98 protein-coding genes, 1 tRNA gene and 1 pseudogene (1 of these 100 running past the window's edge) are annotated in these 115,343 nt (G+C 39.6%); 41 read left to right on the top strand and 59 right to left on the bottom strand.

From position 1 onward, the window contains the following. Both WAE64_RS20230 and WAE64_RS20225 read left to right on the top strand, forming a co-directional pair. Window positions 1-2,388: the 3' portion of an outer membrane beta-barrel protein gene (locus WAE64_RS20230; protein WP_340239581.1), read on the top strand. 183 nt of this gene lie to the left of the window's left edge; only the last 2,388 of its 2,571 coding nucleotides appear in the window; its start codon lies beyond the left edge, outside the window; it ends in the stop codon at window positions 2,386-2,388. Between the two features lie 176 nt (window positions 2,389-2,564). Further along, a complete protein-coding gene (locus WAE64_RS20225; RefSeq protein WP_340239579.1) occupies window positions 2,565-3,149 on the top strand; it encodes a hypothetical protein in 585 nt (194 codons plus the stop codon). A gap of 480 nt (window positions 3,150-3,629) precedes the next feature. Here WAE64_RS20225 and WAE64_RS20220 read toward each other — a convergent pair whose 3' ends face one another. The 5 genes from WAE64_RS20220 to WAE64_RS20200 all read right to left on the bottom strand — a co-directional run bounded on the left by WAE64_RS20220 (window position 3,630) and on the right by WAE64_RS20200 (window position 8,468). Next, window positions 3,630-3,923, bottom strand: a complete 294-nt coding sequence (locus WAE64_RS20220; RefSeq protein WP_340239577.1) for a hypothetical protein — start codon at window positions 3,921-3,923, stop codon at window positions 3,630-3,632. 138 nt (window positions 3,924-4,061) lie between these two features. After that, window positions 4,062-5,009 (bottom strand): 3-keto-disaccharide hydrolase, encoded by a 948-nt coding sequence (locus tag WAE64_RS20215; protein ID WP_340239575.1) that lies wholly within the window; start codon window positions 5,007-5,009, stop codon window positions 4,062-4,064. A gap of 220 nt (window positions 5,010-5,229) precedes the next feature. Further along, window positions 5,230-6,738, bottom strand: coding sequence for a hypothetical protein (locus WAE64_RS20210; protein WP_340239573.1), 1,509 nt, complete (start codon window positions 6,736-6,738; stop codon window positions 5,230-5,232). 10 nt (window positions 6,739-6,748) lie between these two features. Further along, complete coding sequence (locus WAE64_RS20205) at window positions 6,749-7,297, bottom strand: RNA polymerase sigma factor (RefSeq protein WP_340239571.1); 549 nt, start codon at window positions 7,295-7,297, stop codon at window positions 6,749-6,751. 226 nt (window positions 7,298-7,523) lie between these two features. Beyond that, on the bottom strand, window positions 7,524-8,468 hold the full coding sequence (locus WAE64_RS20200; RefSeq protein WP_340239569.1) for an Ig-like domain-containing protein: 945 nt from the start codon (window positions 8,466-8,468) through the stop codon (window positions 7,524-7,526). 276 nt (window positions 8,469-8,744) lie between these two features. On the opposite strand from WAE64_RS20200, the gene WAE64_RS20195 reads away from it, so the two are divergent. Then, entirely contained in the window at window positions 8,745-9,986 is a 1,242-nt protein-coding gene (locus tag WAE64_RS20195; RefSeq protein WP_340239567.1) for a hypothetical protein, read from the top strand. 2 nt (window positions 9,987-9,988) lie between these two features. Here WAE64_RS20195 and WAE64_RS20190 read toward each other — a convergent pair whose 3' ends face one another. The 31 genes and pseudogenes from WAE64_RS20190 to rplC form a co-directional block, all read right to left on the bottom strand. Then, window positions 9,989-10,849 carry a glycosyltransferase family 2 protein gene (locus WAE64_RS20190; protein WP_340239565.1) on the bottom strand — a complete coding sequence of 287 codons (861 nt, stop codon included), beginning with the start codon at window positions 10,847-10,849 and terminating at the stop codon, window positions 9,989-9,991. A gap of 114 nt (window positions 10,850-10,963) precedes the next feature. Beyond that, on the bottom strand, window positions 10,964-14,107 hold the full coding sequence (locus WAE64_RS20185) for a T9SS type A sorting domain-containing protein (RefSeq protein ID WP_340239564.1): 3,144 nt from the start codon (window positions 14,105-14,107) through the stop codon (window positions 10,964-10,966). Between the two features lie 283 nt (window positions 14,108-14,390). Next, window positions 14,391-14,984, bottom strand: a complete 594-nt coding sequence (gene rplQ, locus WAE64_RS20180) for a 50S ribosomal protein L17 (RefSeq protein ID WP_340239563.1) — start codon at window positions 14,982-14,984, stop codon at window positions 14,391-14,393. A gap of 157 nt (window positions 14,985-15,141) precedes the next feature. Next, complete coding sequence (locus tag WAE64_RS20175) at window positions 15,142-16,131, bottom strand: DNA-directed RNA polymerase subunit alpha (protein ID WP_340239562.1); 990 nt, start codon at window positions 16,129-16,131, stop codon at window positions 15,142-15,144. A 120-nt stretch (window positions 16,132-16,251) separates the two neighbouring features. Next, window positions 16,252-16,857, bottom strand: coding sequence for a 30S ribosomal protein S4 (gene rpsD / locus WAE64_RS20170; RefSeq protein WP_340239561.1), 606 nt, complete (start codon window positions 16,855-16,857; stop codon window positions 16,252-16,254). Between the two features lie 227 nt (window positions 16,858-17,084). Then, a complete protein-coding gene (gene rpsK, locus WAE64_RS20165) occupies window positions 17,085-17,480 on the bottom strand; it encodes a 30S ribosomal protein S11 (protein ID WP_130022934.1) in 396 nt (131 codons plus the stop codon). A gap of 111 nt (window positions 17,481-17,591) precedes the next feature. Next, window positions 17,592-17,966, bottom strand: coding sequence for a 30S ribosomal protein S13 (rpsM, locus tag WAE64_RS20160; RefSeq protein WP_340239558.1), 375 nt, complete (start codon window positions 17,964-17,966; stop codon window positions 17,592-17,594). A 6-nt stretch (window positions 17,967-17,972) separates the two neighbouring features. Further along, a complete protein-coding gene (rpmJ, locus tag WAE64_RS20155; RefSeq protein WP_015027349.1) occupies window positions 17,973-18,089 on the bottom strand; it encodes a 50S ribosomal protein L36 in 117 nt (38 codons plus the stop codon). A gap of 160 nt (window positions 18,090-18,249) precedes the next feature. After that, window positions 18,250-18,468 carry a translation initiation factor IF-1 gene (infA, locus tag WAE64_RS20150; protein ID WP_340239556.1) on the bottom strand — a complete coding sequence of 73 codons (219 nt, stop codon included), beginning with the start codon at window positions 18,466-18,468 and terminating at the stop codon, window positions 18,250-18,252. A 55-nt stretch (window positions 18,469-18,523) separates the two neighbouring features. Beyond that, window positions 18,524-19,345: a type I methionyl aminopeptidase gene (gene map, locus WAE64_RS20145; RefSeq protein ID WP_340239555.1), complete on the bottom strand. Its 822-nt coding sequence runs from the start codon at window positions 19,343-19,345 to the stop codon at window positions 18,524-18,526. Window positions 19,346-19,360: 15 nt separating this feature from the next. Beyond that, window positions 19,361-20,695, bottom strand: coding sequence for a preprotein translocase subunit SecY (secY, locus tag WAE64_RS20140; RefSeq protein ID WP_340239552.1), 1,335 nt, complete (start codon window positions 20,693-20,695; stop codon window positions 19,361-19,363). Between the two features lie 386 nt (window positions 20,696-21,081). Continuing rightward, window positions 21,082-21,519 (bottom strand): annotated as a pseudogene (gene rplO / locus WAE64_RS20135) (50S ribosomal protein L15); the annotation flags it as partial. 96 nt (window positions 21,520-21,615) lie between these two features. Next, a complete protein-coding gene (gene rpmD, locus WAE64_RS20130) occupies window positions 21,616-21,795 on the bottom strand; it encodes a 50S ribosomal protein L30 (protein WP_340239550.1) in 180 nt (59 codons plus the stop codon). Window positions 21,796-21,879: 84 nt separating this feature from the next. After that, window positions 21,880-22,383 (bottom strand): 30S ribosomal protein S5, encoded by a 504-nt coding sequence (gene rpsE / locus WAE64_RS20125; protein WP_101727426.1) that lies wholly within the window; start codon window positions 22,381-22,383, stop codon window positions 21,880-21,882. 18 nt (window positions 22,384-22,401) lie between these two features. Continuing rightward, the gene (gene rplR / locus WAE64_RS20120; RefSeq protein WP_340239547.1) at window positions 22,402-22,749 is read right to left on the bottom strand and encodes a 50S ribosomal protein L18; all 348 of its coding nucleotides are present in this window, start codon (window positions 22,747-22,749) and stop codon (window positions 22,402-22,404) included. Window positions 22,750-22,804: 55 nt separating this feature from the next. Then, the gene (gene rplF, locus WAE64_RS20115; protein WP_340239545.1) at window positions 22,805-23,365 is read right to left on the bottom strand and encodes a 50S ribosomal protein L6; all 561 of its coding nucleotides are present in this window, start codon (window positions 23,363-23,365) and stop codon (window positions 22,805-22,807) included. A 137-nt stretch (window positions 23,366-23,502) separates the two neighbouring features. After that, window positions 23,503-23,904, bottom strand: coding sequence for a 30S ribosomal protein S8 (gene rpsH / locus WAE64_RS20110; RefSeq protein WP_207220027.1), 402 nt, complete (start codon window positions 23,902-23,904; stop codon window positions 23,503-23,505). Window positions 23,905-24,098: 194 nt separating this feature from the next. Beyond that, window positions 24,099-24,368: a 30S ribosomal protein S14 gene (gene rpsN / locus WAE64_RS20105; protein ID WP_181841314.1), complete on the bottom strand. Its 270-nt coding sequence runs from the start codon at window positions 24,366-24,368 to the stop codon at window positions 24,099-24,101. A gap of 29 nt (window positions 24,369-24,397) precedes the next feature. Continuing rightward, window positions 24,398-24,946, bottom strand: coding sequence for a 50S ribosomal protein L5 (rplE, locus tag WAE64_RS20100; RefSeq protein ID WP_340239542.1), 549 nt, complete (start codon window positions 24,944-24,946; stop codon window positions 24,398-24,400). A 78-nt stretch (window positions 24,947-25,024) separates the two neighbouring features. Further along, window positions 25,025-25,363 carry a 50S ribosomal protein L24 gene (gene rplX / locus WAE64_RS20095; protein WP_340239541.1) on the bottom strand — a complete coding sequence of 113 codons (339 nt, stop codon included), beginning with the start codon at window positions 25,361-25,363 and terminating at the stop codon, window positions 25,025-25,027. A gap of 103 nt (window positions 25,364-25,466) precedes the next feature. Beyond that, a complete protein-coding gene (gene rplN / locus WAE64_RS20090; RefSeq protein WP_116982343.1) occupies window positions 25,467-25,835 on the bottom strand; it encodes a 50S ribosomal protein L14 in 369 nt (122 codons plus the stop codon). Window positions 25,836-25,886: 51 nt separating this feature from the next. After that, on the bottom strand, window positions 25,887-26,141 hold the full coding sequence (rpsQ, locus tag WAE64_RS20085; protein ID WP_015027363.1) for a 30S ribosomal protein S17: 255 nt from the start codon (window positions 26,139-26,141) through the stop codon (window positions 25,887-25,889). 41 nt (window positions 26,142-26,182) lie between these two features. After that, window positions 26,183-26,365 carry a 50S ribosomal protein L29 gene (rpmC, locus tag WAE64_RS20080; RefSeq protein ID WP_253533536.1) on the bottom strand — a complete coding sequence of 61 codons (183 nt, stop codon included), beginning with the start codon at window positions 26,363-26,365 and terminating at the stop codon, window positions 26,183-26,185. A gap of 75 nt (window positions 26,366-26,440) precedes the next feature. Further along, window positions 26,441-26,869 (bottom strand): 50S ribosomal protein L16, encoded by a 429-nt coding sequence (gene rplP, locus WAE64_RS20075; RefSeq protein WP_340239537.1) that lies wholly within the window; start codon window positions 26,867-26,869, stop codon window positions 26,441-26,443. A 101-nt stretch (window positions 26,870-26,970) separates the two neighbouring features. Beyond that, the gene (rpsC, locus tag WAE64_RS20070) at window positions 26,971-27,855 is read right to left on the bottom strand and encodes a 30S ribosomal protein S3 (protein ID WP_340239535.1); all 885 of its coding nucleotides are present in this window, start codon (window positions 27,853-27,855) and stop codon (window positions 26,971-26,973) included. An 84-nt stretch (window positions 27,856-27,939) separates the two neighbouring features. Further along, window positions 27,940-28,284 carry a 50S ribosomal protein L22 gene (gene rplV, locus WAE64_RS20065; protein WP_340239532.1) on the bottom strand — a complete coding sequence of 115 codons (345 nt, stop codon included), beginning with the start codon at window positions 28,282-28,284 and terminating at the stop codon, window positions 27,940-27,942. Window positions 28,285-28,304: 20 nt separating this feature from the next. Further along, window positions 28,305-28,583, bottom strand: a complete 279-nt coding sequence (gene rpsS, locus WAE64_RS20060) for a 30S ribosomal protein S19 (protein ID WP_116982338.1) — start codon at window positions 28,581-28,583, stop codon at window positions 28,305-28,307. Between the two features lie 28 nt (window positions 28,584-28,611). Next, window positions 28,612-29,436, bottom strand: a complete 825-nt coding sequence (rplB, locus tag WAE64_RS20055; protein WP_340239530.1) for a 50S ribosomal protein L2 — start codon at window positions 29,434-29,436, stop codon at window positions 28,612-28,614. Between the two features lie 84 nt (window positions 29,437-29,520). Then, the gene (gene rplW, locus WAE64_RS20050; RefSeq protein WP_340239528.1) at window positions 29,521-29,808 is read right to left on the bottom strand and encodes a 50S ribosomal protein L23; all 288 of its coding nucleotides are present in this window, start codon (window positions 29,806-29,808) and stop codon (window positions 29,521-29,523) included. A gap of 35 nt (window positions 29,809-29,843) precedes the next feature. Further along, window positions 29,844-30,470 (bottom strand): 50S ribosomal protein L4, encoded by a 627-nt coding sequence (gene rplD, locus WAE64_RS20045; protein ID WP_340239526.1) that lies wholly within the window; start codon window positions 30,468-30,470, stop codon window positions 29,844-29,846. A gap of 118 nt (window positions 30,471-30,588) precedes the next feature. Further along, the gene (rplC, locus tag WAE64_RS20040) at window positions 30,589-31,209 is read right to left on the bottom strand and encodes a 50S ribosomal protein L3 (protein WP_340239523.1); all 621 of its coding nucleotides are present in this window, start codon (window positions 31,207-31,209) and stop codon (window positions 30,589-30,591) included. Between the two features lie 652 nt (window positions 31,210-31,861). Between rplC and WAE64_RS20035 the strand changes: the two genes are divergently transcribed. Both WAE64_RS20035 and WAE64_RS20030 read left to right on the top strand, forming a co-directional pair. Continuing rightward, on the top strand, window positions 31,862-32,755 hold the full coding sequence (locus WAE64_RS20035; RefSeq protein ID WP_340239521.1) for a thioredoxin family protein: 894 nt from the start codon (window positions 31,862-31,864) through the stop codon (window positions 32,753-32,755). A gap of 135 nt (window positions 32,756-32,890) precedes the next feature. After that, the gene (locus WAE64_RS20030) at window positions 32,891-34,381 is read left to right on the top strand and encodes a TlpA family protein disulfide reductase (RefSeq protein WP_340239519.1); all 1,491 of its coding nucleotides are present in this window, start codon (window positions 32,891-32,893) and stop codon (window positions 34,379-34,381) included. A 522-nt stretch (window positions 34,382-34,903) separates the two neighbouring features. Here the strand turns inward: WAE64_RS20030 and WAE64_RS20025 are convergent. Further along, window positions 34,904-37,621 (bottom strand): hypothetical protein, encoded by a 2,718-nt coding sequence (locus tag WAE64_RS20025; RefSeq protein ID WP_340239518.1) that lies wholly within the window; start codon window positions 37,619-37,621, stop codon window positions 34,904-34,906. Between the two features lie 229 nt (window positions 37,622-37,850). On the opposite strand from WAE64_RS20025, the gene mnmE reads away from it, so the two are divergent. The 8 genes from mnmE (at window position 37,851) to WAE64_RS19985 (ending at window position 51,165) form a co-directional block, all read left to right on the top strand. Then, window positions 37,851-39,746 (top strand): tRNA uridine-5-carboxymethylaminomethyl(34) synthesis GTPase MnmE, encoded by a 1,896-nt coding sequence (mnmE, locus tag WAE64_RS20020; RefSeq protein ID WP_340239516.1) that lies wholly within the window; start codon window positions 37,851-37,853, stop codon window positions 39,744-39,746. Between the two features lie 222 nt (window positions 39,747-39,968). After that, window positions 39,969-40,574 (top strand): 3'-5' exonuclease, encoded by a 606-nt coding sequence (locus tag WAE64_RS20015; RefSeq protein WP_340239514.1) that lies wholly within the window; start codon window positions 39,969-39,971, stop codon window positions 40,572-40,574. A 230-nt stretch (window positions 40,575-40,804) separates the two neighbouring features. Continuing rightward, the gene (locus WAE64_RS20010; protein WP_340239512.1) at window positions 40,805-42,778 is read left to right on the top strand and encodes a DUF2075 domain-containing protein; all 1,974 of its coding nucleotides are present in this window, start codon (window positions 40,805-40,807) and stop codon (window positions 42,776-42,778) included. A gap of 472 nt (window positions 42,779-43,250) precedes the next feature. After that, window positions 43,251-44,330, top strand: coding sequence for a sensor histidine kinase (locus WAE64_RS20005; protein ID WP_340239510.1), 1,080 nt, complete (start codon window positions 43,251-43,253; stop codon window positions 44,328-44,330). Further along, complete coding sequence (locus WAE64_RS20000; protein WP_340239509.1) at window positions 44,327-45,082, top strand: LytR/AlgR family response regulator transcription factor; 756 nt, start codon at window positions 44,327-44,329, stop codon at window positions 45,080-45,082. The genes WAE64_RS20005 and WAE64_RS20000 overlap by 4 nt, the downstream gene beginning before the upstream one ends. Window positions 45,083-45,434: 352 nt before the next feature. Next, entirely contained in the window at window positions 45,435-46,565 is a 1,131-nt protein-coding gene (locus WAE64_RS19995; protein ID WP_340239507.1) for an efflux RND transporter periplasmic adaptor subunit, read from the top strand. A gap of 34 nt (window positions 46,566-46,599) precedes the next feature. Then, the gene (locus WAE64_RS19990; RefSeq protein ID WP_340239505.1) at window positions 46,600-49,749 is read left to right on the top strand and encodes an efflux RND transporter permease subunit; all 3,150 of its coding nucleotides are present in this window, start codon (window positions 46,600-46,602) and stop codon (window positions 49,747-49,749) included. 3 nt (window positions 49,750-49,752) lie between these two features. Beyond that, on the top strand, window positions 49,753-51,165 hold the full coding sequence (locus WAE64_RS19985) for a TolC family protein (protein ID WP_340239503.1): 1,413 nt from the start codon (window positions 49,753-49,755) through the stop codon (window positions 51,163-51,165). A 349-nt stretch (window positions 51,166-51,514) separates the two neighbouring features. Here WAE64_RS19985 and WAE64_RS19980 read toward each other — a convergent pair whose 3' ends face one another. The 3 genes from WAE64_RS19980 to WAE64_RS19970 all read right to left on the bottom strand — a co-directional run bounded on the left by WAE64_RS19980 (window position 51,515) and on the right by WAE64_RS19970 (window position 56,655). Continuing rightward, on the bottom strand, window positions 51,515-52,657 hold the full coding sequence (locus WAE64_RS19980) for an FG-GAP repeat domain-containing protein (RefSeq protein WP_340239643.1): 1,143 nt from the start codon (window positions 52,655-52,657) through the stop codon (window positions 51,515-51,517). A 205-nt stretch (window positions 52,658-52,862) separates the two neighbouring features. Next, window positions 52,863-55,772, bottom strand: coding sequence for a PVC-type heme-binding CxxCH protein (locus WAE64_RS19975; RefSeq protein ID WP_340239501.1), 2,910 nt, complete (start codon window positions 55,770-55,772; stop codon window positions 52,863-52,865). Between the two features lie 238 nt (window positions 55,773-56,010). Then, on the bottom strand, window positions 56,011-56,655 hold the full coding sequence (locus WAE64_RS19970; protein ID WP_340239499.1) for a 3-keto-disaccharide hydrolase: 645 nt from the start codon (window positions 56,653-56,655) through the stop codon (window positions 56,011-56,013). 677 nt (window positions 56,656-57,332) lie between these two features. Here WAE64_RS19970 and WAE64_RS19965 point away from each other — a divergent pair. Both WAE64_RS19965 and WAE64_RS19960 read left to right on the top strand, forming a co-directional pair. Further along, complete coding sequence (locus WAE64_RS19965; protein WP_340239497.1) at window positions 57,333-57,842, top strand: RNA polymerase sigma factor; 510 nt, start codon at window positions 57,333-57,335, stop codon at window positions 57,840-57,842. Next, window positions 57,823-58,503: a hypothetical protein gene (locus WAE64_RS19960; RefSeq protein WP_340239495.1), complete on the top strand. Its 681-nt coding sequence runs from the start codon at window positions 57,823-57,825 to the stop codon at window positions 58,501-58,503. Before WAE64_RS19965 ends, WAE64_RS19960 begins: the two co-directional genes overlap by 20 nt. Window positions 58,504-58,635: 132 nt before the next feature. Here the strand turns inward: WAE64_RS19960 and WAE64_RS19955 are convergent, their stop codons facing one another. The 4 genes from WAE64_RS19955 to WAE64_RS19940 form a co-directional block, all read right to left on the bottom strand. Next, window positions 58,636-58,941, bottom strand: coding sequence for a hypothetical protein (locus WAE64_RS19955; protein ID WP_340239494.1), 306 nt, complete (start codon window positions 58,939-58,941; stop codon window positions 58,636-58,638). 147 nt (window positions 58,942-59,088) lie between these two features. Then, window positions 59,089-59,162: transfer RNA gene (locus tag WAE64_RS19950), tRNA-Ala, on the bottom strand. 73 nt (window positions 59,163-59,235) lie between these two features. Further along, on the bottom strand, window positions 59,236-62,355 hold the full coding sequence (locus WAE64_RS19945; protein WP_340239493.1) for a tolB protein precursor: 3,120 nt from the start codon (window positions 62,353-62,355) through the stop codon (window positions 59,236-59,238). 73 nt (window positions 62,356-62,428) lie between these two features. Further along, a complete protein-coding gene (locus WAE64_RS19940) occupies window positions 62,429-62,965 on the bottom strand; it encodes a C40 family peptidase (RefSeq protein ID WP_340239492.1) in 537 nt (178 codons plus the stop codon). 191 nt (window positions 62,966-63,156) lie between these two features. On the opposite strand from WAE64_RS19940, the gene msrB reads away from it, so the two are divergent. The 5 genes from msrB to WAE64_RS19915 all read left to right on the top strand — a co-directional run bounded on the left by msrB (window position 63,157) and on the right by WAE64_RS19915 (window position 67,271). Further along, a complete protein-coding gene (gene msrB / locus WAE64_RS19935) occupies window positions 63,157-63,675 on the top strand; it encodes a peptide-methionine (R)-S-oxide reductase MsrB (protein ID WP_340239491.1) in 519 nt (172 codons plus the stop codon). Between the two features lie 287 nt (window positions 63,676-63,962). After that, window positions 63,963-65,621, top strand: a complete 1,659-nt coding sequence (recN, locus tag WAE64_RS19930; protein WP_340239489.1) for a DNA repair protein RecN — start codon at window positions 63,963-63,965, stop codon at window positions 65,619-65,621. Between the two features lie 43 nt (window positions 65,622-65,664). After that, window positions 65,665-66,057 (top strand): hypothetical protein, encoded by a 393-nt coding sequence (locus WAE64_RS19925; protein WP_340239487.1) that lies wholly within the window; start codon window positions 65,665-65,667, stop codon window positions 66,055-66,057. Window positions 66,058-66,114: 57 nt separating this feature from the next. After that, a complete protein-coding gene (locus WAE64_RS19920; protein ID WP_340239485.1) occupies window positions 66,115-66,723 on the top strand; it encodes an SCO family protein in 609 nt (202 codons plus the stop codon). 158 nt (window positions 66,724-66,881) lie between these two features. After that, window positions 66,882-67,271 (top strand): c-type cytochrome, encoded by a 390-nt coding sequence (locus tag WAE64_RS19915; RefSeq protein ID WP_340239484.1) that lies wholly within the window; start codon window positions 66,882-66,884, stop codon window positions 67,269-67,271. A 6-nt stretch (window positions 67,272-67,277) separates the two neighbouring features. Here WAE64_RS19915 and lptC read toward each other — a convergent pair whose 3' ends face one another. The 5 genes from lptC to WAE64_RS19890 all read right to left on the bottom strand — a co-directional run bounded on the left by lptC (window position 67,278) and on the right by WAE64_RS19890 (window position 71,640). Beyond that, window positions 67,278-67,883 (bottom strand): LPS export ABC transporter periplasmic protein LptC, encoded by a 606-nt coding sequence (gene lptC / locus WAE64_RS19910; protein WP_340239482.1) that lies wholly within the window; start codon window positions 67,881-67,883, stop codon window positions 67,278-67,280. A gap of 5 nt (window positions 67,884-67,888) precedes the next feature. Continuing rightward, complete coding sequence (bamG, locus tag WAE64_RS19905) at window positions 67,889-69,187, bottom strand: BamG family beta-barrel-assembly machinery protein (RefSeq protein WP_340239481.1); 1,299 nt, start codon at window positions 69,185-69,187, stop codon at window positions 67,889-67,891. Further along, on the bottom strand, window positions 69,162-69,983 hold the full coding sequence (locus WAE64_RS19900; protein ID WP_340239479.1) for a type III pantothenate kinase: 822 nt from the start codon (window positions 69,981-69,983) through the stop codon (window positions 69,162-69,164). The genes bamG and WAE64_RS19900 overlap by 26 nt, the downstream gene beginning before the upstream one ends. Window positions 69,984-69,985: 2 nt before the next feature. Then, complete coding sequence (locus WAE64_RS19895; protein WP_340239478.1) at window positions 69,986-70,777, bottom strand: tRNA threonylcarbamoyladenosine dehydratase; 792 nt, start codon at window positions 70,775-70,777, stop codon at window positions 69,986-69,988. A 449-nt stretch (window positions 70,778-71,226) separates the two neighbouring features. Further along, on the bottom strand, window positions 71,227-71,640 hold the full coding sequence (locus tag WAE64_RS19890; RefSeq protein WP_340239477.1) for a DUF6157 family protein: 414 nt from the start codon (window positions 71,638-71,640) through the stop codon (window positions 71,227-71,229). 298 nt (window positions 71,641-71,938) lie between these two features. Between WAE64_RS19890 and WAE64_RS19885 the strand changes: the two genes are divergently transcribed. Further along, complete coding sequence (locus WAE64_RS19885) at window positions 71,939-73,324, top strand: DNA/RNA non-specific endonuclease (protein ID WP_340239475.1); 1,386 nt, start codon at window positions 71,939-71,941, stop codon at window positions 73,322-73,324. A 35-nt stretch (window positions 73,325-73,359) separates the two neighbouring features. Further along, the gene (locus WAE64_RS19880; RefSeq protein ID WP_340239474.1) at window positions 73,360-75,003 is read left to right on the top strand and encodes a CotH kinase family protein; all 1,644 of its coding nucleotides are present in this window, start codon (window positions 73,360-73,362) and stop codon (window positions 75,001-75,003) included. Between the two features lies 1 nt (window position 75,004). On the opposite strand, the gene WAE64_RS19875 is transcribed toward WAE64_RS19880, so the two are convergent. After that, the gene (locus WAE64_RS19875) at window positions 75,005-75,472 is read right to left on the bottom strand and encodes a GNAT family N-acetyltransferase (protein ID WP_340239473.1); all 468 of its coding nucleotides are present in this window, start codon (window positions 75,470-75,472) and stop codon (window positions 75,005-75,007) included. A 35-nt stretch (window positions 75,473-75,507) separates the two neighbouring features. On the opposite strand from WAE64_RS19875, the gene WAE64_RS19870 reads away from it, so the two are divergent. The 8 genes from WAE64_RS19870 (at window position 75,508) to WAE64_RS19835 (ending at window position 83,703) form a co-directional block, all read left to right on the top strand. Then, entirely contained in the window at window positions 75,508-76,179 is a 672-nt protein-coding gene (locus WAE64_RS19870) for a TatD family hydrolase (RefSeq protein WP_340239472.1), read from the top strand. A 151-nt stretch (window positions 76,180-76,330) separates the two neighbouring features. Further along, window positions 76,331-77,128 (top strand): HipA family kinase, encoded by a 798-nt coding sequence (locus WAE64_RS19865; RefSeq protein WP_340239470.1) that lies wholly within the window; start codon window positions 76,331-76,333, stop codon window positions 77,126-77,128. Beyond that, window positions 77,106-77,489, top strand: a complete 384-nt coding sequence (locus tag WAE64_RS19860) for a DUF3037 domain-containing protein (protein WP_340239468.1) — start codon at window positions 77,106-77,108, stop codon at window positions 77,487-77,489. The genes WAE64_RS19865 and WAE64_RS19860 overlap by 23 nt, the downstream gene beginning before the upstream one ends. Window positions 77,490-77,646: 157 nt before the next feature. Further along, window positions 77,647-79,020, top strand: coding sequence for a Gfo/Idh/MocA family protein (locus tag WAE64_RS19855; RefSeq protein WP_340239466.1), 1,374 nt, complete (start codon window positions 77,647-77,649; stop codon window positions 79,018-79,020). A gap of 81 nt (window positions 79,021-79,101) precedes the next feature. Next, window positions 79,102-79,329, top strand: a complete 228-nt coding sequence (locus tag WAE64_RS19850; protein WP_340239464.1) for a DUF3820 family protein — start codon at window positions 79,102-79,104, stop codon at window positions 79,327-79,329. A 61-nt stretch (window positions 79,330-79,390) separates the two neighbouring features. Beyond that, a complete protein-coding gene (locus WAE64_RS19845; RefSeq protein ID WP_340239462.1) occupies window positions 79,391-80,116 on the top strand; it encodes an SDR family oxidoreductase in 726 nt (241 codons plus the stop codon). 137 nt (window positions 80,117-80,253) lie between these two features. Continuing rightward, window positions 80,254-81,396 carry a hypothetical protein gene (locus WAE64_RS19840; RefSeq protein ID WP_340239460.1) on the top strand — a complete coding sequence of 381 codons (1,143 nt, stop codon included), beginning with the start codon at window positions 80,254-80,256 and terminating at the stop codon, window positions 81,394-81,396. A gap of 360 nt (window positions 81,397-81,756) precedes the next feature. Beyond that, window positions 81,757-83,703 (top strand): M1 family metallopeptidase, encoded by a 1,947-nt coding sequence (locus tag WAE64_RS19835; protein ID WP_340239458.1) that lies wholly within the window; start codon window positions 81,757-81,759, stop codon window positions 83,701-83,703. A gap of 77 nt (window positions 83,704-83,780) precedes the next feature. On the opposite strand, the gene WAE64_RS19830 is transcribed toward WAE64_RS19835, so the two are convergent. From WAE64_RS19830 to WAE64_RS19815, 4 genes are all read right to left on the bottom strand, one after another. Continuing rightward, window positions 83,781-85,061, bottom strand: a complete 1,281-nt coding sequence (locus tag WAE64_RS19830) for a metal-dependent hydrolase family protein (RefSeq protein WP_340239456.1) — start codon at window positions 85,059-85,061, stop codon at window positions 83,781-83,783. A 231-nt stretch (window positions 85,062-85,292) separates the two neighbouring features. Next, window positions 85,293-85,748 carry a DUF4920 domain-containing protein gene (locus WAE64_RS19825; protein ID WP_340239454.1) on the bottom strand — a complete coding sequence of 152 codons (456 nt, stop codon included), beginning with the start codon at window positions 85,746-85,748 and terminating at the stop codon, window positions 85,293-85,295. A 128-nt stretch (window positions 85,749-85,876) separates the two neighbouring features. Beyond that, window positions 85,877-89,419: a DUF7948 domain-containing protein gene (locus WAE64_RS19820; protein WP_340239452.1), complete on the bottom strand. Its 3,543-nt coding sequence runs from the start codon at window positions 89,417-89,419 to the stop codon at window positions 85,877-85,879. 171 nt (window positions 89,420-89,590) lie between these two features. Then, complete coding sequence (locus tag WAE64_RS19815; protein WP_340239450.1) at window positions 89,591-90,967, bottom strand: ATP-binding protein; 1,377 nt, start codon at window positions 90,965-90,967, stop codon at window positions 89,591-89,593. Between the two features lie 90 nt (window positions 90,968-91,057). On the opposite strand from WAE64_RS19815, the gene WAE64_RS19810 reads away from it, so the two are divergent. Both WAE64_RS19810 and WAE64_RS19805 read left to right on the top strand, forming a co-directional pair. After that, a complete protein-coding gene (locus tag WAE64_RS19810) occupies window positions 91,058-91,891 on the top strand; it encodes an MBL fold metallo-hydrolase (protein WP_340239448.1) in 834 nt (277 codons plus the stop codon). Between the two features lie 53 nt (window positions 91,892-91,944). Continuing rightward, the gene (locus tag WAE64_RS19805) at window positions 91,945-92,703 is read left to right on the top strand and encodes a patatin-like phospholipase family protein (RefSeq protein ID WP_340239446.1); all 759 of its coding nucleotides are present in this window, start codon (window positions 91,945-91,947) and stop codon (window positions 92,701-92,703) included. A 103-nt stretch (window positions 92,704-92,806) separates the two neighbouring features. Here WAE64_RS19805 and WAE64_RS19800 read toward each other — a convergent pair whose 3' ends face one another. Genes WAE64_RS19800 through WAE64_RS19790 form a run of 3 tightly spaced genes read right to left on the bottom strand, consistent with a single transcriptional unit; the run spans window position 92,807 to window position 100,125 of the window. Further along, window positions 92,807-93,607, bottom strand: coding sequence for a hypothetical protein (locus tag WAE64_RS19800; RefSeq protein ID WP_340239444.1), 801 nt, complete (start codon window positions 93,605-93,607; stop codon window positions 92,807-92,809). 49 nt (window positions 93,608-93,656) lie between these two features. After that, on the bottom strand, window positions 93,657-94,235 hold the full coding sequence (locus tag WAE64_RS19795; RefSeq protein ID WP_340239443.1) for a toxin-antitoxin system YwqK family antitoxin: 579 nt from the start codon (window positions 94,233-94,235) through the stop codon (window positions 93,657-93,659). Beyond that, window positions 94,180-100,125 carry a hypothetical protein gene (locus tag WAE64_RS19790; RefSeq protein ID WP_340239441.1) on the bottom strand — a complete coding sequence of 1,982 codons (5,946 nt, stop codon included), beginning with the start codon at window positions 100,123-100,125 and terminating at the stop codon, window positions 94,180-94,182. The genes WAE64_RS19795 and WAE64_RS19790 overlap by 56 nt, the downstream gene beginning before the upstream one ends. A gap of 1,252 nt (window positions 100,126-101,377) precedes the next feature. Between WAE64_RS19790 and porW the strand changes: the two genes are divergently transcribed. Genes porW through WAE64_RS19770 form a run of 4 tightly spaced genes read left to right on the top strand, consistent with a single transcriptional unit; the run spans window position 101,378 to window position 106,113 of the window. Then, window positions 101,378-103,564, top strand: a complete 2,187-nt coding sequence (porW, locus tag WAE64_RS19785) for a type IX secretion system periplasmic lipoprotein PorW/SprE (RefSeq protein ID WP_340239438.1) — start codon at window positions 101,378-101,380, stop codon at window positions 103,562-103,564. A 31-nt stretch (window positions 103,565-103,595) separates the two neighbouring features. Next, a complete protein-coding gene (locus WAE64_RS19780; RefSeq protein ID WP_340239436.1) occupies window positions 103,596-103,745 on the top strand; it encodes a hypothetical protein in 150 nt (49 codons plus the stop codon). Beyond that, window positions 103,742-105,463, top strand: coding sequence for a sodium:solute symporter family protein (locus tag WAE64_RS19775; protein ID WP_340239434.1), 1,722 nt, complete (start codon window positions 103,742-103,744; stop codon window positions 105,461-105,463). Before WAE64_RS19780 ends, WAE64_RS19775 begins: the two co-directional genes overlap by 4 nt. Next, window positions 105,418-106,113, top strand: coding sequence for a response regulator transcription factor (locus WAE64_RS19770; RefSeq protein WP_340239433.1), 696 nt, complete (start codon window positions 105,418-105,420; stop codon window positions 106,111-106,113). Before WAE64_RS19775 ends, WAE64_RS19770 begins: the two co-directional genes overlap by 46 nt. Here WAE64_RS19770 and WAE64_RS19765 read toward each other — a convergent pair. Further along, complete coding sequence (locus WAE64_RS19765; RefSeq protein WP_340239431.1) at window positions 106,110-106,802, bottom strand: response regulator transcription factor; 693 nt, start codon at window positions 106,800-106,802, stop codon at window positions 106,110-106,112. The two genes, WAE64_RS19770 and WAE64_RS19765, sit on opposite strands and share 4 nt — an antisense overlap. Before the next feature lie 11 nt (window positions 106,803-106,813). Next, on the bottom strand, window positions 106,814-108,466 hold the full coding sequence (locus WAE64_RS19760) for a sensor histidine kinase (RefSeq protein ID WP_340239429.1): 1,653 nt from the start codon (window positions 108,464-108,466) through the stop codon (window positions 106,814-106,816). A gap of 185 nt (window positions 108,467-108,651) precedes the next feature. On the opposite strand from WAE64_RS19760, the gene WAE64_RS19755 reads away from it, so the two are divergent. The 5 genes from WAE64_RS19755 (at window position 108,652) to WAE64_RS19735 (ending at window position 115,122) form a co-directional block, all read left to right on the top strand. Further along, entirely contained in the window at window positions 108,652-109,395 is a 744-nt protein-coding gene (locus tag WAE64_RS19755) for a GLPGLI family protein (RefSeq protein WP_340239427.1), read from the top strand. Window positions 109,396-109,999: 604 nt separating this feature from the next. Next, the gene (locus WAE64_RS19750) at window positions 110,000-110,992 is read left to right on the top strand and encodes an FAD:protein FMN transferase (RefSeq protein WP_340239425.1); all 993 of its coding nucleotides are present in this window, start codon (window positions 110,000-110,002) and stop codon (window positions 110,990-110,992) included. A 35-nt stretch (window positions 110,993-111,027) separates the two neighbouring features. Next, the gene (locus WAE64_RS19745; protein WP_340239424.1) at window positions 111,028-112,503 is read left to right on the top strand and encodes an ankyrin repeat domain-containing protein; all 1,476 of its coding nucleotides are present in this window, start codon (window positions 111,028-111,030) and stop codon (window positions 112,501-112,503) included. Window positions 112,504-112,508: 5 nt separating this feature from the next. Beyond that, complete coding sequence (locus tag WAE64_RS19740) at window positions 112,509-113,015, top strand: DUF2271 domain-containing protein (RefSeq protein ID WP_340239423.1); 507 nt, start codon at window positions 112,509-112,511, stop codon at window positions 113,013-113,015. Window positions 113,016-113,019: 4 nt separating this feature from the next. After that, window positions 113,020-115,122 carry a PepSY domain-containing protein gene (locus WAE64_RS19735; RefSeq protein WP_340239422.1) on the top strand — a complete coding sequence of 701 codons (2,103 nt, stop codon included), beginning with the start codon at window positions 113,020-113,022 and terminating at the stop codon, window positions 115,120-115,122. The last annotated feature ends 221 nt before the right edge of the window (window positions 115,123-115,343 follow it).

The raw sequence follows: 115,343 nt of genomic DNA, 5'->3' as shown, positions 1-115,343 counted from the left end.
GAAGGAAAATTTTTGTTCGAACAATTTGTAGCTAACGATACCCAGAACCAATTTATCGTGTCGGTTTCGATGGTTGGCTACAAAAAATACTTTTCGCCTAAAATTGTTATCAGTGCCGAAAACCTTGAAGTAAAACTTTCTAACATTCAATTAGAACTTGATACTCAAAACCTGAAAGAGGTAACGGTATCGGCCAAAAAACCTTTTGTAGAGCAACAAGCCGACAAATTGGTGGTGAATGTTGAAGGTAGTATAGTGGCTAACGGTAACACTGCTTTAGAGGTTTTACAAAAGTCGCCGGGTGTAACTGTCGATAACAACGATAACATCAGTGTGAAAGGAAAACAAGGTGTTTTGATTCTGATGGATGGCAAACCGACTTATATGTCGGAAAGCGATTTGGCCAATCAGTTGAAAAACATGAACAGCGACCAGATTGAGAAAATTGAGATTATCTCAAACCCATCGTCACGCTACGATGCCGCCGGAAAAGCCGTTATCAACATTGTTACCAAGAAAAACAAAAACTTTGGTACCAACGGAAGCGTATCAATTGGAGGGTCGGTGAGTTTGCCCCCTTTGTTAAAAACCGGGCTCAACAAAGAACTAACAAGCGAAGAGGTGATGAAACCCGGTATGATGCCAAAGTATTCAACAAGCCTCAACCTAAACAATCGCCAGGGCAAATTCAATACGTTTACGAATGTTACGTTTTCTGACAACCAACGTTTCAACAACAACGTATTTATAAGAGAAATAGACGGCCATACGTTTCAACAATACGCACACCGCTACCAATATAACCAGAATTTTAGCTATAAAGCAGGCGCCGATTATTACGCTACTAAAAAAACCACACTTGGAGTATTGGTTACAGGTAATGTAGGTTCATGGGAAAGCTCGAATCCGAATACAAATATTACTTATATCAAACGCACTGGTGCAGCCACGCCTGACTCTAGCTTGTTGACAACCTCGAGTACTGTAAGAACATGGACAAACACAACCTTTAATGCCAATTTGAAACATACGTTCGACTCGACTGGCAAAGAATTGACAGCAGATATTGACTACTCGATTTATGATAACCGGATGAGAGAAAGAGGGATGATTTCGAGATTCTTTAAATATGTTGACGGAGTAGAAACTGAATACAATACGCCGCTTAATATTACCAGCAGTTCGCCGAATAAGTATAACATCTTTGCAGTAAAAGCAGATTATGTACACCCATTAGGTAAAATGAAAGCGAAGTTGGAGTTCGGAGCAAAAAGCAGCTGGGTGAAATCAGACAACGACATCAGATTCTTTCAGAATGGCGCAGTAGACAAAGGACGTACCAACTACTTTATATACACCGAAAACATCAATGCGGCTTATGCCAACTTTAATAAAGAATTTGGCAAGAAATTTAACTTACAGGCAGGTTTACGTATGGAGCACACACGCTCAGAAGGTAAATCGGTTACATTGAATGAGTCTCGTGTTCGTGATTATGTGAAGTTGTTCCCGAGTGTATTCCTGACACAGACAATCAACAAAGACAATCAGTTGACTTATTCATATAGCCGTCGTATCGATCGTCCATCTTATAACTCGTTGAATCCGTTCATTTTCTTCCTTGACCCTTACACGTATCAGTTAGGAAATGAGTACCTGATGCCGCAATACACCAACTCGTTTGAGTTAACACACAGTTTCAAACAAGCATTTGTAACAAGTGTTGGGTATAGCATCACAAACGATTATATGACCGAGGTAATCAAAAACGCGGTAAACGTACCGGAAGTATTAGAGAAACTGAAAAAATACAACAATATTCAAGGCATTGATCCTGAGAAAATAACTTTTGCTACGCAAGAAAACATTGCGAAATTCGAGAACATCAACGTTAATTTCAGCGTTCCGATTCCGATTACAAAATGGTGGAATGCACAAAACAACCTTTCGGTCTATTACAACAAATACACCGGTGTTGTGTCAGACCAGAGCCTGAACGTTGGTCAATGGGCCTTTAACTTCTATACAAGCCAAAGCATTAAATTACCTAAAAATTTAACAGCCGAGGTGTCGATGTGGTACAACTCACCTAACGTGTACGGTATCATGCAAGGAAGAGCCCAATACGCAGTAAATGCAGGTTTACAAAAAAGTTTGTGGAACAAAAAAGCCACCCTTCGCCTGAATGTTAACGATATATTCTTAACAAGTTTCTGGTCGGGTAAAACAAACTTTGCAGGTGTAAACATGACCATCAACAACCGTTGGGATAGCAGGGCAGTACGTTTATCGTTCTCGTACAAATTTGGTAACCAAAACGTAAAAGCTGTTCGTAACCGTAGCACTGCCACAGAAGCAGAACAACGCAGAACAGGCGGCGGAAACTAATTGTTAATAGTCTATAATAAGCACAAACGCCTTAGGCCATTGGTCTGGGGCGTTTTTTTGTGGGGGGAGTATCCGAAAAATAAACACTCAAATATCTATTGATATATATTTATTCTTTATTTTAGCGAATAAGACCTATCACATTTTCCAGAATCAAGCGTTTTAGAGCATTCCAGATGATAATATTACCACAAGAAATAAAAGAGCGATTTTTTAAAACAATCAATGGAGACATTTCAATTGAAGAATTTGAACAATGGCTATATACAGACAATGACCTTGAAAATCATTTAAACTCAAACGATTATCTTGACTTAATTTCATTAAATTTTAAAAAGAGCGGAGCAAAACATGAACTATGGAAATTACTTAAAAAGCACATTGACCTTAGCGAATTCGAAACTTATAAAATACTGGAGCTTCTTAGAGAAGCGCAAAAAAAGACAGATAGTCTTCCTTTTATCTTGATGGAATTTTATGATTTATATTGTAGAGGTTATAACTTTTTACAAGACCTTGGACTTGCGATTGTAATCGCTATAAATGCTACAGCAGATACTTGGGAAGAGCTAACAAGCCAACAACAAAAAGAATTATTGGAGAGTTTATCGCCTAAACTTGAAGAATATATAGAAGAAGTAATAAATTGGATAGAAACAAAGAAAATCATATTGTTAGGTTCACCCGATGAAATACAGTATTACAAATATGAAGATTTAAGATTCAATAAGACACAAATCAACATTATTAGAATAAACTAAAATCCTATCATTCTTCCTTCCATTTCGGTGAATAAATTCACCGCCTAAAATAACAATGGAAACTTATCACAGCCCCGACTTAAGTCGGGTCAACATTAAAAAATTCCTTTGTTTCATTAGCCACCCAATTTATTGGGTGAACACGGGTAGCAGCTATTACCATTCTCCTATCTCGCCAAATAATTAGGTTTCAAAAAATAATTATTCTTTAAAATCTATATTTATACGAATTGACAAGATAAAAATATAGAAAAGAACGCTTATTTCTTGATAAAAGGAGCAACCATCGCACAGCAGCAATTTCAAACAAAAAGATGTAGGTAAGCACTATCTTTTACTAGAGATAAAAAAGTCTCCCTCTCCTTTTCAGAAGAGGGATATTTAGAGGGTGAGGGGCCTTCATCAAATCAGGCATTCTAGAGAACGCTTATTTATTAAACTCTAATCAAGTTGAGATAAAGAACATCCCCAAAAACCCCATCAAACCCCCTCCAAAATAGAATCAATTTCAGAAAGTTTAGCTGCAAGGTAGCCGCTTTCTATGTCTTCAATCCAGAAATCATTTTTAGCCGTCATGTGGCCGTTAATCAGTATTTTTGCCTGATTTAAACCATATTTTACCGTATTCTTAAATTCTTCATCGGCCGTCTGCTTATTGGCTGTTATGGTCTCTTTCAAGGTATTAAAAAGCTCCTTGTCGAAAACATTGTTTATCCCTAAATCAAGTAGGAACTGGTCCATGTCTTGTTTCAATTGCTCATTTGTAGTATTCATCTTGCACAATTTTTTATTTACAAGAAGAAACTCGTAACACTACAGAAAGTTTTAGGATAAGATAAAATCTTTTGAAGAATTACCTCAGAACCCTTTGCTTCGCTTTGGCATACACAAAAAACTCTGAGGTAAAAACACTTAATTTTTAGCAGGCGTAATCACAATATTTCTATATTCAATCGGGCCGTGGTCACCTTGGAAGAAGATAGGGCCTGGCTCGCCTTCGTTGCTATCTAAAGCACCACCCGTTATACCTGGAATTTCGTTTTTGTAGATAATCGTCTTGCCATTCAGCACAACCGTAACTACTCTACCAACCAAAGTAATATCAAAAGACTGCCATTCTCCGGCTGGTTTTGCCGGCATTTCAAGCGGAGCAATAAAGCCATAAACAGCACCTAATTGGTCTTTAAGTGGGTCTCTTCCTTCGCTGTCAGTTACCTGTACTTCGTAGCGACCTCTTAAATAAACACCACTGTTACTTTCTTTCGGGTATCTGAACTCCACATGTAATTTAAAATCGTTGAAAGTACGAACGCTGCGCAGATTTGAACCCGATTTCGGACTTTTCAGCACACCGTTTTCTACAATCCATTGGTTTGTAGCACCGGTTGCCTCCCAACCATCCAGGTTTTTACCATTGAAAAGTTTAATTGGCGCACCCCAAACCGGAGTTTTAGTACTGTTTAATTTAGGCGCACGCACCCCTACCCAACTCAACACCTCACCACTAGGCGTATTCATTGTGCCGCTTAGTTTATCGTCTTGTAAAGTACCTTCTACTACCAAATCTTTTTCGGCGCTATCCCATTGTGGCGGAATAGAAAACGACATCTTATTATCGGCAAAATTGATACGCGAAATTGGTCTGGCACTACCGCCATCACCCACAAAATGTCCGTTTAGGTATTTTACACCAGAGTGATTTACTTCTAACCACGATGGGCTCGTTTTGCCGTTTTTGGTAACAGTAATATCCCAACGGCCTTCAATACTTTTAATAGGAGCTAATTGTGCCGACAAGGTTTGTCCCATCATAGAAACAATACCAAAAATGCCAGCAATTTTTCGAAATTGAGTAGTCATTTTAGATTTTTTTTGGTTGAATTTAAGTAAAAGTATTTATCGATGTTTTTTTCAGCAAAGTAGCGATAAAAGTGTCAGTTTTTAAATCAATAGTCGTTCTTTATTTTCAGAAAATTTAATAGCCCTCAAAATGTAATTCATACACACACCAATAACATGAACAAAAAACAGCTTTAGAAACTAATTCTAAAGCTGTCAGATATAATTACATTTATCTATTTTACCTCAACAAACTAACTCCCATATTCATGCCCAAACCATTGGTGCGGTACATAAATAAATTCTCCATCGAATTATGAGACAATAGCGAGAACGATACCGAAGGCTCTAGCCAAAGCGCCCAACGCTGCGCAATAGGTCTGCTGATTCTATACCCTAGGCGAGCCTGCAACAATGGCTGATTCATTGCCGCAGTTTGCATGCCAAACTTCATACCTAACGATACCGCCTGCATTTTTCTGACCTCATACAATACATCGCTTTGCAGCTCAAAATACTGCCAGTTACGGTTCTCATTCTTCGTAGATTTACCCGGATTTATCTGAATCGAGTTATCGTTCAATACTGTTATGCTTTTTTGCGCCTCATCTGTTATGCCATAGGTAATTCTTGATTTACCCGTCGAATAACTCAAGCCTGTGCGTAAATCTATCTTTTTAGCAAGCGGATATACAAAACCCAATTGCGCTGCAAAACCTAAACGTTGCGAATTACTGCTAAAGTTATTTACCATTATCTGGTCGCCTTTATTAGGCGCAAACATATAATAACTTAGCGTAGAGGTTACATTGGCAAAAACCTCGGTTGGTGGTATAAATACCAGTCGGCGTTTTTCTTCCTCAAAAATTATCGGCTCTTCATACGCAGGTACTTCCGGCGCTTGCAACGATTTTGCCGTTACGGCTACGTGCGCATTTTTACCATGCATTGAGTTGACATGCTCAAACAAAGTGTCTTTCAATACGCTATTTTCATTGGTCAATGCGGCCGGATTATTCAAAGACTGCCCAGCAATAGGGCTCATAGCCAATGTTGTTTCATCGGCTTTCTGCTCTGCTGTAGCTTTTGTGGTTTCTTTTATTTGAGTGCTTGCCTTGTTAGCCAATACAGTTTTATCGTCGTCGGTTTGTTTAGTTGGGGCTTCTGTAGCTAATTCGGTTTGAGCTATTGTCTTAGCAGGTTTTGCTGCAACAGCGTTTTTATTGATTTCCTCAGTTTTTTCTTCAATGGTTTTATAAGCTATTGCTTTTTCTTCTTGCTGAACCGATGCCGGCAATTTGGTCTGTTTGTTTTCACCCAAAGACTCCTTTACTTGAGTCGCTTTCTTCCCATCAGTTTCGCCCGAAGCTAATCTTCTGGCTTCATTGGCAATTCCTTCATCATCAATTTTAGCCTTTGCCGATTCTGCGTTGGCAACATTATCCTTTTGGCTTACGCCAGGCTTCGAAGGCTCAGAAGCAACACTCGCTGGCTTTTCGGGCAAATTACCTATTGGCTGAACATCATCAGACTTTATTAAAAAATATGCCCCTATCAGCAAGCCAAGCAAAACACTTGCCGCCATACCCATAGGGCTGCGTAGGGCGTTCCACCATATTACCAATGGTTTTCCTTTTTCAGGCTCAATTCGTGCCTGAATATTTTTCCATAACAAATCGTCGGGCATTTCTTCAAAATCTTCGAAGCGCTTCCGATATTCGTTTTCTAAATTTTCATCAAAATTCTCCATCTTTTATCGGCTAATCACTGATTACTCCAATGGTTTGTAATTTTTTTTTAAGTACTTTCTTGGCAAAGAATAGTTGCGACTTAGAAGTACCTTCTGAAATATGCAACATCTCGGCTATTTCCTGATGGCTGTAGCCATCAATCACATATAGGTTAAACACCATTCGGGCGCCATCGGGCAGCTCGTTTACGGCGCTCAAAAGCTCCTGATTACTCATCTGCGAAATAACCGACTCACCTTGCCAATCAGTAGGCATGGTTTCGGGTACTTCCGATATATCTACAAAATTGACACGTTTATGATAGTAGTCAATACAAACATTCACAACCACCCGCCTAATCCAGGCACTTAGTTGCTCCGAGCTACGCAGTTCTTTTAAGTTGAGAAATATCTTTACGAAGGCATCCTGAAAAATATCCTCGGCATCTTCTTTACTCTGCGCATAACGTCGGCAAATGCCAAAAAAGCGACCCTTATACTGATGGTAAAGAGCCGCTTGTGCTTTAGAATCTTTTCTTAAGCACCCTTCTAAGAGTTCAAGGTCACTTTTTGACTGCACAAAAGTCGGTAAAAATCGAGGCTAATAATAAATTGATTTTGTTGGCCGCTAGGCGGCGGGTAAATAATTGAGTGATGAGTGATTTGTGATTGAGTGATTTATTAAAATTTCAATTATCTATCATTCAATAAATAGTAATTCTGCTAAATAACTGAGTAACTGAGTTCAAGTCATGTTATGATTTATCTAATCACTAATTCGCTAAATCACTCATTCACTAAATCACTCAATTAAAATTCACTATCACTTTAGCTTTCAGGAAAAGTTTTTCAGAACGATACAAGGCGTACTCAAAACTTTGTTGCCCTTTAACAAGCGTTTCCATTTTATACATAATCACCGGGCGCACGCCTGTTTTATCAATCCGGAGTGTTCCCTCAGCCGGATTCGTCAGAATCCGCAATTCGGCATCTTTATATAAAGCACACAGCCTATCGTTTTGTAATACGTCTAAAACTAACTCGGTGTTGGCTGTATAATTCAAAATATTGATAATATCGTCGGTAATACCGCTGCTACACTCTATCGACTCCGTTACTTTAAGGTTAACCGAAGCCACCGGATTCTTTTTGGTATTAATACCAACCCGATAGAAGAAAACATCATCGCCCAAATAGTCTTTATCTGGTGTATAAACAATCTTTTGGTTAATAACCTGTACTTTTCCGTACTTAGGCGGAATCTCAATCATCAACGAGTTATTAGCAATAGCGCTACAGGTTTTGTCGTTCAACAAAACGTTGATTTCAATTCCCTTCTCAATTTCGGTTTGTGCATTGTCTCCCAAAGCCCCTGCATAGCAAGGCAATTCTGACGGATTAGTAACAAAATTTATTTTAACTTCTTCAGTAATACTCCCCCCCACCGATGTTTTACCTTCTAACGAAAAAGCATCAGAAGTTGCCAGCCTATCGGTAGGATGATAAAAAATATATCCGTTTTCAATAAATTTTGCTTCGCCATGTTCTGGCATTTTACTAATCGATACAGTAGTAGCTTCTTTAAGGCGCTCAAGTGCCGTAGGGTCTATGGTCAGGTTATTCTCCTGCATAGTATAGAAAGTGCTAGCTGGGTTTTCGTCTACCACACCCGGCATCAGTGCATCTTCTTTGGCTATGTCGCAAGAGATAACTGCTGTAAACAAAATAAGTATAAAAATTTTCCGAAGCATCTTTCTTGTTAATTACAGTCTTGACTGTGAAGCACTTAAAAAGGTTGGAACGCCCTACTATTTTTTTTCTATTTTATGAAAATTAATTTTATTATACCGCTTACAACAGCTTCTAGAGCCATTTTAACTGGTCTTTTAAACCAGCTATGGTAAAATTAATATTTCAATGTACCTTTGCTTTATATTTTGCGTGTACACAGAATTGCGGTTTCAGAAACAAATTACATTTTTTAAGAACACCTCTATATAATTCAATCAAATAAAATTTACGTATCAATGTCTGTAGTTTTAGGGAAATTAATTATCTCCTTTTTTTTAAGCCTCATCAATATTATTTTGCTTGCTGAAAAAGAAAAATTCAATGATTTTTTCTCTAAAAACAGTAACCTTGCTATTCTGGGCTCATGGCTTGCTTCTCGTGTATTACCTTTTGCCATTGTATATATAAGCCTTAGCTATGCCGTAAAGTCTGATGTGATTTTCTTTTACGACACCGCCAAGCTTGCCCTCGAAGGCATGATTGTCTATCGTGATTTCTGGCAACCTTATTCTCCCCTATTTCCTTACCTGAATGCCATTACACTGGCTATTGTTGATGCACCCGAATCTATCATTTTCTTGATGATGATTTACGAACTCGTAGCCATTTATATCACCAAAGCACTTGTAAGCAATAAATACAGCACATTTTATATAGTTCTTTACCTTACGCTACCCGCACCGTTTATTTTCCTGATATTCGGCGGACAAGAAGATATTTTCCTATGGTTGTTTATTGCGCTGGCCGTATGGTATTACAAAAAGTCTAAGAATGCACTGCATATAGGCCTAGTGCTAGGCATTGGCATTGTGTGTACCAAAATATTGCTTATTATTCCAATTGCCCTACTGCTTATTTTCTCTAAGCAACGCATAAAAATACTATCAGGACTCTTGATTGTGGGTATTCCGTCTATTGCTATTATGCTCTATCTGGTTGGTGAGAAAATCCTTGCGCCACTCCAATTAGGCGATTTACCCTTTGCGCCAAACCTGATAAGCGTTTTGAGTCCGTTTATTGGTGGTGTACAACCCGGTAGTAAACTATTAAACTGGGGAGGCTTGCTTATTATTCTGGCTGGTGCCGGCTACTACCTCAAAAATCTGAAACCCTACAGCGAAAGCAGCCTATTGATTTTTGCCTTTATACTCACCAACATGATAACCATTGTTGTACATAAAAACTCGCTGCCAAACTACCTATATACAATCTTGCTGCCGGTTATTTATTTCTTTGGTGAGTCGTTTAAAACCAAACAATGGGTATTGATGATAGCCCTCAACGTAGTAGGCTCAGTGCATCCGTCGTTGTGGTATTCGCTAGGCGGAAAATACTATGACTCGTTCAACGGCTTACAAGCACTTAATGTGTTAGAATACGTGCTACAATACGTTTATCTGGGCTTATGTATCTATTTTGTTTATTTTTTCAGCCAGATTTCAGCCGGAAAGATAAGTACTACATTACCTAAGGATTAAGCTTACTTCTTCTTATCTTTCTTTTCAAGTTCATGGATTTTAGCATCAACTAAAAACCTGAACCAGAAACCTTGCAGGTAATGGAACGTACGGCCCGAGGTGGTTTCCAGAAAACCCAGCCTGATTACAAAGCGGTAGAAGAAATATATCATGGGCCTGACGAAGAGCGGCATGTTCCACCATATTTTTTTGAATACAGCCTTACGCTGGTCAGGATTCCCGAATAGGTTTGGTTGTAGGGTTTGCCCTCTTAATCCTTTCTTACGTTGGTATTCTTCTTGCGCCGTTAGGTTACTATAGCGAATCTGTTTATGTAGCCAGAAATCAATATCGTGCTCTTTCAGGTTATCTTCTATCAGTATTTCGTCTTTCCAGATTATGGTTTTGCCTTCTATAACAAAACGGTGGTCCATGTTTTCGTTTAAATCAGACCAGCCCTTGCCATAACGAAACATCTTAAGCATATAGAAGTTTCGGTAGCCGCCATATTTCAATCTTTCGCCCTGAAAATAGTTATGACGATTGAAATAAATACCGCTCACATCAGCCGGAACATCTTTGTCAGAAAATGATTTCAGTTTATTGAAAAGCTCAACAGAAGGGTATTGGTCGGCATCTAAGCCAACTATCCACGGAGTACTTATGGGGCAGTTTTTCAGTGCAAAATCCCATTGCTTCGGGTGATTCTCAAAGGCATTGGTTTTTACAATAGCGCCGTAAGACTCGGCTATCGCCACAGTATCGTCTGTACTGCCCGAATCAACTACAAAAATAGGCGCTTGTAGCCCTGCTATTTTCGACAATAATCTTTTTAGATGTACAGACTCGTTGTAGGTCAGAATAATAAAAGAAATATCACTCATGATTGGTAGAAACAGATACCTGGCGTTTAAAATCAGGCGTAAAAATAACAAATAACAATGGGCTATTGCTATAAACGCCTCAATAATGTTTCATAAAAGCTGTCAATAATAGTATTACTGTTTCTTGATAATCTTCTTCACAACCCGCTTGTTGTTTATTTCAAAACTCAGCAAATACACACCTTCGGGTATTCCTGTCAACTCTAAGTCTAATTTGTTTGCTATTTGCCAGCTCTTTAGCTGCTTGCCGCTAACATCTGTCAGCTTAACTTCCTTTCCTTTAGTGAGCCATTCGGGTAGCTCTACATGAATAGTTTCCCTGAATGGATTCGGAAAGACCAGTATCTGCAAATCCTTATCGTTTTCAGACGAAAGAATACTTTCAACCACAATTTTCACAGGCTCCGAAATGGCACTACAACCAAACTTCTCGATTTTTAGCCGATACGTACCCGTTTGTTTTACCTCTAAATTAGCCTGATTTGCCCCCACAATGGGCTCTGTATCTTTTAACCACTGGAAATCTACATTGGCACAGCCATTGGCCCTTATAAAGCTCTGCTCATCTAAAAACACCGTTGTTTTATCGGCTGTCAACAAAGGTGGATTAAGCATCAGAAACTGATTCGTTTCCTCATCGGTACAGCCTTTCAGCGTTACGGTTTCCGTTTCTTTCATGCAGCCATCGCCCTTATTAATCATGGCTTTATAAACGCCTTTGTCTTTCACAAACAATTCATTGCTGTGCTCATTGCTAAGCAAAACATCATTCCGGCTCCACGAATACCTGTAATCTTTGTTGTATTGCACAAATATCTTAAACGAGTCGACCACACAACCTGAGCCCGCATACGCATAGCCCAGATTCAAATCAGCATCAGGGCTCTTATTGTACTCTATAAACGAATTATAAGTGCAGGCCTCAGCACCCACAAGATAATTTACCGAAAAAGTATAATAACCCGCTTTAGCGGTTTTATAATAAGGCGTTGTAACATCGGCAATATCTTGCCCGTCTACCCGCCACACAATACTTTGAAACTGGTATTTTTGCATAAAAGCATCATCCACCTTTAGTAAGGCTGTGCCGCTGCAAGTGTCTTCTACCTTTACAATTGGTAAGGATTTAGGGAAATCAGACGGGTATAAGCGATACCTACCCGACACATAAGTGATGTTTCTATCAGGCATATATACACTTACCTGATATTCTCCGGTAGTAATAGGGTTAAATTGGCTTCTGGTAGAGTCTCTGACCAAATTCCCATTCAGATACCATTTATACTCAAGTGGTACATCAGAAACAAAATTACAACGCAGATAAGGGCCGGGGCGACAAGGGTCGCCAAGTTGCAGGTAGGTTTCTTTGATTAACTCTACTACAATACCTCCATTAAACACCACCTCGTTCGATTCCTTAGTAACATTCTGAAACCGCTCTCTTACCTGATAAGTACCCTGAAGTTGGTAAACGATACTGGTAACATTCTGGTCATTTATCAATTGGTTGTTTCTATACCACTCTAGTGTGCTGCCTGCCATGGTATGTTTGGTATTGAGCCTTGTAGTAGCATAATCAATTGTTACAGCCAGCGGCTCGCCCGAAGCCAGCGCATAAACACCCACAAAATTGGCCGAGGTTTTGGTGCAGGCAGTATTTGTTTTGCTGGCTAAACGAAGCGTATAATAGCCTTCTATTTGTGTTTGATAGGTTTTGTTGGTGGCATTGAGTACCTTTTCACCGTTTCGATACCATTGGTAGTTGATGCCGTTGTCGGCAAAAATCTTTTCTGTGTCGGCAGCCACGCCTACCGTTGGCTCTACGGGTCTTAGTACATCGCCTACTTTTTCTATACTGAAAGTCTGACTGTTGCAGGCATCTATTTCTTGTTTTTCTATCAGAAAACTCTCATCGTTACGCACAGTTCCTGTGTATCGCTGCGTAGTACCAATCAGATACATCTTTCCGTTAGAATCAAACGACATACTGCTCCAATAAGAAACACTATTCACATCAGCAACATTGTATTGCCTGCTAAAGCCGAAATCTCCGTTTGTACGGTGCTTTATTAAATAATGAATCGGAAACGAATTTGGCACCAGTTGCGTAGCATTATTAACTTTCAGGAATCCGCTTATTGCGCCAAAAACATAAGGCGCGCCATCAGCATCCAGCTGTAAACTAGCCACTAATTTATGCTTCTCTGAATAATTTGAGTAGCCCCCAAAAGGCATATTTCGTGCCCAAATTAGTTGGCCATCAGCAGCATTTAATTTAGTCAGAAATATATTCTGGCCCTCTTCTGTGATACTCACAGGAACAGTATTAAACTGAGCCACGTTAGAAACAACCCCAGACAAGTAGACATTACCCAATTTATCGGCTTTTATTTGCTGGCAATCGTCGTCGGCTTGACCGCCTATGGTGCGGACCCACGTAAGTTGCCCTGCGGTGGTATATTTAGCATAGAAAATATCTTTTAAGCCCCCGGAAGTCATCGGGAAGCCCGTTTCCAATTGTGTAGTACCTTCAAAATCGCCGGCTACAAAAATTTCATCACTAAGGCTGATACTAATGGCATTCAGGTTAATAGCCGGTGCTAATGATTTTGAGAGAACAGACCTGCCGTCGGCGTTCAGTTTCAATAAATAAGATTCTGTGGACCCGCCTCTTGTGCTTACAATCAGCTCGCTGTCAAGCCTTAAATCACCCTGATATTTACCTGTCAGGTATAAATTCCCCTGACTATCTATCTGAGGCCCAAATTCTCCGTTATCGGTGATTCCGCTCAGCACTCGTTCCCAGATGAATATACCATCTTTTGAATATTTGCTTACAAAGGTTTCGCCGGTAGCTGCTTCCGCCTGAGCGTTTCGCTGAAATCGGCCTACAATGTAAATATTATTATTGGCATCGAGTATAATATGCGAGCTTGCTGATACATCTCTGATGTTCCGTTGGGCAAGTTGTAGCCAGAGCACTTCTTTATCAGGGCTGAATTTAGCGGCAAATGAACCACTCAGGCCCGGTAATGAATAGGCTCTGCCGTTTACATCTAAAACCCCGCCGGCTCCTGCAATGGTGCTTTTATTATAGTAGCCTGTTACAATAATGTCGTTCTCATTGTCGACAAGCATATTTGTAACATAGCAACCTGCGCCAGCACCATTTATTCTGAACTTAATGCCCTTTTGCCCCCAGACAATTTGTTGGATAAAAAGAAAAAGAAATATGAATAGGGCTATTTTTTTTGTCATTGCAAATGCTGGCTTCTTCGCTGTTTAAAAGGCATCTAAGCAAAAAACGTTCGTTTCAGGCTTTACCTTTTATTATTAATCAAATTACTTTCAAAATCGGGTATGAAAATACGGATTTAATCTGAAACATCGGATTAAATCTATACATGCATTGACTTCGTACTACGGCAAAAGGTTGTAACGTATATATAATATATAATCAGGAATTGTGATTGGCCTCACCCAAAAAAAATAAAAAAGCCCCTGAAATACTCAGGGGCTTTCTGTATACTTGTCAGCAATCTTATGCCTCTTTTTTGTCTTCTTCCGAAGCTGGCGTTTCATCTTGTGCCGGAGCAGCATCAGCTACTTCTGTAGTTGGCTCAGCTTCAACAGCTGCTGCAGGAGTTTCTACTACTTCTGCCGACGACTCGTCTACTGCTACCGGAGTAGCTTCAACAGCGCCATCAGCTTTTTTACCACCACGACGGCTACGACGAGTTTTAGTAGATTTCTCTTCTACAGCTGTCAATAGAGCTTCGTTGTAATCAACCAACTCAATCAAAGCTACCTCAGCGTTATCACCGAAACGATTGCCTAATTTAATGATACGAGTGTATCCACCATTACGGCTAGCTACTTTCTCAGCAATTTCACCAAATAAAGTTTTGATTGACTCTTTGTCTTGCAAATAAGAGAATACAGTACGACGTGAGTGCGTAGTATCGTTTTTAGCTTTTGTAATTAAAGGTTCAACATATTTACGCAATTCTTTAGCTTTAGCCAAAGTAGTTTCAATACGTTTGTACTGAATTAAAGAAATAGCTAAGTTTTTCAATAACGCATCTCTGTGCGAATGTGTTCTACCTAAATGATTGGTTTTGTTACCGTGTCTCATTGTAATAAATTTCGTAAGTAACGGTCAGAATATCCTACGCAGTCTTGGCTACTCCACCTATTACGATTAATAATTGTTTTATTCGAATACTGCGGTTTCGATTATACAAAAAATTCCCCTCCGGTATGGCTAGCATAAGGAGGGGAAAGAATCAATATCAATCTTCGTCTAATTTATACTTTTGCACGTCCATTCCGAAATGCAAACCTTTATCAGCTACTAATTGCTCTAACTCAGTCAATGATTTTTTACCGAAATTGCGGAACTTCATCATGTCAGCAACTTCTAGTCTTGCTAGGTCGCCTAATGTACGAATATCAGCAGATTTCAAACAGTTGTACGCACGAACTGACAAGTCAAGATCTTGAAGAGAAGTTTTCAATAGCTTACGCATATGCAAGAATTCTTCATCAACAATATTGTCTTCGTCATCTTTCTTGGTATCAAATACCATGTTTTCGTCCGTAAACTTCAAGAAGTGCTGTATCAAGATATGCGCTGCTTCTTGTAAAGCTCTTTCAGGGTGGATCGAACCATCTGTTTTGATTTCAAGCAAAAGTTTTTCGTAGTCAGTACGTTGCTCTACACGTGTATTTTCTATGCTATACTTCACATTTTTGATTGGAGTATAGATAGAGTCAACCGAGATAAAACCGATTGGTAAGTCGTTTTGCTTATGTTCTTCAGCAGAAACGTAACCACGGCCTTTATCAACTATAATTTCGATTTCGATTTCCCTTTGGTCGTCCAAACGGGCAATCACTAAATCTGGATTTAAAATTTGAAAACTTTGAGTAAATTTACCAAGGTCGCCCGCAGTTAATACACTCTGATTTTTTACTCTGACGGTGAATTTATTATCGACATAATCAGAAACTTTTTTAAAACGAACCATTTTAAGATTCAAGATGATTTCCGTCACATCATCTACAACTCCTTCAATGCTCGAAAATTCGTGTAATACCCCGGGGAATCTTACCGACGTGATTGCATAACCTTCTAGCGAAGATAACAAAATACGACGTAGGGCGTTCCCGATGGTCACACCATACCCTCTTTCAAGTGGCTTAAACTCGAAAAAGCCATGGAAGTCGTCAGCTTTTTCCATGACGACCTTGTCAGGCATTTGAAATGCTAATATTGACATACGTATGCAGTGTGTTTGTTTTCGTTAACGAAAGTGGTGGTTAGCTATACCCACCAATAAAAAAACGTAGCTGTGCCACCACCGATTTTCACGGCAATGGCACAACTATTATAGCAAATATTATTTGTTATATAACTCGACGATTGCTTGCTCGTTGAAGTTTTCTGGAATTTGGTCACGCTCAGGGAAGTTGATAAATTTACCAACGTATTCTGTGCTATCCCACTCTAACCAGTTGTAACGTTTTGCATTACGAGCACTTAGGCTATCAGCAATTGCTACAAGGGCTTTCGATTTTTCACGAACACCTACTAGTTGGCCTGGTTTCAACACAAATGATGGGATGTTTAATACTTCGCCATCAACAGTGATGTGACGGTGTGTAACCAACTGACGCGCGGCACGACGCGTTGGAGCAATACCTAAACGGTATACAGTGTTATCTAAGCGTGCTTCACACAATTTCAAAAGGTTTTCACCTGTACGTCCTTGTTTTACTGAAGCCATATGGAAAAAGCGAGCAAATTGGCGCTCCAATATACCGTAAGTATATTTAACTTTTTGTTTCTCAATTAATTGTTGACCGTACTCTGATTTTTTTCCTTTACGTCCTTTACCGTGTTGACCTGGAGCGTAATTTTTCTTACTAAGAACTTTGCTTGGGCCCATGATAGGCTCTCCAAATTTTCTCGAAATTCTAACTTTCGGACCTGTGTATCTTGCCATTTTTTTTTGTTTTAAGAAGAAGTAATGATTGCTTAGCCCCAATGTCCAAACTATCAATCTGCATAGCTAATCACAGCTATTTTTACTTCCGGTGCCTTTGTTTCAAGGCTTTTTGTTTTGATTATTAAAAATTAAGAAACAGAAGAATGAAAACTTTTAAGTTCATTGCCTAAATAAACACATTTTTTTTGGCAATAGTTTAAAAATTTTCACTCTTCTGCTTAAAACTATACTCTTCTGCGTTTTGGAGGGCGACAACCATTGTGCGGAAGTGGAGTCACGTCAGTAATTGAAGTTACTTCAATACCTGTGCTTTGTACCGTACGAATAGCTGACTCACGACCAGCGCCAGGGCCTTTTACGAATACCTCTGCTTTACGCATACCTGCATCATAGGCAACTTGTGCACAGTTTTGTGCAGCCATCTGAGCAGCATAAGGGGTATTTTTCTTAGAACCCTTGAATCCCATTTTACCTGCCGAACCCCAAGAAATAACCTGGCCTTGGCTATTGGTAACTGAGATAATAATATTATTAAAAGAGGCTCTGATATGTACTTGACCTACCGGCTCTACTATTACTACTCTTTTTTTAGCTTTATCTTTTCTTTTAGCTTGTGCCATTGTGACAAAACAGTGTTTAATGATAGGCAATACAGAAAAACCTGTATTCTGTTCGATTTTGCTCCCGTAATTTGCAAAATCCTGTTTAGTATCTTAATCAGATACGCGGGATTACTTAGTAGCTTTCTTTTTGTTTGCTACAGTCTTACGCTTACCTTTACGCGTACGTGAATTGTTTTTGGTACGTTGACCACGAAGTGGTAAACCTTTACGGTGACGAACGCCACGGTAACAACCAATATCCATCAAGCGTTTAATGGCAAGTTGCACTTCAGAACGCAACTGACCTTCTACGGTTAGTTCTTCGCTGATAATACCACGAATAGCATTAGCTTCGGCATCGTTCCACTCACCTGCTTTTTTATCAAAGCTGATATTTGCTTTTTCTAAAATCTTTTGTGACGAACTACGACCAATACCGTAGATGTACGTAAGGGCGATCTCGCCTCTTTTTTTGTCCGGGATGTCAACACCTGCAATCCTCATAGATAATTAACCTTGTCTTTGTTTAAACTTCGGATTTTTTTTGTTAATAACGTAAATTTTACCCTTACGACGGATAACTTTACATTCAGCACTGCGCTTCTTTACTGATGCTTTAACTTTCATAATATTTAAAACCACCCCTAACCCCTGAAGGGGAATTTTTGTACGAAAGTCTTCATGTTTTGGGGTTGTAAAACAACATGAATTTTCTATAAATAATTCAATCGTTATATTGTTGCTGCAAACCTGAGCTCCCCTTTAGGGGCGGGGGGGCTGCGTTATTTTACTTATAACGATAAGTAATTCTTGCTTTTGATAAATCGTAAGGAGACATCTCTAATCTAACCTTATCGCCAGGTAGAATACGAATGTAATTCATTCTCATTTTACCAGAGATATGGGCAATCAGTTCATGTTTATTCTCCAAACGTACACGAAACATGGCGTTTGAAAGAGCCTCAGTAATGATGCCGTCAACTTCGATATTTGATTGTTTTGCCATATATTTTAAATTGCGCAGAAAAATTGTTTGTCTTGTTTCTCTCTACGCTAAACTCCTAAGCAACTACTAAATTCTTTTTGGCTAATACTTCTTCAATATACTCGAAGGTTGTAAGTATTTCGCCTGCTCCTTTTCTTACTACAATTGTGTGTTCGAAGTGTGCTGCTGCCTTGCGGTCTTCGGTTCTGATAGTCCAGTTATCATTTTCCTGTACTACACTTCTACGACCCAGGGTAATCATTGGCTCTATTGCTAAAACCATTCCTTCCTGCAATTTAGGCCCATTTCCACGTTTGCCAAAGTTAGGTACTTCAGGTGATTCGTGCAGGAACTTCCCTACACCATGGCCTACCAGCTCCCGTACTACGCCATAACCAAATTTCTCGGCATGGTCTTGTACACCAAAACTAATATCACCAACCCTGTTACCTGTCTTTGCTTGTTCGATTCCCTTATAAAGAGATTCGTAAGTGCGTTTCAATAGGTCAGCTACTTCTTTGGCTATTTCGCCTACTGCATAAGTATATGCACTATCGGCATGATAACCATCTTTATAAACACCGCAATCAATCGAAACTATGTCTCCCTCTTTCAGAGTTCTGTTACTTGGTATACCGTGTACAACAACATCGTTGACAGAGATACAAAGTGAAGCTGGAAACTTAAGGCCTCCGACATCATATCCTAAAAAAGACGGGTGCCCTTTCTGATCTTTAATGTATTCTTCGGCTATTTTATCTAATTGTTTAGTAGTAACACCCGGAGCTATTGCTTTGGCTACTTCTGCATGAGCTTTGCCCAGAATCTGGCCATTGTTTCGGATAATCTCTAACTCCTCTTCCGATTTCAAATAAATAATTCTATCCTTTTTGCTCATGGTATTACTCTTCTATTAAATAGATACTGTTGATACGTTCTGGCGGCCCTGAATACGACCTGATTGCATCAAGCCTTCATAACGTTTCATCAACAAGTAACTTTCAATTTGTTGCAATGTATCTAACACAACACCTACCAGAATCAACAATGAAGTACCACCAAAGAATGAAGCAAAGTTCTGAGTCATTCCTAGTAATCCGGCCAAGGCTGGTAAGATAGCGATAACCGCTAGCAAAACACCACCTGGTAATGTAATTCTGTCTAATACATCAGCAATGTAATCAGAAGTTGGTTGACCCGGTTTGATACCCGGAATAAAACCACCACCACGTTTCATATCGTCAGCAATTTGATTAGGGTTAATCGAGATAGCTGTATAGAAAAATGTGAAACCAATGATTAAAACTGCATAAATTAAACAGTATTGCCATGAGGTCGGACTATTCATGATAATTGCCCAGTTCTGGAAAGTATCATTTTTAGTGCTTTCTGCAAGGTAATTAAGCGCCAGACCCGGTATAAACATTAATGCTTGTCCGAAGATGATTGGCATTACACCTGCAATATTCAATTTCAATGGTAAATACTGGCGTTGGCCTGTTACAACTTTATTACCAACTATTTGTTTTGCATATTGTACCGGTATTCTGCGTGTAGCTTGCGTAATGGCAACTGCAAACAAAACAACCATAAATAATGCTACAATTTCGATGATGAAAAACAGAATCTGACCACTTCCACCTCTTGAGTTAGCCTCACCAATGATAGCACCCGGAAATCTTGACACGATTCCAATCATAATCATCATTGAAATCCCGTTTCCGATACCTTTTTCGGTCATGCGCTCGCCCATCCACATACACATTACAGTTCCGGCTACAATTAATAGCACTGAGCTGATGTAAAATAGACCCTGGCCAACCATGATTGCATCTGTAGGAATCGTAGTCTGAACGTAGGTAAATCCTTGTGCTGCTGCAACTGCAATAGTTAACCAGCGAGTAATTTGATTTAATTTTCTACGACCCGACTCACCCTCTTTCTGCAATTTGCTAAAATACGGCAATGCAAGTGTCAATAGCTGAATTGCGATAGAAGCCGAAATGTATGGCATAATACCTAGAGCCATAATTGAGGCATTCTTAAACGCACCACCAACCAATGTATTTAAAAGGCCCAACAAACCATTATCGGCTGTTAAATCTTTTAACTTAGTCACATCAACACCCGGTAAAACTACGTGGGAACCGACACGAAAAATAACGATTATCAAAAGAGTTTGAAGGATACGTTTCCTTAATTCCTCTATTGACCAGATGTTCTTGAGTGTTGTTATAAATTTGTTCATTTTGTTAGGAAAAACAAGGCTTATGGTTGAAATTACTCAGCTCTACCTGCATTAAGTTTATCCTGCAATTCTTTTAACTCATCCCACTTACCATCACGAGCTAATTCCGCTTGTTCTGCCCAAGTAGTTGGGTCGTGCATTGCAAACTTTGAACCTGCTGCGTCAAGAATTTCTTTAACTTTCTCGGCAGGTGTCGCTGCTAAATCTGCAAAGCTAACGATTCCTTCGTTAATAAGCAAATCTGCAATCTTCGGACCAATACCTTCGATTAATTTTAGATCGTCTCCCTCAGCTTTTTTTTTTGCTTTTGCTGGTTTCGCTTCTGCTACTACTTCTTCAGCTGCTACTACTTCTACTTTAGCACCTGGGTTAAAAGTAGCATCTACAGTTGCCGAACCACCTGCTTTCTCGATAGCCTCAATCGCTGAAGCAGAGAATGCATTTGCTCTTAAGTTAACTGCAGCTTTCAATTCACCACGGCCTAAGATTTTCACAAGGTCAGATTTTGAAGTCAAACCGTTGTTATATAAGAAACCTAAATCGATTGCTGTTGCACCTGTTTTGTCAAACAAAGCCTGAATAGTATCAAGGTTGATAGCTTTGTATTCTACTCTGTTAATATTTTTGAAACCAAACTTAGGTACACGTCTTTGTAATGGCATCTGACCACCTTCAAAACCACGTTTTTGGCTGTAACCTGAACGAGATTTTGCACCTTTATGACCACGTTTAGCAGTACCACCACCGCCAGAACCATGTCCACGGCCAACTCTGTCGTTTACTTTAACTGAACCTTTAGCAGGTTGTAATGAACTCAATTTCATTGTAATGCGATTATTTTAATCGGTTAAACATACGCAATTCCGACTTTCGGAATCACTCGGCTTTGCCTACCCTAAACCCCTGTGGGGAGAATTTACTTATGCTTGTTCAATCACTAACAAGTGTTTCACCTTGTTAATCATGCCTTGCATAGCAGGGTTTAATTCTTTTTCTACAGTACGGTTAAGTTTGCCAAGACCTAAAGCGGCAATTGTGCGCTTTTGTACTTCTGGTCTGCCAATCGTACTTCTTACTTGAGTAATCTTTACCTTTGCCATCGTTTTATTAGCTGAGAGCCGTAAGCTTCAAGCTGCAAGCATAAGCATCGGAGCTTGTGGCTTACGGCGAAAAGCTGGAAGCTATTATCCGTTAAATACTTTTGTCATTTTAACACTACGTTGGAAAGCAACTGCATGAGGTGCACGCATTTGGCTTAAAGCATCAATCGTAGCTTTTACCACGTTATGTGGGTTTGATGAACCTTTAGATTTCGCCAATACATTGTGGATACCGGCTGCTTCTAACACAGCACGCATCGCACCACCGGCAATAATACCAGTACCAGGGGCTGCAGGTTTTACAAACACAAAACCACCTGAGAATTTACCGTGAATTTCGTGAGGTACAGTATCGTTGATTACAGGCACAGATACTAAGTTTTTCTTAGCGTCTTCAATAGCTTTAGCAATAGCATCTGTTACTTCATTTGCTTTACCTAAGCCTTGGCCTACAACACCTTTACCGTCGCCTAACACAACGATTGCCGAGAAACTAAAACGACGACCACCTTTCACCACTTTGGCTACACGGTTAATGGCTACAACTCTTTCTTTAAGTTCTGCCTCGTTTACTTTTGCTTTATTCATTGATTGAGAATTGCAAGATTAGAATTTCAAACCGCCTTCTCTGGCACCGTCTGCCAAGGCTTTAATGTTACCATGATACAAATAACCGTTACGGTCGAACACACAAGCATCGATACCTTTTTCAGTAGCGATTTCAGCAATTTTTTTACCAACTTCTTTAGAGTTGTCAACTTTTACACCTTTCAAACCTAAACCTGTAGTTGATGCTGATGCTAAAGTAACGCCTTTTGTGTCGTCGATTAACTGAGCGTATATGGCTGTATTTGAGCGGAATACTGACAAGCGTGGTCTTTCAGGCGTACCTGAAACCTTGCTACGAATGCTCCACTTTATTTTTTGTCTTCTATCAGTTTTAACACTTGACATTGTTATAAATATTTTGAGACTCTGAAACGAATTTCGTAGTCTGTATGTCTAATGATTATTTCTTCTTACCTGAGGTTTTACCAGCCTTGCGACGAACAACTTCACCTGCAAAACGAATACCTTTACCTTTGTAAGGCTCAACTTTACGTAACCCTTTGATTTTAGAAGCTACAAGACCAATCAATTGTTTGTCGGTACCTTCAAGTGTTACGGTTGGGTTTTTACCTTTTTCCATTGTAGTTGTTACTTTCAACTCTTCAGGAACTACAAAGTAAACATTGTGAGAGAAGCCTAAGCTTAAGTCTAATACGTTTCCGTTGTTAGCTGCTTTATAACCTACCCCTACAATTTCCATCGTTGTTTTGTAACCTGTGCTTACACCAATAACCATGTTATTGATTAAAGAACGATACAAACCGTGTAATGCTTTGTGACGTTTTTGTTCGGTTGGTCTTTCAACTTTCAATTCGTTGTCTTCAACACCTACTTTGATATCTGAATCAACTTTTTGAGTGAGTGTTCCTTTCGGGCCTTTTACAGTTACGATGTTTTGCTCATCAACTGTGATACTTACTCCGCTCGGAAGAGCAACTGGCTTTTTACCAATTCTTGACATTTTGTTCTTTTAAGTTTAAGGCTTCATGACACTTTCGCTGAGAAGCGAGTTATCAAGAGCGGTCAACAATTTATTTAATTGTGTTGCAGAGATACCGCAACGAGAGATTTTTATATATTAACAGGTCAAAAAACCTATTAATATATATAGCACAATACTTCACCACCTACTTTTAACGAGCGGGCTTCTTTGTCTGTCATTACACCTTTAGAGGTAGAAACGATAGCAATACCTAATCCGTTTAAAACACGTGGAATTTCAGTTGTACCTGCGTATTTACGTAGACCTGGTTTAGAAACACGTTTCAATTCTACGATTGCCGATTGTTTCGTAACTGGATTGTACTTTAACGCAATTTTGATAACACCCTGTGGAGCTGTTTCCTCAAATTTATAGCTTTGAATAAAACCTTTATCGTACAGTACTTGTGTAATCGCTTTTTTGATGTTCGAAGCAGGAATTTCTACCACTCTGTGACGCGCCTTGATGGCATTTCTTATTCTGGTAAGGAAGTCTGCTATTGGATCCGTTGTAATCATTTTGCTGTTTAATTTTGGATACCTAAGCCAACATTAAGCAGTATCGCGAGCGCGACTTTCTTAATTGGGCTGCAAAATTAGAAAATATTTTTAATAAAAAGTATAGTTATAAGCAAATATTATTTAGCAGAACTCAAAGATTCTTCAATAAAGACTATTTAATCAAAGAATCCTCCTAAATAATATCACCTATCTTACCAAGATGCTTTAGTAACACCCGGAATCAAACCTTTACCTGCCATTTCGCGGAAAGTAACACGGTTGATACCGAATTTACGCATATATCCTCTTGGGCGACCTGTCAATTTACAACGGTTATGTAATCTAACCGGAGAAGCATTGCGAGGTAATTTGTCCAATCCGATATAATCGTTGGCTTCTTTCAAAGCGGCACGTTTAGCTGCATATCTTGCTACTGTAGCCTCTTTTTTTCTATCTCTTGCTTTTATTGATTCTTTTGCCATTGTATGACTTTTTTAAACCTCTGTTAAGATTATTTTTTGCTGCTAGCAAATGGAAGACCCATTGCTTTTAATAATTCGTAAGCTTCTGCATCTGTTGGTGCCGATGTTACGAAAGTTATATCCATACCCTGAATTTTAGAGATTTTATCAATCGAAATCTCAGGGAAAATTATTTGCTCTTTAATACCAAAGGTATAGTTTCCGCGTCCGTCAAAACCTTTATCGCTGATACCTTTGAAGTCTCTCACACGTGGAAGTGCAATAGCAGTCAAACGATCAAGGAACTCGTACATTTTCTCACCACGAAGTGTTACTTTTACACCGATTGGCATATTTTCACGAAGTTTGAAGTTCGAAACGGCTTTCTTTGAAAGTGTTGCTACGGCCTTCTGACCAGTGATAGTTGTAATTTCTTCTAAACTGCTATCGATTAGCTTTTTGTCGCCTGTTGCAGCACCCACACCACGGTTTACCACAATTTTTTGTAACACAGGAACCTGCATTACTGATTTATAACCAAACTTCTCTTTCAAAGCCGGTACTACTTCTTCTGTATATTTTGCTCTTAAACGTGCCATTTTTTTGAATCGCTTTTTACGAGGATTTCCGACCCTCAGTATAAGTCAGGCTTTGCAGCCCGACAACAATTTGATACCTTATATAAACTTACCGGTTTCTTTAGAGAAACGCTGCAATTTGCCTTTATCGTTTTCTTTACGACCAGTACGTGTTGCAGCACCTGTTGCAGGGTCTACCAACATTACGTTACTGATGTGAATCGGACCTGCAAACTCACGGATTTCACCTTGAGGATTTTGTGCCGATGGTTTCACATGTTTTTTCTGAATGTTTACACCTTCAACAACTACACGTTGTTTCTCAGCGTTAATTTCAGTTATTTTACCACGTTTGCCTTTCGAATTACCTGCAATCACCTCAACTGTGTCGCCTGTGCGTACATGAAGTTTCTGTTGCTTATTGAATTTTCTTTCCATTACTTTTAAATTTGAAAATTTGAATAGTTAAGCATCGGACAAAGCTGCGATGCAACTTTATCTCAATGGCGGGCCAGACTTTAGCTAGCTTACCGCTTTCAAATTAAAGAACTTCAGGAGCCAAAGAAACGATTTTCATGAATTGTTTCTCACGTAATTCACGTGCAACAGGTCCGAAAATACGAGTACCACGTGGCTCGTCTTGGTTGTTTAATAATACTACTGCGTTGTCTTCAAAACGTATGTATGAACCATCTTTGCGACGAACCTCTTTCGTGGTTCTTACTACGACAGCCTTAGATACTGTTCCTTTCTTCATATTAGAAGAAGATAGGGCCGATTTTACGGATACGACAACTTTGTCACCAATAGAAGCATAACGTTTGCCTGTACCGCCCAATACACGGATTACAAGCACTTCTTTTGCTCCACTATTATCGGCAACACCTGCTCTTGATTCTTGCTGTAACATTGTCTTAATTTGTTGGCTATTAGCTATAGGCTAACAGCTATTAGCTTTAAATTACTTCGCTTTTTCTACGATTTCTACTAATCTCCAATTTTTATTCTTGCTCAATGGGCGAGTCTCCTGAATCTTAACGGTATCACCGATACCAGCTTCATTGTTCTCGTCATGGAACATGAATTTCTTGGTTTTGAGCATGAACTTTCCGTATTTCGGGTGTTTCAGTTTACGAACTACAGCTACAACTCCAGACTTATCCATCTTGTTGCTAACTACTGTTCCGATACGCTCTTTTCTAAGATTTCTTTCCATTGTTCTTGTCTTAATGTCCTGTTGAACAGGGTATTTAAATATTAACGGGCATTCAATTCTGTCAACATTTGAGCAATCAATCTACGAGATTGACGAATACGCATCGGATTTTCGATAGGCGTGATAGCATGAGCAAACTTCAATTTATTGATTCTGTCTTTTTCAACAGAGATGTTTTGCTGCAACTGCTCAACTGACAATGCTTGGATTTCTGACTTTTTCATTTTGTTATTGAATGAATGAATGAGTAAAAAATAAAGGTCTCATTCAGGTTACTTCATAAGGTGTTTGCCTTATGATTATTCTGCATCTTCCTGATAATCTCTACGTACAACAAATTTTGTTTGTACTGGCAATTTTTGTGCTGCCAAACGAAGAGCTTCAGTAGCAACTGCCAATGGCACACCTGTTGCTTCGAAAAGAATAGTACCTGGTTTTACGCTAGCTACCCAATACTCTGGGGCACCTTTACCTTTACCCATACGTACTTCGAGTGGCTTTTTAGTGATAGGTTTATCAGGGAAGATACGAATCCACACCTGACCTTCACGTTTCATTGCACGGGTAACCCCGATACGAGCTGCCTCAATCTGACGAGCAGTGATTCGACCCGGCTCTAAAGATTTGATAGCGAATGTTCCGAATGCAATCTCGTGTCCGCGTGTTGCGAGACCCTTGATTCTGCCTTTTTGCTGCTTACGGAATTTGGTTCTTCTTGGTTGTAACATGACGCTATTATATTTTCAGCACTGTTGTGCTTTGTTTCAGGTTTCAAAAATTCTTAGTTTCAGGTATGAACTCTTAGTTAAGAAACCTGAAACCCGGAAAATTATCTTCTATTATTATTACCTCTATTATTGTTATTACCACCGCCACGGTTATTGTTATTTCCGCCACGATTATTCGGACCACGATTATTACGGTTGTCTCCACCTCTGTTATCACCACGTCCACCGCCTCTGTTGTCGTCACGTCCGCCGCCTCTGCGATCATCACGTCCGCCACCTCTTCTTTCGTCGCGTCCACCACCTTCATTGCCTCTTTCGTTGCCTTGAGATTGTGCACCACCAGCAGGGGTCAAATCGCGCTTACCAAATACTTCGCCTTTGAATACCCATACTTTGATACCGATTTTACCGTATACTGTAAGGGCTTCTGATACTGCATAATCAATATCAGCACGAAGTGTATGAAGCGGGATACGCCCTTCTTTATACATTTCATTACGTGCCATCTCAGCTCCAGCCAGACGACCACCTAATTTCACTTTAATACCTTGTGCACCAACACGAACAGCTGCTTGAATAGCTTGTTTCATGGCACGACGGTAAGAGATACGCGCCTCTAATTGTTGCGCAATTGATTCACCGATCAATTTTGCATCTAACTCAGGGCGTTTGATTTCGTAGATGTTGATTTGAACGTCTTTGCCGGTCAATTTTTTCAACTCTTCTTTAATCTTATCTACTTCGTTACCACCTTTTCCGATTACAACACCTGGGCGGGCTGTATGGATAGTTAGGGTGATACGTTTTAAGGTACGCTCGATAACTACTTTCGATATCGCTCCTTTTGGAATACGTGCTGCAACGTATTTACGGATTTCTTGGTCTTCGACAAGTTTTTCAGCAAATGTTTTGCCTCCATACCAGTTAGATTCCCATCCTCTGATATATCCAAGTCTAAGACTGACAGGATTTACTTTTTGTCCCATTTTGTATTATTTCTTGATTGTACGACTTCGACGTCGTTGTAATTTTATGCGATACGAGTAGTATATCGTTCGCGCATTAATTATTTAAACTGCACTATCAACTACAACAGTAAGGTGATGCGAACGTTTACGAACTCTGTAAGCACGACCTTGTGGTGCCGGTCTTAAACGTTTGATCATACGACCACCATCAACGAAAATTGATTTCACAATTAATTCTGCGTCTTCAATTTTCTGGTCTTCGTTTTTTTGTTGCCAGTTGGCAACCGCTGATAACAAGACCTTCTTGATAACAGGTGATGCGTGTTGCGGTTGGAAACTTAAAATTCCCAAGGCATAACTTACCTTTTTACCTCTGATTAGGTCTGCAACCAGTCTTGCCTTACGTGGCGAGGTAGGATAATCACTTAATTTTGCTACTGCTTCCATTTTTTACAAATGTACAATTATTATCTTTTTCCTTTATCTTTCTTTGCAATGTGTCCACGGAAGTTACGCGTTGGAGAGAACTCACCCAATTTGTGACCTACCATGTTATCAGTTACATAAACCGGAATAAATTTATTACCGTTATGTACTGCGAAAGTATGTCCAATGAAATCCGGAGAGATCATTGAGCGACGCGACCATGTTTTGATGACTGATTTTTTGCCAGAGTTGTTCATGTCAACAACTTTCTTGTCAAGGCGGTAATCAATATATGGTCCTTTTTTTAATGAGCGTGCCATAAATACTTATCTATATTCTTTATTTTGATTATTTACTTCTTCTTGAAACGATTAGCTTAGTCGACGGCTTAGTTTTGTCACGCGTTTTCTTGCCTTTAGCTAATAAGCCATTGCGTGAACGTGGGTGACCTCCTGAAGCACGACCTTCACCACCACCCATCGGGTGATCTACTGGGTTCATAGCTACACCTCTTACACGTGGACGAACACCTAACCAACGTTTACGACCTGCTTTACCGTAAGTTACGTTCATGTGGTCTGCGTTTGATACTGTACCTACTGTAGCAACACAAGTAGCCAATACCATTCTCATCTCACCTGAAGGCATTTTCAAGGTTACATATTTACCGTCTTTCGCCAACACTTGAGCGTAAGTTCCTGCGCTACGTGCCATTTGAGCACCTTTACCAGGATGTAACTCAATAGCGTGAACAATTGTACCAAGCGGCATGCTTCCTAATGGAAGAGAGTTACCGATTTCAGGAGCAACTGTTTTACCTGCGATGATTACCTGACCTACTTTCAAGCCTTGTGGGGCAATGATATAAGCCTTTTCGCCGTCAGTATATTGCACCAAAGCAATACGTGCTGAGCGGTTTGGATCGTACTCGATAGTTTTTACTTCAGCCGAAACATCTACTTTGCTTCTTTTGAAATCGATGATACGATATCTACGTTTGTGGCCACCACCGATGTAACGTGCAGTACGGTGTCCTTCGTTATTACGACCACCGGTTTTCTTGATCGTAGTTGTCAGGCTTTTTTCTGGTTTACTTGCAGTAATCTCAGAAAAATCTGGAGCTACACGATGACGTTGACCCGGGGTGATTGGTTTTAATTTCTTGATACCCATTTTTACTTAATCTTTTGCAGCCATTAAAGGCTATACTTGAAATTTAATGATGGAACGACTTGTGATCTCTCACAGAATCTATTCTTATAAATTTTCGTAGAAATCAATCATTTCACCTTCTTTCAGGGTTACAACTGCTTTCTTGAAAGTAGAAGTAATACCAGAAGATGCTCTGCTACGAGTCATTCTTGATTTCTTTTTACCGATTTGACGAATGGTGTTTACGTCAGTAACTGAAACGCCATACATCTTTTCGACAGCTTTTGCGATCTCGATTTTGTTCGCATCTTTCGCTACCTCAAACACAAATTTACCTTTTGCGGTACCTTTTTGAGTTTTCTCGGTGATGATTGGTCTTTTAAGTACACTCATTTTCTTAATTTATTAGCAAAACTGCGTTGCAGCTTTTAGTTCAATATTGATTCTATTTTCGACAAAGCACCTTCGCTAATGATCAATTTATCAGCATTGATTAAGTCATAAGTACTTACTTCGTCTGCACTCAAAACTTTCGTTTTAGGAATGTTACGAGCTGATAAATACACATTGGTATTGTAGTCAGGCAAAATGAAAAGCGTTTTGCTTCCTGTCAATGACAATGCACCAAGAAATGCTAAGTAAGATTTTGTTTTTGGAGCGTCGAAAGTGAAATCTTCAATAACTGAGATGTTATTTTCTTTAGCTCTTGCAGAAAGAACAGATTTACGAGCTAATACTTTTACTTTCTTATTCAATTTGAAATCGTAATCACGTGGAACTGGCCCGAATACACGACCACCACCTACGAAAGTTGGAGCTTTGGTTGAACCGTGACGAGCACCGCCTGAACCTTTTTGACGAACAATTTTCTTTGTTGAACGTGCAATTTCAGCTCTTTGTTTTGCTTTGTGCGTACCTTGACGCTGATTTGCCAAGTAGTGTTTTACATCTAAGTAAACCACGTGTTCGTTTGGCTCGATTCCGAAAATAGCGTCAGACAAAGTTGCCTTACGACCTAATTCTTTTCCGTCTTTACTTAATACTGATAATTCCATTGTATCTACTGTATTTTTTCGATGTCGTTCAGTTTCGACCTAAACGCTCCCCGCCCTAAAGGGAGCTTTTTAAAACATGTACTCTAAACACTCCCCTTTAGGGGCTGGGGGTGTTTTTTTATTTATGTAAAGTAATGTATGAGTTTTTAGCTCCCGGAATTGAACCGCTGATAACGATTAAATTTTGATCCGATATTACTTTTAATACTTTAAGGTTTTGGATTGTTGTACGAGTGTTACCCATACGACCAGCCATACGAAGACCTTTGAATACTCTTGATGGGAACGAACACGCACCGATTGAACCAGGGTGACGTCCGCGGTTATGCTGACCGTGGGTTTGACCACCAACACCACCAAATCCGTGGCGTTTTACAACCCCTTGGAAACCACGACCTTTTGAGTTTCCGCTTGCATCTAAGAAATCACCTTCTGCAAAAACATCTTCAATACGAATAGTATCGCCAAGGCTGTATTCTTTTTCAAACTCTTTGAACTCAATCAATTTACGCTTAGGCGTTGTGCCTGCTTTTTTGAAATGACCTACCAACGGGCGGCTAGTGTTTTTTTCTTTTTTCTCGCCGTAACCTAATTGGATAGCTTTGTAGCCATCTTTATCTTCAGTACGAACCTGAGTAACAACACAAGGACCTGCTTCTATCAAAGTACATGGTACTGCTTGACCTTCTGCGTTGAAGATAGTTGTCATTCCAACTTTCTTTCCGATAATTCCAGACATGGTATTTTACGCTTTATTTTGCTATTATAACCTATTTTGATTCTTTTTCTGCCAAATCACAATTCGGCATCTAAACGGGGGTGCAAAATTCCGAAAAAAAGTGCACTAATACAAACGTCGGTCAATAAATTATTTACTATTCCCAGAGGTTGACAACCCGTCAACTTGTTCATTACACTGCAAACCGCTGTGGGATACCCCGTTTCGGTAAGGTCAAAACTAAATAAGGTGCAGGACGATTCCTTGTTACCTTGCAGTGATTCCTGTAAAATTCATAGCTTTCGGAGACTGTTCTGAATTGTTTTACGAAACTTGTTCGTAGATATGCTTACAGTCAAAGTTAAATTGGTTTCCCGAATGATTCGAGACTTCATTTAACCAAATGAGAAGTACTCCGTTTTCAATTGAGGTGCAAAGGTATGTTTTTTTTTGATTACTACAATAAATAATCAAAAAGATTTTTTAATTATTTTTCTCGTTATCAGTTGGTTAGCCAAATTTCTGTCTATATTTCGCTCCCCAACATTTTCAAGGCACTGCTTTGGGCAATATACCCATTAACAAACATTCACAAATCGTTAGGAAATTCTTAACAACTGCCTATACGTTAAGCTACTAATTTTGAGGCTCATTCAAGATTTTATACGCATTTATGAAAAAGCATTACACTTTGTTTATTGTATGCTTGAGTTTTGCCACTTTTGCGCAAAACTCAAGCCCTTTTATTAACCAAGAAGCCTTCGATTCACGTGGTAACACCATGCTGCTTGGCCCCTGTTCTAAGGTGGCTTTCATGCGTTTCCCTTATAATCAGTGGTATGATAAGTTCTATAACAATTATCAGGTAGATAGCACCATTACCCAATCTTTTAAAGAGAAGACAGCCGATATTGAGATACTCACCTTTGCCGCAACCTGGTGTGGAGATACCCAGCAGAACCTACCCCGTTTTATGAAAGTGGCAGAAAAGGCCGGCCTTTCTAACGCAAAACTAAAGTTCGTGATGGTCGATAACGCGCAGGAACGCTATAAACAAAGCCCTACACATGAAGAAACAGGCTGGAACATATTCAGGGTACCTACTTTTATTATTCTTAAAAACGGCCTTGAAATCGGCCGAATAATCGAGCGACCTGTTGAGTCTCTAGAAAAAGACCTGTCAAAAATCATCAGACAAGAGCCCTACGCCTCAGCCTATCAGGCACAAAACAAAGTAGCGCAAATTGTAGAAACCCATCAGGCCAAGCAATTACCCAACGAACTCCAGAAAATCAGTGCTGAAATAAAGCCTCTACTCCGCAACTCAAGCGAACTCAATGCCTATGGCTACGTACTACTAGCCCAAAAGCGTTACCAACAAGCCATTGCCGTATTGGCGCTTAACACAAACGTATATCCACAAGAGGCTAATACTTTCGACAGCCTGGCCGAAGCCTATCTGATAAGTGGCGATAAAAAGAAAGCCCTTTATTATTATGAAAAGGCTTTGCAGCTAGACGCAAATCTGACGAGTGCGAAGGAGAAAATTGGGGAGTTGAGGAAGTAAATTCATATAAGTGCACACAGGGTTTTACAAGAATTAAGATTTTTTAAGAAATAGAGCCATAATAAGCGTTTTCTGAATACGTTAGAAAAGAAAACCGTAGAATAAAACCTCTATTTCTTTTAAACTGTGCCTATTATGAAATCACTCTTTATCCTTTTGTTGTGTTCTATTTTATTTACTCAATCTTTTGCGCAAAAGACAAGTATTACAGGTAAACTTCCTGGCTTTAGCTATGGTCTTGTAACCCTAAGCAGACCAACAAAAAGTTTGATGTATGATACTCCGAATATTGCTGTTCTTAAAACAAACATTGATAAAACCGGAGCCTTCTCTTTCAATCTGGAATCTATCGACAATGAATTAGTTATTTTAAAAATCAGCGATAGCACCGGCAATAAAACCTTTCTTAAACAATTCTTCTATATCCGGAAAGGTTATAATCTGACTTTAACTGAGGGAAACCAAACGGAGATAATTATCACCGGCAATGGGGCTGACGATAATCATCTTAAAGGCATTGAAACCTTCTATAATGTAGGAGAAGCAAAGCAAGATTCAGTACCTGATAGAATATACAGCGCTATTAACAACTTTTATAGTCGTGATAAAGCAGTTTTAGATTCTATTTCAAAAATCTATCATCTTTCTGCTAACTGCAAAGAAGCCTTGCAATATCATCTGAAATATGCCCGATTATCGTCGTTTTATAATGAATACGGTAACCTCAGGATTAACATGAGAGACGAAGTGGCTAGAAATAAACAAAGCTGGGAAAACACGTTTAAGGCACTACAAAACGAAGTAGAACTGTCTGATGAAAAAGCCTTGGTAGCACCTTCTTATCATGAATACCTTAAAACATTTCTTGATAGAAGATATGAAGATGCGATAGACGACTTTTATGACAGACCTTCTGATTTTTATAGAGAATGGTTTGCAAATGATAGTATTGCAGCTGAATCTATTATGAAAAAAGATGCAATGAATCAGTTGAAACAAAAACTCATAGAAAAGCACTTTACGGCTAAAGTTAAAGAACAGATGTATGCATTATTACTTGATTTAATGGTTGAAAGGCAATTGTTTGCCAATGTAGAATCTATATTTAACGACTTTAAGCACCAATTTCCTAAAAGTGAATTTAGCATCTATTTCGAAAAGCCATTTGCCGATGCTATTGCACGATATAAAAACCAGTTGACAGATAAGATGGTGTTTGTAGATAGTCTTGAGAACTGGGATAATATCTTAACTCACTTTAAAGGCAAAACTATATTTCTTGATATGTGGGGCACCTGGTGCGCTCCTTGCCGACAGGATATAAATCAGCATTCTGCTGCATTAAAGAAGTACTTTGAAAACAAAGGTCTTACATTCCTGTACATAACCAATCATGATACAGACCAAGAAAAGTGGAAACAACTGATTGCCTTTTATAATCTGGAGGGAAGTCACATTTTTGCCTCTCGAAATTTATCACAAGAGATTATGAAAAACATAAAAGGTACGGGCTACCCTACTTATGCTATTATTGATAGATATGGTAAAGTTGAATTATCAAGAACCCAATCGCCTATGCAAAGAGAAGCGCTGATACAACAAATAGAAGAAGTGCTTAGGAGATAGCTTTTGTACCAAAGAATTTTTGGAAAAGACCCCAAACCAACTGTGAAGCTATTGTGTACCCACAAATGTGCGTCGAGTAAATTCTCGTCCTTTGATTCGGATTCAAGAAATGAGCGTTCTTTTGTAGAGACGACATGCTGGCGTCTCCAAGGGTCTATAAACCTCAAAAAATCATATTTGAGAGACCAACCTAATAGATAAATCTTTAATTTTTACAGGCCCTTGGAGACGCCAGCATGTCGTCTCTACGAATCGGTCTGATTTATTTAAAGAACGCTTATTTCTGGAACCTTAATAATTGGGTGTCTAATATAACAAAGGAAATTTATTCACCGAAGTGCGATGATTCAATATTAATAGCTAATACCTGTGTTCCCTTAATGATTAGTTCCACAAAATAAGCGTTCTTTTCTATATTGCTTGAACTCTAATTAGCTAGAGAATAAATAACAACCTCAAAGATGGCTTTAGTCAAAACCTTGTCTGCGCCTTTGTCTACAGGCTTAAAAAAATCATTAATACCTACTTCAACTTCACCGTCCAAACCTCAAATCTGGTTTTATTAGTATTATAGATAAATAGCTTATTGTATGCCTCTGAATACGAAACTGCCGGTAGAGCCGTAGCGGCCAAAGGCTTATCGCCTAGCATTCTGCCTTTTAAATCGAACAAGGTGTTATTCTTTCCATCAAAAATCCCGACGAAGCGCAAATCGTTACCTAAATCGAAATAACGCAATTGAGATTTCATAAAATTGGTGCTTCCTATTTCTAAAACCGCGTTCCCTTGTTTGTTCAGTATAATCAACGAAGTAGGCGTTCGGCGGGCAATGAGCCAGTCTTTATGATTCTGGTCGAAAATCACTTCAAAAACCGTTGCCTTGTCAGGTCGTTCCAACTGAATATTCGCTCTGTCAAGCGAATTACCATTCATGTCTACTTTCTTTATCTCTCCTGTTTCTGAAATGAGCGTAATAATTGAGTTTTTCCCCTGCCCCTCTTCTATCACCATCTCTACCGGACGAGCCGTCAGCGGCACTTTCGGGAAACCCTTCAAAAACGGTCCCTGCTCATAAATCACATTGAGTGTCCCATCTTTTTGCAGAATAGCCAGATAGGTATTGTTCTTGTATTTTACCGGCTGAATGCGCATAATATCAGTCAGCAACATTGGTATTTTCACCTTGCTGATGTTCTGCGTTTCTTCATTAATTACATAGACATTTCCGCCATCGTCGGCTACATATATCTTTGTTTCGCTGGCAGCTACTGCTCTTATTGAACCACTAAAATCAATATCGGCATAGTTGGCAACTAGTCCGGTCTGATTTTCGCGGGTAAAAAACAAAAGTTTATCGGCAGTTGTAGCCAGATAATGCAAAGTGCCATTCTGGAAATAATCGGTCGGTAGCAGATACGCACTCGTAAGCGGTTGGCTCAGTGGTATTGTATTTACTTCCTTAGCCGCATTGCTCAACAATACCGCTTGATGGTCGGCGCGTTGTAGCAAAATCTCTTCTGATGTATTATACGCATTTTTAATAATAAAAGGCTTGCCCACAAAAGCGGCATTAGCACTAAGGCTATCCTGTAAAAAGAATCGGTTAACCAATACTTCTTTTTGCGTTTGCGGAATCTTCTCAATGAGCAGTTTTGTGCCAAAAGTATTATTGATTACAAAGTTTTCAACGGCCACAAAACGTATGGCTTTAGCCCTTTGCTCGTGCTTGATAGTACTGCTGCGCCATTTTTGCGGCAAGGAATAATAGAGGTTATTCCAGATTCGTTGTGGACTGATAATAGCCGTAACCTGCGCCTGCGGACGAAGTTTTTTAACGAAATCGGTATAAATGTTAGATTTCGCCCAGGTTTGGCCAAAGTTCAGGTTATTGAGGTACTCACGCATGGCATCATCATCACTCGCCAGAATCATGTAGTCGCCTATTTGCGTATAATAGCAATCAGCAAAACCTCTGAAAATAGAGCCAAAAAGTAAAGCCGGCAACTGGCTTATCTGAATCTTACGTACGTAGTTGTTCAGATAACTAAAAGGCTGAGGCTTAAAATAAGAAGATAGTTTTTCGGCGTTATCGGCCAAATCATCAAACATATTCAAGGCATCGGCAGGATCTTCGGTTTTAATGAGCAGTATTTTCTTCGAAGGTTCATCTGACGAGGTTTCCATTTCGCACAACACAACCTCATTTTTTAAGATTGAATACAGGCTCGGGATATTGATATTCAGAAAACGATTAAGGCTATCTCGCTCAGCCAGAAGCGCCTGTTCGTTGCCTCTGAAATAATTATTAAAATCTTGTGCAAGCTTATTTTTGTTTTTAAAACTTATACGGAATGTAATGGCCGTGTTTTCGGGTATCAGGTCGGTACAGGTAAAAGGCTGTGGCATTTGCTGACTAAAAATACCTAAAAACGGAATGGTGTTTGTACCTTTTGAATAAATATAGGCCGACACCGTATTCGGGATTTTGGGCTTCTCAAAAACAATATCGGGGTTTCGAGGGGCTATATTCCCAAAAAACTCTATCAGGTTTGGAGAAAGCTGAGAGGGCAGAATATCGGCCACATCTTGCAGATTACGGCTCTTGAAATAGATATGCGCTATTCCCCGGCGACTTTCTTTAAACGGAAAACCCTCGGTCGCTCCGCCTGATTTAATACGATTAACCACTTCTTCAAGTAAAACCTTTGAGCCACTACAAATCAAGAAATCGTCATGAATCAGAAAGTTAAACATCAATAAGTTGTTGGCCGTATAAAGCTCATCTATTCGGGTGCCTTTGTAAGTGCGCCCATATACTTTACGCTTGCTAGGGTCAGGTTTTGTGAGCTGATTCAAGAACTCGGCAGCCCCAAAAGTACCCATCGGAATATAAATAATATACTCAAGATTCTTTTTGGTTTCACGATGCAGCGAATAAGTGATGCGCTTGCGACGCAAAAACTTTTCGGCAACCTCGTTTTCATCAACACTTTGTACTATTTTCTTTAAAGGTTGAAGTGCATCGTAGAAAAACGGAATATCGGCCAATTGTGTAGAGTCAAAGCCTTGCTTATTAAAGAGAGAACGTTGAATTTGCGAACTTTCGACCACTAAAAATGCGTTGTCAGGAATATAATTCCAGGCATCTCTTTTAGGTGCAAACCAAATGCGGTAGGCCATGTATATCGCAACCAATGTCAAAAAGGCATTGATATACCACAGGTACTTAGTTTTTATCATAAGAAAGCAACGTAATTCTGTTATAAGGGGTCAACAGCCTAAGCGTGTGTTTAAAAATTATTTATATCCCGGTCGGAATATCAAAATTTAAACATACTCTAAACTACTTTTAAGAGCAAAAGTTTAAAAGTAGATTTGCAAAAGTAAATAAATTTTAATCAAATTTCCTTGAGATAAGACCAATTTACACGATTTAAATGATTAAATGGACTGTTTCTCACCATAAAACATGATTCAACTAGACACCATCTGTGCGTTGGCAACTCCACAAGGCGTAGGAGCCATTGGGGTATTAAGAGTTTCGGGCGAGCGGACCTTCGAAATTGTCAATAAGATTTTTAAAGGTAAAGACCTGACCAAGGTTGAATCTCATACCATTCATTTCGGAACTATCAGAGATTATACGGACAATGCCGAAGGAAAAATCATTGACGAAGTGCTTCTATCGGTTTTTAAAACGCCCCGCAGCTTTACCAAAGAAGATGTGATAGAAATATCGTGTCATGGCAGCGACTACATTATTAAATATATACTTAAGCTACTCATACAAAACGGCTGCCGCATGGCAAAGCCCGGCGAGTTTACACAAAGAGCTTTTCTGAACGGACAGTTTGATTTAGTGCAGGCCGAAGCAGTAGCCGATTTAATTGCGGCCGACTCTGAGGCAGCCCACAAAACAGCATTGAACCAAATGCGAGGCGGGTTTTCGACCCAATTAAAAGCCTTACGAGAAGAATTAGTGCACTTTGCCTCATTAGTAGAACTAGAACTCGATTTCGGCGAAGAAGATGTAGAATTTGCCGGGCGAGACGATTTAAGACAATTAATATTGAAAATTCAGAATTTTCTGAAAAAATTAATAGACTCTTTTGATTCAGGGAATGCCATTAAAGAAGGGATTCCGGTAGCTATTATTGGCCCACCCAATGCCGGCAAGTCGACACTGCTAAACATACTGCTCAACGAAGACAAAGCCATTGTAACCGACATTGCAGGTACTACCCGTGATGTAATTGAAGATATTCTTTTTATTGGTGGCATCAAATTCCGTATCATCGACACGGCAGGTATCCGCGAAACCAAAGATGTAGTAGAAACCATAGGCATTGAGCGCTCAAAACAGGCAATGGAAAAAGCCGAAATCATTATTCTACTCTTCGAAAACGAAGTCGACCAGTTATTCCTTGCCAATACCTTTGCCGACATGGTGAAAGATAAGGAAGTGATTTGGGTGAGGAATAAGATTGATTTATTTTCCTCACCCCCAGCCCCTCTCCTTCAAGGAGAGGGGGGTAAATCTCCAACAGAGGCTTTTAAGCCCTCTCCTCCAAGGAGAGGGGCTGGGGGTGAGGAATCTCCAGCAAAATCTGCCTTTAATGTAGTTTCTACCAACCTCTTAAAAAAAGCAAGAGAATTGCGTAGGACTTCTACAGAGACTGAAGAAATCCTTTGGGAATTGTTGAGAAACAGGCAACTAGGCGACAGGAAATTCAGAAGACAACACCCTTTAGAAGACGGCTACATACTTGATTTTTATTGTGATGAATCTAGATTAGGCATTGAAATAGATGGCGCTCACCATCATGAGGGTACTCAAAAGAAATATGACGCAGCCAGAAGCCTTGAAATTGAGTTTATCTACGGCATAAAAATTCTAAGATTCTCTAACAGAGAAGTATTAGAAGATATTGAGAAAGTATTGCAAACGATAGCTGAGCATTTTATTTCCTCACCCCCTACCCCTCTCCTTGGAGGAGAGGGGAGTAAATCTCCAACAGAAACTTTTAAGCCCTCTCCTCTAAGGAGAGGGTTGGGTGAGGAATCCATCAACATCTCAGCCAAAAACAACATTGGTATCGAAGAATTAAAAGACACCATTGTAGCCAAAGCCAAGATAAAAAAACAGTCAGACACCATGCTGACCAATTTGCGCCATTACGAACATCTGGTAAAATCGCACGATGCCCTGGAAGAAGTATTAAAGGGACTAGCACTAGGTATCACCGGAGACTTCCTGGCCCAAGATATTAGATTGTCTTTGTATCACTTAGGAGAAATTACCGGACAAATTACTACTGACGATTTGCTGGCGAATATTTTCAGCAAGTTTTGCATAGGCAAGTAACCAAGCAAAATAAGTATAAAACAACACTATAGAAAATCACACCAAAGCCTTGATAATCAAGGCTTTTTTATTGTGTATTCTACGCTTTATCTTGTTTTATTAGCTGATTGCTTTGATTAAATGGCAATATACCGTTTAATAGTTTTTCTTGCGGTATTTGTAATTTTATTCAATATTTGGGGTTTATTGCTTATTAACATCTATTAAACCTAAACCCCATAAATGGATTTCATAACTATTGACTTTGAAACAGCATCAGCAGATAGAAACAGCCCCTGTGAAATTGGTCTGACATTCGTTAAAAACAGACAGATTCTTGAAACAAAGTCATGGCTTATCAAACCCATCTATAATAGATTCGATTATTTTAATATCCTTATTCATGGCATCAGACCAGAAGATGTAGCAGATAAACCCGAGTTTCCTGAGTTGTGGCGTGAAATTCTTCCTTTAATCGAAAACCAATTTTTAATAGCACATAATGCCAGCTTCGATATGAGTGTTTTGAGAAAAACACTTGAAACCTATCAAATACCCTTCCCATCATTAAACTACTCATGCAGTTACATATTTTCAAAGAAAGTCTGGCAAGGCTTACCGGGTTATGATTTAAAAACACTTTGCAGCATTAATAATATCAACTTAAATCACCATAGAGCAGGTGCCGACAGTAGAGCAACTGCCGAACTAGCCTTAAAAGCATTCGATGTTGCAGAAGTACTATGCACCGATGATTTCCCCGAAAAACTAAAAACGACTATCGGCCAATTGTATATAGGCGGCTACAGCCCATCAGTGTCAAAACGAGTGTATAAGCCTAAAAGATAGTACAAAGATTATCGGTAATCTTTCTAAGCGCGACATAGTATTTACTGGTGCTTTATCTTTATAATTATTACCTTCATATTTTTAAAGATGAGCACTACCTCATCTATTACGATCCAAAACAATCAAGAAGCTTTTCGGTGACAGAAGCATTATTTGTACAAACTTCTCCTGAGATTTTTTTCTAAAAGCATTAGAATAGCTACTTGAATAATAAATTTTAAAAAGACACAATGCTAAACTATTATTATTCAGATAAAATATCCGACTTTCTTCAAAAATCTGCTGCAACGATTATTGGAGAAATATCAGTTAATGGACGACTAGGGCACATAAATACAGAACTCTATGCCTGGGAATTTCAGATTAAACTCTTGAAACAAATTTTAGAAAACCACGACGGCCATTTGTTTTTTGAGTTTTCAATTCCAAGAATGGGTAAGAGAGTTGACTGCTTGTTAATCATCAAAAACATTGTTTTTGTACTTGAGTTCAAAGTTGGAGAGAAAGAATTTATCAATCAAAATATTGAGCAGGTTTGGGATTATGCTTTAGATTTAAAAAATTTTCATAAACCAAGTCACACGCTTTTACTGGTCCCAATTTTGGTAGCCACGCATGCAAAATCAAGTCCGTTTGAAATAATTACTTCCAGCCATAACGACAATCTGATAAATCCCTTAAAAACAAATGCAGAAAATCTAGGAAATACAATCACTCATGTCTTAAACTTCTTTCAGGATGCTAATACCATTGACAGTATTAATTATGTTACTGGCAGCTATTCACCAACACCAACTATTATTGAAGCAGCCATAAGTTTATATAATAATCACAACGTTGAAGAAATTACCAGAAGTGATGCTGATGCCATTAATTTAAAAACTACTACGAAATACATTTCTGAAACCATTGAGTATGCTAAAAGCAACAGTAAGAAAATTATTTGCTTTGTAACCGGAGTTCCGGGAGCAGGAAAAACCCTTGTTGGTTTGAAGGTTGCAACCGAGCACTTAGATAAAGAAAAAGGGAATACATGTGTTTTCTTATCAGGCAATAAGCCATTAGTAGATATTTTGCAGGAAGCACTTGCAAGAGATAAGGTTGTACAGGAAAATCTTAAAGGCAATAAACTAACAAAAAAACAAGCACGAGAAAGCGTAAAAGCGTTTATTCAAATTATACATCATTATCGCGATGAGTATCTGCGAGACCCTAAAGCTCCTTACGATCATGTTGCAGTTTTTGATGAAGCTCAAAGAGCCTGGACAAAAGAGCAGACAGTCAAATTTATGCAGCAAAAAAAAGGAATTCCTAACTTTCAACATTCAGAGCCTGAATTTCTTATTTCCTGTTTAAACAGACATCAAGATTGGGCTGTGGTAGTATGCTTAGTTGGTGGTGGACAAGAAATAAACACAGGCGAAGCTGGGATTTCAGAGTGGTTGTCGGCGGTTAAAAATAACTTTCCAAGCTGGGAGACAAGAATTTCCCCTAACTTATTTGATAGCGAATACGATGCTCAAACAACCATAAAAGAATTAGAAGCAAAGAGTTTGGTTGTCTTTAATCCTGATTTACACTTGGCGGTTTCAATGAGATCTTTCAGAGCAGAGTATTTATCCAAATTAGTAAAAGAAATTTTAGACATTGATGAAAATGCCAAAAACAGGCGACTTCAATTACAAGATAAATACCCAATTGTAATCACCAGAGATATTGAAAAGGCAAAAAAGTGGCTTAAAGAGAAAGCAAGAGGTAGCGAAAGATATGGCATTGTTGTTTCTTCTCAAGCGTATCGCTTAAAACCCTTGGCGATTGATGTAAAGACAGAAATTAATCACATTAATTGGTTTTTAGACGGTAAAGACGATATTCGTTCGTCTTATTTTCTTGAAGATGTAGCAACCGAATTTCAAGTACAAGGCTTAGAATTGGACTGGGCTTGCGTAACTTGGGATGGTGATCTGCGTTTTACAAAAGACGGTTGGAAAACATTTTCTTTTGTTGGAAACAAATGGCAGAATATTCATAAAGATGTTCGCAAAAAGTACCTAATTAATGCTTACAGAGTTTTACTTACAAGAGCGAGACAAGGAATGGTAATAGTTGTTCCAGAAGGAAACATAGAAGACCATACAAGGCAACCCGAATTCTATAATTCTACCTTCAATTATTTAAAAGATATTGGATTTGATGTTTTATAGTTAGAGCAAGTTTTATGATTTTTTCAGGAGTATAAACAAACTATTAATAGGATTGGTATTGGTAAGATTGACTCTTAAAACAATACTTTTATTAAAAAATCATCTACTACTACAACCTTATACAAGCAAATCATCTCTTTACCAGTTTATGTGCCTACATAAAATTGGAACACCTTAAGCAGCGACTAACCGTCATTCATGGACATACTCTACTCTTTTTATCAGATGCACTCATATGCTATGTTTTAAAACCTACTTTTTTTAACGGCACTCACAATCCCGACCCCATAATTCTTTTCAAAACTGTTTCAGTAAGTAAAAATGAATATTCAGTAGTCAAAAATAACACTTGATAAAGAAAGTTTGAGCTTCTTTTTCCTTATATCAAGAAATTTGTGTCAGAAAAAGAAATATTGTTTATACACCAATACCCCTAAAAAGGATGTATATTAAACACCTCTAAACAAACTTGATGAAGAAAGATACATTTCTGAATAACAAAGGAAAACGCATTCTGTTTATCGTTTCAGCCTTTCTATTGCTGTATCTGGTCTCTTATATCATAGACCCCTACTCGCCCTGCTGGAAAAACTACTTTACCCGCGATATTCCCGACATTATAATCGATTGGTCTATTTCATTGCTTTTCTGTTTTCTGGTTTCTGAAACAAGCATATTTATCGGTCTTAAACTCAACCGATATATACAATGGACCGAAAAACCCAGCCGACGACTTCTGATTGAAACAAGTTTAAACCTGTTGGCGGTAATATTGATTCATCTCCTAACAAACTCGGTTTTTACTTATTACTACGGCGACAGTGATGTGTCAATGGTAACTAACTCGATCGAAAAAAACCGTGGAGATCTGCAATGGTTAGTAGTGAGTACAATAATTGCACTCATGATAATGGCTATAAACATTGGCAATTACCTGATTCTGAACTGGAAAAACGAGGCCGTAAAAACAGCCGAGCTAAACCAATTGGTAATTGAAGCCGAATTGCAATCATTAAAACTACAAATAGACCCGCATTTTGTTTTCAATAACCTGAGTGTGCTCTCTGAGCTTATTCTTGAAAACCAACAATTGGGCTACGAATACGCCGAAAATTTCTCAAAAATCTATCGGTATATGCTCGTTAACTCAAAGAAAGATATTATTTCGTTGGAAGACGAGCTAAAATTTCTGAACTCTTATATGTTTCTTATCAAGCATAGGGTTGGTGAGGGCGTAAGTTTCTGTGTTGAGGTCGACAAAGAAAGTCGTCGCTTATCTATGCCGCCACTTACTTTGCAATTGTTGGTCGAAAATGCGCTGAAACATAACAAGACAAGTAAAAAAGACCCGCTTCAAATAAGGATTTATAATACCGACGATTGCCGCCTGATTGTTGAAAATGCGCTTTTACCTATCGAAAAGCCGCTCAATTCGTCAGGAATTGGCATAAAAAACATCATCAGACGCTATAAACTTTTGTCGGAAAAAGAACCGGAAATTATACGAGACGATACTTCATTTAAAGTAATAATACCTCTGATAAAATTATGATTAACCGCATACTAATTATAGAGGACGAAAAGCCTAATGCTGACCGATTACAGCGCTTAATTAAAACCATCCGGCCAAAGGCCAGCATTGTTGCGGTGCTTGATAGCATTGCAGATAGCGTTGATTGGTTTAACACCAATGATAACCCCGATGTTGTGATGATGGACGTAAGGCTGGCCGACGGCATAAGTTTTGATATTTTTGCCAGAGTAAACATTAACTGCCCTATTATATTTACTACTGCTTATGACGAATACGCTGTAAGAGCATTCAAATACAACAGCGTAGATTATCTGCTAAAACCAGTAGAACCCGAAGAATTAGAAGCCGCATTCGAAAAGCTAGAGACATTTGTATCAGGGCAGCAGGAAAAATCGATTGAAGGTTTGCTGAATTACTTGAAACCTAAAGAATTCAGAAGCAGGTTTTTGTTACCTTATCGTGATGGCTACAAATCTTTAATGGTAGAAGACATTATCTATTTTTATTCTGAACTCAAAATAACACGGGCAACCCTACACACAGGTACAGAAGAAATAGTACCACAAACACTAGAAGAGCTGGAACAACAGCTTGACCCTAAGTTATTCTTCAGAGCCAACAGGCAGTTTATTGTGCACATCAATGCCATACAGCAGATTCACAATTATTTCAACGGCAAACTCAAGATTGATATAAAAAATGACCCTGAGGTAGAAATAATTGTAAGCCGCGAAAAAGCCAATCTATTAAAAAACTGGCTGGATTTTTAAGTCGCTTCATCGCACGAGGCGTTGCCATAACAACTTGCTTTTTCAAGCATTAATAAACTATTTTATTTCTTATTATTTTGCTTCCCTCTACCCCATTATTGCAATTTAGTGGCGCAAAAACGTATTTTTATGTGTATTAGTTCATGAAACTACAATGATTTCTATCTTACATAGATCATGACTTTATCAGCTAATTTTCATCTTTCATTTAGGTAACTCTAAGTCAGATTTTCGGTTAAACTTATCTTCGTTTCAGCAATAAATATTCACGGTTCGGTCATTTCCAAGCCTTATTTGTGTAAATGCTTTATTTTTTTTGCATTGAAAATTAATCTCCCAAAAAATGCTAAAAATGTTTCCACAAAGAAAAGCTACTACTATAACAACATTATTTTTACTAGCCAATCTGTTTTTAATGTCATGTGCAAGCAATACAAGCCAAGCACCACAGGAAGCCCCTGTTGATGTTGACGTAATGCAAATACATACATCAGCAGCGGTTGTTGAGAAGAAGTATCCGGGTGCTATTGAAGGTACCGTAAATGTAGACGTAAAAGCACAGGTAATTGGTTACCTCGAAGAAATCTATGTAAAAGAAGGCGACTACGTAAAAAAAGGCCAATCTCTCTTTAAAATTAAGGGAGATGTGTACCAGGAACAAGTAAAAACCAGCCAGGCTGCTGTTAAAGTAGCAATGGCTGCCGAAGAAGCTGCCCGCCTTGAACTCGAAAAAATAAAACCGCTTGTAGAAGGCAAAGTAGTATCTGAAATACAACTTAAAACAGCCGAAGCCAACTATGCCTCTGCCAAAGCGCAGGTAGCACAAGCTACTGCGGGCTTGGGTTCGTCGCAAATCAATGCAGCGTTTAGCCTTATAAAAGCCCCTGTGAGTGGCTATATAGGCCGAATCCCGAACCGTATCGGTAATTTAGTTACGCCTAGTGATGTTACACCGCTTACAACACTGTCAGAAATCAATCAGGTATTTGTTTATTTCTCTTTGAGTGAGGGCGACTATATTTCGTTTATGAAAGACCAGAAAAACAAGGAAGGAAGCAATGCCATAGAGTTGATAATGGCCGATGGCACAGTATATGAACACAAAGGCCGCCTTGAAATGGCAAGTGGAAATATCGACCGCCTGACAGGGAGTATCCCTTTAAAAGCTGTTTTTCAGAACCCTGATAAAATTCTGCGTTCTGGTGGCTCTGCTAAAGTAGTTATTAAAAAAGAGTTCGATTCATCTATCGTTATCCCGATGTCGAGTGTGAAAGATATTCAGGATAGATTCTTTGTGTTTGTATTAGGCGATAGCAACAAGGTAGACATGAAACCTATTACAATCAGCGGAAGCTCTGCTAATAATTACATTGTAGAAACTGGTTTAACTACGGGCGACAAAGTTGTGCTTAACCGTATTGATGTACTAAATCAGGGCATGAAAGTAGTCCCTGTGGCGGCATCAGACACAGCTAAGCGTTAATCTCCCTCTCTCTAAATCCTTAAAGATATTCAGCATGTTAAAAAACATAATAGATAGGCCAGTATTGGCCACAGTAATATCTATCATATTTGTTATACTCGGAATCATAGGTCTTTTAAGACTTCCGATAACAAGATTTCCCGATATTTCGCCCCCAACTGTTAACGTAAGTGGTATGTACCCGGGGGGTAATAGTGAAGCCGTGCTACGTTCGGTAGTAACACCCCTCGAAGAGCAAATCAACGGGGTTGAAAATATGCAGTACATTAAGTCTACGGCAAGTAATGATGGATCTTTTTCTATCGACATCATTTTTAAGCAAGGCGTAAATCCCGACCAAGCTGCCGTAAACGTACAGAACAGGGTGCAACAGGCAACCCCAATATTACCGCAAGAGGTAGTTCGTGGAGGTCTTACCACATCTAAGCGCCAGAACAGTATGATTATGATTTTCAATATTTATACTGAAGACAACGAGAAATACGACGAGCTATTTTTACAAAACTATGCCAACATCAATATTATTCCGCAAATCAAGCGTGTACCCGGTGTAGGGCAAGCGCAGGTATTTGGTCTGAAAGATTATTCGATGCGTGTATGGTTGAATCCTCAGAAAATGGCTGTTTATGGGCTTGTACCCGAAGATGTTACTACAGCCATTGCCCGACAAAGTTTAGAATCGGCACCCGGTAAATTCGGTGAAGAATCAGATGCAGCCCTTGAGTACGTTATCCGTTATAAAGGGAAAAAGAACCTGCCAGAGCAATACGAAAACATAGTAGTAAAAAGAAACGGAGCCAATTTTGTGCGCCTGAAAGATGTATCCAGATTAGAGTTTGGCTCTATCAGCTACAGTGGCGATACCAAAAACAATGGCAAAAATGCCGTAACGGTTGCCATCTTGCAAACCTCTGGTTCAAATGCCAATGAGATTGAAATTGGCGTAGCTAACGAAGTAGCAAAAGCTGCCCGCTCGTTTCCGGCAGGTATCAAATACGATAAATTGATGAGTACTAAGGAAAGACTTGATGAGGCTACGGGCCAGGTAAAGTCTACCCTGATAGAAGCCTTTATTCTTGTATTTATTGTGGTATTCCTATTCCTGCAAGATTTCCGCTCAACCATTATTCCGGCCATTGCCGTTCCGGTTGCTATTGTAGGTACGTTTTTCTTCCTGTTGGTTTTCGGCTTTACTATCAATATCCTTACGCTATTTGCCTTGGTATTAGCTATTGGTATTGTGGTTGATGATGCCATAGTTGTGGTTGAGGCCGTGCACAGTAAGCTCGAAGGCACCAACATGACAGGGCGAGAAGCTACGCATAGCGCCATGAGCGAAATTACAGGTGCGGTAGTATCTATTACCCTCGTAATGTCGGCAGTGTTTATTCCGATTGGCTTCATGACTGGTTCATCAGGTATTTTCTATAAACAATTTGCTTATACACTTGCGGTATCTATCATTATTTCGGCCGTAAATGCCCTTACGCTTACGCCTGCGCTTTGTGCCATGCTGTTGAAAAACACACATGCCGATAATCATACCGATAAGCGTAAGAAAATGAGCTTTGGCAGACGCTTTACTGTTGCTTTCAATGCAGGCTTTGATAATCTGACGGGCCGATACATTAAAGGCTTAGGCTTTTTTGCCAAAAACAAATGGGTGGGTGCTTTATTCGTTATCAGCACCATTGTAGGCGCAGTGCTATTGGTTACCAACACAACCAGAAGTTTTGTACCGATGGAAGACGACAACTTTGTGGTGTATAGCCTTGCCATGCCTCCTGGCACTGCGCTTGACCGCACAACTAAAGCCGCAGGGAAAATTGATAAATTGTTGGAAGACATAGAAGCAGTTGATATAAATACCAGTATTACGGGTTTCAATATTCTTGGTGGTAATGCCAGCCCTGCCTATGTAACAGGCTTTGTGAAGCTGAAAGACAAAAAAGATAGAGGAGCAGTGAAAGATATTGAGACAGTGCACGAGATGATTACAAAGAAACTTAGCACAGTAAGAGAAGGTACAGTAATGGTTATCAGGATGCCTCCGGTTGATGGGTATGGTATCAGCAGTGGTGCCGAACTTGTATTGCAGGATAGAATGGGCCGAGGTGCGGTTTCATTGAAAGCAATGGCCGATAAGGTAATTGAGCAGATAATGAAACAACCGGGCGTACAAATGGCTTACACCGTTTTTCGGGTAGATTATCCGCAGTTAGAGCTTGAAGTAGACGAAGACAAAGCCAACCAGTTGGGTGTTGACGTTAGTTCGATGCTCGGTACTATTCAAATGTATTTTGCCGGAGACCAATCATTGAACTTTACCAGATTTGGTAAGTTTTATCGGGTAAACGTAAAAGCCGATGGCATATTCAGAACCGATGAGAATGCCTTTAATGAGATATTTGTTCGGAATGATCGGGGAGAAATGATTCCGGTTAAGACCTTGGTTACACTTAACAAAGTTTATGGGCCTGAGTCAGTAAACCGATACAATCTATACAATGCCGTATCTATCAACGTAGTTTCTCAACCTGGCACAAGTAATGGGGCTTTGATGGAAAATCTGGAACTAAATGTATTGAACAAACTCCCAAGCGATTATAGCTACGAATGGACAGGTTTGAGTTTGGAAGAGAAAGAATCGGGCAACCAGACTTTAGTTATCCTGATGTTGAGCCTTCTTTTTGTGTACTTTCTTCTGGCTGCACAATACGAAAGCTACCTGTTGCCATTGGCGGTATTGTTTTCTATTCCTACGGGGGTATTGGGTGCTTTTGTAGGCATTAAAGCTATCGGGCTCGATAACAACATTTATGTACAGGTAGGTTTGATTATGCTTGTGGGTCTATTAGCCAAAAATGCTATCCTGATTGTTGAGTTTGCCGTGCAACGCAGAAGCACAGGTATGTCGATATTCGATTCGGCTATTGAAGCGGCAAAAGCCCGAATAAGACCAATCGTAATGACATCACTGGCCTTTATTGTGGGTATGATACCATTGATGACAGCCACCGGTGGAACAGCCGCAGGTAATAAGTCTATCAGTACAAGCGCGGCTATCGGGATGTTGAGCGGGGTAATATTGGGTATTTTCGTGATACCGCTGTTATACATGCTCTTCCAGTACCTGCAAGAAAAAATATCGAGAAAAAATAAACTGACCTCGTCATCACATTAAGACATGAGACTATCGAATAAATATATAATCGTTGGGTTAGTGATGGTTACATTTCTTTCGGCTTGTAGTGTCGGGAAGAAATATAGCCGGGCAGACCTGAACGTACCACAAAATTACAGAGATACCATAGCTGTAACAGCCGATACAGTGATGCTGCCGTGGAGAACCTTTTTCAAAGACCCGATTCTGGTTGGTTTAATCGACAAAGCATTGAAGGGGAATAATGAGGTATCTGTTGCTTTAAAGACTATGCAACAACTAGACCTTACTTACCAACAAGCAAGACTGAATCTCTTACCAACTTTTGACTTTAGCCTTGGCGCAAACAGAACATGGCTTTCTAAAAACTCATTGAATGGGTCGATAAGCGACCAGTTTTTAGGTTCTAATTTTCTTGACGATTACAGCGCAACTTTACGCTTAGGTTGGGAGGCCGACATCTGGGGTAAAACCAAAATGATGAAAGAGGGGGCGTTGGCCAACTACTTTGCACAAAAAGAAAACATTGCGGCATTAAAAACACGTATAATAGTACAGGTTGCGCAGGCGTATTATAACCTTATTACGCTTGACGAGCAATTGAAAATAGCTGAGCGCAATATCCAGCTTGGTGATAGTACCTTGCGTATTCTTCATTTGCAATACAACTCAGGCCAGATTACCTCATTGGCTGTTGACCAGGCAGAAGCACAAAAGAAAACAGCCGAGTTATTAGTGCCTTTGGCCTTACAGAATATAGCCGTTACCGAAAATGCCTTGAGCATACTTTGTGGCGCTTATCCTGACCGCATTGAAAGAGCCGGAAACTTTGCTGCGGCATCGCCCGAAGAAGTTTTCCCGATGGGTGTGCCTGCCATGTTGCTCAGCAGAAGACCCGATGTAAAAGCGGCTGAATATGCCGTGGTTTCGGCCAACTCAAGAACCGGACTAGCAAAAGCAGCTATGTATCCGGCCATAAGTTTGAGTAGTTCGGTTGGTGCCAACTCATTCAAATTCAATACATGGTTCGATTTACCGGGTTCATTAGTTAAGAATCTGGGAGTAAACCTTGTGCAGCCGATTTTCCAGAAAAAAGCTTTACAAACGGCCTACGAAGTAGCCATAATAGAGCAAGAAAAAGCGGCTGTTCAATTCAGACAATCGGTCTTGACCGCTGTAGGCGAAGTTTCAAATGCTTTGGCAACTGCCAAGTATTCCGACAGCCGTATAGCTCTGGTAGAACAGAAAAACGCTTCACTCATGAAAGCAAAAAGTGACGCACTATTGCTTTATAAAAGCGGCGTAGCCAATTATCTGGAAGTTATCACGGCACAAAACAATGCTTTGCAAAACGAGCTGGAGGCCATTAATATTAAGAGAGAAAAACTAAACGCCATCGTAGATTTATACAGAGCACTAGGCGGCGGCGTTGAATAAAACAGCATTACAGGTTCTATTGAATGATACACAAACATTTTAAACAAACGCAAAGAGGCTGTCTCAAAAGTTTTTTATACCAAATAATATTTGGAAAAGACCCCACCCTAACCCTCCCCAACAATGGGGAGGGGACTAAAAAGCCCCTCTCCCCACAGTTGGGGAGAGGGGTTGGGGAGTGGGGTCAGTGTCTTGCCAAATAATATTTTGTGCCGTTTTCTTTTGAGACAGCCTCTTTTGTATCCAATTCCGCATAAGTTTTAAAATCGTTTCCATAGAACAGTAAAAAACTCCGTGAAACTCTGTGAGTTTTTACTCCGAGAACTCCGTGGTTAAAAACTTTATATACCTACTTCCTCCCCAAATTCTCAAACAAAAACACACCGTTTTTATTAGCTACTACGATGTCAATCTTTTTGTCTTTGTTGATGTCTTGGGCTACTATATTAAGGCCGGCGCCTGAGTCAGCATCTATTACGTGCTCTTTCCAGTAAGGTTTCTGGCCGGGGGTAAACTCAAAATACAATAAATAAGGTGCATCGGCATCGCCCGGGTCACGGCCATTATGTGCCAGAAACCGCTTGCCTGTTATATATTCTGCTTTGCCATCACCATTTAAATCGGCCATGATAGAGGAGTGCGTTTGTGAAGTAGTGTTGCTCATTAGGTGAGTAACAAAATCTATCTTTCCATCTTTTTCTACCTGCTCATGAAACCAGATACCAAGCGCATGGGCCGAGGCACTTACAACGTCGGCTTTGCCATCGCCGTTTACATCAAGTATCTGCATGTGCGAGCATGGCTCACCAATATTGGCCGGATGAAATACCCAATTGCCGCCTTTATTATCTTTTGTGCCCTTAAACCAACCTTCACGTATCACTACATCGTTGATACCATCTTTGTCAATATCTCCATAGCCAATGCCATGCGAAAATATCTCTGTACCGGGTACATTTTCTTTGCTGATGGCGTTGCGCTTCCATTCGGTTCCGCCTTTTTTGGTTGGCGCTTGAAGCCATACAATTTGCTTCTTGGCTTTATCGCCACAAAGAATATCCAGTCGACCATCACCATCAATATCAATAAAGCCCGGTGATTCATTTGCAATCCCTATCGAATCGGCAATGATGTGTTTTTTCCAATGACCCGGTTTATTCTTTGGATTCTCGAACCAGAAACCCGCTTTCCCCGGAAAATCGATAATTACCACATCGTCCCAGCCATCAAGATTTACATCCATACCTAGGTTCAGAAACGATTCGCTGTATTCTTCACGGGGTTTAAATGCTCTTGACGGAGCCATTTCATGGCGTGTCCAGTTTGGCGCTTCAAACCAATAATACCCTGCCACAATATCTAGTTTACCATCTTTGTTGAGGTCAGCTACTGCTACACCCTCTGAGATAAAATCTCCGGTAATTTTCGTTTTATTGAAATTGACAGCACTCTGGCCAAAAGCAACACCGGCACAAAAACAGCCAACCAGCATAAGCGCCAAAGCACCCCATATATTACGATTTATGTTTGTTTTCATATCTTTTTTTATTTGTGATATGTCTTGAACTTTGCCGGGGCGGCGTACCGCTTTACCTGATTGTTTTGATTTAAATGATTTTTTGATGTGAACAACAACTTAAACAGTGTCTTAGTAATCAGAGAAATCATATAAATCAGGTAAATCAAAGTTCAAGACATTAATGACTCTCCTCATGGTTTCCATGATTTGCTTTTGCATCATGTGACGGGTCAAGAATTTTGGCAATTAATGCCTGATTATCCTGATTCGTTTTTGAAGGCACTTTATCTAAACGTCCGTCTAAATCCTTTAACAGATTTTTAGCTTCGGTAGTATTCAAAGCACCTGTACGTTGAATGGCGTAGGCTAAAAACTTAGGTAATTTAGCTTTTTCCGACATAGTTATAAAACGTTTGGCATCTAAAGCAGCCAAAGGCTCGGCAGCATACCAAACCATTAAAGGCAGATTATGGTCGGCTTTATCTGCTACTTTTTGCGCCAATGCCTCTACAACATCCCAACGTTGGCTTGGGTGTATGCGTTGCATGGCCGACGCCAGATATAAACGAACCAATGGCGAAACATCTGTTTTTGCCATAGCAATCAAACGCTTCAATGTCTCTGGCGAAACACTTTTATCTTCTGCCAATAGCTGAATAGCCCAGCTTCTGATATACTCACTTGGGTTGGCTAATAAAGCCACCATATCTTTTTCGGTAAGACCTTTGGTTACGTGCAATGTCCATAAGGCTCTTAGTTTGCGTGTAACATCAGGATTTTTAGCCAGAATCTCTTTCAAGGCAGCATGCACTTCAGGGTTTGGCCCATGCTCTTGCAAAATAGCTCTCGACTGTCTCACATACCATTCGTTTTTATGCAATTGGTAATTTACCAGTTCTAAATCAGAGGCTTTTGATAAATCTGCTTGTACCCATTTATCGTTATCGTGCGTAATCTTGAAGATACGGCCCATTGTTTTGTTATGCACATCAGGGTTTGGGCTATGGCATTGGTTTTTATCGTACCAGTCAATCACAAACACAGAGCCACTTGGGTCGTATTTGAAGTTGAGCCATTGCGACCACGAATCGTTCATGATAACAAAATCTTTGTTATGCGATGCCACATAGCCAGAGCCTTTTCGTGTCAATTGGTCAACGTTCATGCGGGCACCGTTGATATTGTTCATAAAGATTTTATTACGGTATTCCTGCGGCCAACTTCCACCTAAATACAACATCGCTCCCGAATGGGCATGGCCACCACCGGCAGACCCAGACCTAAAATTACCCGCATGCGGCCCTCTTTCGCCCAACCAATGGCGATGGTCGGCAATGGTCGGAATATCGTCATAAATATATGGGTTGAAGTGCTTACCGGCCTGACGGAAATAGCGCGCGCCCTGTATAACATAATACATGTGAGGAATCACACAGGCAGTAATGAATGCATGTCCATAATCGTTGAAATCAAGCCCCCAAGGATTACTTGAGCCCTCAGCAAATACTTCAAACTCATGCTTGGTCGGATGGTATCGCCAGATACCGCCATTAATTTTCGCTCTTTGGTCGTCAGGTGTACCGGGTTTACCTACTTTTGAATGCGTAAATACGCCATGCGTACCATACAACCAGCCATCTGGCCCCCAACGGAAACTATTAAGTACTTCATGCGTATCTTGTGTTCCCCAACCGTCTAATAGTATTTGTGGCGGCCCAGCAGGTTTGTCGTTAGCAGCATCAAGCGGCACATACAGCAAATAAGGCGCAGCTCCTAACCATACACCACCCATACCTAGTTCGATACCACTCACCAGATTCAGCCCTTCCATAAATACCTTTCGGCTATCGAGCGTGCCGTCGCCGTTGGTATCTTCAAAAATCAGAATGCGGTCTCTGCCTTGTCCTTCGGGTGCAGGTACGGGGTAAGTGTGTCCTTCAACCACCCACAAACGACCTTTCCAGTCGATAGTAAAACAAATCGGACGGATAATGTCCGGCTCGGCGGCTGCCAGATTAATCTTAAATCCTTTAGGCAAAGTCATTGCTTTTGCCGCTTCTGTACCCGAAAGACCTGCGTTTAACACAGGGTCGAGCGGAGGCAGAATAATAATATCTTTTTGTTTTAATTCATTCGGAAAATCGGGGCGGCTCGGATAAAACAAGAAATTATCAAAGTTGATATGCGCCCATTTATCGTTCGGAATATAAGGTATCTGCGAAATACCCGTTTCGTTGTCTATAATGCGTATAAAAATATTCTTATTCAGGTAAGGGCGTAAATCAACCACAACAGGCTGTAGCGTTGCGCGCCCCTGCCCTGTTGAATGAAAAATCACCTTCTTGGTATCGGCTTGCACGAGCTCCACACGGGTATCTTGCAAAGCTCCACCTGATACGCTAAAAGCCGCATAAGGCTGTGTTACCTTAAAAGGCACCGACGTAAGCGTTCCTATCGATTGATAATTGGCTGTGCCGCCACTGCTTAAAAAATACTTTCCTTCAAAACCAATACTCATGTCTTTTTCATGCACAGGCGATGGGTCTTGGCTAAACAGCGGATTCGCAAAGGCATTGCCAGTGGCCGTCCAGTCTTTTAGTGTGCCTGTTTCAAAATTCAGGTTTAGAGGCTGTCCATCTTTCATTGGCAATTTTCCAACTACGGCTACTTCTGTAATCGGGCCATCGACTACTTCCAGTTTACCGACCATTCCGGCAGCACGGTGCCCCGGCACGGTACAATAATAAGTATCGCTTTTTTCGGCTTTAAAGATTATGCTTGCAGTTTGTCCTTTTTCAGAGACAACCTTACTCTTCAAGCCCATTTTCTCTAAGGCCACATCGTGGGTCATTAATTCTGTATTCACAATAGTGATGCGTACAGTGCTCCCTTTACTGGCCTTTAATGTGGGGTTGCGGGTACCGTTTTTAGCAAAGTAGCCTAGCATACTTGCCTCTAATCGGTACTCAAAATCAATTTTTACGGTGTCTTGTTGAGGTTTTGCTTTGTTGGGCAACAGTTTAGCTTCTGCCTTAGGTATTGCAAGCGTGAGCATCAGCAATGGTAAGAGCAAACGAAATTTGTTCATAGATATAGGTTGAAATTGATTAAAGAATTAGGTCGTATATTTTTATTTAGTGATTTAGTGATTAATTGTCTGAACTTTGATTTAACTGATTAACCTGATTATAATGATTAATCATTGAGGTAATCATTACTGTAGATTAAAATGATTTAGTATTAATCAGGGAAATCATACAAATCAGCTAAATCAAAGTTCAGACAATTAATCACTAAATCACACAATCACTCATTCACTAAATTCTTCACTCCGGCAACTCCTCCAGAAAAACATCTTTGAAGGATACCTGTGCGGCGCCTCCGCCGTGAATCTGTACACCTATAAGGCCAGATTGCGGGATGCTTGTATCTGGCTCGGTGTAATCGACGGTTTGTTTACCGTTTACGTACAAGCGGATACGGCGTTTTTCTGCACGAATCTCGTAATCGTTCCAATCATTGATTTTTATCCATTTTAGTACTCCGATAGAATCAGGTCTTATCAAAGTTTTATTCCTGCGTGACTCATCATAGAGCCCACCCCAGAAACCCTCTCCCCAATCGGCCTGATAACCTTCCATTTCATAAGGCGGATTCACTAAACGCTTACTGCGAAATTGGATACCTGAGTTGATAAAGCCCTTGTTGCCCGTAAGTTTAATCTTGAGCTTCATGATAAAATTGGCATAAGGGCGGGTTGTACACAAGAAGTCATTGTGCGGCACGTCTTTTTCGGTAGAGCCGCCTATGAGCATACCGTTTTCGATACGCCATGTGTTAATGGTGTCGCCCTCCCAGCCTTTAAAGGTTTTGCCATCAAAGAGCCTGACAGGCTTTGTTTTTGTAGATTGAGGTATAAAGCTCATCAGCACAAAGCTGATGATGGTTGAATAGAACAAAAAAGATTTCATATAAATCTAGGTTAAGCATTAGAGAATCTCTCCCCCCCATTTAAGCGATTCTCTTTTTTATAATATCCCGTAAAAATTATTTGAAAACTTGAATTTCAAATTCAGCAATTATTTAGGGCTTTAATTCCGGTTTAAAAATAGTGGTATTTTAAGCGAGCCAAGTCAAAAGATGAGCCCCCTAATGCAATTCCATAGAAACACTATGCTTGAAATTATTTATTGAAGGCATAGCCTCGACCTTAGAAGAAAAGTACACCTGATAACTTTATTTAATACGCTACTTGTCAAAGTTATTAATTCTCTGATTAATTTTATTAGAAAAGGCTGTTTTTATTTAAAAGGAGGAACCCTATTTTACTCATTTAAATATTCGAGCTGAAACCCAGAGCTAAAATCAAAGTGTAGCTTGTTTATATTCTTTTAAACCCTCTCAAAAATACTTCTACAAATCTGTGATTTTACAGGCACTTCTGCGAATAATTGAGAAAACGATTATTGATGCAGCTAAAATATAAAAAACTCAAACTCATAGCCTGGGCACTGCTATTTATTACAATCCTCTCAATGAAGTGCCACATTAGTATCACCAAAAATTACTATTATAGCAGTGTGTCGCAAAAACTGATGCGCACAGAAACTATCATTTATGTGCAAGATTATAAAACCGATAGTGAATTATGACACCTAAGCCTACATCGGAGCAATTTCTGAGCATCGTTAATACCCATAAAGGCATTATCTATAAAGTTGCCAATGCCTACTGCAAAGATGCAGAAGACCGAAACGACCTTGTGCAGGAAATCATGATTCAGCTATGGAAATCGTTCAATAATTATGATGAACAATTCAAGTATTCGACATGGATGTATCAGATTGCACTTAATGTGGCTATTTCGTTTTATCGAAAAGAAAGTCGAAGACAGAAAGTTAGCAATCCAATCAATGATAGCATTCTGAATCTTACTGATCCCAACACTAACGATACAACTGAAGAAAATATCAGTATTCTGCACAGGTTTATTGCCGAACTAAAAGAACTTGATAAAGCTTTGATGTTGCTTTATCTGGAAGAAAAAAGCTATAAGGAAATTGCTGAAATAATAGGTATTTCGGAAACCAACGTAGCCACCAAAATTGGTCGCATCAAGATTATTCTTAAACAAAAATTTGAAAAAGTTAACAACTAATACAATGGAAGATAAAGAACTGATTAATCTCTGGAAAACATACGATAAAAAACTGGAAGAGAACCTGACTCTAAACAGAAAGAACGCCGAAGAAATTACCAAAATAAAAATACAGTCGTCGCTGGCATCAATGAAACCGCTTAAAGTTTTTACTGTTATTGTGGGTATTCTTTGGGTAACCTTTGTTGATGTATTGATTTTGGGAGCATTCAAAGCAGGCGGCACATTTTTCCTTGTCTCGGCTATTATTCAAGTAATACTTACCAAGCTAGCTATCGGTATTTATATGTATCAGTTGATTCTGATTGATAAAGTAGACATTAACGATTCTATCCTAGTAACACAGGAAAGAATTGCCCGACTTAAATCGTCTACTATCTGGACAACACGATTACTTTTTTTGCAATTGCCAATCTGGACTACTTTCTATTGGACAGAAACCATGTGGACAAATGCAAATGTCTGGACATATATTATACAGATTTCAATAACGCTTATTTTCACTTATGCAGCCATCTGGTTATTTGTAAATATCAAATACGAAAACCGTGATAAAGTGTGGTTTCAATGGATTTTCAACGGCAAAGAGTGGACACCCGTTATGAAATCGATGGCAATGTTGGAGCAGATAGAGGGGTATAAAGTAGCGCATGAACTCTGAAACCAAAGAAGTGGTAATTATTAAGCAATAACTACCACTTCTTATACACAGAATAGCATAAGGTATAAAGAATTCCTAATGGTTCTATTAATACTATACTAGTTTCTCAAATCCTCATTAAAACATTCTGTTTTAGTTGTTTGAGCTTGCGTTTGGTTCTTGGGAAGCTAATGCGTTTAACTTTTGTTGTTTTAGCATTTCTCTCTTCAATCTGCGTTGTTCCTTTCTTTTTGGCCAACGTGCAGCTTCGTAAGCAGCTAATTTCTCTTTGTTTTCCTGACGGTAAACTTTAGATTTCTCTCTTAATTCTTCGCGATGGTTAATCGCATATTCTCTTGATCTTTGATTTAGGAGGTCACGATGTTTCTCACGGTACTTTTTATGGTATTCCTTTTGATACTCGCGACTTTTTTTGGCCTTTTCTTCTTCAGTACTCATAGGATTTGGAAGTTGGTTGACAAAAACTTTATGAACTAGGCTTTTTTAGTCGACCATATTCGGGAAGAACAACGGAATTAACAGCATCGGAAGTTTCAGGTAAAAAATGTTCATACACAAATGGCATGAGCATTTTGTTTGCCGTAGTGGAGAAGATGGGACTCGAACCCACGACCTCTTGACTGCCAGTCAAGCGCTCTAGCCAACTGAGCTACATCCCCATATTCAAGTATTAAAAGGCCTGATTTTTATACTTTGCACAAAAATGCAAATTTTATCCCAAAATTACAAACATTACCATCCCGGTACCATAAAATTAATTCCGGTAACAGGGCTTTGCAGTTTCTGATTGTATATCGGCAATGCAATATAGGGTTCTAGAATCAAATATCCAAACGCATTAATCCGTAAACTTAAACCTGTACTCATTACAGGTTTTAATTTCAACTGCTGGCCTTCTCCATCATTAAAAGTATAGTCATATGTTTTACCTGGCTTACGATTAGCATCCCAAGCCATACCTATATCAAAAAAGAAATTCAGGTCTGTTGGCATATACGGGAATTCTATCAATGCCAGTCTTTTAGGTCCTGTAAATGGTAATCTTACTTCAAAATTAGCCAAACCCATCTGTGAGCCTTTCAATTGTTGTTCGCTTAAAGCTAATGTTGAGGTTTGATTTGCTAAAGCCTTACCCCAAAAACCATGCATATACCACGGATAGCCAAGAAACATCGGGTATAATTTATTGTAAGCCTCACTATCCGGAGCACCTAAACGGCCATAATAATAGAGCCTCGTAGCCAGTGTTACAGGTTTCAGGTATTTGTACCTCCTGTAATCAACAGTGATACTATTATGCGCAATGCTTCCAAAATAGCGAGCGTATTCAATCCGATACCGATACCCGTTGAGTGGCGCAGTAGTGCCGAAAGTTGTATTATCACCTACATAAGCAATATACAAGCGTTGCAGGTTAAAAGGCTCGAATCCCGCCGCTTTTAAGCTATCTTTTATCATTCTTTGAGGAGTTTCGCTGCCACGATAATAGCTTCCTGTTGTACTGTTTGACCCATAATAATCAGTATAACTACGCCCACTATAACTATACCAATTAGCACTTCCACCTACTTCAATACGCTTAGCTTTGCTTAAAGGATAAATGGCAAATAAGCTAAACTCATTTATAAATAAACGATAGAGATTATAACTTGACTGAATAAGAGAATCAGTGGCAGGTATGCCCAAACTCTCTTTTAGTGCAGGATCTGTAATGGTTTTATTGTTAGCGAAATCAGTAAAACGGTAAGGAATACGAGAGATACTTGCGCCCCATTGCAAAGGTTTCTTCTGATTCAGATAGGCAAGCTGCCCACCAAAATCCTGAATTTCACCATTCAACGACAATACACCCGAAATTTGATTATTGTTGAGCATATCGCTGGCCAAACCTACTACCCCACCTCCAAGACCTGTTCCCCAGCGGCTGGTAGCCATGCCAACGCCTGAGCTACCCAAATAATCAAGCTTGAATTTTGGGTTATATTTTAGATTTTTCAGTTTATTTGTCTGTACACGTCCAAGTATATTCTGTTTGTCCAGATTATTCTGCACTATATTCCTTCCCTCCTTCCATTCGTGCGGTGCTAGTGTTGCGGGTGTTTTATCTACGTTATTTTCAACGGCTTTTCCTATCAACTCGCCTTCTTTTAGCAAATACAAATGATACTTTCCACCCTGAAAATACGAGTAAACCAACTGACCTGTTTTTGAGGCAATGCTCACCGCCGGCGAATACATAGTAATGCCACTAATACCTGTAAAATAATTGCTGAGTTTTTCGATACTGTTTTCAGCAATTGTGTAGCGGTAAAGATTTCTGAAACCATCAGCATCAGACAAGAAATAAAGAAAATTGCCTGTTGGGTCAATTACAGGATTCAGGTTATCGGCTCCCTGGAAAAAATTAAACGTTTCTACTTTAAGCGAGTTAGTTTCTAATCTTGAAATTGAAAAAGTGGCTTTTTCGAGACGAGCAGCAGGCGTGCGGTCTGACACGAAATAAATCCATTTCCCATCCGGCGACCAAGTAGGTTGCAGGTCTGAATTATCGTCGTTGGTTAGATTTCTGACACTCTGGTCTTTAATACTAAAGGCATATAAATCACTCACGCCATTCATTAGTCCCGAAACCACAATGGTATTGCCATCAGGCGACCACGTCGGGTTAGTAAACGAATCGACACCTTTCAGTTCAAAAGTTCGTTTATGGCCTGTGCTTACATCAACTACCGATAATTTATTACGGCCTTTACTCTGAATCACCAGGGCAAGATTTCTGCTATCGGGCGACCACGCTCCGGCAGTTTCAATAAAATTGTAGGCATCTACATGAGCACCAAACGAAGTACTCTCTATTTTTCTTAGAACTTTTCCAGTATGAGCTTCGGCAATATAAATGTCTAAAGAAATAACACTTTTAGAAGAAATGTAAGCTACAAAATTACCGTCAGGGCTAATGGCTGGCGAGAGGTTCATTTCACCAGCAGTCTTGCCAGAGGCAATTTCACGCCCCGCAGGTGTTGACGATGTTCCTTGCCGAAAGGGTGCGTAAGTTTCTATCATGGCTTTTTTCCATCGGCTAGAAAAACGCTCAATATCCATTTTCAGGTTTCGCTTAAAAGCTGCTTCTACACCATATTGGGCTGTTTCTCTGAAAAGCGGGCGTATCATATCGTCGCCATAAGTGGCTGTTATATAGGCCCAGAAAGCCTGTCCCCAACGATACGGAAAATACTTATATTCTTTCGTAACCAAATCTGTAATTGTCGGAATATCATCACTCAGCACAGCATCACGCATCCACATGGCCGTATGTGCATCTACTCTACCTATCGACATATACTCCGCAAGCCCTTCAACCATAAACAAGGGTAAATTCTGGATATTAGCCAAAGTAGTAGAGTCGCCCGAACTCATTAGCTGATACTGAAACGCATGCACCAATTCGTGCCCCAGCACATGGTCGGTCTGGCGTTTTGAATACATCATAGGCATCACAACCCTATTTCGTAGCCCTTCTGTTACACCGCCTGTTCCTTCGCCTATTTGTCCGCCGATAGCTGTAGTTTCCTGAAAGTCGGGATGGTTTTGATAAACAATAATCGGATTGGGTTTGATAAATGCTAGCTTGAAGACTTCCTGATGAATTTTATACCAATGTTCGCTATTAACAATAATGTCGTTGGGTATGGTATTATCCTTAAAATAATGGTATAATTCAAAGTGAGGGCTTTGTAAAACTTTAAATCCGAATGATTTATAACGAGGCTTGTTTTGTCCGAAATATTGTGATTGCGAAAAAGCTAAATTACTGATTATCAATCCTATAACTAACAACAAGTTGTTTCTCATACCCGCGACATAGTGTTATTTTCTCTTAATAACGAAATTTAAGGGAAAATAGCTTAAAAACCATACTGAAAATTTATTTCGAGAAGTTGGGGCGACAAGCGCTGGCAAATCTGGCTTTCCAGTAATTTGTCATCATATTGTCTTCAATCACACCCTTACTTGTAGACGCATGAATAAAAATAACTTCGTTTTCGCTTCTTACTTCGGTAACAATACCTGCATGATTCACCACTTTTCCGTTAACAGAAAAGAAAACCAAATCACCTGTACGGATATTCGGAATATCAATGGCAGGAAAAAACTCTGATTGTTGCCATGAAACACGTGGGAGTAAAATACCAAACTCTTTGAAGGTATTGCACAAAAGCCCCGAACAATCAATACCTCGCTCGTCGTTCCCTCCGCTACGATACGGTACACCTGTATAAGAGCGAGCAACCTTAATAAGGTTACGGGTATTGGCTGATACCGGTACTGTGGTTTTTCTGACAGAGCTCACAGAACGCCTCTCAGGAGTAGATTTTGGGGCTTTTTTAGCTGCTAGTTCTTCTGCCTTGCTTTTGGTTCGCAAAACCTCGCAAGAAGAAACGCTTGACACTATACTTATCAAGCATACGAATCTGATTAGTTTTTTTGAGTTAAGCACGTTTGGAAAGCATTTTTTAAATCTAACGAGAAAATTATGCCAAAGTTTGATATTTCAAAACTTTTTATTTTGATATTTCGTAACTATAACGAAAGATTATATAACAACGCACATTAATAACCATATTCAATATCGATAAAATGATGATAAAAATAATGAAAAACCAGGCATTTTTAAAGAACATCGGCGTTCAAGTAGCTATGTTTATTGGTGTATTATTGGCAAGCCAGGCGTATGCGCAAAATACTAAAGCAAAGGCAAATACAAAACCAGATTGCAAAGTTGAGTTGGTACAAAAATCGGATGCAGAGTGGAGAAAACAGCTAAGCGCCGTACAATATGCCGTGGCACGCAAAGCAGGCACCGAACGTGCCTTTACAGGCGAATATTGGGATAATCACGATAAAGGCATATATAAATGTGTTTGCTGCGATTTTGACCTTTTCAGCTCTGATACAAAGTTTGAATCGGGCACAGGCTGGCCAAGTTTCTACAAGCCCATTAACGAATGTAGCGTTGAAAACAAAGTAGATGCAAGCCACGGCATGGTTCGCACCGAGGTTGTATGCAACCGATGCAAAGCCCATTTAGGCCACGTTTTTGACGACGGCCCAAAACCAACAGGTTTACGTTATTGTATGAACTCTGTTTCTTTGAAGTTTGTGAAGAAGTAATAAGCCAGATTGATTGATTTATATAAGCCTGATAAAGAAGGTGTTAATGTTTTACAAAAAATTCATGTAAATCATTAACACCTTCCTTTTTTTACTCCTAAATTTGTCCTCACAAAAGAGTGAATTTTTTATAACAATTTGGCGTTGAATTTGTATAGAATAATATGTTCAGAGTTAATAATTTTGAACATATTTGTGTATATAAATACCTTTATCGAACGTTATTATAAGCTATTTTAAAAGCTTAATTATTTTGATAGCTTAATCACTCAAAAAAGCTCTGATTCATGCTTTCACATCTTCTGATTAAGAATTATGCCCTGATTGAGCAACTTGAACTTTCTCCTGATGCTCATCTTAATATTGTAACAGGCGAAACCGGTGCAGGAAAATCTATTATGCTAGGTGCATTAGGTTTGCTGCTCGGCAACCGTGCTGACGTAAAAACGCTATACAATGAAACCGAAAAGTGTATCATTGAAGGTACATTTGCTATGGAGGGCTTCTATGTAAAAAATATATTTGACGAAGAAGAACTCGACTTTGAGAACCCTTGCCTTATTCGTCGGGAAATTGCGCCAAGTGGCAAATCGCGTGCATTTATCAACGATACGCCCGTAACACTCGAAACACTTCGTAAGATTACCTCTCAGTTGATGGATATTCACTCTCAGCATGATTCTATTCAGTTAGGCTCAAACGAATATCAGTTAACCATAGTAGATACCTATGCCCAATGCCACGATAAACTGGTTGAGTATCAGGATAAGTATCGTACCTACAAAAAACTACAAGATGCCTACGAGCAATTACAGGCAGAATCAGACCAGAACAAAAAAGAGTTTGATTATAATAGTTTCCAGCTTGAAGAATTAGTAAAAGCCAAACTAGAGGCCAACGAGCAAGAGCTATTAGAGCAGGAATTGAATATTCTGGAACACGCCGAAGAGGTAAAACAACGCCTACGCACAGCACAGGCATACCTTAATGATACCGAGCAATCGGTGTTATCAATTCTGCAAAGCACTGTAAGCAACCTGAGCCCGATAGCAAGTTACTCGCCGGAGTACCAACAATTTAAAGACAGAATACAGTCTTGCTTGCTCGAATTAAAAGATGTTTCGCGCGATATTGAAACCGAAGAGGATAGCATCGAACTCGACAGCCAGAAGATAGAGAATATTCAGGAACGCTTAGATTTACTGTATAAATTACAGCAGAAGCATGCCGTAAAATCGAACGGTGAATTATTAGAGATACAGGCAATACTTGAAGAAAAAGTAAGCAAAGTGCTGAATCTGAGCGAGAACCTGGCAGCAGCCAAAGAGCGTGTTGATAAAGCCTTTGAAATTGCTACTAAGTCGGCCGAGGTATTATCTAAGGCCCGACAAAAAGTACTGCCAGAGTTCGAAAGACGAGTAGTAGGCTTATTGGTAGAACTGGGTATGCCTAATGCTACGCTGAAAATCAGCCATGATACAGGCAAACTTACAAACGATGGTATTGACCAGCTTAATTTCTTGTTCAGTGCCAATAAGGGCATTACGCCACGCCAACTGAAAGATGTAGCTTCGGGGGGTGAGTTTTCACGTTTGATGCTTTCTATTAAATATGTGTTGGGTGATAAACGTTCTTTACCTACCATCATATTCGACGAAATCGACACGGGTATTTCGGGAGAAGTAGCCATAAAAGTGGGCAAAATGATGCGTGAAATGGCACAAAGTTTACAAGTAATTGCCATCACTCATCTGCACCAGATAGCAGGCCGAGGCACCAGCCATTTCTTTGTGTATAAAGATAACAGTTCGTCGAGAACGGTAAGTAGAATGAGAGAGTTGAAAGCCGACGAGCGTATTGTAGAAATAGCCAAAATGATTGGCGGCGAAAATCCGTCAGAAAGTGCTATCCATAGTGCCATAGAAATTTTAGGAGTAAGTATATAATGACCGAGTATAGATTAAATTAATTAACCAAACACCAAAACAAATGAAAGCGCTACTTTATTTAATATTAATTGTTTTTACGGTTTCTTGCACCAATAAATTTGAAGAAGAATCGGCTAAATTAAAAACCGAGACGTTTAAACTTCATGACGAAATAATGCCCGTGAGTATGGAATTGGAGACTTATCGTGAAAAAGTAATGGCAAAAGCCGAAACACTTGACACAACGGCTAAACAACAAGCTCTGGAGATTTCGAAGCAATTGGATGAAGCCTACACAGATATGGAAACATGGATGCCTAAACTGGGTGATGCCGCCGATATGAAAGATAGTCAGGAGAAAGTAGACGCCCTGATTGAACTTAAAACCCAAGGAGACAAGATTAAACAAAAAACGCTCGACGCTAAGCAAAAAGCAGAAGCCTTTTTGAAATAATTTAAAGACTTTTTTTGATTCCTAAACCCTCTCGTTTCGGGAGGGATTTTTACTATTATGAAGTACCTATTCTTATGCCTTATAGGTTTGGCAGTTGCCATGAGTGCCTGCCAACCAAAAAAATTACCCATTCAGGGCGACCGTGAGTTTATAAACGGCGATACGGTTTATCATACCATTGCCAATTTTAAGTTTGTTGACCAAGATAGCAACGAGGTTACCAACAAAACCTACGAAAACAAGATTTACGTGGCCGATTTCTTTTTTACCACCTGCCCTACTATCTGCCCGATTATGAAAACCCAGATGCTACGCATCTATGAGAAATTTAAAGATAATCCACAGGTCGGTATTCTGTCCCATACCATCGACCCTAGGCACGATTCGGTAGCGGTATTGAAAGCTTATGCCAAACGCTTGGGAGTAAATGGTGATTTCTGGCATTTTGTAACCGGCAAAAGAGAAGAGATATATGACATAGGGCAAAAATCTTACTTAGTAACTGCCACTGAAGACGCTACCGCACCGGGCGGAATCATGCACAGCGGTGCTTTTGTACTTATTGATAAACAACGTAGAATAAGAGGCGTGTATGATGGTACTAAAGAAGAAAAAGTGAGCCTGTTAATGAAAGATATGGACGTTTTATTGAAAGAGGAAGAATAATTGAATAAAGAGAACTGATGATTAGGATTTTAAAGATAAAAGAAAAATACCCCACCCTAACCCTCCGTGCGACGGTCCTCCCCAACAGTGGAGAGGGGATTGAAAAAAAAGTCCCTAAACTACTTTTTACTCCCTCCCTACTGTTGGGGAGGGCTGGGGTGGGGTTATTATTTGTAATTCTCCTAAGCTCCTGCCAGTCGGCTGATAAGATAAAGCTGGAACAGTATTATATTGGAGGGAAAGAGATTTTTGAAGCAAATTGTGCCAATTGCCACCAGAAAGATGGAAAAGGCTTGCAGAATCTTTACCCACCCATTGCAGGTAGTGATTATCTGCAAAATAAATCACAGGTTATATTAGCCATAAAATATGGTCTTACAGGCGAAATAAAGGTAAACGGAAAGGTTTATAACCAGCCTATGCCAGCCAACAGCCACCTGCAAAACCTGGATATTGCCGAAGTAGTAACCTATATCTATAATGAATGGGGTAACGAGCAAAAACTCACTACGGTAGAAGAGGTGGAAGAAGTTTTAAAGAAAAAATAAGCCAATTTAGTTGCTCGTAGTATCTACCGCAGCTTCGTTATCAGTTGCTACTGAGTCTATCGCAAATACGCCTTTGGTTTTGCGCATGGTGTAGTTTGTAAAGTCCTGGTCGGCTTCCATACCTACGCCATGTATCTCATCAAATTTAGTTTTGATTATAAAAGGCAAATCGGTGTAGACTTTTCTCTTATTTGAGCTCCAGTTCAGCAGGTCGGTTGAAAGGCTCTGCTGTTTGAGGCGGTTAAAAAAGAAAACATTCCCCATTACTTTATACAAGCCTTCGTTTCTATAAAAACGCCCAGAATCTCCTCTTAAAGATGAGTATTCTACGCCATTCTTATCAAAAAAAGTTACATATACCGTTTTAGGATATATTTCGTCTTCATTCTGGAGTTTTATCTGTCTGGCAGTAGTAACCTTGATTGTGGTTTTGCCGGAGTCGCTCATCATAATAGCCAGATTATCAGTTTCCATCAGTGGCCCATTGTACTTTTGTGGCGGGCCTGCCTTCTTTTTCTCTTCGCAAGATAAAAGCAGCAGGCTTCCTGATACCAACAGGCCCAAAATCAGGTTTCTGAAACTAAAGCAAGATATTATACTTTTTGTAGCCAAGGCTATTAATCAATTTTTGATTTCATGAACCAACGTGTATCAACCAACGAGAAGCCTAATGAAACCTTAACGTAATTTTCTTTTACAAGCCCATTACCTGTTACGCCTCTTGTTCCTAGAGCCAGTCCGAAATCAATATAACTTAAGTTTCTGAAACCAAGTGGTGTAGATAAGCCCAAAGAGAAACTTCTATCCATTACTTGCGTATTGTTTATCAGATAAGGCGTTTTTGTCTGCTGAAAACCAACTCGGTAAAACACCTGATTGAAATAAGATGTTGAAGTAACTTTAGGTAAAAATTCTACCCCTACAGCAATTTTATCGCTGGCTGTAAGCGGGCTTTCGGCTGCACCCTTAAAATTACGGTAGGTGGTCCAGTCTTGTTTGCTATATTCTACTGCAAAAATCCATTTTAAAGGGCTTTCAATACTGATACCCAAAGCATATTGAGAAGGCAATTGCAAGCTACCTGAACCGATACTCAGCGTATCTGGTTTTTTAAGAACCTGTGGGCCGTTTTGTCCTTCAATTAATGTGGTTAAGCTACGTAACTGGTCTCCTTTTAGTTTGCTTCTGAACTCGTAAGTACCACCTACATTCAAAAACCATTTACTACTTAATTTCTGTTGCCATGTAAATCCGGTTTTTAACCCAACACCATTGGCATTAATACGGTCGGTATAGCGCAGGTAATAGTCTTCGCCATCGTTCAACAATAATCTTGAAGTTGTATCGCGGCTTACACTTCCAAAATAATAAGCGGCTTCGGCACCAATATACAACGATTTACCTATCATGTGGCCACTACCAACGGTAGCTTTAGACAAACCGCCTTGTCCTTTATAAATATATTGTACCTGATTGCTTGTACCCTGGATAGTAGAAGTAAAACGAGATTCGTATTCAACACTAGAGTGTGGTCTTAAACCTACCGACATCGTCCATTTTGGTTTCATACCAAAGGCCAACATCACGTGGCTAAGGTTTGCACCGAAATCGGTTTGTGAGTTTCTACCGTCAGATAATGTTTTGTATTGCCCACGTATACCCGTACTAAATGCCACAAAACGGGTTTTAACCAACATGGCAGGATTTAGAGTGTTAACATAGATACCATTACCGAAAGTTAAGCCTGTACCACCCATTGCCTCAGTAGCAATTGCTCCAGCAGGATTAATGTCGCCTAAACCCAAAGCCGAATACGGCGAATTACCGGTTAGTCTTGATTCTTTTTGAGCGTAGGTATCAGTAAGTACAAAAGTGCAAACAAGAAAAAAATTAAGGAGTAGTAAGTTTTTCAACATTGTATATTAAAATTCGGTTTAGCCCAATCAGGACTAAATTTGGTATCAATTCAATTTTTGTATTGTCAATCAGAATTTCTTGCTCTGCACCATGCGCAGTTGGGGTAATTTCTATTGAGCCCGCAAAGTTCGACTTTTTTATTTGACTTTCAAAGAAAGAGGCATCGCCACCGCATAAGATTACCTGACATTTGCCTAATTTTCTATAATTTTCTATCATTCCGTTCACCTCAGCAATAATTCCGTTCACTACACCGCTCTGTATGCAGGCTTTGGTATTTTTGCCGATTAGCTCGGGTATGCCTTCGGCACTTACCAGAGGTAGCCTTTTTGTAAACGTATGGAGAGACTCAAATCGTATTCTCATACCCGGAGAAATTATCCCGCCTCTGAACGCTCCACGCTGCCCCACCTCTTCTACCGATACGTAGTCGTACTTAATAGCCGTACCCATGTCAATAATCAGACAATTGGTATCAGGGAATAGAAAGTTAGCACCTACTGCCGCCGCAAGGCGATCAGAGCCTAAGGTTTGTGGCGTTTCGTAATCTTTTTCAATCGGCAAGGCAGTCGATGGGCTCAGAATAAGCTTATCAAAAGCTACCTGCTCAAATATAGCCTCTAATTCTTCCTGATTTTTGGTGACCGACGAAATAATGGCTTTTTTAACTTTTTTTAACGAAAGGAAATCGTCTAAAGCATCAATCTCTAGCCCGGTGCTTACCTCTATTAATTCGTCGCCTTCAAAAAGACCTACTTTGGCAAAAGTATTGCCGATGTCCACAACTCCAAACATGGCTATTGTTCTGTTTTTTTGATGGCTTCTTTTTTCGATTTCTTGCGGATACTTTTCGGACGTTTCACCATTTCGACCTGATAACCTAGCAATTCTCTTATCACCACAGACGCACAAACACCACCAAAGGCTGCAGGTATATATGAAATAGTGCCATAAGCCGAGCGTTTAAAATTACTTCCATCGGTCAGTATCAAGGAATCACGCTTCACTGCCTCGGTCGAAAATACAGCTTTAATACCTGCATAAACGTTTAATTTCTTAATGCGTTTACGTACATATTGCGCAAAAAGGCATTCGTAGGTATCATATAAATCGGCTACAACCAGCTTGGTTGGGTCTAACTTCCCTCCTGCACCCATTGAGCTCACAATTTTTTGTTTTTGTTCGTATGCTGTCGACAGTAAAGTAAGTTTAGGTGTAATGCTATCGATACAGTCCATTACGTAATCGTAGCTTATTGCCAGAATCTCACGGCATTTTTCAGGCGTCAGAAATTCTTTTACCATATGTAGTTTGAGTTCAGGATTAATAGCTAGCAGACGCTCAGCCATAATATCGGCTTTCGGCTCACCATGATTCGTTGCCAAGGCAGGTAACTGACGGTTACGGTTACTAGGGTCAACCACATCACCGTCAACAATCGTCATTTCGCCAACACCGGCACGGCAGATAAACTCGGCTGCAAACGAGCCAACCCCACCTAAACCAACAACCAACACGTGCGCATTTTGTAATTTTTCGATTCCTTCTTTTCCAACCAACAATTCGGAACGAGACAACCAGGCAGGCATAATTATTAAAAGAGTAGTATTATAAAAGGTTTAATAAACGGCAAAGGTACAGAGAAATGGGGTATTAATTAAATTATAAGTATGTAAGATAAACTCTGAATCTTTTAGCAATACTATTATCATTGTAAATAATTGCTGCAAATATGACCCAAGTTAACACATTACTTATTTTTGAAAAAGTATTTAGCTTTCACTAATATCTTGTAAATAGACAAACCAATGACAATTAAACTTAAAACTACTATTAGACTATCGGGGATAATATAGTTACTGATTGTGTGTTGTGTGATAGGTTCGTGTTCTGGACTTCGTCCTAAAATTGATATAATTAAATGAAAGGTTTTTATTCCTAAAAGGTATATAGAAATACATAATAGACCGATATAAAATAGAAGTTGCAAATATGCTTTTCTCATACCAATATGAAGTAAAAGGTTTATAAATCATCCTCACCTACTAGCCCTCATAGCCTTCACCACTTTCAACTTGCCATCATTCGCTAATTGTTCATACTCTGGCGAGTCGCTGGCGTATAGGGCTATTTTACCTTCGTGATTGCTATGTACGCCCCAACCGTATCTTTTGGTAAGTGGCGATGCCCTTAAACAGGCTTGTCCTTTCGAGAAAAACTGTTTTCTGGCTTCTTCATACTCTGCCTCTGTCAAGTCGTTCTTATCAGCATAAACCTGAAATAAGACATCGTCAGAAGTATATTTATACGGATTTTTGCTAATCATCTCAAACTGAATATTGGCCACAGTTTTATTATCGCCTTTCATGGGTGGTACTTCTCCGCTGGTCGCTGTGCTGTCGCTGGCAATTTCTATAAAAGTATCGTAGTAGTTTGTGGTATGGATTTTCATTAGCTGAGTTGTTTGCTTAGTAAATGCTGATTTTGAATACCAAATTTAATACAAAGTATGAAATAGCAGTAGCATTAATAAAAAGACTTTTGCGTTAAGAAAGTGTGCATTACCAGTATAGATTCAGAATTACCCATTAATCATGAATTTAATAAGATGAGCTAGCTAAAAACTCCAACACATAACAAACTCGCACTGGAATAAAAACGTATTAATAGTTATTACTTAACTTCTTCATAACATTCGCTTAAACCGTAGGGATATTTTCGTTATTTTTGAGAAAAAATCTAAATTTTATATGTCTGTTCTTTCCAGAAAACCTTGGCTTTTTATATCTGTTGCACTTTTTGTCAGCTCATGTTTAACTGTTAAAACACCTAATACAACCACCAATACCAACAATACAAAAGTAAGTTATGCCAAAGGCTTTCCTGAGGGGCTTGAAGACATTGCAAAGGGCAATTATTCGTCTAATAACGTAACAATGTCTAGCGGCGAATGGTATTTTGAAGATGCCATGATAGGTAGCGGTGTGAATGACACAAAAAACGGTGCAAAAGCTATCAGAATCAGAGAAAAAGGCTTTGTGAGAATGAATTATGACATAACAGGTGTAAAAGAAATCAAGATTGCATATGCAGCCTATCAGGGCGATGGCGACAGCGACTGGGAACTGTACATATCAAGAAACAGCGGTGCTAATTGGTCAAAAACAGGTAATCGATTCAAGACACAAGGCACAAGAATAAGCATCGCCGAAATTGCGGTTAATGAACCCAACAAAGCCAGATTCGAAATCAGAAAAGTATCAGGTGGCACAAGCAGGCTGAATATCGACGATATAGCCATTGTTACTTCTTCAGGCATTACTACGCCTGCGCCGCCCGTAAACACAGCAGTAGCCACCCGTGACGAGAACTTAACTTTGGGGAATCCGAGCAATGCTAGCAGAAAAGACGAAAACAATTATTTAATAACAAAATCGCAATACACCTTATCATATAGCCGTACCCGCAATTCGGCCAATTGGGTAAGTTGGCATTTGAGCACTGCCTGGAAAGGCGATGTAAAAAGAACCGATAATTTCAGACCTGATAACACTCTACCTAAAGATTGGTACAAAGTATCAGCCAGTGACTACACCAATTCGGGATTCGACAGAGGACATTTATGCCCGTCAGACGATAGAGATGGGAGTGTTGAGGACAATGAGGCAACCTTTTTGTTGACAAATATCATTCCGCAAGCACCCAACAATAACCGTGGTGCATGGGCCGATTTAGAGGCTTATTGCCGCAAAATAGCTGAGGCAGGCTATGAACTATATATAGTAGCCGGAGTATACGGCAAAGCAGGCATAGGCAGCAATGGAGGCAAAAGCTTCACGCTCGACAACGGCAAAATGGTAGTACCCGAATCTATCTGGAAAGTAATAGTAATTCTGCCGATTGGTGTTGACGATGTAAACAGAATTAATGAAGAAACACGGGTAATTGCCGTGAATATTCCGAATAAACAAACGATATTGGGCACTAAGTGGGGCGAATACCGCCTGAGCGTAAAAGATCTGGAAAAGATAACAGGCTACGATTTCTTATCGAACGTACCAGCGGCTATCCAGAAAAGTTTAGAATCAAGAATGGACGATGGCCCTACCCTAAAAGTATCGGCTACACGCCAATAACGCTAAAACTAACACCAGGAAAAATACTTTAACCTATGATAAAAACTTACTTTACTATCTTGCTGACCTGCTTATGCACGGCACTTGCAACAGCACAAACATTTCAGTCTTCAAACCTGCCCATTATTTATATAAATACTGATGGCCGACAAATTTTAGATGACCCGAAGATTAAGGCTGAAATGAAAATCATCTACAATGGACCGGGCAAAACGAATAGTATATCAGATAAACCTAATCATTACGATGGCTTTATAGGAATCGAAATACGTGGTTCGTCATCACAGATGTTTCCTAAAAAAAGCTATGGCATAGAACTATGGGACGAACAAGGAAAATCTAAAGATGCCAGTATTTTTGGTATGCCAGAAGAATCAGACTGGATTCTGTATGCATCGTACAACGAAAAAAGCCTGATGCACAATGTGCTCACCATGAAGCTGGCCCGTGAAATGGGTATTTATGCCAGCCGCACCCAATATGTTGAGGTTTTTCTGAACAATAATTACATAGGTGTCTATGTATTTATGGAGAAAATAAAACGTGCGCCGGGTAGAGTAGATATTTCGAAACTGAAAGAAACCGACCTGAAAGGCGATGATATTACGGGCGGATACATTTTTAAAGTAGATAAAACCACAGGTACAGATATAGGCGGGTGGACATCGCAATACCAGAATAATCCTCCGGCTACTAACAAGACTTTTTATGCCTACGAAGCCCCAAAGAGCATTACACCCGAGCAAAGAACTTATATCAGTTCTTATGTAGCTAATGCCGAAACGGTGTTAAAAAGTAATAAATTCATGGATAAAGACGAGGGCTATCGCAAATATTTTGATACCCATTCGTTTATCAAACTGTTTCTTGCCAACGAAATTTCGAAGAATGTAGACGGCTACCGTATCAGTACATTTTTCTATAAAGACAAAGACAGCAAAGGTGGAAAAATAAAAGCTGGCCCACCCTGGGACTACGACATTGCCTATGGCAACGGTGAATATTGTGAGGGCTATACTTATAGGGGTTTCTCTTACCAGTTTAATAATGTTTGCCCGAACGATGGTTATCAGGTACCTTTCTGGTGGGAGCGCATGATGGAAGATTCTACCTTTGTGCAGGAATTGGGAGAAGAGTATAGTTTCCAAAGAAGAAAAGGAGCTTTCCGTCTGGATAGAATCAATGAGCATATTGATAGCCTGGTGGCTCAATTACAAGTGCCAAGCCAACGAAATTTTCAGAAATGGCCTATTCTGGGTGTTTATGTTTGGCCACAGCCTACGCCTATAGCAAGCAGTTGGGCAGGAGAAGTACAAGAGCTAAGGTCTTTTATTATTAATCGCTTAGCTTGGCTCGATAAGAATATAAAACAACCGTTAGACTTAACGATTACTGCCACAGACCCCGAAAACGCAACAAATGTGCTATCGATGAATGCCTTTCCGAATCCGTTTCTTGATAGAATTTACATACGTATTTATTCTCCGAGGTCAGAGAAAGCCCTTTTGTCTTTATACGATACCAATGGTAAACTACTCACCCAGATTAACGAAACCCTACAAGTAGGCGAAAATCAGGTAATGATACAAATACCACCAAGTTTGCACCTAAGCAGCATAAATCTCTTACAATTGGAGTCTAATGGGCAAAAAATTGTCAAGAAAATGATGCAGCAATAAATCACGCAGGCTGATAAATCATATAGGTATGCGGTATGCCATCTTCTATATAATCATTGCCTGTGGGCTGAAAACCCAACGATTGATAGAATTTCTCGAGGTATTTTTGCGCTCCGATTTTAATAGGTGCTTGTCCGAAGAGGTCGAGCACTTTTTCTATAGACTTCTCCATAAGTACTCTACCTAATCCGCCACCTCTGGCTTTTGGGGAAGTAACCACTCTGCCTATAGAAGTATAGCCTTCATAATACACATCCTTATCAAATAGCCTTGTATAAGCTACTAGCTGCTGGTCTTTATCAAATATCATCAAATGCAAAGCTATCTGGTCTTTGCCGTCAGCATCAAGAAAAGGGCAATTTTGTTCTACAATAAAAACCTCTTGTCTTAATGCCAGCATCGCATAAAGTTCGTCATGGCTCAACTCGTAGAAAGGTACACATTTGATAGTAATTGATAAATCAGGCATATATATTTGTTCTAATAAAAAAACTCGGTTAAAAAATGCTGCTCAATTTACATACACATCTTTTGAAAAAACAAGCCGACGAACAGATTATTTTCAACGAGATAATCCCTGATTCAGAACAGGCATTTGAAGATTTCGGTCTGCAAAACGTAGATAATTGGTTATCAGCAGGCATTCATCCTTGGTATATCAACGAAAAACTCTATAATCTTCAATTAAAAAAGCTGGCCTCTGTAGCCAAAGATTCCAATATTAAATTTATAGGCGAATGCGGCCTCGACCGATTGAAAGGTGCTACACTCCCACTACAGGAAGAAATCTTTATCAAGCAGATACGCATAGCAGAAGATGTAAAGAAGCCTGTTATTATCCACTGTGTAAAGTGTTACAACGAATTGCTATCTATCAAAAAAATTGTGCATCCCCGCATACCCATGATCGTACATGGTTTCAACGCAAAAATTGAAATAGCCCGACAGTTACTCGATAAAGGTTTCTATTTATCCTTAGGCGGAGCTTTATTACACGCAGACTCTAATGCCATGAAAGTATTACAAGAGATTCCACTAGAAAAAATCTTCCTCGAAACTGATGATAAAGACATTTCCATTATAGACATTTACCAGAAAGCGGCAGAGGTACGAGAGTTGCCAATGGAGGAGTTAGAGAAAGTTGTTTTTGATAATTATTTGGGCTTGGTTGGGTGATTGTTGGGAATTCACCCAATGAATTCGCTGTTACAACAAACATGTTTTTACCCACCCTTTCCAAAACACATACTCCAAACAATCACATTTTTCACTACTTTTGCACCACAAATACTAAAGCCACTTACATAAAGAGAAATCAATTAAATACATGAACCAAGCGCAAGCTCAACTTAGAACCGTCAATATAACCCGCTATGTTACGCCATTGCGAGAAGGTGGCTCGTTGCCGGCTATTGTTGAAGCTGATGACGATTTCCTTTATGCGCTCAAATTCCGTGGTGCGGGGCAAGGCGTAAAAGCCTTAATTGCCGAACTGATAGGTGGCGAAATAGCCCGTGCTCTGGGTTTACGTATGCCAGAAATGGTATTTGCCAATCTCGACGCAGCCTTTGGCAGAACCGAACCCGACGAAGAGATTCAAGACCTGCTGCAAGCTAGCGTAGGACTTAATTTGGCAGTACATTTTTTGTCTGGTGCTATCACATTCGACCCTGTTCTAAACATCGTCAGCCCCAAACTTGCCTCGCAGATTGTGTGGCTCGATTGTTTATTGACGAATGTAGACCGCACAGCTCGCAATACCAATATGCTTATGTGGCACAAAGAACTCTGGCTGATTGACCACGGTGCATCTTTGTATTTCCATCACTCGTGGGATAATTGGAAAGAACAAGCTTTGAGACCTTTTGCACAGGTAAAAGACCACGTACTACTCCCTTTCGCTACCGAATTAGAGAGTGTAGATGCAGAATACAGACAGATACTAACGCCACAACGGATTCGTGCGATTGTTGGCTTAGTGCCTGATGAATGGCTGCAAGACCCATCATTGACGGAGTCGGAAGAAGAAAGGCGAGCCGTATATGCACAATTTTTAGAAACAAGAGTAGCTCACTCAGAAAACTTTGTTAAAGAAGCCGAGAATGCAAGAAAATCACTTATATGAGTATGCCGTTGTAAGAATTGTACCACGGGTTGAAAGAGAAGAGTTCCTGAATGTAGGCGTGATTCTCTATTGCCCTAGAAAAGGCTTTTTACAAGTCATGTACAAACTCGACGAAGCACGCCTGAAGGCTTTTTCGTGCAAACTGGAGCCTGAAGAACTTCAAGCATCTCTGGGCGCATTGGAACGTATTTGCAAAGGTGGCAAAAATAGTGGCCCTATTGGCACATTGCCCATTGCCTCACGTTTCCGTTGGCTTACGGCTACCCGTAGCACCATTATTCAGAGTTCAAAGATTCATCCGGGTTTTTGTGCTGAGCCACAAGAAGCCCTTAATCGCTTGTTTAATCAGTTGGTACTCTGACAAAATCTTTGTCGACCAATAGCCCTTTCTTGTTTATTTTCCGTTTAAAGAGTAAAAACAGTTTTTTAAAGATAGGCATCGCTTTATTTCCTTGCAAAGAAGCGTAGATACTACTAAATTTATACCCTCACGTATTTAACCCCAATAATTATCTACTATGACACCATCTCGTAGAAAGTTTATCAAAGGTATTGGTGCGGCATCGGTTCTGATGGCCACCGAATCTTTTGCCAAACCATTCAATATCATTAAAAGCCTGAAAGTAAGTCCTAACGACAAAATCCGTATTGCTACTATTGGCTTGGGTATTCAGGGTAATTCAGATACCAAAGCGGCGTTAAGAAATCCGGAAGCTGAGTTTGTTGCAGCAGCCGACTTATACGATGGCCGCCTGGTAAGAGGAAAAGAGGTATACAGCAAAGATTTGTTTACCACCCGAGACTACAGAGAGATTCTGAACCGCAAAGATATTGATGCCGTTATTATTGCTACACCTGACCATTGGCACGACCGTATTTCGATTGAAGCCATGAAAGCAGGTAAAGCTGTATATTGCGAAAAACCGATGGTGCAACATATTGATGAAGGCCGTGCAGTAATAGAAACATGGCAAAAAACAGGCAAAACCATGCAGGTTGGTAGCCAGCCTATCAGTGGTGCTGCTTATGCCGAAGCTCAAAGATTATTACAAGCAGGCGAAATTGGTGAGTTAAACTTTATTGAGGCTACTTACGACCGCTTTAGCGCCCTTGGTGCCTGGACATACTCAATACCACCAGATGCCTCGGCACAAACCATTGATTGGGATAAATTCTTAGGCGATGCGCCTAGACGCCCATTTGATGCTACACGCTTCTTCCGTTGGAGAAATTACAGAGATTATGGCACAGGCGTAGCCGGAGACTTATTTGTGCACCTTATTACAGGTATGCACTATGCAACCGGAGCCATCGGGCCAAACAGAATTTTCTCATCGGGTGAATTAAGCTACTGGAAAGATGGCCGTGATGTACCTGATGTAATGGTAACAGTATTAGACTACCCTCAAACCGAAAAACATACTAAGTTTCAGGCAGTATTGAGAGTAAACTTTGCCAATGCCGGAGCAATCAAAAATGTAACCCGTGTGGTAGGTACCGAAGGCGAGATTCAATGGAGCGCAAGCGGTTTAACCCTTACCAAACGTAAATTGCCTAAAGCACCAGGCTATGGCGCAGGCGAGAGCTTCCCGACTTTTGCAGAGGCAACTCAACAAGAGTTTTTGAAAGAATACAACGCTAAATACTCAGAAGACGACAGAAAAGCAGAACCTGTAAAAGAGATTAAGTTCGATACCCCGAAAGATGACGATGCGCACGCTAAACATTTCAAAAATTTCTTTGATAATATGCGTGCCAACAGCCAGAAAACCATCGAAGACCCAATCTTCGGTTTCCGTGCTGCCGCTCCTGCATTGGCTTGTAACCTTAGCTATTTTGATAACAAAATAGTTTACTGGGACCCTATTACAATGAAATTGAAAAAGAAATAATATTGATTTAAAAATTGCCCTCTCCATTCTTGAAGAGGGCAATTTTTAAATCAATATTAACTTCCAAAAATCTACCAACAAATGAACGAGGCGAATTCGGCGATAATAAAAGAACTGGTTACTTTCAAAATGCCATTTGGCAAATACAAAGACAGGCTCATCTGCGACCTACCCGAACATTACCTGATATGGTTTCAGAATCAGGGTTTTCCCGAAGGAAAACTTGGGGCCTTGCTAGCTACTATGTACGAAATCAAACTCAACGGACTCGAATATCTGCTTAAGCCATTAAGAGAACGAAAAAACTAGCATTTCTAAAACTATCTACCTGTGGGTGCTGTTATAGGCTAATAAAACTAATCATTACAGTATGTCAGACAACACAACAATTATCCGAACAGCCCTTGTTACCGGAGGTTCGAAAGGTATTGGCTATGGCGTGGCCGAGGTATTAATTAAAGAAGGAATCAGAGTTGCCATTACCAGCCGCACACAAGAAGCAGCCGACGAGGCAGCCAAAGAATTAAACAAAATAAAAGACGGCTATGCGCTAGGGCTTGTATCTGATGTAAGAGATTTCGGCTCACAACAAAAAGCCGTTGATACCATAGTAGAAAAATGGGGCCGACTTGATTACCTGATTGCCAACGCTGGTGTTGGGCATCTGGTACAGTTTCAGGACATAAGCCTTGAACAATGGCACGAAACTATCGACATCAACCTTACAGGAGTATTTTATAGCGCCAAAGCATCGCTTGAAGCCCTTAAAGCTTCTAAAGGTTATTTTATTACTATCGCCAGCTTGGCAGGTACTAATTTCTTTGATAAAGGAACAGCCTATAATGCGAGTAAATTTGGTTTAGTAGGTTTTACCCAAGCCTTAATGCTTGACCTACGTCAGGAGGGCATCAAGGTATCAACCATTATGCCAGGCTCTGTGGCTACTTATTTCAACAATCACACACCAAGCGAAAAAGACGCATGGAAAATTCAGCCGGAAGACATCGGGCAGATTGTTTCTGATTTAATCAAGATGCCTGCACGTACACTCCCAAGCAAAGTTGAGGTAAGACCCTCAATGCCTGGTGGCAAATAATATGAAACAAGCATTTATAGATTATGAGAGGCAGGGCGAATAGTCCTGCCTTCTTTTATGCACAATACCCAAAATATCACGGCAAACCGTGATTGCTTCATAGCTTGTTTCATAGGAAATTTACTCAAAAATTTCTCATGAAACACATCTTCCTTCTTTTAACTATACTTTTTCCTTCTTTGATTTCTGCGCAATCAAGCACGCTGTTACCTGGTAGAATCGAACTTCCAAAAGTAGCTACTTTAGTCACTTGCACAAGCAATGAAATGGGGAGAATGGTTTATAGAATCAGCGATAACAGAGTATACTACTGCAATGGCTCAAACTGGCAGGAAATGACAGGCGGCGGTTTTGCACTCCCCTACTCAGGCACTGGAGATTCTAATTCAAATTTGTTTAAAATAGTAAATGAAGGCAACGGGAGAGCTATTTATGCCGAATCGCAGGGCAATGGCTTAACAGTTGGTATTCAATCAATTGTATCTCACACTACTCCAATCATCGACAACATGGCTGTTTTAGGACATAATAAAAGCACAAATGCTTTAGGCGCAGGCGTATATGGCCGCCATGATGGTAAGGGTATTGGCGTTTGGGGGGCAACTGCCGATGCCGGAATTGGTGTAAAAGGTTTGGCTTTGCCCGTAAGTATGGGCGGCACTGGTACAGGTACTGGTGTATGGGCCGAAAGTATGGGCGGTTATGGTTTATTTGCCAAAAGCAATAGCTGGCCAGCCATTAGGGCAGAAAGTGTTACCAGCGATGGGGTATATGGCCTAAGTACAGAGCAAGAGGGTGTTCGTGGGCAATCAGTTAATGGGCTTGGCGTACATGGTTCTAGTTATACACGGCATGGGGTATATGGCTATACTTATGGAGCTGAAGGCTACGGCATATATGGTTCAGGGATGCATGGGAATGCAGGGTATTTTTCAGGAAATGTAAAAATAACACGTGATTTAAGCGTAAACGATGGCAACGGTATCATCCAGAACGGAAACAGCACCCAACTTAAGTATTATACAGGCAAAGTCACATTCAACTATGACCTTGCAGCCTTTGGCACAGCCATCTCTGACGATATACCCATTGCCAGTTTTTCAGCAAAACCTGTGGTTTATATTGGCGACATCGAAAGCCAGTCAGGGGCTTACTATAAAGTTGTTATATCTATTGTATCTGTCGACAACAACTCAATCCGACTAAGATTTTATAATGCAAGTGATACAGCAATCTCTTTTGGCGCAACATGGAATCTCATAGCTATAGGCGCTAAATAAGTTTATTACTTAGTACCATCTTATTGGTATCAAATGCCCGTTTTATAATACCATTCAACTAGGTCATGCGGCATTTCTGTATAATTGGTTTTACCTACTTTAAGTAAATCTATTGAAAAATAAGTTGCGTTTGCCTAAACGCTCATCTGCTACTTTAAATAATTATTAGTGTAAACATAGCATATCTTCAATGTTTTGTTGTGTAATAAAAGCCTGTTATGCCTCTATTTCCACTAAATATTATAAAAATAAAAATCTTTTTTTGCATAATTCCTTCAAGTCAATGCCACTCCACACTTTTTGTTTGTCAGTTTTCTGTTAATTTCTTAAGTTAGAGTCCTTATAAACCTCAACATACTTATGCGTTCTCTAACCGGAGCTCTTTTACTCATCACTTCAGCGGTTTTTGCACAGCAAAACACCACGCCTCAACGAACATCAATAGAAACTACCAAGCGGAGCATCAGACAAGATGTACCCATGACTAACTCAATCCGCAAGGCTTTTGCCGCCGGAACCCGTGATTTTTCGGGTAAACCCGGGCCTGCTTATTGGCAGTTAGAAACCGACTACACCATTCAGGCCAGTATCGACCCCGCTACGCAGGTGATTACTGGTACCGAAAAAATACTGGTGCATAACAACAGCAAAGACGACCTCAAAACCATTGTGCTGCGCCTCGACCATAACGTTTTCCGCCCTGAAGTACCACGTGGTTTTTCGACACCTGCCGAAACCACAGAAGGTATGGTGGTATCGAGCATAAAAGTAGCTGGCTCAGAGATTGGGCAAAAAGCAATGAAGGGTTTAAACAGAACCATAGCAACCATTACACTAAGCGAACCTATTAAAGCAGGCTCGACCGCAGAGGTAGAAATAGCCTGGCAAACCAAACTGCCGGGAGGTAAAAATGGTGTTGGTCACCGCATGACACAGCGTTTTGACGACAAACTTTTTCAGCCAACACAGTGGTTTCCGAGACTTGCCAAATATGATGACCTGAGAGGCTGGGAAACCAGTCCGTACCTGGGGCCATCAGAGTTTTATAATAATTTCGGCAAATTTGATGTGCGCATCACTGTGCCGGGTGGTTGGATAGTAAGTGGTACGGGTGTATTGCAAAATCCTGAGCAGGTACTAACCGAAACAGCCAGAAAACGCCTGGCAACAGTTTTGAATAGTAACGACGAGATTACAATTGTTGGCGAAGACGAAGCTGGCGCAGGCAAAGCAACAGCCGCAGGAGATAAACTGACATGGCATTTTGTAGCCGACAAAGTAAACGATTTTGCATGGGCTACAGCCGGAAATTTTGTCTGGAAAGCCACACGTGCTACAATTCCGGGGAAAGGGTCTATCCCTATCCACATGGTTTATCTGCCTGAAAGAGCCAAACTTTTTGAGAAAGCAGGTGCTATTACCCGCCATGCGCTAGAATTTTACTCTGCACTCTGGACACCCTACGCCTTCCCTCAGTTAACGCTACAAGACGGACCAAGTGCCGGAATGGAATACCCGATGGTGATAAACTCTAACCAAGGTGCTGCCGACCATGAAACCGCTCACCAATGGTGGCCAATGGTAGTTGGTAACAATGAGACCCGCTATGCATGGATGGACGAAGGTTTTAACCAATACATGAATATCCTTTCTGCTGCTGATAGCAAAGGAGTAGCTTATAATCTTAATGGCCTTGGCCAAAGATATGGTCAGCTAAGCGGCGATGAAGAAGAAGCACCATTGATGTGGAGTGCCAACGACGCTGCCAATGGTTACCGTTTCCAGACCTATGGTAAAACACCTTTAATGCTTTCGATGCTGGGTGGAATAGTGGGCGACGAAGCCGTTATAAAAGCCATGAAAGAATATGCACAGGTTTGGGCTTTCAAGCATCCTTCTCCGTGGGACTATATGTTTTTTATGAACAATGCCTTAGGCCAAAACCTTGATTGGTTCTGGTATTATTGGTTGTTTACTACCGATTCGGTTAATGGCTCTATCAAAGACGTAAAAGCCAGTAAAGGTAAAACCATTGTAACGGTGCATCAGGCAGGTGAAATGCCTTCGCCGGTAGTATTACAAGTAGAGTTTGAAGCAGAAGGCCCTGCTATTAAAGCACCAGCAAATGCCAAAATGACTGATGCCAATACAGCCGTAATTACCTGGCCTGTTTCTGTATGGTTTAACGGAAGCCGTACTTTTGATGCAGAATTGAATTTCGGCAAACGAAAAATCAAAAAGATTACGCTTGACCCTAACGGACGTTTCCCTGATGCTGATACAAAGGATAATGTCTGGCCTAGATAAAAAATTGAACTATTAAAGCACACCCATAACAAAAAGACCCGATTCAGCGCCGGGTCTTTTTGTTATATCTTTCTGAATTATTTTTCTTTATAGATTTTACCTTCTTTCATTACAAGCGCTACGTTCATCATCACTTTGGCATCTTTCAGCGGGTCGCCTTCTACGGCTACTATATCGGCTAGTTTTCCTTTTTCTACTGAGCCAAGCTCTGACTTCATTCCCAGAATTTCGGCGTTCACAATAGTAGCTGCTTTAATAACCTCCATCATTGGCATGCCGCCTTCTACCATGTACTGAAACTCTCTGGCATTATACCCGTGTGGAAAAACGCCAGCATCAGTTCCGAAAGCGATTTTCACCCCTGCTTTATATGATTTGGCAAAGGTTTCAGCAATTTGTTTAGAAGTTTCAATGGCTTTTGGCACAACCAATGGGTGGTAATACCCCGGTACTTTTGCTGAATCACCTACGGTTTTTCCGGCAATGATGGTTGGCACATGGTAAGCACCATGTTTTTTGAATAAAGCTATGGCTTCATCGTCCATAAACGAACCATGCTCAATGGTAGTTACGCCAGCCTTAATGGCACGCTTCATCCCCTCGGCACCGTGTGCGTGAGCAGCCACATGAAAACCATAATCTTTGGCTGTTGACACAATAGCCGAGATTTCGTCTTCGGTAAACTGTGGACCTTTACCATTTTTAGCAATACTCAATACACCACCTGTGGCCGTAATCTTGATACAGTCTGAACCGTCTTTGTAGCGTTGGCGCACAGCCTGACGGCCTTCTTCGGGGCTATCTACTACGCCATTGGTTACGTAATCGGGTACCGAATAAGTATTACTGAAACCATTGGTAGGGTCGCCGTGGCCTCCGGTTGTAGCAATTGTACGGCCCGCTGTAAAGATTCTTGGCCCAACAACCAAACCTTTGTTTATGGCATTGCGTAGAGAAATATTAACCCCGCTACCCCCTAAATCACGCACGCTTGTAAAGCCTGCCATTAGGGTTGTGTTGGCATGTTTTTGTGCTTCAAAGGCTATATCAGCCATATTGTTGCTAATGCGTTTCAGGTATTGGTCTTTGCTGGTTTCGCTTTCAATATGCACGTGCATGTCAATCCACCCCGGCATTACGGTACGGCTTTTCATGTCCACCACATTATCGTTTGCTTGGGCTGGCGTATAACCATTTTGTACATCGGCAATACGGTTTTTCTCTACAATAATCGTTACCTGCGACTTAGGCGTGTTGCTGATACCATCTATGAGTGTACCGCAATGAATAAGTGTTCGTTGTGAAAAAGCTGAAGAAGACACCCCTACCAAAAGGGCCAACAAGTAGTTTTTGTTCATAGATGAATGAGTTTAGGTTTTGTGTAAAGATAAATAAAAAAGAGCCTGTGTTAAAAGTTTTTTACACCAAATAATATTTGGAAACAACCCCTCCCTAACCCTCCCCAACAATAGGGAAGGAATAAAAAGCCCCTCTGCCCACAGTTGGGGAGAGGGGTTGGGGTGTGGGGTCAAAGCCTTGCCAAATAATATTTTGCGCAATTTTCTACTAAAACAGCCTTCAGACTTTTATCAGTTCTTTGGCACCAATACACCGTTGGCTACAAAAGTAAGTTCGGTTTTTGGCTCTGTAATTTTAGCTACTTCTTCTTTGGTTTTGCCTGCATCTTCGGCATAGTGGCGAAGCTCATCTACCGATGTAGTTTTGGTTTTAGCATTGCCTTCAAATACCACTGTTTGGCCTGCTATATCTTTTGGCACAAAGAAACCGTAATCTTTAAAAGTAACACGCATGGTTTCACCATTGTCTAATTTTACTTTCATCCAACAACCTTTTACCTGGCATACAGATTCTACAACGCCAGAAACTTTACCGTCGAAAGAAGGGGTCTTTTTAGCTTTTTTGTTTAATTCAGTGGCAGCAATTGCACCGTCAGCCTCAATTTTTTCGCCGAAGCTTTCAAATTTTTGTCCGAAAGAAACATTTACTGTAATCAAAATAACGATAATCGAAATTAGTTTTTTCATTGTTTGAAGTATTAATTGATGATAAAATTGACTAAACTTTTTTAAAAGTAAACAACTGTCAATCATAGGATTTTATCAACTTATTATTGTGGTATCATATTAAACCATAAAATTAACGCAAAAATTCATTATTCTATTACTGTTACCCAGCCTTTGCAGGTTGAACCTGAGCCTGTGGTAAAAACATAATAGTAAGTACCCAAGGGCACATCTTTACCCCAATCGTCTTTATAAGTTTTCGATTCATAAACCAATTTTCCGTAACGATTGTAAATATCCATCACCACTTCACCGAATCCGGTTACAAAGTTATCATTTTTTCCGTCATTATTAGGCGTAATAACGTTAGGAACTTTCCCATCATTTTCCGGAATATTAATACTTTTTGTTACTGATAACTCACAACCTATTTTATTATAGGCTTTCAGGGTAACCTGAAAAGTTCCACTCTGGCTATATCGGTAGCTTTGCGGAATGAGCCCGTTCACGGTATCGGCATTTCCCATACTCCAGGCAAAACTATTGGCATTCTGTGTTTTATTCGTAAAACTGAGTTCGTAGGGTTTTATACAATCCTGTGTCAAGCTATAATCAAAGTCAGGCTTAAAAGATTCATCAATACTTATTTTTACATTCTTTACAGGTTTGCAGCCATCAGGATACTCACAACTAATAGTATAAATACTTGTTTGTGTAGGTGAAACAGTAATAGTAGTACCTGTTACCTCGTTTACTCCAGGCCCCGACCAAGTAAATTTAGTTGCATAACCAGTAGCCTTAAGATCTACACTCTGGCCTTTACATATTTCTACATCAGGGCTTACCAGAAAGTCAGGCTTATTGTTTTCTACCTTAATATTTACTTCTTTGCTTATTGTACAACCTTCTTTTTCGATTGATACAGTGAATTTGGTCGTACTTTTAGGTTTAGCAAGCGGATTAGCAATAGTAGCATTGTCTAAATCAGCACTTGGCGACCAAGTGTATTTTTCACCACCCGATGCCATTAATTGTACCGGAGAACCCGGGCATACCAATGTATCGCCGCTAGCCTGCGCAACAAAACCTTTTACTAGCAAAGTTTTCACCGTTGAATCGGTGGTCTTACAAGTAATTTTATTAAAAATCCTTAATTTAATAGTGTATTGGCCGGGTGTTGTGAAATCGTACGCAATGTCTTTTGTTCGGGTAATTACCGAGCCGTTTATTTCCCATTCATAGGTTTTTGCCCCTACGCTCAGGTTATTAAAGTTTATTTTGCCCGGGGCACATATCTCTGTTACAGGTCTGTTGGCGGCATTTCTAAGTTCAAAATCGGCCTTTAAGGCACCTATCTCAATTTTAAACGAAGCCATATTACAGTTGTTACTCATGTGATTGGGTTGATGGGCATTTTTAATAGGAAAGGTAGCCACCACCTCACCTGAGCGAGGCAAACAAGCACAGGCGGTATGGTAAATATAACCATGTTTATCGAATCGACAGGTTCCGCCGTCTACATGGTCTCCTGCCTCACCTGTTGAGTCGGGAGGGAAAGATGAACCAAAAAAAGTAGCATAGAGCAAGGACTTAGCGTTTTTCTCTAATATCATAAAGTAAAAATTGCTTCCTGTTGTTGTGCGCTGATAAGCGTCTTCTGTAGTCGGTAAACCTGTAGTAGTACTAAATCGATTAAGGTTCTTGTTAATACTTGAGTTTACCTTTCCACCCCAACCTGCCAGATAAATATTACCACAATCATTTACCAGAAAAGCCGTAGGCACTATTTCTATGCGCCCCCTGCCCCTGCTAGCTCCAATAACCGTAGAAAAAACAGTTTTCGACAGATTTGCATCTACACAATGGATAAACTGCCCACTGTTGGCATTACGATACACATCTGTAGAAACGGGGTAAGCACCTTGTGTAAGGCCAAAGGTATATACCTTCCCTTCGTTGTCGAGTTCTAAAAAGAAATTGGCATCGGCTGCCGCAGTACCCATGTAAGTCAATTGTTCAAGCGCACCGGCTGCGCTGAACTTGGCAATAAAACCATCGCCACTCCCGCCATATTTTTCGGTATATGCCCCTGATTTAGTTGGCAAGTCGGCACTGAATGTCTGCCCACAAACATATACCTTTCCTTTGTCATCTACCTTTATGCCATAAGCTGCATCAAAATTTCCTCCGCCCAGATACGTACTCCACAATAATTGTGAGCCTGTAGGGCTCAGTTTACAAACTACGGCATCATATCCTTCACTTTTGCTCGCCTGAAAAGCATTTACGATAGGGAAATTGGTTGAAGCTGTAATAGAGGCGAAATAAATATTATCATCTTTATCAACCACCACTTCGCCGCGAAACTCATCTCCATAGTTTCTGATAATCAGGGCACGGGTATCGTTAAAACCATCGTTGGCACTGCCGCCTATATAAGTACTACCTACCAGACTTCGGCCATCGGCACTTAAGATAGCCACAAAAATATCACTCCCACGAGAAAAGCCCATGCCTGTAAAACTAGGGTCAGCACCATTTATACTGCTCGAACCAGTAATACCAAAAAGGCTTCCGCCTGCATGGTTACGCTGATACGAGTTTGCATTTGTCGGAAAATCACTCGACGCTGTTGTGCCAAATACAACTAATTCACCTTTAGAGTTTGCCACAAGGCTATGCGGCACATCGGTAGCATTTCCCCCTAAAAAAGTAGCATAAATTAATCGGGATCCATCAGCACTATATTTCATGATAACCGCATCGGTAATAGCATAGGGCTGATTTTGCGAACTAGTTTGATTATTCTCATCGCCAGTAATATCAAAAGCACCATTCGTAACCGGAAACTCACCGCCAAAGACCGAACCGCCTGCAAACAGATTGCCCTCGGCATCGTAAGTAGCTGTTTGTGCCCAGTTGTCAGACCGTGAGCCGGAATAAGTAGAAAAAACAAGTTCGGGGTCTATTGTGAGTGTTTGAGAAGCATCATATTTATCAGGAAATTCAAATTGCACTTCATTATTCCGAAGCCTGAATCCTGACTTTATGTCTACCGTTTTACCGCCTATTATCTGAAACGAATAAGGCTCAAATTCGGTGGCAGTATTAACAGAAGTTCTGAAACTGAGTTTTTTATTATCTAGCCTAAGTTCGTCTAAGCCTTCATATTTCATTCTTATTTTCGATACATCAGCCTTTGGTTTAGCTATGTATTCATATTTAAGCGACTGGTCGAAACTGTATAGTTTAAAATCAATGTCGGGGTAAATATCTTTCAGGTAAATCTCGTCGTAGGCGGCTACATCGCCTCGCCATTTGCTTGGGTCGTTACCAATAAAATAGTTGTAAGTGGCCGAACTTCTGGCACTGGTTTCGATTTTAGGAGATAAATTAGCCTCCTGAAAAGTCATCTCAAACGCATGGCCTTTGATTGGGCCTTGTGTTTTTCGTGCGCCATTTTCATCTGCCAGACCACCTCCATGCAATGCTTTCAGGGCTTTGGTGTCAAAAAAAACGTATTGTACACCTGTGCGCCTCACCAGAAGATAGCCACCGGGAATATCAGCCTTAAAAAGTATGGAAGCCTCCCACTGGCCTTCGTTGCGGATAAACTTAACTGAAGGGTTGGGTGCTGCTTTTGCAACAAGAACTGTGATACTGAAGAAACAAAAAAAGTAAATATATCTCATGCTAATCTGTTTTATAGAGTAGGTTCAAATATCCTTATTTTGAGCAGTTATTTTTAGTACAGCGATTTACTGATATAACGTAACAAGACAAAGTGCTGTTGTAAAACAAACTTTATCTTTATTTAAAAACAAGCTAATAATCAATTACTTATCATTACAACCTTCCTAATTCTACAAATGTGGCAATGTTACCTCAAACACACTGCCTTTGCCAACTTCGCTTTGCACTTCAATTTTGCCTTGATGAATATCTATTATTCGGCGGCAAACCGATAGACCAATGCCATGCCCACGATACGTTGAGGCATTTTGTGTACGATAAAACGGCTCAAAAATCTTGGTCAATTCACTTTCGGGAATCCCGATTCCATTGTCTTTTACGGCCACAATACACTGTGTTTCGTTAAAGCGTATTTTTACTTCTGCCTCATGGTCTATAGAGTACTTACAGGCGTTATCGAGCAAATTTGTAAATACAGTGAGCAATAAGGCTTCATTACCATTTACAGTTACCCATTCGTCGTCGTCAGGTATGTCGTCAAAATCTACTGCAATTTTGTAGTCGGCATTCAGCCCCAGAATTTCTTCTTGTGCCTTAAACAATATCTCGTCAATACGGGTAGGCTTTAGAGCCATGCTATTCTCTCGATTTTCTGATTTTGCCAATTGCAATAAACCATTCGTAAGCTGAATCAACCTTTGTGTATCTGCCAGTAAAGATTTAAGTACGCTTTTATATTCATCGGCCGTCCGTTCATTTTCCAACGCTATCTGAATCTCCGATTTAAGGGCGGCTAATGGTGTGCGTAGTTCGTGCGAAGCATTAGAAACAAAGCTTTTCTGGAGTTCAAACGAGGTTTCCAGTCGCTCAAGCATCAGGTTGAAATTATTTGCCAGTTTTGCTATTTCATCTTTATTATTACCTACATTCAGCTTTTGTTTCAGGTTATAGGCTGTTATGTGAGTAACTTCGTTGTTGATTTCGGTAATAGGTTTAAGCGACTGTCCGGCAAAAATTATTCCCAGAATAATCGTTAGTGTAATGCCAATCACAAAACTGATAATGAGGGTATCACGAATATTCTGTAGTTTTTCCCTACCATAAATATCGGTGGCTTCGGCTATTACTACATAAGATTTACCGTTTTCGTCTGTATACAAAGAACCCATTGCCTGATTATTCCAATCGCTGGTTTCTATATACCTTTTTTGTCGAACCAGTTTCAGAAAAGCGGGCCTGTAAAAGATAGAATCGGCCTCGTAGCTGGCATAAACAAGCTCGTCTTTATCGTTAAACATCAACACCTTTTCAACATTAAGTTTGCCGAGGATAGACTTGTTGGCATCACGGAGTTTTTTCTTGTCTTTTTCTGTAATTTTTAGCTCTTTCAGCAGTTGAGCCGTCAGGATTCCCCTGTCATAGAGGCGATTGTAAAACTCTTGTTTTCTGAAATTTTCTGAAGTATAGTACACAGCCAACGAGAAAATAGTAAGAATGCAAGCGATTATTATCGTAAATTGTATTGCTATCTTGGTACGTATTTGCATATTTGGGCTTTTATTTGGGTCTTTATCATAAGCCTGACCTTCTTACAATAGAGTTCTCTTTTCTAATTCAACCGAAATTTACTAAAGAATATGCAAATTCATGTAATTGACGCAGGAGATTTCAAATTAGACGGTGGTGCCATGTTTGGCGTAGTACCCAAAACACTCTGGAATAAACAAATACCTGCCGATGAAAATAATTTGTGTAGCTGGAAAATGCGCTGCCTGCTGGTAAACACAGGCCAACAACTCATACTGATTGATAGCGGCATGGGCGACAAGCAGGATGCCAAGTGGCAGGGGTATTATTTCAGGCATGGCGATGGCGACTTAATTGAATCAATAAAAAAAGCGGGCTACTCGCCTACCGAAATCACCGATGTGCTTTGTACGCACCTGCACTTTGACCACTGTGGCGGAAGTGTAAAATGGAACACAGCCAAAGACCGACTGGAGTTGACATTCCCTAATGCGAAGTATTGGACGCACTCGGCACATTGGGAGTCGGCCACGAAGCCAAACCCACGCGAGAAAGCCACATTTCTGAAAGAGAACATCTTGCCTATGCAAGAAACAGGTGCTTTGCACTTTACAGACAAAGAAACAAAAACTTTTGGCGACGATATAGCGTTATTATATGCTGATGGGCATACCGAAAAGATGATTATGCCTAAAATAAAACACGGAGAAAAAACGTATTTATTCATTGCTGACACTATTCCGTCTCATGCCCATGTGCATGTTCCTTATGTGATGGGTTACGATATACGCCCCTTGCAAACCATGAGCGAAAAAGAACAATTGTTGAAACAGATTACAGACAATAACTGGACTGTGATTTTCGACCATGACCCCTTGCATGATGCAGCCCATATTCAACTGACAGAAAAGGGTTATCGGGTAGCCGATTTGTTTAATTTGTAAATGGCGTAGGCGTAAGAGTGGGCATAATTGTTTTCAAATAAAATTTATGATTAATGAAAATAGGATTAGCACTTTCGGGAGGCGGTAGCCGGGGCTTTGCGCATTTGGGCGTTATTAAAGCACTTAATGAATTAGGCATAAAGCCAACCATGATTACAGGCACAAGCGCAGGCTCAATAGTAGGCGCTATGGTAGCCGCCGGCTATTCGCCCGAGTTTATTTTTGATGCCATTGCTTCCGCCGGAATTTTCAGTCATTTAAAATTTGCTTTCAATAGATTTGGCCTTTTCAAACTCGAAAAAGCAGAAGACTTGTTCTTGAAATACCTGCCACATAATTCTTTCGAACAACTCAAAATGCCTCTTACTATTTGCGCCACAGACCTCGAACAAGGCGAAGCCGTTTATTTTAATGAAGGTGAACTGATAAAGCCTATTCTGGCATCTTGCTGCTTGCCGGGTATATTTGAGCCAATCCGTTTTCAGGGCAGAACACTCATTGACGGTGGCGTGATTGATAACCTGCCGATTGGCCCCCTAGAGCAATGCTGTGATTTTATTATCGGAGTAAATGTAATGCCTGTCAATAACAGCATGGCTATTAACTCGGTAAAAGATGTGTTGATGAAGAGCTTATTTCTGGCAATCAGAAACAATTCTGGCGAAAAACTAAAACGCTGCGATTTAGCCATTGAGCCCGCAGAAATTTACCGATACGATGGACTAAACACATCAAAAGCCAAAGAAATGTTTCAGCTAGGGTATGAAAGTACCTTGAGAGAAGCCGAAGGGAAACTTTCGCAGGTGTTGTGATTTTGGTATTAATTTGAGTAATTTTAGAGACGTTAATTGGACAAATAAAAAGAGGTTTGTATCCGTATAAGATACAAACCTCTTTTATTTTCAAGCATACAAATCAATAATATTCTAATTTTAGCTCTGCTACGACTGCATCATCTACAAGGCTTTTTTGTAAAACCAGACGATTATCTCTATTGTATTCGTACTCATATTTCACACGTGTACCTTCAAATAGCTTTTGTTGAAAAGTAATCAAATTCTGGCTGATTTGCTCAGGTAAGTAGACTGGCATTTTAATTTGCTCTCTAAATACCTTACCCAAATTATTTGGATTACTACCGTAGATAAAATCCGTTTCTTCATAACCCATCACACCTCGCTCTTCTATTGCTGATACATTTCCGCCTTTCCATTTATAGGATATGCTTTGCAAAGGGCTTGGCCACTCGTTTTGGATTTGACTACGAGTATATTTGATAAGGTGCTTGTCTTTATCATACCCAAACTCTTCAACAATTTTCTGATCTGAATATTCCTCCACAGTGCGTATTAAAAGTTTATTAGAATCGTATTCGTATTGCCTTGAGCCTTGTGATTTAACACCTTTAATAGTACGCTCAATACTAACTTTAATTAAGGTACTATCTGCATCTCTAGTAAAAGTCTCCTTTATGACAGATTGAGCGAGAGAGTCAGATATGATTACTCCTACAAGCTCTTTGCCCTCTTCATTGTAACTTAGTTGAGTTACAATCTTATTACCTTGAGAGGTAAATTGACTGACTTTCTTTAGCTTACCCTTGAGTTCTGCTGGTGTTGCTATACTACCTTTACTCGCCAATTCGACATAGTCGTTACAGGAGCATAAAGTATTAAATGAAAAGAGAGTTAATAGTAATATTGATATTTTTTGCATGATACTTTTAAATTTATAACCCTACTATCGATTAGGTTATATAGATAATTTAATCCCAATTTTTTTTTGATTTCTCAATTGCTTCTAAAATTTTATCACCATTCATTAGTACTGGTTCCAGATGATTATCGATAAGGGTATCATTCTTATTTCCGTCTTCTCCATAATCAATTTTTCTACTTAAACGGCAATCACATTCAGGATAAAACTCCCATACATTAACAGGTTTTCCGTGTTTGTAGTAACCTTTTATATTAATACATGTGGTATCACAACGATAAAGGACATACTCACCATGGTAAGTGCTATCAAGATAGTTTGTTATATGAGTGAGTTTACCATTTAAGTTATAAAACATACTGGGGCCATTTAAAATATTATTTTTATAAGATTTAATGAATCCAATTGTTCCATTTTCGTAATATTCAAGCCACAAACCATTTTTTTCTCCATCTATTAAAACACCTCTTGGCTTTCTTTCTCCATTCTTAAGTATTTGCCATTGTATCTCTATTTTTCGAGGTTTTTCATTGCAAGATATATTTAACACTAAAAATAAGATACTAATATATTTAATTACATGGAGAGGTAGGGTTATCTTTGTCTTTTGAATGTGTATTTTTATCATCTGTATATGCTTGAGCATGTTTTTTACTATTTGTTAGTACATCTAACTGAGAGATAATATTATTTAATTTGGTAATTTCTCCTCTAGCGAGTTTTCTATGGTCAGGATCTGCACTGTCTTTAATACAGTTTAATAATGCTGTATAATTTGTACTATTTACAGCTAGAGGATAAGCTCTAGCTAATCGATCTAAATCTTCTTGAACATGAGCAAAAAATTCATGAGCCATAGTTGCAGTAACATATTCTAACGTTTTATATTTGGGGTTAGCGTCTAAAGTTTCATCCATTGGACGTAAATTCACCTCTGCAAGTACCGCTGTTTTTACATCATATCCTAAATTACTACCAATTTGAAATCGTTGTACCCCAGGAGGATATTCTAGCATATATGTTGCCCCAAGGCGAACACCACCTAATTTTGGAGAACCAAGAATTAGATAAACATTTTTATGAATCCCTGTTGGCTTAAATTGATTGATGAAATTTGCACCTTCTTGCGTTTTTAAAATATTAGCAAATGCTTTCATAGCAACAGTATTCTTTTTGAATTCTTCAAAAAGTGTTACCCGTGGCGTTGCTGCTAAGGTAGAGTAAATCTCTTTTAATCCGAAGTCTTTCTCTATTGAAATTGTAAAACCATTCCTGTTAAAAGTTAATTTAGCTTCATTATTTTCAGTTTCAGGTTTGAATATAATTTCCACCCCATCAGAATTAATTATTGTTTGTGGATTATTTATATTGCCACCTAAACCAGTCCATAAATTTTGTAAATCTACTTCACTCATATAAATATTGTTCTCATACAATAATAAAGTTTTAGATACATCTTTACCTTGTGTTTGTAAAATATTAACTATATTGTTTGCTAAGTTTTGACCTGAGGTACTTGCGAGCGTTTTTGATATAGTAGACAAAGCGTAAAAAGAGTTAACAATATTGTCAACATTATTTAAAATCGCATTTCTAATAACATTCGGATTTCCAGTTTGAAGAGGGCCAAAACTATTTATTAAACTATACGCAACACTTTGATAATCTGAGTTTCTGAATGCATTAACGACTAAAGGAGTAATATTATTAAAATTGATACTACTAGCATCATTAGGCAATGACTTTCTAAGTGCAGTCTGAATTAGATTTAATAGTAAACTAAATTCACTGTCAGAAAATTCATTAAGATTTGGATATCTATTGCCGACTTCACTTAGTATTTTTGTTATACCATTTACATATTGATTAAGAGCTGTATTATTAAAATCATAGTCATCTTTTAAAATAGTAGGAGTATATGGGGAGTAATTACTAAAGGAGCCACCTCCACCTCTAGGTTTATTCCATTCCCAAAGAGGGTCACCAGCTCCGGTTGGTGTATTATTCCATGGGCTTTCAGGAGGATTAGGGTTGGTATTTGTATTAGAATCATTATTTAAATGTCTTGTCGGATTATCAACACATGAAGTGGGTATAGCCAATACAAGTTTACTACCAGGCTCAACAAAATCCTCTACTCTAGTAGGATCACTACATCCGTAAGGATAATAAGCAAAGTCTTCCGAGGTGTAATCTCCTTCTTGAGTCCTAGCTATTTGTGTCCAACAAACCTTTCCCTTACAATTTCTACCCTCTGCAAACAAATTAAAATCCATTTTAACTCTGAAAATAGGGGAACCATTATGATAATACCAACCTCCTAGAAACTTTCGTTCTGTTTCTGTAAATGTTAACACAAAACCATCTAGATTATTACCATTAATCAGATTATTATTATGCGCTAGATAATATGGAGTTGGTATAATGTACAAAACTTCACTTTGTTTTGCGCCATTCGGCAATGTATACCTTAATAACTTAGACACAACAGCATTTTTTGATACAGGGTCATTTTTTATACCTAAATCATATAGAATAGCTGCTTTTTCTATTGATTTATGCAATATAGGTATAACTGTTACAGCAGTACCATCTTTAAAGTTTAGGTTTTGGGCTTTTTCCCATTGCTCTATATGAAAATTCTCTTTTATAATATAACTTATTGTCGTGCAACCTGTCGTACTTCCATTTGGTGTCACTTTCACTTTATAAATACCAGGAGTATTGACTATTAAATATTCACCAGTAGACGTAGTACCATCAGTCTTAGTCCATGTAAAGCTTGAATAAGGAATAGCCGTACCATCATTATATACAGGGCTTAATGCTAATGTTCCATATTGATTGACTTGATCTGCAACAATAGGCAAAGAATATGTTTCAGTGCCGGTTACAGGATCTGTAGCTTTTATTCTAATATCACTACACCCGCTCACCACCAAATTAGTAGTAGCAGTAACACTACACGCAACCGGCGCAGTTTTCCTCACCGTTACGGTATAAATGCCCGATTTCGCTTCTGTTAAACCTGTTATAGTAGGGTTACGGACATTGCTTGAAAAGCCTGACCCTGCAGGTCCTGTCCATGAATAAGTGATATTAGGGCCAGGTACTTCTGTCACTGCTACTTTAATTCCTGTAGCACCCATCAAAGCAGGGCCATTATTGCTGGCACGTAAGTATTCTGGGAATACAGGTTCTACAATAAAAGACTTATCTTTAAACTCTCCTATCCAGGTGCCATCTGGTTTCAAACAACGCACATAATATACCCTCGGACCACGTCTTGTTATTGAATTACCAGATACTATTTCAAATACATCACCATAGTTTTCACCAAAATTCTCAATGGCATTTCTATTATTGAGCCAATAATCAATTTTATCGTTTTTCACAAGTTGCCATTGGAATGGCCAACCTGTAGGGCAACTACCACTAAAGGCATCGACCTGAACATCCTCGTCAGAACATGCCGTATTTTTGTCAGCACTCAGACTCGGTACAATGCTACCATTTGGCAGGATAGTCGCCGCTGCATAATCTCCATTATTTGTAGGGTCACCCGTGCAACGTGCTTTGTAAGTTCCGGGGCCACTTGTGTTGAGTTGTACACCTACAACATTGCTGGTTCCTAGTTCCCAGGTTACGATACCATTCGGGCAACCAAAAGCTGTTAGTGAAACACTTTCAGTAGGCAATACTCTCGCTTTATTAGCCACAATAACCAATGCATCAGAAGAACTTGGAAATACTATTATATCCTGAAAGTCTGTGTGGTTTCCTTCATTACATCTCACTTTATAAGTGCCCGGGCCTCTGACAATCAGTGTAGTGAAAAAGTTGGCATAGTCGTAATAAATATTCCCATTCGCATCTAGTTTAGGTACTCCCCATTGTACATAATTGTTCGGGCAGTTTTCTGCCACTAACTGAAACATCTGATTTGCTGCGGCTACAGACTGTGTCGCATAAAAACGTGGCGCATCATTTGGCTTAGTTTGAATAACAATGCTTGCAATTTCACCATTAAGACCGAAACGCACACATTTTGCTTTGTAAGTACCAGGGCCAGTAGCGTATAATATATCACTGCCTCTTACCTCCGTATTGTTTGGTAGTGTCCATACTACTTCACCAGTACATCCATTGGCACGTAAAGTTACTAATTCAGTACTTGCTGCACTTGTTTTACTAGAGGTAATTGTAATACCTCCCGGGGCAGGGGCATTTATTCTGATTGAGGCCCAACTGCCATAAGATAAGTCATCAACAATACAGCGTGCTTCATATGTTCCGGGTCCATAAACAGTTTTAGATTCATTTCTGGTAGTCCAACTAGATACGCCTGCTATTTTCCATTGAATACCAGCATTACTTGGGCAATCACCATTAGCACTAAGCTGGACAGCTTCGTCATTGTTAGCCACAGTTTTATTACTTGAGATAGTAATATCTCCTGGATGTGATGGATAAACTGTAACGTTTGTCCAAGGCCCTTGATTGGTACAGCTTACACTATAATTTGCTGGGCCGGTAACTGTTCTTGAACCAGAAGTACTTGAAGGATACGGGGTAGGAGTAACGTAACTCCCATCAGGTAAACGAACTGGAATAGCCCAGTAATAAGTAGTACAACCAGTAGCGGTTAAGGTAATACTTTCATTATTATAAGCGCGTGTTTTATTAGCTGTTATAGTAGGAGTATTAGCCGGTAATTGATGGATGAAAACTGTAACCCAATCTGATGTATATGTAGCATCCCAACTATTACAACTAGCACTATAGAATCCACTCGAATTAAAAGTAAATGGATTATCAGATGTTGCTTGTAAATTATCATTTATTTTCCATTTTATATAACCATTTGTACAACCAATTGCTGTAAGTGTAACAGATTCTCCAGGAGTAATTTGTGTTTTATTAACATCAATGCGTAAAGGAGCTGTAGAAATACTAATAGCAGAAGATAAGCCACTATAGTAAGTAGAACCATTACAAGTAGTTTGGCATTTTGCATTGTAATTACCACTCTTATTTACACTTACTTGACTGCCTACAGCAGCATAATTATTGGGACCAGTCCAAAGGACTGTACCTGAACAATTATTTGCGGTAAGTGAGGCATATTCACCTGGTGTTAATGTAGATTTATCTGTTGCAACTGTTGGTGCAGCAGGAGAAGTAGATGTACTTATAATTATACTATTTGAAGTCGTTGAAGGGTTTGAACATGTCGCTTTATAAGTGCCAGCTTCACTCACAACTATACTACCCCCACCATTACCATAAGTTACATCATTTTTCTTCCAGGTAATAATACCTGCACAATTATTAGACGCTGTAATTGTGGTTGAATTACCTGGGCATAAATTAGTTGAATTAGTAGTAATGGTAAAACTTACAGGCTGGCTTACGCAATGAGCTGGAGTAGATACTCGGTCAATAGTATAAGTTATACTTTTGGTGTATATTGGCACTGCATTGCCTGGGGTAGGACAAACATTACTACCATAAATTTTAATAGTTGATGTTATTGAAGTAGTGGAGGCAAGAATAGAACTATAAAGACCAGCAAACCCTTGGCCACAGTCGGAATATTGGTTTAGAATAGTATTACCATTTTTTTGAATCATCTCCCAATTATCAGATCCCCCATTCCTGATTATTTCAGCTCTCCCTACACTATCTAACATAGTGGAAAAAGAATAATTATCCCACCTGTAGCAATTGTAATAGATGATTGATGGAGTTTCAGGAAGTTGTTCTGGATTTCGTCCAGTAGTGTGTACGGTATAGGTAAATTTAACTTTACTTAAATCAATGGCTGTAATTGCTCTGGTATTCTTTAAAGAATCTGCTGCAATAACTGTATTTATAGAAGCCATGTCTACTTCAGTAATAAGAGGACATTGTTTGGCTTTTAGAATGAAAACCTCGTTATTTAATTTTCTGAGTACTTCAAAGCAATCATCTATTGTAGGTTTAGCTAAATACCGACCCTTAATAGTATAGGTCTTGCGCGGGTTTGCAGGGTTCAGTTTATCAGATATAAAATCATAGTATGTGCCCCCGGTTTGAATAAAATCTTTAGGCAGTATTACTTTAAGCGTATATTCACGGAGTTCTTCAAACGTAAACATTAATAAAGGTGAAATATTGAGTAGTTCTGCGGTAAGCGTTAACTCAATTTCTTCTCCTACTTTTGCATATCTTTTATTTGGCATTAGTGTAAATCTTATCGGGTCATTACTGACCGTTTGCCACTCTTGCGCAGTTAAAACAGGCAAAGCACTTGTATTCTTTTTAAATACATAGGCTTTTTGATCAAATTCATACACATCGACCTTATTGAGGTACAATGGTTTGAAAGGCAGAGGCTTAAACCTCACGGGTAAAGCCTTAACAGGTGTAGGCTTTAAAATTAAAGGTGGATTATCAGTCGTCTTAGCAAAAATGTTGTAATGAAGACAAATAAACACAGCAAGATACACATAAGTGTACGAGTAGAGTTTTTTCATTTGTGGAATAAATGATTTGTGTTAGTAATACTTTTTAGTCGAATTAATTTAAATCAACCTTGTTGAAATGTAATGATTTGGAATTTTACGCGTTTCAATCACTTTGCGCTTTAAATGCAAGAGATACGTTTTTAGTCATTTTAGCATAAATGTTGTATTGAACATAAATAAACACAGCAAGATACACATAAGTGTACGAGTAGAGTTTTTTCATTTGTGGAATAAATGATTTGTGTTAGTAATACTTTTTAGTCGAATTAATTTAAATCAACCTTGTTGAAATGTAATGATTTGGAATTTTACGCGTTTCAATCACTTTGCGCTTTAAATGCAAGAGATACGTTTTTAGTCATTTTAGCATAAATGTTGTATTGAACATAAATAAACACAGCAAGATACACATAAGTGTACGAGTAGAGTTTTTTCATTCGTGGTATAAGTGCTTAGTGTTAATAATACTTTTTTAGCCAATGCTTTTGCAAAAAAAATAAAATTTTAAGTATCAGTAAAGTGTTTTGAGGAAAATATTTACCAGAACTTTAACAGTATAATTAACCCTTTGTTCTATATCAGGACCGATTCTCCGTAGTGAAAAAACATATCGAATCATATACTAAAATCTTTTCTAGTAATATATTTTACTAGGCTCAATACGCCCGTAGTAGTGACAAATTATCTATCTCATAAATCTTAGCTTTTTAGTCTGCAAAACAAAAATCAAAAATGTCCATTCCAATTATCGTACTTCTCGTCTTCTTTTATATTTCTGAGACATAAGTCTGTAATTACAAAAAAGGAGTGTATTGGATTTGGTGTAAGCATTAATTTGATATATTTTGCAGACAAAATTTGTTCATTGGTCTGAATATTGATGAGAGTAGCCTTATATTCAGCTTTTTTACTTTGGGATAAGATTATTGAAACGAACAGAATTATAATGAGATTTTTGAGCTTATCAGGTATATTATCCCAATCATGTTCATTAATATTGTAGTCTAAATAAGCATAAGTTGATATTTCATTTACTGTGACTCTGAAGCAAGTGGATATGTACAACAAATACTGGTTTCTCCTGATTTTATACGTATTCATAAAATCAAAATCTATTTGATAATAAGCATTTTAAAGCCAAATGGCTTCATTTTGAACCATTATCATCAAATTTAGATAATTTTTTAATCGTACAATCGTTTAAAGTAGGGATATTGACTCGTGTCGATTTAGATGTATTACCCAAAAAACCTTTTCAGAAGTGCAAAAACTATCCATATTTATACTATTTTTAATCTTCACGGCGGGGTGTTCTCAGTTTAGTAATTCGCCTACCAGCAAGGCATGGCACAACACTAATGCGCTTTTCAACTCTTTGATTATCTCTCGGGATAACATGAAAGAGGCTGAAAAGGAGTTGTTTAAAACCCGTGAAGAAAATTATAGTGCACTTATGCCAATTCTATTGCCGATTGACTCAACCAAAGCACAGGCAGTAGCTACCAATCTGAAAGAGGTAATCGAGAAAACTTCACTGATAGCCGAACGGCACTCAAACTCAAAATATCTGGCCGAAGCCTACATTCTCTTAGGCAAAGCCCGCCTAATGAAAGGCGATTTTGTGAACGCCATTGAGGTATTTAAGTACGTAAACAGTACCACTAAAGACCAAGTAGGTCGCCAGACTGCCTTGGTATGGCTCATGCGCTCTTATATTGAACAAAGAGATTACGAAACAGCCCTGAAAGTATCAGAAGTTATCAGAACACTTGACCTCACCAAGGCCAATACCCGTGATTTTTATCTGACTAAAGCTTATCTTCACCAAAGAACGGGCGAGTTTGCCACCTCGGCAGCCATTGCAGAAGAAGCGCTTAAACTGATGTCTAAAAGTGAACAGAAGGCAAGGGTTCATTATGCTGTTGGTCAACTATATGATATTATCGACCAATCGGGGAAGGCATTGCCGCATTATCTGGCAGTTGCTAAAAACAAGCCTAATTACGACATGGAGTTTTATGCTCGTATGAATGCCCTGCTCGACCAGGCAGTGGCACGTAGAGGTAGCTCTGGAGATGTACAGGAGAATTTCAGAAGAATGCTGACCGACCGAAAGAACTCAGACCTGAAAGATAAGATTTACTATACAATGGGGAATCTTGAGGCCAAGAAAGAAAACTTCCCCAAAGCTATTGAATACTACAACGCTTCGTTAAGAAACTCAACGGGTAACAATGCGCAGAATGCCTACACGTATCTTCAGTTGGCTGAGATTCATTACAACCAATTGCAGAAATACGATATGGCTAGTATGTACTACGATAGTACACTTACAACATTGCCCAAAAACTCGCCAGATTATGAGCGTATTTCTAAAAGAGCTTCGTCATTGAGTGATTTTGTAAAGTACCAAAGAGTATTGGTGCTCGAAGATAGTTTGCAACGACTGGCGGCTATGAATCCGGCGGCTTTAGAGAAAACACTTGAAAGGGCTATTCAACAAAAAGAAGAAGACGCTAAAAAAGCGCAGGAATTAGCCGAAGAACGAGCTAAGAAAATGAACAATGTGGCCGTAGACAGGCTGTCGGACAAAGATGAAACCTTTAAAAGATGGGAGCTTTACGACCCCGTTGTAATAGCCCGAAACAAGAGCGATTTCCAACAACGATGGGGCACTCGCCAATTAGAAGACAACTGGCGTAGAAAAGACAAAGAACTGGGTTCTATCTCGTTTAAAGTTGAACGTGGCGCAGAAGGAACCAACACCCCTGCCGGAGCCGATACGCCTGCCGCAACCAGACAGGAAGCTGCCGAACAAAAGGCTGAGGCAGCAGCAAAAGAGCTAGATAGTAAGAAAAAGGAATTATATGCCAGGATTCCGACAAGCCCCGAAAAACTGGTGGCATCGCAACGCAAGCAGGAAGAAGCCTACTATCAGTTAGGTAAAATATATAAATTTCAGTTTAATGAGCCCGAAAATGCCATTGAAACTTTCCAGACATTGTTAGCTAAGTTTCCGAAAACAGTACATGAGGCAGAGGTATTGTATTTGTTAGCGCTTACGTCGCCTAATCAGGAAACGAGCCCTTATCGTACCACTTTGCTTAACAAATACCCGGCATCAACCTACGCACGCCAATTATTAAGAGGCAATGTAAGCATTACAAGCGATACCGAATCAAAAGCACACGTTGTGTATTCGCAGGCATTTAATTTATATAGTAATGAAAGCTATTTATCAGCCTTGAAAATGGCAGAAGATGGCCTTATTACCTATACAGGTACCAGCATTGAAGATAAGTTCGCCATGTTACGCATTATATTGCTGGCTAAAACCGAACAGCGAGAGGTGTATCAGCAAGCACTTAATGAGTTTATTCAGGGTTACCCATCAAGTAACCTGATGGACCGAGCCAAAGAGTTGATGGCCGTGCTGGATAAAAAATAAAAAACATCTATTAAATACCCTATTTACGATTATGAATAAGCCCCTAAACGATGCCCCTATCGAGGAGGATAGTGAGCACGCTCCTATTCTTGGTACCTGGCGAAACGTATATATATTAGTAGCCGGAGCGCTTTTTGTTACTATTATCCTTTTCTACCTTTTCACCCTCTATTTTGCATGAGCAACCTCGACTGGATTCTACTTACACTGACACTTCTTTTTATAATACTATATGGTGTTTATAAAAACCACCGTGATAAAAACATTGACGGCTATCTACTAGGCAATCAATCGTTGCCTTGGTATCATGTAGGGTTTTCTGTAATGGCTACACAAGCCAGTGCCATCACGTTTTTATCGACCACCGGGCAGGGCTTCGACGACGGTATGCGCTTTGTACAGTTTTATTTTGGGCTACCACTAGCCATGATTGTACTCTGCATTACCTTTATCCCGATTTTCCACCGTCTTAAAGTTTATACCGCCTACGAGTACCTCGAACACCGTTTCGATGGAAAAGTGCGCATCTTTACAGCCTTTTTGTTTCTGGTGCAACGCAGCCTTTCTACGGGCATTTCTATTTATGCGCCTGCCATTATTCTTTCTACCATTTTTGGCTGGGATATTGTCTGGACAAACGTAATCATGGGCGGGTTGGTACTTACCTATACCGTAGTGGGCGGTACAAAAGCAATCTCGTACACTCATCTGCAACAAATGCTTGTAATTACGGTTGCTATGTTTTTGGCAGGGGTAATTGTTTTGCAGATGCTGCCGGCAGATATTGGTTTGCTAAAGGCTCTTAAAATTGCGGGTAAATCAGAGCGTATGAACCTGGTTTCGTTTGAATTCAATCCCAAAGACCGCTACAATGTGTGGTCGGGGCTTATCGGGGGTTTCTTTCTGCAACTTTCTTATTTTGGTACCGACCAGTCGCAAGTAGGGCGTTACCTTACCGGCGAATCAACCAACCAAAGCCGCTTGGGTTTAGTTATGAATGGCCTGCTGAAAGTGCCTATGCAGTTTTCTATCCTGCTTGTAGGTGTGTTGGTATTTGTGTTTTACCAATACAATACCTCTCCGGTTTTTTTCAACAAAGTAGAGGTTGATAAATTGCGTAGCAGCCAATATGCGCCGCAGTTACAGGTGCTTGAAAAAGAACATGAGGCTATTTCGAAGAAAAAACAACAGTTACTGGCTAATATCGGCGATGCCGAAGACGAACAACTGATGGCTTATAAAGCCTCATTGAAAGAGTCAGACTCACTGAGTAAAAATGTTAAATCGCAGGTAGTAGATTTAATCAAGAAAAATAACCCCAAAGCCACCACTAACGACCGTGACTTTGTATTCCTACGCTTTGTGCTCGACTATCTTCCGCAAGGGCTTGTTGGCCTCTTGATAGCCGTTATTTTTGCGGCTTCTATGGGTTCTATTGCATCGGCTTACAATTCTTTGGCGGCTACCACCGTTGTAGACGTGTATCGTAAATATTCCAAAACACCCCCGAGCGAAAAGTCAGAATTGAATGCTTCTAAAGTTTCAACTGTTTTGTGGGGTATTTTTTGTATATTTGTTGCACAATATGCCAGCGAACTAGGCAACATGATTGAGGTTGTTAATGTATTGGGTTCCTTGTTTTATGGCATTATATTAGGTGTATTTCTGGTAGCATTCTATTTCAAAAGCATTGGCGGCACAGCCACCTTCTGGGCGGCGGTTATCAGCCAAAGCATTATATTAGGAATCGGGATTCCGCAATTGATGCTGAAAAAAGAATGGATTGCCTACCTTTGGTTTAACCCCCTTGGCTGTATATTGGTCATTGGTATAGCGTGGATGATTCAAAACTTATGGAAAAAAAGCGAATACTCATCGTCGAAGACGACCAACGCCTAGCTGAAAACCTCAGCAAGGGTCTGGCCGAAAAAGATTTCGAAACCTCTGTTGCATTTGATGGACAGATTGGGCTTCGACTGGCTTTGAGTGGAAAATATGACCTCGTGATTTTAGATGTAAACTTACCTGTGATGAATGGGTATGAAGTATGCGCTAAAATAAGAGAAAAAGATAGCCAGATACCGATTATTATGCTAACGGCTCTAGGCGAAACCGACGACAAGATATTAGGATTTGAAAAAGGAGCAGATGACTATATTCTGAAACCTTTTGAGTATCGTGAGCTACTGGCACGTGTAAATGTGTTTCTGAAAAGAGCCTATGCCGAAAACGAGACAAATGCCTCTAATATACTCCGTATTGCTGATTTAGAAATAAATATGGAAAGCAAAACGGCGTCTCGTCAGCATACTAAAATAGAACTTACGCCAAAAGAGTTTTCTCTGCTCGAGTACCTTGTGAGAAACAAAGGAAAGGTTGTGTCGAAAGCAGAGATTGCCGAAAAAATATGGGAAGGCAACAACGCCGAAAACAGCCTTAATGTAATTGAAGTATATATCAATTTCTTGCGTAAAAAAATAGACAAAGACTTTGAACCAAAGCTGATTCATACCAAAACCGGTATGGGTTATGTTTTGAAAGACGACTAAACCAAAGGCGTAGTAAAATGATACCCTACGCCCTTGATAGTCATTAATTCAAGGGCTTCGTCTTCTTTCAGGTAATCTCGTAGTTTGGTAATATAAACATCAAGGTTTCTAGAATTAAAGAAAGAATCATCGCCCCATATCTTCATTAGTATTTCTTTACGGCTAACCGTAAAGTTTCTGTTTTCAGTAAAAATCTTTAATAGTTCGGTTTCTCTGTACGAGAGTTTACGGCAGTTTTCGTTCAATCTCAGTTCATATTTCTGTGGTAAAAACTCATACTTACCAAGCTGCACACTACCCGATGGCGCAATGCCTTTACTACTATTCGACATCTGTAAGAGGTTATTGATTCTCACAATCAGTTCTTCCATACTAAAGGGTTTTCTGATATAATCATTTCCTCCCGATTGAAAACCTTTCAGCACATCGTCGGTCTGGGTTTTAGCCGTTAGAAAAACAATAGGCAAGTTTGGCTTCAATTGTCTTATTTCATTGCCCAATGTATAGCCGTCTTTGTTTGGTAACATTACATCAAGCACACAAATATCAGGTTTAAACTGCTCAAATGCTTTCAGTACCAGATTGCCGTCTGCCACCATATTTACCTCAAAGTTTCGGCTTTCAAGGCTTTCTTTTACTATTTTACCCAAGAAGGGCTCGTCTTCTACATACAAAATCTTAGTTGCCATGTGTTAATCTTTCAGGTCAATAAAGGGAGTTTCATTATGAAGGTGCTGCCCTCTCCTACTTTGCTGTTTACTTCTATGGTGCCGTTGTGGCGTTCAATTACATTTTTTACATAGCTCAGCCCTAAGCCATAGCCTTTTATGTTATGCACGTTGCCGGTAGGCACTCTAAAGAACTTGTCAAAAATCTTTGTCAAAAATTCCTCTTCAATACCCATTCCATTATCTTCAATACTCAATTGCAGGCTTTGCTCATCTTCTTGCAACACTACATTTATATGTGGTTCTTTACTATATTTCAAGGCATTCTCAAGCAGATTATACACTACGTTAGTCAAATGAACAGAGTCGCCAATGATAGTAAAAGTTTTACCGAGCAAATCGAAATTTACATTCGCATGAAATTTCTCGAATTGTAGTTTCATGGTAGCCAATACACTTTCTACCAAACTTCTGAAATTAACGTTGTCGTTATTCAATACCAACTCTTTCTGTTCAAAAACACTCATTTTCAACACTTTGTCAACAAGTATCGAGAGTCTGTTCAATTCATTCTTCGATATTTCGAGGTACTCTTTTGTTTGTGTTGGGTTCTGCAAAACATTAAAATTGCTCAGTGCTTCAATAGCCACACTCACGGTTGAGATAGGTGTTTTTAATTCATGCGTTATATTGCTTACAAAATCATTCTTCAATGCTGTGAGGCGGTTCTGTTGTTGCAGGTTTCTATAAATAAGCCAGAACGAAAGCCCCGTGATGCTTATCAGGAAAACAGAGAAAAGTATCTGAGGAATGATTTTCTTAGTTAAAAACCATGTACTATCGGCAAAACTGGCTTGGTAAACCGAGTTACCAAAAATCACTTCGGCTCTTAAAGCTGTAACGGTATCTTTTTTTGCTCTGGCAACATAGCTCACATCGAACGGAATATTTACCTGCTGCTTAACTAAGCGTGCTTCAAACTTTTGTTTTACTTCTTTCAGGTTCAGCGTATCATTAACAAGCTTGATAATAATATCTTCTTTTAAGCCAGTAACATCTTTAACAGGTTTTGGCGCAAGTGTCCATGTTCGTTTAGGACTAATATAGCCACCAACATTTTTTACCAGCGTATCAAACTTTACGCCCGATACAAGCATTACTCTTCCTGCCATTTTTCTGGGTGGAGCATAGGGCTTAGTGGAATCTAACTTTAACTGTATCTGTATATTTCTTCTGTTAGAATCAAGCGATATTGACTGTATCATCTTTGCCAATAGTTCTTTTCCTACCGAATCGCTTTTCTGCCAGTTACTATTTGAATAGATTGTGATGCTCCTACTTTTGCTGGAGTCTCGATTGAGCGTCAGATGCGTTGGTGGCATGGGTTCTCTGAAAAAGAAGTTGTTTATCTTCACATCATCAATCTTTACCCTCTTAGGGCGCTTTGTCTTTTTAGGCGCAACTGTAGCTTGCCTTGCTTTAAAAGAAGAATCAACCTGACGCTTAATGATTGAATCCTGCATGGTAGCAACCGTTTTCTCAAAACTATTGCTAACATCTTTTTGCAGATTGTTTTTCTGCTCTGTATAGTTCTGCCGAAGCCAGAAAGCATTAAATAGCGTTAGAACCAATAGGCTCACGCATATTAATACAAAATGTGTCCGATTTTTTAATCCTGTCTTCAATGTTATTTCATTAAAATAAGTCTTTTTCTATGACTATTAACGCACAATTATACAATCAAAATTAAGCTACATTTTTGGTTTGGCTACTATTTATTAACCTTAATTAACATTATTTCAATAATGATTAACCTCTATGCTGCTGGCTGAAATATACTTTTGCGGTACATATCTCAAAACAACAACAAATGAAAAAGTTATTTTTATTTATTCCGTTTATTATCAGCCATTTGGCCATTGCACAGCTACAAGAAGGTGTAATTGACTACGAATTTAAAGTAAACATGCATAAGGGCCTTGGTAAAGACCAGGAGTCTATGAAAAGCATGATTCCTGAGTTCAGAACCAGTAAAAACCGCTTGTACTTTAGCCCTACCGAATCATTTTACACCAATGTCGATGACGACTCCGAAGATGTAAATACATCTGTAGGAGGCAACAATGTACAAATGCGTTTCAACCGCCCACAAATGGACTTATACCGTAATTTTGAAGCTTCTAAATTTATTACCGTTACCGATTTTGCAGGTAAAAAATTCCGTATCGAAGATTCATTAAAAACCAGCCCGTGGAAATTTGTAGACGAAAGCAAAAAAATAATAGGCTACGATTGTAAAAAAGCAACATTTACTAATGAAACAACCAAGCAGGAAATAGTAGCCTGGTATGCCGAAGCCCTGATAAGCCCTGCTGGACCACAAAATTATTGGGGGTTACCCGGAACAATACTTGAAGTAAATGTGAACGATGGTACTACGGTTTTTGAAGCCAAGAAAATTGAACTAAAGAAAATTAAAGGCGAAATAAAGAACCCAACGGGTGGCAAGAAAGTAACAGCCAAAGAGTTTAAGAAAATACAAGACGACTATATGAAAGAAATGGGGATTCAGGGCAACGGCTCAGGCCCTAGAATATTTATCAGACAAAACTGATTTTATTGGGGAGGCAAATGCCTCCTCTTTTTGTATTAATCAATCAAATTTATTACTTCAATAAATTTAGTTATTCTTCTATCGGCACTAAAAACTCTGATAAAATAGTTTTTAGTCAGCTTACATTAGCCTATCTCTCTCTTCTCTGCAAAAGCAAAGCATTAATTGCAGCATTCTAACAATCTGGTTATTTGAATTTATTCTAAATAATAGTTTGTTCTTTAAAGCTTCATCCTTACTTTTGTGCCGTTATTTAAAATCAGTCTAAATAAATACTTTTGTATATAAAAGCCCTTGTTGAGATTTTAATGCAAAAAATACCTAAAAAAGGCTGAGTAATAGCTTGTAATTGGCGAACAGTAAGTGTTTGAATGAAGGCAAAATTCTTTATTCAATCTTACAAGCCTGATGAATAAAGTATCTGGTTCTGGTTTATACTAGTGAATCCAACGATAATAACACTTTTATGAAAATCCAAAAATCACACAGCCTGTACTAAAAACAGGCTGGTTGTGATTGCGTTCTCTTATTCATTGGGTATTGCTTGCCTTTTCAGATTTATTAACCTGAAACCAGACCATCAACACACAAACCCTGAAACTTCATGTTAAATCGTGTTGTATTTATATTCTTTTTACTGATAAGCTTGCATTCGTGCAAAAGCAATGAATATCAGAAAATTGAAGGCACTGCCCAAGGAACTACCTATACCATTACCTTTAGTGGTGGCGAAAAACCATACCTCAAAAACGCTGCAGATAGTATTTTTAAAGTAATAGACCACAGTATGTCTTTGTGGGATAGCACATCTATTATCTCGAGCTTCAACAAAAACGCTACTTCACAACAAATTGACGCACATTTTAAGAATGTACTTCTGAAATCTCATGAGATTTATAAGCTATCAAACGGTGCATTCGACCCATCGGTTGGCCCACTAATTAAAGCATGGAGTTTTATCCGCAAAAATGATTTACCCCTACCCAACGCCAAAACTATTGATTCACTCAAACAATTTATTGGTTTCGAGAAAGTTTCACTTGTTGGTAGTAAACTTGTAAAAGAAAACCCTGCAATCCAGCTAGATTTCAATGCTATTGCGCAAGGCTACACGGTTGATGTGGTGGCTGAGCATCTTGATAAATTAGGCATAGAAAATTATCTAATAGAATTAGGTGGCGAACTACGTTCAAAAGGGCGTAACCCGGAAGGTAAAAGCTGGAAAGTGGGTATCGAAAAACCAACCAACAACGAAACAGAAGAACAAAACGAGCTACAACTGGTAGTTACGCTAGACAACAAAGGTTTGGCAACTTCTGGCAATTACCGAAATTTTATTCAAACAGAAGGAAATCACCTGAGCCATATTCTCGACCCTAAAACAGGTCGTCCTGTTGCACATAATGTTGTTTCGGTATCGGTTATAGCCCCTACCGGAATGGAAGCTGATGCCTGGGGAACTGCTTTTCTGGTTTTGGGTAAAGAAAAAAGCATCGGAATAGCCCAGAAACTAGGGCTTGAGTTTCAGATGGTATCAGGAAGCAAAAACGGTTTTGAAGTGTTCCAGACTGAAGGCTTCAAGAAACTAGTTCAATAAATTACGCATTTAACAACGTTTAATCAATATTCGAAATGAAAAATAAATTAGCCTTAACTCTGCTGCTTGTTTTTACAGGTGCATCGCTTTTTGCACAGAATATCTTTCATAACAGAGACTTCTGGGCTACTAAACCTTCGATTGATGTAGTAAAGCAAAAAATGGCCGAGGGCAACAATATTCTTGAAATGGGTCCTGGTGGCTGGGATGGTCCTTTGTTGGCTATCATGGCCGATGCGCCTTACGAAACCATCAAATTTATTCTTGACCAACCGGGTATCAACGTAAACGTGGTTACTCACCACTCAAACAATTATTTGATGTGGACAACCCAAAAGGGAAACCTTGAAGTAATGAAATTATTGTTTGATAAAGGCTCTAAAACCGACATCATCAACAGCCACGGACAATCTTTATTGATGCACGCTGCATTGAATGGCAAAGCTGACCCTGCATTTTATGAAATAATTCTTAAAAACGGTGGTGATATTAAAAACGATAAAGACGAAGAAGGCCGCAACGTAATGTTGGTTGCTATCAGCAATCTGAAAGATGTGTCTTTCCTTAAATATTTTGAAAGCAAAGGCCTTAGCCTGAAAGATACCGATAAAAAAGGTAATGGTTTGTTCCACTATGCAGTAGCGGGTGGCAACATCAATACCCTTAAAGAACTTGTAGCAATGGGCGTAAGCTACGCACCAAACAAAGCCGGCGAAAATGCATTTTCGTTCATTGGCCGTGGGCGTGGTGGAAGATTAAATGTTGAATTGCTTCAATACCTTAAAAGCCTTGGCTTAGACCCCAAAGCCCCGTTTGCTAACGGCCAGACTTTAGCGCATACTGCTGCAAGATTAGGAGCAGACAACTCAATACTTAGTTTTCTTAGCGAAAATGGATTAAACCTTGCGCAAACCGATAAAGAAGGTAACACACCATTAATTTTAGCAGCAGCAAGAAGCAATGCAGCCTCATTGAACTTCTGGTTAGAGAAAAACAAAATAAACGCAGTTAACAAAGACGGTCAGTCGGCACTTTCGCAAGCAGTAGCTAATAACACAGCCGATGTTGTAAAATTATTGATTAACAAAGGTGCTAAAACCGATGTAAAAGATAAAGATGGTAACGATTTGTACTATACGCTTATCAGCTCATACCGCAAGGGCAAAGGAAGTATTCAACGTGCAGGCGAAATAATGGACTTATTAAAAGCTTCTGGCTTGAATATACATAAAGACGGTAAACTACTACACGCTGCCCTTAACAAAGAAGACAAAGAGCTATTGGTTAAACTGATTGAGGCAGGCGAAGACATCAACGCTAAAGACAAAGATGGTTATACTGTATTGCACTACGCAGGCATGAAATCTAAAGACCTTGACTTATTGAAGTTTTTGGTATCAAAAGGTGCAAATCCTAAAGTAAAGACAGAATTAGACGAGTCGGTACTTGACCTTATCGCTGAAAACGAAGTGCTTGGTAAACAAAACTTGAATCTTGATTTTCTTAAATAATAGTAATGAATAAACCGAATAAATTAATAATTGGTATGCTATCGTTAGCGATAGTTACCCTTGTATCTTTTGGCTTTAAAAAAGCCTCTGCGCCTGCGCAAGTATCTTTCAAATGTTTAGTACAGCTTACCAATTATTCGGGCGAAGGTGCTTATGTAGCAGTATCGTTGCTAGATAATAAAGGCAAATACAAAAAAACCTTGCAGGTTTTTGGTAAAGAAAAACGCTGGTACGACGACCTCCCATCTTGGTTTAAGTTCATCACATCTACCAAAGAAAATGTTGATGGCGTTTCAGGTGCATCAATTACAGCAGGTAGCCGTAAAGTATTCTCTATCACAACCGACGATACGGTATTTGACAAAGGTTATAAGCTGCGCTTCGAAACCGCCGTTGAAAACCAGGAATACAAAGAAAAAGATGTTGAAATGGACTTTTCGGAAGCTAATGTAGGCAAAACCATCAATGGTACAGGCTACATCAGATACGTAAAATTGATTAAAAATCCTTAATTGAATGAATAAATTCTGGCGAAGGCTGCACTTTCTTTCTACAGTAGTAGCCGGGCTTTTTATTTTTTTCGCTTCTGTTACAGGTTGTATTTTGGCTGTGGAACCTTGGTTGCTCAGCCAAAATGCAGTATCGGGGCAACATAAATCAGACTTAACCCTCACGGCTTTTCAAGAAAAACTCAGTGTAGAGTTTCTTGAGGTTTTCAGTTTCGAAAAAGATGCCTACGGCAACATAAAGGTAGAAGGCATTGGCAACGAGAAAGAAGGTACTTTGTTTGTGAATGCTGAAACTGGCAAAGTTTTAGATGCTCCCAAAAAACTCTCAACCATTTTCGATTTAAGCCGTGACTTACACCGCTCGTTGTTTCTGAAAACACCCGGGCGAATCATAGTAGGTTTAGCTTCTCTTGCACTGGTTTTTCTGGTTATAAGTGGTATTGGGCTGCATATTAAACGAGCAGGTGGTTTAAAGGCCATCTATAAATCAATAAAAATACTGGAACTCAAACGTGACGGCCATGCACAACTGAGCCGCTTGTTTGTAATTCCGATTGTTATTATTGCCGTTTCAGGGACTTATCTGTCGGTGATACGATTTGCTCCGAAACCGGCCAATGAAACAATTACAGCCAAGGGCAATGAGTTTCCACTCAATAAGCTTTTGATGAGCGAGGTCAAGAAAGTAACGCTACCCGTTGTTGAAGAAGACCCGCTCACTATAGAAATGGCCGACAAATTATTGCATTATGATAAAGCATCTGAAAAGCTTATTAAAATAGAAGTAGTACCTATAAGCGAACAAATGCGGGCTTTGAATTTTTCGCTACATACGGGCGAAGGGCTTAAAAGTTGGGCAGTTGTTTTATTTCTCACTTCGTTGGTAATGGTGTTTTTAAGTTTCACGGGCTTCCAGATGGTTGGCCAGAAATGGAAGCAAAAAAAACACAAAGCTATTATTGCAGACGATGTAGATACGATTATTCTGGTTGGTTCTGAAACAGGGCATACCTGGCGCTTTGCCGATGCACTGGAAGAAGCCTACCAAAAACTGAATATTAAAGTGAGTGCCGTTGGCCTCGAAAATTTCCCGAGAATAATCGGCAAGAAAACATTGCTGGTTCTTACTTCTACTTATGGCGATGGCGATGCGCCCGAAAACGCACAAGATGTGCTGGCACAGTTGGACGCTAAAATCTCTGGAGCTGAACTTGTACAGTACAGTGTTTTAGGCTTTGGCTCAAAAGAATACCCTGCTTTTTGTGCCTTTGCTGAGGAATTGCGCAATGAGCTGGCTAGATTCAGGCATACGCAGGAGATTACACCATACATGACCGTCGATAATCAGTCAGTTGTACAATTCATTGATTGGGTTAGGGCTTTAAATAAGAGTCAGAAAACTAATCTAACCGTCAACCCAACGAAACTACATCCGGTTCGTAAAAAAGGCTTGGATTCATTTAAAATTCTTGAGAAAAAAGAGCAAGGTGATACATTTTTATTACGAATAGGCCATTCGGATAAACTAAAAATCCAATCAGGTGATTTGTTAGGCGTTTATCCGCCTGATGAAAACATTGAGCGTTATTATTCTATTGCATCAATCAGCCCTACTGAACTGATTTTGCTTATCAAGCGCACAGGTCTTTGCTCAAATTTCTTGGGGAATCTGCCACTAGGATACTCTTTTGAGGCTTATCTGAAACGCAACCCTACGTTTTATTTCCCTACCGACAACTCACCGGTACTTATGATTGCCAACGGTACAGGCGTTGCGCCTTTTCTTGGTATGCAATCGACAAGAAGTACGCTTTATTGGGGTGGTAAAAACCGCATTGATTCTGAATTGTTCAGATGTTATATAAGTGATAATAACTGCCATCTGGTATTTTCGAGAGAAGAAACCTCAGCCTATGTGCAGGATTTATTGGAAAAAAATGAAACCGCCGTAGCTCATTTGCTTGGTAACCAGGGCACAATCATGATTTGTGGCTCGCTTACGATGTTAAAGGGCGTATTGGCTCGTTTAGAAGACGTAACAACCAAACATCAACTTCCATCGGTAGATGTTCTTAAGAAACAAGGCAGGATTCTGATAGATTGTTATTAAGAAACTGTTTGAGTTAATCTTGTTAAGCTAAAAAAGGCTTTTTTTGCTCAATACTGCGCTTTAAAAATCCCGCAGCGGCGGGCCGCTCATTTAGCTCTGCTAAACTCCGGTTTTTAAATCTTGTCTTGAGTCAAAAAAACTCCTTTTTTATCATTAAATAGGGCTTTCGCTTTGGAATGGTCATGCCGCAGAGATTTGAGGTTTTCTTAATTGTGACTTCA

Origin of the sequence: Emticicia soli (assembly GCF_037860775.1) — a bacterium.
Classification (GTDB): Bacteria; Bacteroidota; Bacteroidia; order Cytophagales; family Spirosomataceae; genus Emticicia; species Emticicia soli.
Note: the sequence above shows the minus strand (reverse complement) of the source record. Positions and strands in the feature narration are given on the sequence as shown.

Bases quoted from the DNA above. Each gene is read 5' to 3' on its own strand.
- WAE64_RS20225 (WP_340239579.1), top strand. From the start codon at position 2,565: ATGATAATATTACCACAAGAAATAAAAGAGCGATTTTTTAAAACAATC.
- WAE64_RS20220 (WP_340239577.1), bottom strand. From the start codon at position 3,923: ATGAATACTACAAATGAGCAATTGAAACAAGACATGGACCAGTTCCTA.
- WAE64_RS20215 (WP_340239575.1), bottom strand. From the start codon at position 5,009: ATGACTACTCAATTTCGAAAAATTGCTGGCATTTTTGGTATTGTTTCT.
- WAE64_RS20210 (WP_340239573.1), bottom strand. From the start codon at position 6,738: ATGGAGAATTTTGATGAAAATTTAGAAAACGAATATCGGAAGCGCTTC.
- WAE64_RS20200 (WP_340239569.1), bottom strand. From the start codon at position 8,468: ATGCTTCGGAAAATTTTTATACTTATTTTGTTTACAGCAGTTATCTCT.
- WAE64_RS20195 (WP_340239567.1), top strand. From the start codon at position 8,745: ATGTCTGTAGTTTTAGGGAAATTAATTATCTCCTTTTTTTTAAGCCTC.
- WAE64_RS20190 (WP_340239565.1), bottom strand. From the start codon at position 10,849: ATGAGTGATATTTCTTTTATTATTCTGACCTACAACGAGTCTGTACAT.
- WAE64_RS20185 (WP_340239564.1), bottom strand. From the start codon at position 14,107: ATGACAAAAAAAATAGCCCTATTCATATTTCTTTTTCTTTTTATCCAA.
- rplQ (WP_340239563.1), bottom strand. From the start codon at position 14,984: ATGAGACACGGTAACAAAACCAATCATTTAGGTAGAACACATTCGCAC.
- WAE64_RS20175 (WP_340239562.1), bottom strand. From the start codon at position 16,131: ATGTCAATATTAGCATTTCAAATGCCTGACAAGGTCGTCATGGAAAAA.
- rpsD (WP_340239561.1), bottom strand. From the start codon at position 16,857: ATGGCAAGATACACAGGTCCGAAAGTTAGAATTTCGAGAAAATTTGGA.
- rpsK (WP_130022934.1), bottom strand. From the start codon at position 17,480: ATGGCACAAGCTAAAAGAAAAGATAAAGCTAAAAAAAGAGTAGTAATA.
- rpsM (WP_340239558.1), bottom strand. From the start codon at position 17,966: ATGAGGATTGCAGGTGTTGACATCCCGGACAAAAAAAGAGGCGAGATC.
- rpmJ (WP_015027349.1), bottom strand. From the start codon at position 18,089: ATGAAAGTTAAAGCATCAGTAAAGAAGCGCAGTGCTGAATGTAAAGTT.
- infA (WP_340239556.1), bottom strand. From the start codon at position 18,468: ATGGCAAAACAATCAAATATCGAAGTTGACGGCATCATTACTGAGGCT.
- map (WP_340239555.1), bottom strand. From the start codon at position 19,345: ATGAGCAAAAAGGATAGAATTATTTATTTGAAATCGGAAGAGGAGTTA.
- secY (WP_340239552.1), bottom strand. From the start codon at position 20,695: ATGAACAAATTTATAACAACACTCAAGAACATCTGGTCAATAGAGGAA.
- rpmD (WP_340239550.1), bottom strand. From the start codon at position 21,795: ATGGCAAAGGTAAAGATTACTCAAGTAAGAAGTACGATTGGCAGACCA.
- rpsE (WP_101727426.1), bottom strand. From the start codon at position 22,383: ATGAATAAAGCAAAAGTAAACGAGGCAGAACTTAAAGAAAGAGTTGTA.
- rplR (WP_340239547.1), bottom strand. From the start codon at position 22,749: ATGTCAAGTGTTAAAACTGATAGAAGACAAAAAATAAAGTGGAGCATT.
- rplF (WP_340239545.1), bottom strand. From the start codon at position 23,365: ATGTCAAGAATTGGTAAAAAGCCAGTTGCTCTTCCGAGCGGAGTAAGT.
- rpsH (WP_207220027.1), bottom strand. From the start codon at position 23,904: ATGATTACAACGGATCCAATAGCAGACTTCCTTACCAGAATAAGAAAT.
- rpsN (WP_181841314.1), bottom strand. From the start codon at position 24,368: ATGGCAAAAGAATCAATAAAAGCAAGAGATAGAAAAAAAGAGGCTACA.
- rplE (WP_340239542.1), bottom strand. From the start codon at position 24,946: ATGGCACGTTTAAGAGCAAAATATACAGAAGAAGTAGTACCGGCTTTG.
- rplX (WP_340239541.1), bottom strand. From the start codon at position 25,363: ATGGAAAGAAAATTCAATAAGCAACAGAAACTTCATGTACGCACAGGC.
- rplN (WP_116982343.1), bottom strand. From the start codon at position 25,835: ATGTTACAGCAAGAATCAAGAGCAGGTGTTGCCGATAATAGTGGAGCA.
- rpsQ (WP_015027363.1), bottom strand. From the start codon at position 26,141: ATGGAAAGAAATCTTAGAAAAGAGCGTATCGGAACAGTAGTTAGCAAC.
- rpmC (WP_253533536.1), bottom strand. From the start codon at position 26,365: ATGAAAAAGTCAGAAATCCAAGCATTGTCAGTTGAGCAGTTGCAGCAA.
- rplP (WP_340239537.1), bottom strand. From the start codon at position 26,869: ATGTTACAACCAAGAAGAACCAAATTCCGTAAGCAGCAAAAAGGCAGA.
- rpsC (WP_340239535.1), bottom strand. From the start codon at position 27,855: ATGGGACAAAAAGTAAATCCTGTCAGTCTTAGACTTGGATATATCAGA.
- rplV (WP_340239532.1), bottom strand. From the start codon at position 28,284: ATGGAAGCAGTAGCAAAATTAAGTGATTATCCTACCTCGCCACGTAAG.
- rpsS (WP_116982338.1), bottom strand. From the start codon at position 28,583: ATGGCACGCTCATTAAAAAAAGGACCATATATTGATTACCGCCTTGAC.
- rplB (WP_340239530.1), bottom strand. From the start codon at position 29,436: ATGGGTATCAAGAAATTAAAACCAATCACCCCGGGTCAACGTCATCGT.
- rplW (WP_340239528.1), bottom strand. From the start codon at position 29,808: ATGAGTGTACTTAAAAGACCAATCATCACCGAGAAAACTCAAAAAGGT.
- rplD (WP_340239526.1), bottom strand. From the start codon at position 30,470: ATGGAATTATCAGTATTAAGTAAAGACGGAAAAGAATTAGGTCGTAAG.
- rplC (WP_340239523.1), bottom strand. From the start codon at position 31,209: ATGTCTGGAATTATCGGAAAGAAAGTTGGAATGACAACTATCTTCAAC.
- WAE64_RS20035 (WP_340239521.1), top strand. From the start codon at position 31,862: ATGAAAAAGCATTACACTTTGTTTATTGTATGCTTGAGTTTTGCCACT.
- WAE64_RS20030 (WP_340239519.1), top strand. From the start codon at position 32,891: ATGAAATCACTCTTTATCCTTTTGTTGTGTTCTATTTTATTTACTCAA.
- WAE64_RS20025 (WP_340239518.1), bottom strand. From the start codon at position 37,621: ATGATAAAAACTAAGTACCTGTGGTATATCAATGCCTTTTTGACATTG.
- mnmE (WP_340239516.1), top strand. From the start codon at position 37,851: ATGATTCAACTAGACACCATCTGTGCGTTGGCAACTCCACAAGGCGTA.
- WAE64_RS20015 (WP_340239514.1), top strand. From the start codon at position 39,969: ATGGATTTCATAACTATTGACTTTGAAACAGCATCAGCAGATAGAAAC.
- WAE64_RS20010 (WP_340239512.1), top strand. From the start codon at position 40,805: ATGCTAAACTATTATTATTCAGATAAAATATCCGACTTTCTTCAAAAA.
- WAE64_RS20005 (WP_340239510.1), top strand. From the start codon at position 43,251: ATGAAGAAAGATACATTTCTGAATAACAAAGGAAAACGCATTCTGTTT.
- WAE64_RS20000 (WP_340239509.1), top strand. From the start codon at position 44,327: ATGATTAACCGCATACTAATTATAGAGGACGAAAAGCCTAATGCTGAC.
- WAE64_RS19995 (WP_340239507.1), top strand. From the start codon at position 45,435: ATGTTTCCACAAAGAAAAGCTACTACTATAACAACATTATTTTTACTA.
- WAE64_RS19990 (WP_340239505.1), top strand. From the start codon at position 46,600: ATGTTAAAAAACATAATAGATAGGCCAGTATTGGCCACAGTAATATCT.
- WAE64_RS19985 (WP_340239503.1), top strand. From the start codon at position 49,753: ATGAGACTATCGAATAAATATATAATCGTTGGGTTAGTGATGGTTACA.
- WAE64_RS19980 (WP_340239643.1), bottom strand. From the start codon at position 52,657: ATGCTGGTTGGCTGTTTTTGTGCCGGTGTTGCTTTTGGCCAGAGTGCT.
- WAE64_RS19975 (WP_340239501.1), bottom strand. From the start codon at position 55,772: ATGAACAAATTTCGTTTGCTCTTACCATTGCTGATGCTCACGCTTGCA.
- WAE64_RS19970 (WP_340239499.1), bottom strand. From the start codon at position 56,655: ATGAAATCTTTTTTGTTCTATTCAACCATCATCAGCTTTGTGCTGATG.
- WAE64_RS19965 (WP_340239497.1), top strand. From the start codon at position 57,333: ATGACACCTAAGCCTACATCGGAGCAATTTCTGAGCATCGTTAATACC.
- WAE64_RS19955 (WP_340239494.1), bottom strand. From the start codon at position 58,941: ATGAGTACTGAAGAAGAAAAGGCCAAAAAAAGTCGCGAGTATCAAAAG.
- WAE64_RS19945 (WP_340239493.1), bottom strand. From the start codon at position 62,355: ATGAGAAACAACTTGTTGTTAGTTATAGGATTGATAATCAGTAATTTA.
- msrB (WP_340239491.1), top strand. From the start codon at position 63,157: ATGAAAAACCAGGCATTTTTAAAGAACATCGGCGTTCAAGTAGCTATG.
- recN (WP_340239489.1), top strand. From the start codon at position 63,963: ATGCTTTCACATCTTCTGATTAAGAATTATGCCCTGATTGAGCAACTT.
- WAE64_RS19925 (WP_340239487.1), top strand. From the start codon at position 65,665: ATGAAAGCGCTACTTTATTTAATATTAATTGTTTTTACGGTTTCTTGC.
- WAE64_RS19920 (WP_340239485.1), top strand. From the start codon at position 66,115: ATGAAGTACCTATTCTTATGCCTTATAGGTTTGGCAGTTGCCATGAGT.
- bamG (WP_340239481.1), bottom strand. From the start codon at position 69,187: ATGTTGAAAAACTTACTACTCCTTAATTTTTTTCTTGTTTGCACTTTT.
- WAE64_RS19900 (WP_340239479.1), bottom strand. From the start codon at position 69,983: ATGTTTGGAGTTGTGGACATCGGCAATACTTTTGCCAAAGTAGGTCTT.
- WAE64_RS19895 (WP_340239478.1), bottom strand. From the start codon at position 70,777: ATGCCTGCCTGGTTGTCTCGTTCCGAATTGTTGGTTGGAAAAGAAGGA.
- WAE64_RS19890 (WP_340239477.1), bottom strand. From the start codon at position 71,640: ATGAAAATCCATACCACAAACTACTACGATACTTTTATAGAAATTGCC.
- WAE64_RS19885 (WP_340239475.1), top strand. From the start codon at position 71,939: ATGTCTGTTCTTTCCAGAAAACCTTGGCTTTTTATATCTGTTGCACTT.
- WAE64_RS19880 (WP_340239474.1), top strand. From the start codon at position 73,360: ATGATAAAAACTTACTTTACTATCTTGCTGACCTGCTTATGCACGGCA.
- WAE64_RS19875 (WP_340239473.1), bottom strand. From the start codon at position 75,472: ATGCCTGATTTATCAATTACTATCAAATGTGTACCTTTCTACGAGTTG.
- WAE64_RS19870 (WP_340239472.1), top strand. From the start codon at position 75,508: ATGCTGCTCAATTTACATACACATCTTTTGAAAAAACAAGCCGACGAA.
- WAE64_RS19865 (WP_340239470.1), top strand. From the start codon at position 76,331: ATGAACCAAGCGCAAGCTCAACTTAGAACCGTCAATATAACCCGCTAT.
- WAE64_RS19860 (WP_340239468.1), top strand. From the start codon at position 77,106: ATGCAAGAAAATCACTTATATGAGTATGCCGTTGTAAGAATTGTACCA.
- WAE64_RS19855 (WP_340239466.1), top strand. From the start codon at position 77,647: ATGACACCATCTCGTAGAAAGTTTATCAAAGGTATTGGTGCGGCATCG.
- WAE64_RS19850 (WP_340239464.1), top strand. From the start codon at position 79,102: ATGAACGAGGCGAATTCGGCGATAATAAAAGAACTGGTTACTTTCAAA.
- WAE64_RS19845 (WP_340239462.1), top strand. From the start codon at position 79,391: ATGTCAGACAACACAACAATTATCCGAACAGCCCTTGTTACCGGAGGT.
- WAE64_RS19840 (WP_340239460.1), top strand. From the start codon at position 80,254: ATGAAACACATCTTCCTTCTTTTAACTATACTTTTTCCTTCTTTGATT.
- WAE64_RS19835 (WP_340239458.1), top strand. From the start codon at position 81,757: ATGCGTTCTCTAACCGGAGCTCTTTTACTCATCACTTCAGCGGTTTTT.
- WAE64_RS19830 (WP_340239456.1), bottom strand. From the start codon at position 85,061: ATGAACAAAAACTACTTGTTGGCCCTTTTGGTAGGGGTGTCTTCTTCA.
- WAE64_RS19825 (WP_340239454.1), bottom strand. From the start codon at position 85,748: ATGAAAAAACTAATTTCGATTATCGTTATTTTGATTACAGTAAATGTT.
- WAE64_RS19820 (WP_340239452.1), bottom strand. From the start codon at position 89,419: ATGAGATATATTTACTTTTTTTGTTTCTTCAGTATCACAGTTCTTGTT.
- WAE64_RS19815 (WP_340239450.1), bottom strand. From the start codon at position 90,967: ATGCAAATACGTACCAAGATAGCAATACAATTTACGATAATAATCGCT.
- WAE64_RS19810 (WP_340239448.1), top strand. From the start codon at position 91,058: ATGCAAATTCATGTAATTGACGCAGGAGATTTCAAATTAGACGGTGGT.
- WAE64_RS19805 (WP_340239446.1), top strand. From the start codon at position 91,945: ATGAAAATAGGATTAGCACTTTCGGGAGGCGGTAGCCGGGGCTTTGCG.
- WAE64_RS19800 (WP_340239444.1), bottom strand. From the start codon at position 93,607: ATGCAAAAAATATCAATATTACTATTAACTCTCTTTTCATTTAATACT.
- WAE64_RS19795 (WP_340239443.1), bottom strand. From the start codon at position 94,235: ATGATAAAAATACACATTCAAAAGACAAAGATAACCCTACCTCTCCAT.
- WAE64_RS19790 (WP_340239441.1), bottom strand. From the start codon at position 100,125: ATGAAAAAACTCTACTCGTACACTTATGTGTATCTTGCTGTGTTTATT.
- WAE64_RS19780 (WP_340239436.1), top strand. From the start codon at position 103,596: ATGAATAAGCCCCTAAACGATGCCCCTATCGAGGAGGATAGTGAGCAC.
- WAE64_RS19775 (WP_340239434.1), top strand. From the start codon at position 103,742: ATGAGCAACCTCGACTGGATTCTACTTACACTGACACTTCTTTTTATA.
- WAE64_RS19770 (WP_340239433.1), top strand. From the start codon at position 105,418: ATGGAAAAAAAGCGAATACTCATCGTCGAAGACGACCAACGCCTAGCT.
- WAE64_RS19765 (WP_340239431.1), bottom strand. From the start codon at position 106,802: ATGGCAACTAAGATTTTGTATGTAGAAGACGAGCCCTTCTTGGGTAAA.
- WAE64_RS19755 (WP_340239427.1), top strand. From the start codon at position 108,652: ATGAAAAAGTTATTTTTATTTATTCCGTTTATTATCAGCCATTTGGCC.
- WAE64_RS19750 (WP_340239425.1), top strand. From the start codon at position 110,000: ATGTTAAATCGTGTTGTATTTATATTCTTTTTACTGATAAGCTTGCAT.
- WAE64_RS19745 (WP_340239424.1), top strand. From the start codon at position 111,028: ATGAAAAATAAATTAGCCTTAACTCTGCTGCTTGTTTTTACAGGTGCA.
- WAE64_RS19740 (WP_340239423.1), top strand. From the start codon at position 112,509: ATGAATAAACCGAATAAATTAATAATTGGTATGCTATCGTTAGCGATA.
- WAE64_RS19735 (WP_340239422.1), top strand. From the start codon at position 113,020: ATGAATAAATTCTGGCGAAGGCTGCACTTTCTTTCTACAGTAGTAGCC.